Source organism: Streptomyces sp. SJL17-4 (assembly GCF_036826855.1).
GTDB lineage: Bacteria > Actinomycetota > Actinomycetes > Streptomycetales > Streptomycetaceae > Streptomyces.
The window spans coordinates 6,466,081-6,579,576 of record NZ_CP104578.1 but is presented as its reverse complement, the minus strand read 5'-3'; the positions used below and the strand labels follow the sequence as shown (position 1 = coordinate 6,579,576).

General features: G+C 71.5%; 100 protein-coding genes, 1 tRNA gene and 1 pseudogene (1 of these 102 only partly in view). 40 read left to right on the top strand and 62 right to left on the bottom strand.

The features are described 5' to 3' along the window. On the bottom strand, positions 1-1,183 hold the 5' portion of the coding sequence (locus N5875_RS29570; protein ID WP_338497228.1) for a hypothetical protein. Its footprint begins 272 nt before the window's first position; the window shows 1,183 of its 1,455 coding nt (coding positions 1-1,183); its start codon is at positions 1,181-1,183; its stop codon lies off the left edge, out of view. A 228-nt stretch (positions 1,184-1,411) separates the two neighbouring features. Between N5875_RS29570 and N5875_RS29565 the strand changes: the two genes are divergently transcribed. Further along, entirely contained in the window at positions 1,412-3,271 is a 1,860-nt protein-coding gene (locus N5875_RS29565; RefSeq protein ID WP_318207151.1) for an endonuclease/exonuclease/phosphatase family protein, read from the top strand. Between the two features lie 53 nt (positions 3,272-3,324). On the opposite strand, the gene N5875_RS29560 is transcribed toward N5875_RS29565, so the two are convergent. Beyond that, a complete protein-coding gene (locus tag N5875_RS29560) occupies positions 3,325-4,053 on the bottom strand; it encodes an antibiotic biosynthesis monooxygenase (RefSeq protein ID WP_338497226.1) in 729 nt (242 codons plus the stop codon). A 97-nt stretch (positions 4,054-4,150) separates the two neighbouring features. Here N5875_RS29560 and N5875_RS29555 point away from each other — a divergent pair, with 97 nt between their 5' ends. After that, the gene (locus tag N5875_RS29555) at positions 4,151-4,609 is read left to right on the top strand and encodes a GNAT family N-acetyltransferase (protein ID WP_338497224.1); all 459 of its coding nucleotides are present in this window, start codon (positions 4,151-4,153) and stop codon (positions 4,607-4,609) included. 68 nt (positions 4,610-4,677) lie between these two features. Here the strand turns inward: N5875_RS29555 and N5875_RS29550 are convergent, their stop codons facing one another. Beyond that, on the bottom strand, positions 4,678-5,430 hold the full coding sequence (locus tag N5875_RS29550) for an SDR family NAD(P)-dependent oxidoreductase (protein ID WP_318207154.1): 753 nt from the start codon (positions 5,428-5,430) through the stop codon (positions 4,678-4,680). Positions 5,431-5,563: 133 nt separating this feature from the next. On the opposite strand from N5875_RS29550, the gene dapA reads away from it, so the two are divergent. After that, positions 5,564-6,463 carry a 4-hydroxy-tetrahydrodipicolinate synthase gene (dapA, locus tag N5875_RS29545; protein WP_338497222.1) on the top strand — a complete coding sequence of 300 codons (900 nt, stop codon included), beginning with the start codon at positions 5,564-5,566 and terminating at the stop codon, positions 6,461-6,463. On the opposite strand, the gene N5875_RS29540 is transcribed toward dapA, so the two are convergent. The 4 genes from N5875_RS29540 to N5875_RS29525 all read right to left on the bottom strand — a co-directional run bounded on the left by N5875_RS29540 (position 6,442) and on the right by N5875_RS29525 (position 8,750). Then, positions 6,442-6,660, bottom strand: coding sequence for a hypothetical protein (locus N5875_RS29540; protein ID WP_318207156.1), 219 nt, complete (start codon positions 6,658-6,660; stop codon positions 6,442-6,444). The two genes, dapA and N5875_RS29540, sit on opposite strands and share 22 nt — an antisense overlap. 62 nt (positions 6,661-6,722) lie before the next feature. Next, positions 6,723-7,706 carry a 2,3,4,5-tetrahydropyridine-2,6-dicarboxylate N-succinyltransferase gene (dapD, locus tag N5875_RS29535; protein ID WP_318207157.1) on the bottom strand — a complete coding sequence of 328 codons (984 nt, stop codon included), beginning with the start codon at positions 7,704-7,706 and terminating at the stop codon, positions 6,723-6,725. Between the two features lie 109 nt (positions 7,707-7,815). Beyond that, positions 7,816-8,430, bottom strand: a complete 615-nt coding sequence (locus tag N5875_RS29530) for a TetR family transcriptional regulator (protein ID WP_338497219.1) — start codon at positions 8,428-8,430, stop codon at positions 7,816-7,818. Continuing rightward, entirely contained in the window at positions 8,430-8,750 is a 321-nt protein-coding gene (locus N5875_RS29525) for a multidrug efflux SMR transporter (RefSeq protein WP_318207159.1), read from the bottom strand. The genes N5875_RS29530 and N5875_RS29525 overlap by 1 nt, the downstream gene beginning before the upstream one ends. Before the next feature lie 63 nt (positions 8,751-8,813). On the opposite strand from N5875_RS29525, the gene N5875_RS29520 reads away from it, so the two are divergent. Then, positions 8,814-9,884, top strand: coding sequence for an oxidoreductase (locus N5875_RS29520; RefSeq protein ID WP_338497217.1), 1,071 nt, complete (start codon positions 8,814-8,816; stop codon positions 9,882-9,884). 87 nt (positions 9,885-9,971) lie between these two features. Here the strand turns inward: N5875_RS29520 and N5875_RS29515 are convergent, their stop codons facing one another. The 8 genes from N5875_RS29515 to N5875_RS29480 all read right to left on the bottom strand — a co-directional run bounded on the left by N5875_RS29515 (position 9,972) and on the right by N5875_RS29480 (position 16,522). Then, on the bottom strand, positions 9,972-10,310 hold the full coding sequence (locus N5875_RS29515; protein WP_055602247.1) for a metal-sulfur cluster assembly factor: 339 nt from the start codon (positions 10,308-10,310) through the stop codon (positions 9,972-9,974). Continuing rightward, a complete protein-coding gene (gene sufU / locus N5875_RS29510) occupies positions 10,307-10,771 on the bottom strand; it encodes a Fe-S cluster assembly sulfur transfer protein SufU (RefSeq protein ID WP_318207161.1) in 465 nt (154 codons plus the stop codon). Before sufU ends, N5875_RS29515 begins: the two co-directional genes overlap by 4 nt. Before the next feature lie 9 nt (positions 10,772-10,780). Then, complete coding sequence (locus N5875_RS29505) at positions 10,781-12,049, bottom strand: cysteine desulfurase (RefSeq protein ID WP_030322528.1); 1,269 nt, start codon at positions 12,047-12,049, stop codon at positions 10,781-10,783. Then, positions 12,046-12,813, bottom strand: a complete 768-nt coding sequence (gene sufC, locus N5875_RS29500) for a Fe-S cluster assembly ATPase SufC (protein ID WP_318207162.1) — start codon at positions 12,811-12,813, stop codon at positions 12,046-12,048. The genes N5875_RS29505 and sufC overlap by 4 nt, the downstream gene beginning before the upstream one ends. Positions 12,814-12,820: 7 nt before the next feature. Continuing rightward, on the bottom strand, positions 12,821-13,138 hold the full coding sequence (locus tag N5875_RS29495; RefSeq protein WP_030322524.1) for a bifunctional 3-phenylpropionate/cinnamic acid dioxygenase ferredoxin subunit: 318 nt from the start codon (positions 13,136-13,138) through the stop codon (positions 12,821-12,823). Beyond that, positions 13,138-14,319: a Fe-S cluster assembly protein SufD gene (gene sufD / locus N5875_RS29490; RefSeq protein WP_318207163.1), complete on the bottom strand. Its 1,182-nt coding sequence runs from the start codon at positions 14,317-14,319 to the stop codon at positions 13,138-13,140. Before sufD ends, N5875_RS29495 begins: the two co-directional genes overlap by 1 nt. A gap of 65 nt (positions 14,320-14,384) precedes the next feature. Next, a complete protein-coding gene (sufB, locus tag N5875_RS29485) occupies positions 14,385-15,800 on the bottom strand; it encodes a Fe-S cluster assembly protein SufB (protein ID WP_318207164.1) in 1,416 nt (471 codons plus the stop codon). Continuing rightward, complete coding sequence (locus N5875_RS29480; protein ID WP_318207165.1) at positions 15,797-16,522, bottom strand: metalloregulator ArsR/SmtB family transcription factor; 726 nt, start codon at positions 16,520-16,522, stop codon at positions 15,797-15,799. The genes sufB and N5875_RS29480 overlap by 4 nt, the downstream gene beginning before the upstream one ends. 265 nt (positions 16,523-16,787) lie before the next feature. Between N5875_RS29480 and N5875_RS29475 the strand changes: the two genes are divergently transcribed. The 3 genes from N5875_RS29475 (at position 16,788) to N5875_RS29465 (ending at position 19,531) form a co-directional block, all read left to right on the top strand. Beyond that, entirely contained in the window at positions 16,788-17,723 is a 936-nt protein-coding gene (locus N5875_RS29475; protein WP_318207166.1) for an ABC transporter ATP-binding protein, read from the top strand. Further along, positions 17,720-18,487, top strand: coding sequence for an ABC transporter permease (locus tag N5875_RS29470; RefSeq protein WP_318207167.1), 768 nt, complete (start codon positions 17,720-17,722; stop codon positions 18,485-18,487). Before N5875_RS29475 ends, N5875_RS29470 begins: the two co-directional genes overlap by 4 nt. Before the next feature lie 75 nt (positions 18,488-18,562). Continuing rightward, a complete protein-coding gene (locus N5875_RS29465) occupies positions 18,563-19,531 on the top strand; it encodes a COX15/CtaA family protein (RefSeq protein WP_318207168.1) in 969 nt (322 codons plus the stop codon). Between the two features lie 31 nt (positions 19,532-19,562). Here the strand turns inward: N5875_RS29465 and N5875_RS29460 are convergent, their stop codons facing one another. From N5875_RS29460 to N5875_RS29450, 3 genes are all read right to left on the bottom strand, one after another. After that, entirely contained in the window at positions 19,563-20,663 is a 1,101-nt protein-coding gene (locus N5875_RS29460; RefSeq protein ID WP_318207169.1) for an amidohydrolase family protein, read from the bottom strand. Between the two features lie 84 nt (positions 20,664-20,747). Beyond that, the gene (locus N5875_RS29455; RefSeq protein WP_318207170.1) at positions 20,748-21,068 is read right to left on the bottom strand and encodes a hypothetical protein; all 321 of its coding nucleotides are present in this window, start codon (positions 21,066-21,068) and stop codon (positions 20,748-20,750) included. A gap of 153 nt (positions 21,069-21,221) precedes the next feature. Further along, positions 21,222-22,169, bottom strand: coding sequence for a heme o synthase (locus N5875_RS29450; protein WP_187624012.1), 948 nt, complete (start codon positions 22,167-22,169; stop codon positions 21,222-21,224). Between the two features lie 336 nt (positions 22,170-22,505). Between N5875_RS29450 and tkt the strand changes: the two genes are divergently transcribed. Genes tkt through pgl form a run of 5 tightly spaced genes read left to right on the top strand, consistent with a single transcriptional unit; the run spans position 22,506 to position 29,135 of the window. Next, positions 22,506-24,593, top strand: a complete 2,088-nt coding sequence (gene tkt / locus N5875_RS29445) for a transketolase (RefSeq protein ID WP_338497205.1) — start codon at positions 22,506-22,508, stop codon at positions 24,591-24,593. A 36-nt stretch (positions 24,594-24,629) separates the two neighbouring features. After that, a complete protein-coding gene (gene tal / locus N5875_RS29440) occupies positions 24,630-25,748 on the top strand; it encodes a transaldolase (RefSeq protein ID WP_338497203.1) in 1,119 nt (372 codons plus the stop codon). Positions 25,749-25,753: 5 nt separating this feature from the next. Next, the gene (gene zwf, locus N5875_RS29435; RefSeq protein ID WP_318207173.1) at positions 25,754-27,286 is read left to right on the top strand and encodes a glucose-6-phosphate dehydrogenase; all 1,533 of its coding nucleotides are present in this window, start codon (positions 25,754-25,756) and stop codon (positions 27,284-27,286) included. Further along, positions 27,283-28,356, top strand: coding sequence for a glucose-6-phosphate dehydrogenase assembly protein OpcA (opcA, locus tag N5875_RS29430; protein ID WP_338497200.1), 1,074 nt, complete (start codon positions 27,283-27,285; stop codon positions 28,354-28,356). The genes zwf and opcA overlap by 4 nt, the downstream gene beginning before the upstream one ends. After that, positions 28,353-29,135: a 6-phosphogluconolactonase gene (gene pgl, locus N5875_RS29425; RefSeq protein WP_338497198.1), complete on the top strand. Its 783-nt coding sequence runs from the start codon at positions 28,353-28,355 to the stop codon at positions 29,133-29,135. The genes opcA and pgl overlap by 4 nt, the downstream gene beginning before the upstream one ends. A 25-nt stretch (positions 29,136-29,160) precedes the next feature. Here pgl and N5875_RS29420 read toward each other — a convergent pair whose 3' ends face one another. The 14 genes from N5875_RS29420 to uvrC all read right to left on the bottom strand — a co-directional run bounded on the left by N5875_RS29420 (position 29,161) and on the right by uvrC (position 46,613). Next, positions 29,161-30,732 (bottom strand): PH domain-containing protein, encoded by a 1,572-nt coding sequence (locus tag N5875_RS29420; RefSeq protein WP_318207176.1) that lies wholly within the window; start codon positions 30,730-30,732, stop codon positions 29,161-29,163. After that, the gene (locus N5875_RS29415) at positions 30,729-31,229 is read right to left on the bottom strand and encodes a PH domain-containing protein (protein WP_318207177.1); all 501 of its coding nucleotides are present in this window, start codon (positions 31,227-31,229) and stop codon (positions 30,729-30,731) included. The genes N5875_RS29420 and N5875_RS29415 overlap by 4 nt, the downstream gene beginning before the upstream one ends. Before the next feature lie 4 nt (positions 31,230-31,233). Further along, positions 31,234-32,895 (bottom strand): glucose-6-phosphate isomerase, encoded by a 1,662-nt coding sequence (gene pgi / locus N5875_RS29410; protein ID WP_338499300.1) that lies wholly within the window; start codon positions 32,893-32,895, stop codon positions 31,234-31,236. Positions 32,896-32,951: 56 nt separating this feature from the next. After that, the gene (locus tag N5875_RS29405) at positions 32,952-34,160 is read right to left on the bottom strand and encodes an MFS transporter (protein ID WP_318207178.1); all 1,209 of its coding nucleotides are present in this window, start codon (positions 34,158-34,160) and stop codon (positions 32,952-32,954) included. Positions 34,161-34,299: 139 nt separating this feature from the next. After that, a complete protein-coding gene (locus N5875_RS29400; RefSeq protein ID WP_071891222.1) occupies positions 34,300-34,635 on the bottom strand; it encodes an RNA polymerase-binding protein RbpA in 336 nt (111 codons plus the stop codon). A gap of 77 nt (positions 34,636-34,712) precedes the next feature. Further along, on the bottom strand, positions 34,713-34,943 hold the full coding sequence (gene secG, locus N5875_RS29395) for a preprotein translocase subunit SecG (RefSeq protein ID WP_017238647.1): 231 nt from the start codon (positions 34,941-34,943) through the stop codon (positions 34,713-34,715). 230 nt (positions 34,944-35,173) lie between these two features. Next, positions 35,174-35,953, bottom strand: a complete 780-nt coding sequence (gene tpiA, locus N5875_RS29390) for a triose-phosphate isomerase (protein ID WP_030322488.1) — start codon at positions 35,951-35,953, stop codon at positions 35,174-35,176. A gap of 7 nt (positions 35,954-35,960) precedes the next feature. Further along, on the bottom strand, positions 35,961-37,172 hold the full coding sequence (locus N5875_RS29385) for a phosphoglycerate kinase (RefSeq protein WP_338497185.1): 1,212 nt from the start codon (positions 37,170-37,172) through the stop codon (positions 35,961-35,963). A 111-nt stretch (positions 37,173-37,283) separates the two neighbouring features. Further along, positions 37,284-38,294: a type I glyceraldehyde-3-phosphate dehydrogenase gene (gene gap, locus N5875_RS29380; protein WP_030322485.1), complete on the bottom strand. Its 1,011-nt coding sequence runs from the start codon at positions 38,292-38,294 to the stop codon at positions 37,284-37,286. Between the two features lie 218 nt (positions 38,295-38,512). Beyond that, positions 38,513-41,464 carry a M14 family zinc carboxypeptidase gene (locus N5875_RS29375; RefSeq protein WP_338497181.1) on the bottom strand — a complete coding sequence of 984 codons (2,952 nt, stop codon included), beginning with the start codon at positions 41,462-41,464 and terminating at the stop codon, positions 38,513-38,515. A gap of 163 nt (positions 41,465-41,627) precedes the next feature. Beyond that, positions 41,628-42,617 (bottom strand): DNA-binding protein WhiA, encoded by a 990-nt coding sequence (whiA, locus tag N5875_RS29370; protein ID WP_030205188.1) that lies wholly within the window; start codon positions 42,615-42,617, stop codon positions 41,628-41,630. After that, positions 42,608-43,633: a uridine diphosphate-N-acetylglucosamine-binding protein YvcK gene (gene yvcK / locus N5875_RS29365; RefSeq protein WP_318207181.1), complete on the bottom strand. Its 1,026-nt coding sequence runs from the start codon at positions 43,631-43,633 to the stop codon at positions 42,608-42,610. The genes whiA and yvcK overlap by 10 nt, the downstream gene beginning before the upstream one ends. Next, complete coding sequence (gene rapZ, locus N5875_RS29360) at positions 43,630-44,640, bottom strand: RNase adapter RapZ (protein WP_318207182.1); 1,011 nt, start codon at positions 44,638-44,640, stop codon at positions 43,630-43,632. The genes yvcK and rapZ overlap by 4 nt, the downstream gene beginning before the upstream one ends. Further along, positions 44,637-46,613 carry an excinuclease ABC subunit UvrC gene (gene uvrC / locus N5875_RS29355; RefSeq protein ID WP_338497173.1) on the bottom strand — a complete coding sequence of 659 codons (1,977 nt, stop codon included), beginning with the start codon at positions 46,611-46,613 and terminating at the stop codon, positions 44,637-44,639. The genes rapZ and uvrC overlap by 4 nt, the downstream gene beginning before the upstream one ends. A 58-nt stretch (positions 46,614-46,671) precedes the next feature. Here uvrC and N5875_RS29350 point away from each other — a divergent pair, with 58 nt between their 5' ends. Beyond that, entirely contained in the window at positions 46,672-47,436 is a 765-nt protein-coding gene (locus N5875_RS29350) for an SDR family oxidoreductase (RefSeq protein WP_318207184.1), read from the top strand. A 411-nt stretch (positions 47,437-47,847) separates the two neighbouring features. On the opposite strand, the gene N5875_RS29345 is transcribed toward N5875_RS29350, so the two are convergent. Together N5875_RS29345 and N5875_RS29340 are read right to left on the bottom strand one after the other, a co-directional pair. Beyond that, positions 47,848-48,651, bottom strand: coding sequence for a hypothetical protein (locus N5875_RS29345; protein WP_318207185.1), 804 nt, complete (start codon positions 48,649-48,651; stop codon positions 47,848-47,850). Beyond that, positions 48,648-49,235: a papain-like cysteine protease family protein gene (locus N5875_RS29340; protein ID WP_338497171.1), complete on the bottom strand. Its 588-nt coding sequence runs from the start codon at positions 49,233-49,235 to the stop codon at positions 48,648-48,650. Before N5875_RS29340 ends, N5875_RS29345 begins: the two co-directional genes overlap by 4 nt. 234 nt (positions 49,236-49,469) lie before the next feature. On the opposite strand from N5875_RS29340, the gene N5875_RS29335 reads away from it, so the two are divergent. Beyond that, positions 49,470-50,399, top strand: coding sequence for a hypothetical protein (locus N5875_RS29335; protein ID WP_338497170.1), 930 nt, complete (start codon positions 49,470-49,472; stop codon positions 50,397-50,399). Between the two features lie 33 nt (positions 50,400-50,432). On the opposite strand, the gene N5875_RS29330 is transcribed toward N5875_RS29335, so the two are convergent. Further along, the gene (locus N5875_RS29330; RefSeq protein WP_338497167.1) at positions 50,433-50,870 is read right to left on the bottom strand and encodes a Rieske (2Fe-2S) protein; all 438 of its coding nucleotides are present in this window, start codon (positions 50,868-50,870) and stop codon (positions 50,433-50,435) included. Positions 50,871-51,014: 144 nt separating this feature from the next. Beyond that, complete coding sequence (gene uvrA, locus N5875_RS29325) at positions 51,015-54,092, bottom strand: excinuclease ABC subunit UvrA (RefSeq protein WP_318207189.1); 3,078 nt, start codon at positions 54,090-54,092, stop codon at positions 51,015-51,017. 198 nt (positions 54,093-54,290) lie between these two features. Between uvrA and N5875_RS29320 the strand changes: the two genes are divergently transcribed. The 3 genes from N5875_RS29320 (at position 54,291) to N5875_RS29310 (ending at position 57,136) form a co-directional block, all read left to right on the top strand. After that, complete coding sequence (locus N5875_RS29320) at positions 54,291-54,974, top strand: maleylpyruvate isomerase family mycothiol-dependent enzyme (RefSeq protein WP_318207190.1); 684 nt, start codon at positions 54,291-54,293, stop codon at positions 54,972-54,974. Positions 54,975-55,019: 45 nt separating this feature from the next. Continuing rightward, positions 55,020-55,676 carry an MBL fold metallo-hydrolase gene (locus tag N5875_RS29315; RefSeq protein ID WP_318207191.1) on the top strand — a complete coding sequence of 219 codons (657 nt, stop codon included), beginning with the start codon at positions 55,020-55,022 and terminating at the stop codon, positions 55,674-55,676. A gap of 170 nt (positions 55,677-55,846) precedes the next feature. Beyond that, a complete protein-coding gene (locus N5875_RS29310; RefSeq protein ID WP_318207192.1) occupies positions 55,847-57,136 on the top strand; it encodes an MFS transporter in 1,290 nt (429 codons plus the stop codon). 76 nt (positions 57,137-57,212) lie between these two features. Here N5875_RS29310 and N5875_RS29305 read toward each other — a convergent pair whose 3' ends face one another. From N5875_RS29305 to N5875_RS29285, 5 genes are all read right to left on the bottom strand, one after another. After that, on the bottom strand, positions 57,213-58,217 hold the full coding sequence (locus N5875_RS29305; RefSeq protein ID WP_338497163.1) for a TerC/Alx family metal homeostasis membrane protein: 1,005 nt from the start codon (positions 58,215-58,217) through the stop codon (positions 57,213-57,215). Between the two features lie 261 nt (positions 58,218-58,478). Continuing rightward, positions 58,479-60,455 (bottom strand): TerD family protein, encoded by a 1,977-nt coding sequence (locus N5875_RS29300; protein ID WP_338497162.1) that lies wholly within the window; start codon positions 60,453-60,455, stop codon positions 58,479-58,481. 222 nt (positions 60,456-60,677) lie between these two features. Continuing rightward, a complete protein-coding gene (locus N5875_RS29295; RefSeq protein WP_055601217.1) occupies positions 60,678-61,256 on the bottom strand; it encodes a TerD family protein in 579 nt (192 codons plus the stop codon). A gap of 188 nt (positions 61,257-61,444) precedes the next feature. Further along, positions 61,445-63,574: an excinuclease ABC subunit UvrB gene (gene uvrB / locus N5875_RS29290; protein WP_318207195.1), complete on the bottom strand. Its 2,130-nt coding sequence runs from the start codon at positions 63,572-63,574 to the stop codon at positions 61,445-61,447. 62 nt (positions 63,575-63,636) lie between these two features. Further along, complete coding sequence (locus N5875_RS29285) at positions 63,637-64,536, bottom strand: MHYT domain-containing protein (protein ID WP_338497159.1); 900 nt, start codon at positions 64,534-64,536, stop codon at positions 63,637-63,639. 210 nt (positions 64,537-64,746) lie between these two features. Here N5875_RS29285 and N5875_RS29280 point away from each other — a divergent pair, with 210 nt between their 5' ends. Then, positions 64,747-65,313 (top strand): methylated-DNA--[protein]-cysteine S-methyltransferase, encoded by a 567-nt coding sequence (locus N5875_RS29280; RefSeq protein WP_318207197.1) that lies wholly within the window; start codon positions 64,747-64,749, stop codon positions 65,311-65,313. A 147-nt stretch (positions 65,314-65,460) separates the two neighbouring features. Beyond that, on the top strand, positions 65,461-66,726 hold the full coding sequence (locus N5875_RS29275; protein WP_338499297.1) for an MFS transporter: 1,266 nt from the start codon (positions 65,461-65,463) through the stop codon (positions 66,724-66,726). 67 nt (positions 66,727-66,793) lie between these two features. Here the strand turns inward: N5875_RS29275 and N5875_RS29270 are convergent, their stop codons facing one another. From N5875_RS29270 to N5875_RS29255, 4 genes are all read right to left on the bottom strand, one after another. Beyond that, positions 66,794-67,789 carry a hypothetical protein gene (locus tag N5875_RS29270; protein ID WP_318207198.1) on the bottom strand — a complete coding sequence of 332 codons (996 nt, stop codon included), beginning with the start codon at positions 67,787-67,789 and terminating at the stop codon, positions 66,794-66,796. After that, positions 67,777-69,114 carry an MFS transporter gene (locus N5875_RS29265; protein WP_338497157.1) on the bottom strand — a complete coding sequence of 446 codons (1,338 nt, stop codon included), beginning with the start codon at positions 69,112-69,114 and terminating at the stop codon, positions 67,777-67,779. Before N5875_RS29265 ends, N5875_RS29270 begins: the two co-directional genes overlap by 13 nt. Beyond that, the gene (locus N5875_RS29260) at positions 69,114-70,454 is read right to left on the bottom strand and encodes a discoidin domain-containing protein (RefSeq protein WP_318207200.1); all 1,341 of its coding nucleotides are present in this window, start codon (positions 70,452-70,454) and stop codon (positions 69,114-69,116) included. Before N5875_RS29260 ends, N5875_RS29265 begins: the two co-directional genes overlap by 1 nt. Before the next feature lie 295 nt (positions 70,455-70,749). Continuing rightward, entirely contained in the window at positions 70,750-71,106 is a 357-nt protein-coding gene (locus N5875_RS29255) for a cupin domain-containing protein (protein ID WP_338497153.1), read from the bottom strand. 273 nt (positions 71,107-71,379) lie between these two features. Here N5875_RS29255 and N5875_RS29250 point away from each other — a divergent pair, with 273 nt between their 5' ends. After that, positions 71,380-72,420 carry a pseudouridine-5'-phosphate glycosidase gene (locus N5875_RS29250; RefSeq protein ID WP_338497150.1) on the top strand — a complete coding sequence of 347 codons (1,041 nt, stop codon included), beginning with the start codon at positions 71,380-71,382 and terminating at the stop codon, positions 72,418-72,420. Continuing rightward, positions 72,417-73,337: a PfkB family carbohydrate kinase gene (locus tag N5875_RS29245; protein WP_318207203.1), complete on the top strand. Its 921-nt coding sequence runs from the start codon at positions 72,417-72,419 to the stop codon at positions 73,335-73,337. Before N5875_RS29250 ends, N5875_RS29245 begins: the two co-directional genes overlap by 4 nt. Before the next feature lie 96 nt (positions 73,338-73,433). On the opposite strand, the gene N5875_RS29240 is transcribed toward N5875_RS29245, so the two are convergent. Continuing rightward, positions 73,434-74,069, bottom strand: a complete 636-nt coding sequence (locus tag N5875_RS29240; protein ID WP_338499296.1) for a uridine kinase — start codon at positions 74,067-74,069, stop codon at positions 73,434-73,436. 5 nt (positions 74,070-74,074) lie between these two features. Continuing rightward, on the bottom strand, positions 74,075-74,584 hold the full coding sequence (locus N5875_RS29235; protein WP_318207204.1) for a hypothetical protein: 510 nt from the start codon (positions 74,582-74,584) through the stop codon (positions 74,075-74,077). Positions 74,585-74,627: 43 nt separating this feature from the next. Between N5875_RS29235 and N5875_RS29230 the strand changes: the two genes are divergently transcribed. Next, positions 74,628-75,380, top strand: coding sequence for an SDR family oxidoreductase (locus N5875_RS29230; RefSeq protein WP_318207205.1), 753 nt, complete (start codon positions 74,628-74,630; stop codon positions 75,378-75,380). Between the two features lie 26 nt (positions 75,381-75,406). Continuing rightward, positions 75,407-75,763: a MerR family transcriptional regulator gene (locus N5875_RS29225; RefSeq protein ID WP_318207392.1), complete on the top strand. Its 357-nt coding sequence runs from the start codon at positions 75,407-75,409 to the stop codon at positions 75,761-75,763. A 19-nt stretch (positions 75,764-75,782) separates the two neighbouring features. Here N5875_RS29225 and N5875_RS29220 read toward each other — a convergent pair whose 3' ends face one another. After that, complete coding sequence (locus N5875_RS29220; protein ID WP_318207206.1) at positions 75,783-76,424, bottom strand: helix-turn-helix domain-containing protein; 642 nt, start codon at positions 76,422-76,424, stop codon at positions 75,783-75,785. Between the two features lie 91 nt (positions 76,425-76,515). Here N5875_RS29220 and N5875_RS29215 point away from each other — a divergent pair, with 91 nt between their 5' ends. From N5875_RS29215 to N5875_RS29205, 3 genes are all read left to right on the top strand, one after another. Beyond that, positions 76,516-77,727, top strand: a complete 1,212-nt coding sequence (locus N5875_RS29215) for a pyridoxal phosphate-dependent aminotransferase (RefSeq protein ID WP_338497147.1) — start codon at positions 76,516-76,518, stop codon at positions 77,725-77,727. An 89-nt stretch (positions 77,728-77,816) separates the two neighbouring features. Further along, positions 77,817-78,275, top strand: coding sequence for a hypothetical protein (locus N5875_RS29210; RefSeq protein WP_338497145.1), 459 nt, complete (start codon positions 77,817-77,819; stop codon positions 78,273-78,275). 13 nt (positions 78,276-78,288) lie between these two features. Continuing rightward, positions 78,289-78,978, top strand: coding sequence for a DUF2293 domain-containing protein (locus N5875_RS29205; RefSeq protein WP_318207209.1), 690 nt, complete (start codon positions 78,289-78,291; stop codon positions 78,976-78,978). A 47-nt stretch (positions 78,979-79,025) separates the two neighbouring features. On the opposite strand, the gene N5875_RS29200 is transcribed toward N5875_RS29205, so the two are convergent. From N5875_RS29200 to N5875_RS29190, 3 genes are all read right to left on the bottom strand, one after another. Continuing rightward, the gene (locus tag N5875_RS29200; RefSeq protein WP_338497142.1) at positions 79,026-79,826 is read right to left on the bottom strand and encodes a chaplin; all 801 of its coding nucleotides are present in this window, start codon (positions 79,824-79,826) and stop codon (positions 79,026-79,028) included. A gap of 124 nt (positions 79,827-79,950) precedes the next feature. Next, entirely contained in the window at positions 79,951-81,219 is a 1,269-nt protein-coding gene (locus N5875_RS29195; RefSeq protein ID WP_338497141.1) for an SWIM zinc finger family protein, read from the bottom strand. Then, a complete protein-coding gene (locus N5875_RS29190; protein ID WP_338497139.1) occupies positions 81,216-84,080 on the bottom strand; it encodes a DEAD/DEAH box helicase in 2,865 nt (954 codons plus the stop codon). The genes N5875_RS29195 and N5875_RS29190 overlap by 4 nt, the downstream gene beginning before the upstream one ends. 208 nt (positions 84,081-84,288) lie before the next feature. On the opposite strand from N5875_RS29190, the gene N5875_RS29185 reads away from it, so the two are divergent. Together N5875_RS29185 and N5875_RS29180 are read left to right on the top strand one after the other, a co-directional pair. After that, positions 84,289-84,627: a hypothetical protein gene (locus N5875_RS29185; RefSeq protein ID WP_318207213.1), complete on the top strand. Its 339-nt coding sequence runs from the start codon at positions 84,289-84,291 to the stop codon at positions 84,625-84,627. A gap of 75 nt (positions 84,628-84,702) precedes the next feature. Next, the gene (locus tag N5875_RS29180; protein WP_318207214.1) at positions 84,703-84,972 is read left to right on the top strand and encodes a DUF6343 family protein; all 270 of its coding nucleotides are present in this window, start codon (positions 84,703-84,705) and stop codon (positions 84,970-84,972) included. Positions 84,973-85,051: 79 nt separating this feature from the next. On the opposite strand, the gene N5875_RS29175 is transcribed toward N5875_RS29180, so the two are convergent. From N5875_RS29175 to rpsA, 4 genes are all read right to left on the bottom strand, one after another. Further along, positions 85,052-85,438, bottom strand: a complete 387-nt coding sequence (locus tag N5875_RS29175; RefSeq protein ID WP_318207393.1) for a tetratricopeptide repeat protein — start codon at positions 85,436-85,438, stop codon at positions 85,052-85,054. Between the two features lie 50 nt (positions 85,439-85,488). Continuing rightward, on the bottom strand, positions 85,489-86,091 hold the full coding sequence (gene coaE, locus N5875_RS29170; protein ID WP_318207215.1) for a dephospho-CoA kinase: 603 nt from the start codon (positions 86,089-86,091) through the stop codon (positions 85,489-85,491). 31 nt (positions 86,092-86,122) lie between these two features. Then, the gene (locus N5875_RS29165) at positions 86,123-87,061 is read right to left on the bottom strand and encodes a PAC2 family protein (protein WP_318207216.1); all 939 of its coding nucleotides are present in this window, start codon (positions 87,059-87,061) and stop codon (positions 86,123-86,125) included. 179 nt (positions 87,062-87,240) lie between these two features. Then, positions 87,241-88,755, bottom strand: coding sequence for a 30S ribosomal protein S1 (gene rpsA / locus N5875_RS29160; protein ID WP_030325237.1), 1,515 nt, complete (start codon positions 88,753-88,755; stop codon positions 87,241-87,243). A gap of 346 nt (positions 88,756-89,101) precedes the next feature. Here rpsA and N5875_RS29155 point away from each other — a divergent pair, with 346 nt between their 5' ends. Both N5875_RS29155 and hrpB read left to right on the top strand, forming a co-directional pair. Beyond that, positions 89,102-89,941, top strand: a complete 840-nt coding sequence (locus tag N5875_RS29155) for a class I SAM-dependent methyltransferase (protein ID WP_338497137.1) — start codon at positions 89,102-89,104, stop codon at positions 89,939-89,941. A gap of 83 nt (positions 89,942-90,024) precedes the next feature. After that, on the top strand, positions 90,025-92,661 hold the full coding sequence (hrpB, locus tag N5875_RS29150) for an ATP-dependent helicase HrpB (protein WP_338497136.1): 2,637 nt from the start codon (positions 90,025-90,027) through the stop codon (positions 92,659-92,661). Here hrpB and N5875_RS29145 read toward each other — a convergent pair. From N5875_RS29145 to N5875_RS29135, 3 genes are all read right to left on the bottom strand, one after another. Continuing rightward, positions 92,645-93,661, bottom strand: a complete 1,017-nt coding sequence (locus N5875_RS29145; protein WP_338497134.1) for a DUF3068 domain-containing protein — start codon at positions 93,659-93,661, stop codon at positions 92,645-92,647. The genes hrpB and N5875_RS29145 overlap by 17 nt on opposite strands. A 10-nt stretch (positions 93,662-93,671) precedes the next feature. Continuing rightward, entirely contained in the window at positions 93,672-93,812 is a 141-nt protein-coding gene (locus N5875_RS29140) for an SPW_0924 family protein (RefSeq protein ID WP_106975930.1), read from the bottom strand. Positions 93,813-94,044: 232 nt separating this feature from the next. Further along, positions 94,045-95,865 carry a lytic transglycosylase domain-containing protein gene (locus tag N5875_RS29135; RefSeq protein WP_338497130.1) on the bottom strand — a complete coding sequence of 607 codons (1,821 nt, stop codon included), beginning with the start codon at positions 95,863-95,865 and terminating at the stop codon, positions 94,045-94,047. 258 nt (positions 95,866-96,123) lie between these two features. On the opposite strand from N5875_RS29135, the gene N5875_RS29130 reads away from it, so the two are divergent. After that, the gene (locus N5875_RS29130; protein ID WP_338497128.1) at positions 96,124-97,032 is read left to right on the top strand and encodes a DUF4184 family protein; all 909 of its coding nucleotides are present in this window, start codon (positions 96,124-96,126) and stop codon (positions 97,030-97,032) included. Between the two features lie 220 nt (positions 97,033-97,252). Here the strand turns inward: N5875_RS29130 and N5875_RS29125 are convergent. Together N5875_RS29125 and polA are read right to left on the bottom strand one after the other, a co-directional pair. After that, positions 97,253-97,546, bottom strand: a pseudogene (locus tag N5875_RS29125) (serine hydrolase); the annotation flags it as partial. Between the two features lie 563 nt (positions 97,547-98,109). Next, positions 98,110-100,767, bottom strand: coding sequence for a DNA polymerase I (gene polA, locus N5875_RS29120; RefSeq protein ID WP_338499294.1), 2,658 nt, complete (start codon positions 100,765-100,767; stop codon positions 98,110-98,112). Between the two features lie 188 nt (positions 100,768-100,955). On the opposite strand from polA, the gene N5875_RS29115 reads away from it, so the two are divergent. The 7 genes from N5875_RS29115 (at position 100,956) to N5875_RS29085 (ending at position 110,278) form a co-directional block, all read left to right on the top strand. After that, positions 100,956-103,238: an FdhF/YdeP family oxidoreductase gene (locus N5875_RS29115; RefSeq protein ID WP_338497127.1), complete on the top strand. Its 2,283-nt coding sequence runs from the start codon at positions 100,956-100,958 to the stop codon at positions 103,236-103,238. Between the two features lie 76 nt (positions 103,239-103,314). Continuing rightward, positions 103,315-103,809, top strand: a complete 495-nt coding sequence (locus tag N5875_RS29110; RefSeq protein WP_318207223.1) for a hotdog fold thioesterase — start codon at positions 103,315-103,317, stop codon at positions 103,807-103,809. Between the two features lie 546 nt (positions 103,810-104,355). Beyond that, on the top strand, positions 104,356-105,588 hold the full coding sequence (locus tag N5875_RS29105) for a branched-chain amino acid ABC transporter substrate-binding protein (protein WP_318207224.1): 1,233 nt from the start codon (positions 104,356-104,358) through the stop codon (positions 105,586-105,588). 117 nt (positions 105,589-105,705) lie between these two features. After that, the gene (locus tag N5875_RS29100) at positions 105,706-106,635 is read left to right on the top strand and encodes a branched-chain amino acid ABC transporter permease (protein ID WP_318207225.1); all 930 of its coding nucleotides are present in this window, start codon (positions 105,706-105,708) and stop codon (positions 106,633-106,635) included. A gap of 5 nt (positions 106,636-106,640) precedes the next feature. Next, the gene (locus N5875_RS29095; protein ID WP_318207226.1) at positions 106,641-108,473 is read left to right on the top strand and encodes a branched-chain amino acid ABC transporter permease; all 1,833 of its coding nucleotides are present in this window, start codon (positions 106,641-106,643) and stop codon (positions 108,471-108,473) included. Between the two features lie 3 nt (positions 108,474-108,476). Next, positions 108,477-109,565, top strand: a complete 1,089-nt coding sequence (locus tag N5875_RS29090; protein ID WP_338497126.1) for an ABC transporter ATP-binding protein — start codon at positions 108,477-108,479, stop codon at positions 109,563-109,565. After that, the gene (locus N5875_RS29085; protein ID WP_024757294.1) at positions 109,562-110,278 is read left to right on the top strand and encodes an ABC transporter ATP-binding protein; all 717 of its coding nucleotides are present in this window, start codon (positions 109,562-109,564) and stop codon (positions 110,276-110,278) included. Before N5875_RS29090 ends, N5875_RS29085 begins: the two co-directional genes overlap by 4 nt. Before the next feature lie 71 nt (positions 110,279-110,349). Here the strand turns inward: N5875_RS29085 and N5875_RS29080 are convergent, their stop codons facing one another. Next, positions 110,350-111,003: a response regulator gene (locus tag N5875_RS29080; protein WP_318207228.1), complete on the bottom strand. Its 654-nt coding sequence runs from the start codon at positions 111,001-111,003 to the stop codon at positions 110,350-110,352. Positions 111,004-111,096: 93 nt separating this feature from the next. On the opposite strand from N5875_RS29080, the gene N5875_RS29075 reads away from it, so the two are divergent. Together N5875_RS29075 and N5875_RS29070 are read left to right on the top strand one after the other, a co-directional pair. Then, positions 111,097-111,179: transfer RNA gene (locus tag N5875_RS29075), tRNA-Leu, on the top strand. 84 nt (positions 111,180-111,263) lie between these two features. Beyond that, complete coding sequence (locus N5875_RS29070) at positions 111,264-112,052, top strand: helix-turn-helix domain-containing protein (RefSeq protein ID WP_318207229.1); 789 nt, start codon at positions 111,264-111,266, stop codon at positions 112,050-112,052. A gap of 1 nt (position 112,053) precedes the next feature. Here N5875_RS29070 and pyk read toward each other — a convergent pair whose 3' ends face one another. Beyond that, positions 112,054-113,481, bottom strand: a complete 1,428-nt coding sequence (gene pyk / locus N5875_RS29065) for a pyruvate kinase (protein WP_318207230.1) — start codon at positions 113,479-113,481, stop codon at positions 112,054-112,056. Between the last annotated feature and the right edge of the window lie 15 nt (positions 113,482-113,496).

Below are 113,496 nucleotides of genomic sequence, written 5' to 3'. Positions count from 1 at the left end.
CCGCCGCGCCCCGCTCGGCGAGCCAGACCCGTGCGAGGCCGCCGAGTTCCGCGTCGTCCAGGACCTCCCGTACCGCGGGCTCCGCCTCCGCGCCCACCAGGGACAGCGTCTGCTGGCAGTGGAGGCGGCGCAGCGGCGAGCCGGCGTCCGAGCCACGCGCGGCGTGCAGCAGCTCGCGGGCGGCGGCGAGCGCGTCGCGGCCGGTCAGCCAGGCGGCGGTCTCCTCGCGGGCGGCGGCCTCCGGGTAGCCGGAGATCCCGTCGAGCAGCGCGTCGGCGCCCTTGTCGGCGAGGTCGCCGACGGCGGGGGCGTCCACGCCGGCCTCCAGCATCCGGGCCCGGACGCCGTAGAGACCGAGCTCGGTGAGCCGGACCATGCCGTACCGGGTGACGTCCTCGTCGTCGATGGGCGGCGCGGGCTCCTCGCCCTCCTCGGCCATCAGGGCCTCGTCGACCGGCTGGTACTCGACGAGCCCGATCGGTTCGAGCAGCCGGAACTGCTCGTCGAGCCGCATCATCGCGTCCGAGACCTGCTCCAGGACGTCGTCGGTCGGTTCGCCCATGTCGTCGGGGACGACCATCGACGCGGCGAGCGCGGGCAGCGGCACCGGGCCCTCGCCGGGCCCGCCCTCGCTGACGGTGAGCAGGTAGAGGTTGCCGAGGACGCCCTCCAGGAACTCGGCCTCGATCTCGGGGTCCCAGTCGAGCGACTCGATGTCGATCTCGCCGTCCTCGCCGACGATCGCGTCCAGGTCGTCGAGGACGGGGGCGACGGCGTCGGCGAAGACCGCGTCGAAGCCGTCCAGCCAGAGCGCGAGGACGTCCTGGGGCGAACCGGTCGTGACGACCGCGAGGTTGTCTCCGGCCGAGGCCCGCCCGGGGGTGTCACCCGCCTCGTCCTCCTCGCCGTCCTCGACGTTCACCAGGCCGGTGTCGACGGCGAGGCGCCAGGCGTCGCCCGCCGAGATCTCGCCGTCCTCGTCGTCGGTGAGACCCAGGACCTCGACCGCCTCGGGCAGTTGCTCGTCGACGAGCTCGCCGCCCGCGTCGACCCGGGTGTCCGGACCGGCCCAGCGGGCGAGCCGTACCGCGTGCGCCAGGAGGGGGGCCGCCAGCGCGTCCCGCGCCAGCTCCGCGTCCGCACGCAGCCGAACGGGGGGAAGGGTGGGGTGCTCCGCTGACATCTGGGGGGTCTCCTCGACGCGTCCGTGGTGAAGGTGATGAGTGGGAGGGGCTCGGAGCCGGGCTCGGAGCGCGGCTCTCAGCGTAGACGCATCCGGGGGGACGTCCGCCGGTTCATGAGTCCGTCAGCCTTCGTACACCCGTCGACTCTTGACAAGTTGGGCGCATTGCCAAGAGATTGACGCGCGTAGATTCATCTGCCGTTCCTCCAAGCACCCTCGGAGTCCCTGATGCCTTCCTCCATACCGAGATCTGCCGGCCGCACCGTCGCGCGCTCCGCCGCGGTCTCCGCCGTCGTCGCCGCCGCCCTCGCCGCGGGCCTGCTGGCCGGTTCGACGAACGCCGCCGCCGATGACACGGCCGGTGTCCGCATCCACGACATCCAGGGCACCACGCGCGTCTCGCCGCTCGTCGGCAAGCAGGTCACCGGCGTCACGGGCATCGTCACCGGTGTCCGCACCTACGGCTCGCGCGGCTTCTGGATCCAGGACCCCGAGGGCGACGCGGACCCGGCCACCAGCGAGGGCCTCTTCGTCTTCACCAGCTCCGTCCCGACGGTCGCCGTCGGCGACGCGGTCAGCCTGAACGGCACCGTCACCGAGTACGTCCCCGGCGGGCTGAACTCCGGCAACCAGTCGCTGACCCAGATCTCCAAGCCGGTCATCACCGTGGTCTCGAAGGGCAACGCCGTCCCGGCCCCCGTGACCATCTCGTCCTGGTCCGTCCCCGACGAGTACGCCCCCGAGGGCGACGCGGCCGCCGCCGGGTCGATCAACGGCCTGACCCTGGACCCGGAGACGTACGCCCTGGACTACTACGAGTCCCTGGAGGGCACCAACGTCCGGATCGGCTCCTCGCGCGTGGTCGGCGCCACCGACCCGTACTCCGAGCTGTGGGTCACGGTGAAGCCCTGGGAGAACCCCACCTCGCGCGGCGGCACGGTCTACGGCTCGTACGAGTCGCAGAACACCGGCCGGCTCCAGATCCAGTCGCTGACCCCGATCGCCCAGCAGCCGTTCCCCAAGGCGAACGTCGGCGACCGGCTGACCGGCACGACCGAGGGCCCGCTCGACTTCAACCAGTTCGGCGGCTACACGCTCACCGCCCGCACCCTCGGCACGGTCGTCGACCGGGGCCTGGAGCGCGAGTCCACGGACAAGCAGCACAAGAACGAGCTGTCCGTGGCCACCTACAACGTGGAGAACCTCGACCCGAGCGACCCGCAGGAGAAGTTCGACGCGCTCGCGAAGGCCGTCGTCGACAACCTCGCCTCGCCCGACATCCTCGCCCTGGAGGAGATCCAGGACAACAACGGCGCCAAGAACGACGGCACCGTCGCCGCCGACCAGACGGTGAAGAAGTTCACGGACGCGATCGTGGCGGCCGGCGGCCCGGCGTACGAGTGGCGCTCGGTCGACCCGGAGAACAACAAGGACGGCGGCGAGCCCGGCGGCAATATCCGTCAGGTCTTCCTCTTCAACCCCGAGCGGGTCTCCTTCACGGACCGCGCGGCCACCGACCCGAGCTCCGCCACCGCCGTGACGGGCCGCAAGGGCGACGCCGCCCTGACGGTCTCCCCGGGCCGGATCGACCCGGCGAACTCCGCCTGGGAGAGCAGCCGCAAGCCGCTGGCGGGCGAGTTCGTCTTCCGCGGCCGTACGGTCTTCGTGATCGCCAACCACTTCGGTTCGAAGGGCGGCGACGAGTCGCTCGTCTCGCACCACCAGCCGCCGGTCCGCTCCTCCGAGGCGAAGCGGCTGCTCCAGGCGCAGTCCGTCAACGGCTTCGTGAAGCAGCTCCTCGCGGTCGAGAAGCAGGCCGACGTCCTCGTCGTCGGTGACATCAACGACTTCGAGTTCTCCGGGACGACGAAGGCCCTGACCGAGGGCGGCGCGCTGTACCCGGCCGTGAAGTCGCTGCCGCGCGGCGAGCGCTACTCGTACGTCTTCCAGGGCAACAGCCAGGTGCTCGACCAGATCCTGACGAGCCCCGGCGTGCACCACTTCGAGTACGACAGCGTCCACATCAACGCCGAGTTCGCCGACCAGGACAGCGACCACGACCCCCAGGTCCTGCGCTTCCGCCCGTAGTCACCCCGGACGGCCCGGCGCGGCGACGAGCCGCTCCGGGCCGTCCGGCCGTGTCACACGCCCGCGCTCAGGCTGAGCGCGGGCGTGTACCGCTTCACCCGGCCGCCCACGAGCCCCGGGTAGTGGTGCACCCGCGTCCAGGCCTCGCTCGACCGGCCCTCGTCGGCCAGCCACTCCTCATGGGCCCGCTCGCTCTCCCACTCGGCGTAGTTCAGGACCCGGCCGCCGTCGGTGGACAGATGGAAGTGGGCGCCTGCCCCTCCGGACCGCGGCCGCACCGCCGCGTCCTCGTCCGCCGCGTCCTCGTCCAGGGCGGTGAAGACGGCGTCGACCCACTCCTCCCGGCTTCCCGCGTCCGGCCCCTCGAAGTCGGCCTCGACGATCACGACGATCCCGGGCAGCTCCTCCGTGCCCGTCCGGTCGCGGACGGCGGAGCGGTGGATCGGCGCGTAGCGGCGGAGCTCCACCCGCTCGATGCCGGGCACGGCGGCGTCGATCTCGGCGTTCCGGTCGTCGCGGTAGGTGCGGACGAAGTCCTCGTAGGCCTGCTCGGCGGTCCACTGCGAGTAGTGCAGCAGCGTGTCCCCGTCGGTCCCGAGGGAGACGCTGTACGAGAGCAGCCCGAGGTCGGGCCACTCCCTGCTCTCCCAGGCCTTGCGGATGGCGTCGACGGCCGCGCGCTGGCGCTCGGGGGTGCCGACCCGCCAGGTGCTGACGAGGACGGCGCCGACTCCGGGGCGGTGGAGGTCGGGACGGGCATCGGGGTGGGCGACGGCGTTCATGGGGTCTCCTGTTCCTCGGGGGTTCCTCGGCTGGCTCCACCGTCGCCCCTCAACCATGGTTGAGGTCAACCCCCGTTCCCGTGCGAGACTTCGCGCCATGATCCTTCGTGACCTGACCCTGCGCCCCGCGACCCGCACCGAACTTCCCGCCGTCCTCGCGCTCCTGGCCGACGAGGACAGGGTCGTGGACCCCGCCTCGGTCACCGTCACCGAGGCGTACGACCGGGCCTTCACGGACATCGAGGACGATCCGCGCAACGAGATGCTGGTCCTGACGGACGGTGAGCTGGTCCTGGGCTGCCTCCAGGTCACGTACATCCCGGGGCTCGGCCGGGGCGGCGCCGAGCGGGCCCTGGTCGAGGCGGTCCGGATCAGGGCCGACCGGCGCGGCGGCGGGCTCGGCCGGGAGCTGATGGAGCGGGCCGCGGCACGCGCGCGGGAACGCGGCTGCGCGCTGGTCCAGCTGACCAGCGGCAAGCGGCGGACGGACGCCCACCGCTTCTACGCCTCCCTGGGGTACACGCGCAGCCACGAGGGCTTCAAACTCGCGCTCTGACCCCACGAGCGAGGGCTTCGAACTCGCGCTCCGACCCCGCGGAGCCCTGCCCGTCCGCCGGACGCCTCCTAGCCGAGCAGGTGGCCGCCGCCGTCCACGAGGAGCACCTCGCCGGTGATGTACGAGGAGTGGGCGAGGTCGTGGACGGCCCCGGCAATGTCCTCGGCCCGGCCGACCCGGCGCAGCGGGACGACCTCGGCCACATGGGCCTTGGCCGCGTCGGCGCCGTCGACCCCGTCGAACCAGGGGGTGTCGATGAGTCCGGGCGCGACCGCGTTGACCCGGATGTCGGGGCCGAGGGTCTTGGCGAGGAGCTTCGTCATGTGGTTGACGGCCGCCTTGGAGACGGCGTACGGGATCGAGCTGCCGCCCGGCCGGACGCCGGCCTGGGAGGAGACGTTGACGATGGCGCCGCGGGTCTTCCGCAGGTGCGGGACGGCGGCGGTGATGGTCTGCCAGACGCCGATGACGTTGACGTCGTAGAGGTGGCGCCAGACGTCGGGCGAGGCGGCTTCGAGGTCGTCGTGCGGGATGAACCGGGTGGTGCCCGCGCAGTTGACGAGGAGGTCGAGGCGGCCGAGGGCCTCGACGGTCCGCTCGACGAGGGCCTTGGCCTGGGTCTCGTCGGAGACGTCCGCCTGGAGGTAGCGGGCGCCTGGCAGTTCGGCGGCGAGGCGTTCGCCCGGCTCGACGGAGCGGGCGGAGTTGACCACGACCCGGTATCCGGCCTCGGAGAGGCGGCGGGCGACGGCGGCGCCGATGCCCGAGGACGAACCGGTGACGAGGGCGACGCGGCCGCCGTCGGTGCTGTGTGAGCTCATGCTGTGCTGTTCTCCCTGTCCCTCTGCCGCGCGCGTCGATCATGCCAGAGCTGTCACGCTTAAGTAACCGTGATCTTTCAGCCGAAGCAGATCTAAGTGGACCTTCACTGTGCGATCCGCCCAGACTTCGAGGATGAGCCCTTCCCTTTCCCACCCGGCCCGTCCCTTCGGCCGCGCGCTCTGCGCGATGATCACCCCGTTCGCCCCGGACGGCGCGCTCGACCTCGACGAGGCGGGCAAGCTGGCCGCCCGGCTCGTCGGCGAGGGCTGCGACGGCCTGGTCCTGAACGGCACGACCGGTGAGTCCCCTACCACCTCCGATGCCGAGAAGGCCGCGCTCGTCCGCGCCGTCCGGGAGGCCGTGGGCCCCGGCCCCTCGGTCCTCGCGGGCGTCGGCACCGCCGACACCCGGCACACCGCCGAACTGGCCCGCCAGGCCGAGGCGGCGGGCGCGGACGGCCTGCTCGTCGTCACCCCGTACTACAGCCGCCCGCAGCAGTCGGCCGTCGAGGCCCACTTCCTGAAGGTCGCGGACGCGACCGGTCTCCCGGTGATGGTCTACGACATCCCCGGCCGTACGGGCACCCGCGTCGAGACCGCGACGCTGCGGCGGCTCGCCGAGCACCCGCGGATCGTGGCGGTCAAGGACTGCGCGTACGACCTGCTGGGCTCGGCCCGGGTGATCGCGGAGACCCCGCTCGCGTACTACTCGGGCTGCGAGGAGATGAACCTGCCGCTGTACGCGGTCGGCGGCGCCGGCTATGTCAGCACGGTGGCGAACGTGGTGCCCCGTCAGCTGCGCGCGGTCCTCGACGCCTTCGACGCGGGCGACACGGCGGAGGCGGCGCGGCTCAACGCCCGGCTGCTGCCGCTCGCCGAACGGATGATGGCCGCGGGCCTGCCCGGCACGGTGACCGTCAAGGCGCTGCTCGGCGGCCCGCTGCGCGAACCGCTGCAGCCCGCCGACCGGGAGGCGGTCGACGGGCTGCGTGGTCTGTACGAGGCGCTGCTTCAGGCGGAGTCGGTGGTGTAGGTCCTGCCGAGGATGGCGGCGTGCTCCAGGACGTCCTCCAGCGGGTCGTCGATCTGACCCGTGTGGAGCGAGAGGCTGGGCCCGTTGTTCACGGTGGGCCCGTTGTGGGTGTGCGTCTCGTCCGCCGCGGCCGTCCCGGCCGGCAGCAGGACCGCCGCCATCGTGAGCACTCCCGCGACCATGGACCTCGTCCTCATGTCGACTCCTCGCCTCGTCTGCGTGCGGTGACTCCGCGCTCTGTTAACGCAGAGTCACCGGATCAGTTGTGGCTGTGGAGGATGTCGTTCAGCCCACCCCAGACCGCGTTGTTCGGGCGGGCCTCGACGGCGCCGGTGACCGAGTTGCGGCGGAACAGGATGTTCGAGCCACCGGAGAGGTCGCGGGCCTTCACGATCTCGCCGTCGGGCATCGTGACCCGGGTGCCGGCGGTGACGTACAGACCGGCCTCGACGACGCACTCGTCGCCGAGCGCGATGCCGACGCCCGCCTCGGCGCCGATCAGGCAGCGCTCGCCGATCGAGATGACGACGTTGCCGCCGCCCGAGAGGGTGCCCATGGTGGAGGCGCCGCCGCCGATGTCGGAGCCGTTGCCGACGACGACACCGGCGGAGATCCGGCCCTCGACCATCGAGGTGCCGAGGGTGCCGGCGTTGAAGTTGACGAAGCCCTCGTGCATGACGGTGGTGCCGGCCGCGAGGTGGGCGCCGAGGCGGACGCGGTCGGCGTCGGCGATCCGGACCCCGGCGGGGGCGACGTAGTCCGTCATCCGCGGGAACTTGTCGATGCTGGTGACGGCGAGGTGCAGGCCCTCGGCGCGCGCGTTGAGGCGGACCTTCTCGATGTCGTCGACGGCGACCGGGCCGAGCGAGGTCCAGGCGACGTTGGCGAGCAGGCCGAAGACGCCGTCCAGGCTCTGCCCGTGCGGCTTGACCAGGCGGTGGCTGAGCAGGTGCAGACGCAGGTACGCGTCGTGGGCGTCGAGCGGCTTCTCGTCGAGCGAGGCGATGACGGTGCGGACGGCGACCACCTCGACGCCCCGGCGGGCGTCCACGCCGAGGGCCTTGGCGGCGCCTTCGCCGAGGGCGTTCACGGCCTCGTCGGGGGTGAGCCGCTCGGTGCCGGCGGGGCCGGCCGCCTCGGTCAGCTCGGGGGCGGGGAACCAGGTGTCGAGAACGGTGCCGTCGCCGGCGATGGTGGCGAGGCCGGCGGCGACGGCGCCGGTGGTGCGAGGAGCAGTGGTCATGACGGAAAACCTAACCGGCGGGGCCCCGCGCGGGCCAACCGGTCTCAGGTGTCGGTCGAGCCGATGGGCGGTTCCGACGAGCGCGGAGGGACCCGTTTCGGTTCTTCCTTCAGGATCGCGGCGGGCCCGCGCCCGGAGCCAGCACCCGTGTCAGCATCTCCCGCGCGTACGCCTCGTCGTACGGGTCGTCGGTGAGCAGGCACTGGAGGCAGACGCCGTCCATGAGGGCGACCAGGGCGCGCGCGGTGACGGGGTCGGTGTGGTCCGCGAGGGCGGAGATCACGGTCGCGGCCCACTCGGCGGCGACCGGGCGGAGCGCGGGGCGGCGCAGGGCGGCGAGGTAGAGCTCGTACTCCAGCTCCACCTGGGCGCGTTCGCCTCCCAGCCACTCCCCGAGAAGGCGGGCGAGCACGGCCGCGAGCTCGGCACCGGGCACGGCCGCGAGCTCGGCACCGGGCACGGCTCCGAGGCCGACGCCGGGCGCGGCGGGGGTGAGCCGCTCCCTCAGCAGCTGCCCGAAGCCCTCGTTGGCCTCGCGGAGGGCGGCGACGAGGAGTTCGTCGAGGGAGGCGAAGTGGTACGTGGTCGAGCCGAGCGGCACGTCCGCCTCGGCGGCCACGGTGCGGTGGCTCAGCCCGGCGATCCCGGACCGCCCGGCGACGCGGAGGGCCGCGTCGACGATCCGGTCCCGCCGTTCGGGGTCGTGCCGGCGTGCGCGGGCCATCAGTGGGCGCCGCCGAGGTTGAGGACGACGACCCCGGCGACGATGAGGAGGATGCCGGCGACCTTGGCGAGGCTGAGGGTCTCGCCGAGGAAGAGGATGCCGATCACGGCGACGGCGGCGGTGCCGACGCCGGCCCAGATGGCGTACGCGGTGCCGACCTGGAGCGTCTTGAGCGCCTGCGCGAGGAGGGCGAAGGCGATGAGGTAGCCCGCGCCGGTGACGATCGAGGGCAGGAGCTTGGTGAAACCCTCGCTGTACTTCATGGAGGTGGTGGCGAGTATCTCGGCCGCGATGGCTCCCGCGAGGAGTCCGTATCCCATGCGTACAAGCGTACAGAAGGATGCGTACGGTCGTACGCATCGCCGACCGATACGGTGTCCCGCATGACGATTCCCCCAGGGCCGCCGCCCTACGGCTACGGCTATCCGCCGCCGCCCCCGCCGCCGAAGCCCGGCGTGATACCCCTGGCGCCGCTCACCATCAGCACGATCCTGACCGGTGCCTTCGCGACCTTCGGCCGCTACTGGAAGCAGCTCCTCGGTGTGGCGGCGGTGATCTACCTCGGCGCCCTGCTGGTCGTCGGAGCCTCGATCGGTATCGCGTTCGCGGTCGTCGGCGACGTCTTCCCCGCCGTGTTCGACCTGCCCCCGGGCCAGGAGCCGCAGTGGGACGACATCCGTCCACTGATCATCGCCTTCGTCTGCGTCTGGCTGGCCGGCACGATCGCGATCGTGTGCGCGAACGCCCTGGTGGCGGCGGCCTGCCCGGCCGTGGTCCAGGAGGCGGTACTCGGCCGCCCCACGACCTTCGGCGCGGTCTGGCGCCGGGCCTGGGACCGGATGCCGGCCGTGCTCGGCACCGTGTTCCTGACGAGCCTGGCGCTGCTGATCCCGATGGCCCTCTTCCTGAGCGCCTTCGTCGCGATGATGGTCGCGTTCTTCCGCGAGCTCGCCGACGCGAGCACCGGGGCGGACTCCACGATCTCGTTCGTCCTTCCCCTGACCCTGTTCCTGATGGCGCTGGCGACCCTGCCGTTCGCCCTCTGGATCTGGGTGAAGTTCAGCCTGGCCCCGGCGGCGGCCGTGATGGAGGGTCAGGGCCCGGTCGCCTCGATGCGCCGCTCCTCGCAGCTGGTCCGCGGTGACTGGTGGCGCGTGTTCGGCTGCCTGCTCGCCGCCGCGGTCATGGCCTCCGTCGTGGGCATGGTGATCCAGCAGCTGCTCTCCACGCTGGCGTCGGCCCCGCTGGCGGCCACCGACTTCTCCAGCGAGGACTCCGCCGTCGTGGTGGCGTCCCTGATCGTGATCGTCACGCTCCTCATCGTCGGCCAGCTGATCAGCCAGGCGGTCGTCTCCGTCTTCCCGCCGCTGGTCACCGCGCTGCTCTACGTCGACCAGCGGATCCGCAGGGAGAACCTGGCACCGGAACTGACCCGCGCGGCCGGACTCGGCTAGCGCCGCGAACAACCGCTCGGAGACGCGAAAACGGCCGTGCCCCGAAGGGCACGGCCGTTTCACGCGTGGTGGTGTCGCGGTGGTGTCTCAGACGTTGAAGCCGAGCGCGCGCAGCTGCTCGCGACCGTCGTCCGTGATCTTGTCCGGGCCCCACGGGGGCATCCAGACCCAGTTGATCTTCAGTTCGCTGACGATGCCGTCCGTCGCGGACTTCGCCTGGTCCTCGATCACATCGGTCAGCGGACAGGCCGCCGACGTCAGGGTCATGTCCAGCGTCGCGATGTTCGACTCGTCGATGTGGATGCCGTAGATCAGGCCCAGGTTGACGACGTCGATGCCCAGCTCGGGGTCGACGACGTCGTACAGCGCCTCACGGACTTCTTCCTCGGAGGCCGGCTTCATCGTGGCCTCGGCGTTCTCGGTCATGCCGACTTCCTCTCCGCCGCGTCGCCCAGGGCCTGGGCGGTCGCGTCCTTCCACGCCATCCAGCTGAGCAGCGCACACTTCACACGGGCCGGGTACTTGGAGACTCCGGCGAACGCGACCGCGTCCTCCAGGACCTCCTCCATCGCGTCGTCGGGCTCGATCTGGCCCTTGGACTGCATCAGCTCCAGGAAGGTGCCCTGGATCTTCTGCGCCTCCGCCAGCTCCTTGCCCACGAGCAGCTCGTTGAGGACGGACGCCGAGGCCTGGCTGATGGAGCAGCCCTGGCCCTCGTACGACACGTCCTCGATGCGCGAGCCGTCGTACTTCACGCGGAGCGTGATCTCGTCGCCGCACGTCGGGTTGACGTGGTGCACCTCGGCGTCGCCGTCCCGAAGACCGCGCCCGTGGGGGTGCTTGTAGTGGTCCAGGATGACGTCCTGGTACATCGAATCCAGCTTCACGACCAGCCCCTACCCGAAGAAGTTCCGTACGTGCTCGAGGCCCGCGACCAGGGCGTCGACCTCGGCCGGGGTGGAGTACAGATAGAACGACGCCCGCGTGGTCGCAGGAATTCCGTACCGCAGGCAGACCGGCCGCGCGCAGTGGTGGCCGACCCGGACCGCGATGCCCTCCTCGTCGAGGACCTGGCCCACGTCGTGCGGGTGGATGTCGCCGAGCGTGAAGGAGATCGCCGCGCCGCGGTCCTCGGCCGTGGTGGGGCCGATGATCCGCAGGTCCGGGACCTCCTGGAGGCGCCGGACAGCGTACTCGGTGATCGCGTGCTCGTGGCGCGCGATGTTCTCCATGCCGATCGCCGAGAGGTAGTCCACGGCCGCGCCGAGGCCGACGGCCTGGGCGATCGGGGGCGTACCCGCCTCGAACTTGTGCGGGGCCGGCGCGTACGTCGAGGAGTGCATCGAGACGGTCTCGATCATCTCGCCGCCGCCGAGGAAGGGCGGCAGGTCCTCCAGGAGCTCCTGCCGTCCCCACAGCACGCCGATGCCCGTCGGGCCGCACATCTTGTGGCCGGTGAAGGCCACGAAGTCGGCCTGGAGCGCCTGCACGTCCAGGACCATGTGCGGGGCCGCCTGGGAGGCGTCGATGCAGACGAGCGCACCGACCTCCTGGGCGCGACGGATGATCGTCTCGACCGGATTGACCGTGCCCAGCAGGTTCGAGACCAGCGTGAACGAGACGATCTTGGTCTTCTCGGTGATGACCTCTTCGATGTTCGAGAGGTCGAGACGGCCGTCGTCGGTGAGACCGAACCACTTCAGCTTCGCGCCGGTGCGCTGCGAGAGAAGCTGCCACGGCACGATGTTGGAGTGGTGCTCCATCTCCGTGATGGCGATCTCGGTCTCGTGGTCCACGCGGTAGGGCTCGTCGGCCCAGCCCAGCATGTTGGCCACCAGGTTGAGCGACTCCGAGGCGTTCTTGGTGAAGATCACCTCGTCGCGGCTCGGGGCGTTGATGAAGGCCGCGACCTTGTCACGGGCGCCTTCGTACAGCGCCGTCGCCTCCTCGGCGACCGTGTACACGCCGCGGTGGACGTTGGCGTTGTGACGCTCGTAGTACGTGTTGAGCGCGTCGAGGACCTGCCGCGGCTTCTGCGAAGTCGCCGCGGAGTCGAGGTACACGATCTTCTTGCCGTCGTGGACCACGCGATCCAGGAGCGGGAAGTCCTTGCGGATCGCCTCGGTGTCGAGGAGGCCGGAGAGCCCCTGGTGGGCAGATGTCACGCGGATGCGCCACCCTTCGTGCTGTAGGCCTCGTAACCCTCGTTCTCCAGTTTGTCGGCGAGCTCGGCGCCGCCGGACTCGACGATGCGGCCCTCGGAGAAGACGTGGACGAAGTCGGGCTTGATGTAGCGCAGGATGCGCGTGTAGTGCGTGATCAGCAGGGTGCCGACCTCGCCGGTCTCGCGGACGCGGTTGACGCCCTCGGAGACCTGGCGCAGCGCGTCGACGTCCAGGCCGGAGTCGGTCTCGTCGAGGATCGCGATCTTCGGCTTGAGGAGCTCCAGCTGGAGGATCTCGTGGCGCTTCTTCTCACCGCCGGAGAAGCCCTCGTTGACGTTGCGCTCGGCGAAGGCCGGGTCCATCTGGAGCTGCTCCATCGCGGACTTGACCTCCTTCACCCAGGTGCGCAGCTTGGGGGCCTCGCCGCGGATGGCGGTGGCGGAGGTCCGCAGGAAGTTGGAGACCGAGACACCGGGGACCTCGACCGGGTACTGCATGGCCAGGAAGACACCGGCGCGGGCGCGCTCGTCGACCGACATCTCCAGGACGTCCTCACCGTCGAGGGTGACGGTGCCGCCGGTGATCGTGTACTTCGGGTGGCCGGCGAGCGAGTACGCCAGGGTCGACTTGCCGGAGCCGTTGGGGCCCATGACGGCGTGGGTCTCGCCCTGCTTGATGGTCAGGTCGACACCCTTGAGGATCTCGCGGGGGCCGTTCTCGGCCTCGACGGAGACGTGCAGGTTGCGGATTTCAAGCGTTGCCATGGGTGACTCAGGACTCCTGGGTGACGGAGACGAGCACATCGTCCCCTTCGATCTTTACGGGGTATACGGGGACGGGGCGCGTCGCGGGAAGGCCGGAGGGCTTGCCGGTGCGGAGGTCGAAGCTCGACCCGTGCAGCCAGCACTCGATGGCACAGTCCTCGACCTCGCCCTCCGAGAGGGAGACGTTCGCGTGCGAGCAGATGTCGTTGATCGCGAACACCTCGCCCTCGGTGTGCACGACCGACACCGGCGTGCCGTCGACCTCGACCCGCTTCGGGGTGTCGGCCTCCAGCTCGCTCAGCGCGCAGACTCGGACGAAGGCCATCAGACGGAGGCCTCCAGCTCGGCCTCGATCTTGGCGATGAGGCGCTCCTCGACGTCCGGCAGACCGATCTGCTGGACGAGCTCCGCGAAGAAGCCGCGGACGACGAGGCGGCGGGCCTCGGCCTGCGGGATACCGCGGGACATCAGGTAGAAGAGCTGCTCGTCGTCGAAACGACCGGTGGCCGAGGCGTGACCGGCGCCGGCGATCTCGCCGGTCTCGATCTCCAGGTTCGGTACGGAGTCGACCCGGGCGCCGTCCGTGAGGACCAGGTTCCGGTTGAGCTCGTACGTGTCCGTGCCCTCGGCCGCGGCCTGGATGAGCACGTCGCCGATCCAGACGGCGTGCGCGTCCTGGCCCTGCAGCGCGCCCTTGTAGGCCACGTTGGACTTGCAGTGCGGGGTGTTGTGGTCGACCAGGAGGCGGTGCTCCTGGTGCTGGCCGGCGTCGGTGAAGTACAGACCGAACAGCTCGGCCTCGCCGCCGGGCGCCGCGTAGGAGACCCGCGGGTGGATGCGGACCACGTCGCCGCCGAAGGTGACGATGACGGACTTGAAGGAGGCGTCGCGGCCGACCAGGGCGTTGTGCTGGGCGACGTGGACGGCCTTCTCGTCCCAGTCCTGGACGGAGACGACGGTCAGCTTGGCGCCGTCACCGAGGACGTAGTCGACGTTGGCGGCGAGCACCGCGTCGCCGGAGTGGTCGAGGACCACGACGGCCTCGGCGAAGGCGCCGAGCTCGATGACCTGGTGGCCGAAGGCGACACCGCCCTCACCGTGCACGGTGATGCGGATCGGCTCGTCGAGGACGGCCTCCTTGGCGACGGTGACGACCGAGGCCTTCTCGAAGGAGGAGTACGCCTGCGCGGCGACCCGGTCGACGGGCGTGCCGGCCTTGCCGAGGCGCTCGTCCTCGCGGCCGACGGTCTCCACGGTGACGCCCTCGGGGGCCTCGATCTCGACCTTGACGCCCTCGCCGGAGGCGACGGCGGTGCCGTCGTGGAGGCCACGGAGGCGGGCGAGCGGGGTGAACCGCCACTCCTCCTCGCGGCCGTGCGGGACGGGGAAGTCCGCGACGTCGAAGGACGGGGGCGCGCTCATGCGCGTGGCGACGGTGGACTCGGCGGCCACCGCGATCGAGCCCGCGGTGGTGGAGCCCGCGGGGATGTTCTGAGCCTCAGCCATGGCTGTCGTGTTGCTCTCTTCCTGCGTACGTAAAGAAAATCGGTCGCTGCGGGGCGGGGTGGGGCTCAGCCCACCGAGCCCTCCATCTGCAGCTCGATCAGCCGGTTGAGCTCCAGGGCGTACTCCATCGGGAGTTCCTTGGCGATGGGCTCGACGAAGCCGCGGACGATCATCGCCATGGCCTCGAACTCGGTGAGGCCGCGGCTCATCAGGTAGAAGAGCTGGTCCTCGGAGACCTTGGAGACGGTGGCCTCGTGGCCCATGGAGACGTCGTCCTCGCGCACGTCCACGTAGGGGTACGTGTCCGAGCGGGAGATCGTGTCGACGAGCAGCGCGTCGCAGAGCACGTTGGACTTGGCGCCCGGGGCACCCTCGCCGATCTCGATGAGACCGCGGTAGGAGGTGCGGCCGCCGCCTCGCGCCACCGACTTGGAGACGATGTTGGAGGAGGTGTTCGGAGCCATGTGGACCATCTTGGCGCCGGCGTCCTGGTGCTGGCCCTCGCCCGCGAAGGCGATGGACAGGGTCTCGCCCTTGGCGTGCTCGCCCATCAAGTAGACGGCCGGGTACTTCATGGTGACCTTGGAGCCGATGTTGCCGTCGACCCACTCCATGGTGGCGCCCTCGTAGGCGACGGCGCGCTTGGTCACCAGGTTGTAGACGTTGTTCGACCAGTTCTGGATGGTCGTGTAGCGGCAGCGGCCGCCCTTCTTCACGATGATCTCGACCACGGCGCTGTGCAGCGAGTCCGAGGAGTAGATCGGGGCGGTGCAGCCCTCGACGTAGTGGACGTAGGCGTCCTCGTCGACGATGATCAGCGTCCGCTCGAACTGGCCCATGTTCTCCGTGTTGATACGGAAGTAGGCCTGGAGCGGGATCTCGACGTGCACGCCCTTCGGCACGTAGATGAACGATCCGCCGGACCAGACGGAGGTGTTCAGCGAGGCGAACTTGTTGTCGCCGACCGGGATGACGGTGCCGAAGTACTCCTTGAAGAGCTCCTCGTGCTCCTTCAGCGCGGTGTCGGTGTCGACGAAGATGACGCCCTGCTCCTCCAGGTCCTCGCGGATCTGGTGGTAGACGACCTCGGACTCGTACTGGGCGGCGACACCGGCGACGAGGCGCTGCTTCTCCGCCTCGGGGATGCCGAGCTTGTCGTACGTGTTCTTGATGTCCTCCGGCAGGTCCTCCCAGGACTCGGCCTGCTTCTCGGTGGACCGCACGAAGTACTTGATGTTGTCGAAGTCGATGCCGGAGAGGTCGGAGCCCCAGGTCGGCATGGGCTTCTTGTCGAAGAGCCGCAGACCCTTGAGACGCAGCTTCAGCATCCACTCGGGCTCGTTCTTCTTCGAGGAGATGTCGCGGACGACGTCCTCGTTCAGACCGCGCTTGGCGGTGGCACCGGCGGCGTCGGAGTCGGCCCAGCCGTACTCGTACCGACCCAGGCCCTCGAGCTCGGGGTGGCTGATCTCGGTGGTCATGCGGGGTTCCTCCCGGCCGTGCTTGCGGATGCTGATTCGTTGGTCTGTGGGGCGCTGTGCGGGATGAACGTGGTGCAGACGCCGTCACCATGCGCGATGGTGGCCAGACGCTGGACGTGCGTTCCCAGGAGGCGGGAGAAGAACTCCGTCTCCGCCTCGCACAGCTGTGGGTACTGCTCGGCGACGTGGGCGACCGGGCAGTGGTGCTGGCAGAGCTGCTCGCCGACCGGCGCGTTCCGCGCAGTGGCAGCGTACCCGTCCGCGGTCAGGGCCTTGGCGAGCGCCTCGGTGCGCTGCGCGGGCTCCGCCGCCTCGACGGCCTCGCGGTACGCGTCCGCCTGGGCCTCGATCCGGTCGCGGGCGAAGGCGGCCACGGCCGCTTCCCCGCCGGCGTTGCGCTCGATCCACCGGAGCGCCTCGACCGCGAGCGAGTCGTACGACTGGTCGAAGGCGTCCCGGCCGCAGTCGGTGAGCGCGAAGACCTTCGCGGGGCGGCCGCGGGAACGCGCGCCGTAGACGCGCTGCTCGCGTGCCTCGACGACGTTCTCGGCGACCAGCGAGTCGAGGTGGCGGCGGACGGCCGCCTGGGTGAGGCGGAGCCGGCCGGCCAGATCGGCGACGGTCGACGGCCCGTGGTCCAGGATCGACCGCGCGACCCGGTTGCGCGTCGAACGCTCTCGGGTCGCGAGTTCCTCCACCGGAGCCGCGCCAACGTTTTTCACAACGCCATTGTTGCGTAATTAATCTCGGACTGACAAGCGGCGCCGGACGCGCCGACCGTGCGGTGCGTCACTCAGGTAAGGCTTACCTGACCTGCGGAAATGATCATTCGTAGGACGAATGAGTGGCCGGATCCGACCGCCCCGCGACCCCGTACGCGCAGGCCACGAGGGGGGTCCGCCGCGGCGAAGAGCACGTCGGGGCCCGCGTCCGGGGACCCGGGCCCCGCGCCGGGAGGACCTCCGACCCCTCTCTAGACTTCCCGTCATGCGAAACGAGTCCGTCGGGTCCGCCGTCCAGGTCCGTGGCCTGGTCAAGCGGTACGGCAACAAGACCGCCGTCGACGGCCTCGACCTCGACGTGCGGTCCGGCACCGTGACCGCCGTCCTCGGCCCCAACGGGGCCGGCAAGACCACCACCATCGAGACCTGCGAGGGCTACCGGAAGCCCGACGCCGGCACCGTGCGCGTCCTCGGCCTCGACCCGGTCGCCGACGCGGCCGCCCTGCGCCCCCGCATCGGCGTCATGCTCCAGTCGGGCGGCGTCTACTCCGGCGCCCGCGCCGACGAGATGCTCCGCCACATGGCGAGACTGCACGCCCACCCGCTGGACGTGGACGCGCTGATCGAGAGGCTGGGCCTCGGCTCCTGCGGCCGCACCACCTACCGGCGGCTCTCCGGCGGCCAGCAGCAGCGCCTCGCGCTCGCCATGGCCGTCGTCGGCCGCCCCGAGCTCGTCTTCCTCGACGAGCCGACCGCCGGACTCGACCCGCAGGCCCGCCGCGCCACCTGGGACCTCGTGCGCGAGCTGCGCGCCGACGGGGTGACCGTGGTCCTCACCACCCACTTCATGCAGGAGGCGGAGGAGCTCGCCGACGACGTCGCCATCGTCGACGCCGGCCGGGTCGCCGCCCAGGGCAGCCCCGAGCAGCTGTGCCGGGGCGGCGCCGAGAACACCCTCCGCTTCACCGGACGCGCCGGACTCGACCTGGGCTCCCTGCTCAAGGCGCTGCCCGACGGCACGGCCGCGGCGGAGCCGCTCCCGGGCACGTACCGGATCTCCGGCACCGTCGACCCGCAGCTGCTGGCCACGGTCACCAGCTGGTGCGCCCAGCACGGCGTCATGCCCGACGGCATCTCCGTCGAGCGCCACACTCTCGAGGACGTCTTCCTCGAACTGACGGGCAAGGAACTGCGGTCGTGAGCACTGGTACGTACGCCCCGAAGCCGGGCGCCGCCCCCGTCGGCCGGATGATCGCGGCGCAGACGGCGCTGGAGACCCGGATGCTGCTGCGCAACGGCGAGCAGCTCCTGCTCACCGTGATCATCCCGTCGCTGCTCCTCGTGCTCTTCTCCACGGTCGACATCATCGCCACCGGCGCCGACAAGGCCGTCGACTTCCTCGCCCCCGGCATCCTCGCCCTCGCCGTCCTCTCGACCGCGTTCACCGGCCAGGCCATCGCGACCGGTTTCGAGCGGCGGTACGGGGTGCTCAAGCGCCTCGGCGCCTCACCGCTCCCCCGCTGGGCGCTGATGACCGCCAAGACGCTCGCCGTGCTGGTCACCGAGGTCCTCCAGATCGTCCTCCTGACGGCGATCGCCCTGGGCCTCGGCTGGTCCCCGCACGGCAACCCCCTGTCCGTGCTCCTCCTCCTGGTGCTCGGCACGGCCGCGTTCTCCGGCCTCGGCCTGCTGATGGCGGGCACGCTGAAGGCGGAGGCCACCCTGGCCGCCGCCAACCTGGTCTTCCTGCTGCTCCTGGTCGGCGGCGGGGTCATCGTCCCGCTGGACAAGTTCCCGGACGCCGCCCGCTCGGTCCTGGAGCTGCTCCCGATCTCCGCCCTCTCGGACGGCCTGCGCGCCGTCCTCCAGGACGGTGCGGCCCTGCCCTGGGGCGACGCGCTGACCCTCGCGGTCTGGGCCGTCCTCGGCCTCGGCGCGGCGGCGAAGTTCTTCCGCTGGGAGTGACCGAAGAGGTTCAGAGGGTGACGTTTCGCGACAAGCCACCCCCCTCGTGAAAGCGTGCACAAGCCCCGTCCTACGATGGGGCCCGTGCTGACCCCCCTCGCCTCCATCGCCAGGCGCTGGACCCCGTCCCCCAGGACGCTCCGGCGCGCCGCGCTCTCCGCCGTCGTGATGAGCGTGCTCATCATCGTCACCGGTGGCGCGGTCCGACTGACCGGTTCCGGTCTGGGCTGCGACACCTGGCCGAAGTGCACCGACGACAGCCTGATCGTGACGCCCGAGCAGGGCTACCGCGGCGTGATCGAGTTCGGCAACCGGATGCTGACCTACGTCCTGTCGGCCGCGGTCGGCTGGGCGATCATCGCCGCCCGGTCCACCAAGCCGTGGCGTCGCGGGCTCACCCGGCTCGGCTGGGCCCAGTTCTGGATCGTGATGAGCAACGCCGTCCTCGGTGGCATCACGGTGTGGATGGGCCTCAACCCGTGGACGGTCGCCGGCCACTTCCTCGCCGCGAACGCGCTGCTCACCGTCGCGGTCGTCACCTGGCACCGCACCGGCGAGGGCGACACCGAGCCCCGCCCCCGCGTGCCCCGCCCGGTCCGCAAGCTGTCCTGGGCGATCACGATCACCGCGGGCCTGCTGATCGTGCTCGGTACGGCGGTGACCGGCGCCGGCAAGCACGCCGGTGACAGCAGCGACGTGCCGCGCATGCCCTGGGACTGGACGAACGCCGCGCACCTCCACGCCATCGCCGCCTGGGTCGTCTGCGCCCTGGCGCTCGCGATGTGGCTGGTCCTGCGTGTGGTGGACGCCCCGGTCGACACCCGGGCCCGCGCCCGCGACCTGCTGATCGTGCTGCTCGCGCAGGGCGGCATCGGCTACGTGCAGTACTTCACCGGGGTCCCCGAGCTCCTGGTCGCCGTCCACATGCTCGGCTCGTCCCTGATGTGGATCGCGGTCCTGCGGCTGGCCCTGAGCATGCGCGAGCGCCCGGTCCCCACGGCCGACATCCCGGCCCAGGCCGACGCCGAACTGGCGAAGGCCTGACCGCTCCGCCCGACCCACGAGAACGACGGGTCTACCGGCTCCCCGCGAGCCGGTAGACCCGTCGTGCGTTTCCCGCCGCGATCAGGGCGGCGACACGCTGGGCGTCCGTACGGGACCAGGCGCCGTCCATGACCCATTCGCCGAGCACCCGGGTGAGGGCGGTGCGGAAGACGTTCGCGGCGACCACATGGAGCTCGGGCAGTCCGTGGGCTCCGCTGGAGAACAGCAGCTTTCCGAACGGCGCCCGCTCCAGGACCTCGGCGAGGACGGCCGCCGCCCGCGCCCCGGTGTGCGCGAGAACGGGACCCAGGTCCGCGTACACGTGCGGGTGCACACCGGTCAGGTGCGCGGCGGCGCGGTGGTACGGGTAGGAGTGGAGCAGCACCAGGTCGGTGCCGAGCCCCGCGGTGGCGGCGGCGAATCCGGCGAGCGGGGCCGGGTCCCGGTCCCCGGTGTGCAGTTGCAGGGGCCGTCCGGCGGTGACCGCGATCCAGAGCAGATGGCGCAGCAGGACGGGGTCGGTGAGCGGGCCGCCCGCCGGGCGTCCGGCGAGCCAGCGCCCCGCGGCCCCGCGTACCTCTCCGGGTCCCGGCGGTTCGGGCGTGTACGTGAGTCCCTGGCGCACCCCCGCCACGGAGGCGAAGGCCACGGCGTGGACGGCGGCCCCGTGGACGGCCTCGGCGAGGTTGGCGAGGAAGGCCTCGACGGTCCCCGAGGTGTCGGCGACCTGCTCGGCGAGGGGTTCGAGGCGGACGATCTCATGGGCCTCGGCGGCCCCGGTGGCGCCGAGCTCGGCCGGTCCCGTGAGGTCCTCCGGGAGCCCGGTGTCGACGAGGTACGTGGCGATCCCGGAGGCGCGCAGCAGCCGCCGGCCCGTCTCGGCGACGCCCAGTTCGCGGCGGCGCGCGAGATACCGGGCGGGCGGGCAGTGCGCTTCGAGACCGAGCAGCGGCGGGCACCAGCGGCGCACGGCGAAGCCGGTCTGGGTGTCGAAGAACGTGGTGCCCGCTGCGGGCAGCGCGCCGCTCCCGCCGAGCTGGGCGCCGAGGTGGGCCTCGAAGGTGCCGAGGCCGAGCTCCGTACGGAGCACCCCGTGGCAGTACTGGTCCACCAGGCTCGGCGTGTCGATCATCTCGGGGGGCTCCCTGCGTGGCCGTGTCGCTTCTCCACACGTCCTAACGGGTGAACCCCGCGCGAGGTTGTTGCCCCAGCCTCGTCAGCTGTTGGAGGGGCCGCCGATCTGGAGACCGGCCATCCGGGTCCACTCGTACGGGCCGGTGGCGACCTTGGCGGCGAACTCGCCGTCGAACTCCTCGTGGAGGGTGAGCTCGGCCTTCTCGGCGGCCTGCCGGGCGATCTCGTACGTCGGCGCGACGAGGTCGCCCCAGCCGCCGTCGGTGCCGACGAGGACGATCCGGGTGCCCGCCTGACCGATGTGCGCGAGGTGCCCCTCGGAGCCGCCGTGCTCCTTGGAGAAGGCCTTGATCTCCTTGGCGAGCCTGGCCGCCTTGCGCTCTGCCTGCTTCGTTTCTGCCATGAAAAGGATGCTACCGAGGGGTAGATCTACTGGCGACGGCCGGGTCACGTGGCCTATCCCACGTGACCCGGCCGCCCGCCGAGCAGATCATCTGAGCGGAGACGTCGGTCGAGACGTCCCGGAAAGTCCCTCCTGGGACGTTTCTGACGGGCCCTACCGGAGGAAGGGGTCCACCGCGACCGCCACGAAGAGCAGCGAGACATAGGTGATGGACCAGTGGAAGAGGCGCATCTCCTTGAGCTTCGCGCCGGTGGCGCCCGCCTTGGCCCGGTTGAGCAGACCGTGCGCCTCCCAGAGCCACCAGCCGCCGGTGAGCAGCGCCACCGTCAGGTAGAACCAGCCGGTGTAACCGAGCGGCGTGAGCAGCAGCGAGACGGCGACCATCACCCAGCTGTACGCGACGATCTGCTTGGCGACGACCTTGTTGGAGGCGAGGACCGGCAGCATCGGCACGCCGGCGCGCGCGTAGTCGTCCTTCACCTTCATCGACAGCGGCCAGTAGTGCGGCGGCGTCCAGAAGAAGATGACGGCGAAGAGGATGATCGCCGCCCAGGACATCGAGTCGGTGACGGCCGACCAGCCGATGAGGACCGGCAGGCAGCCGGCGATCCCGCCCCAGACGATGTTCTGCGCGGTGCGGCGCTTCAGGATCATCGTGTAGACGACGACGTAGAAGAGGAGCGCGCCGAGCGAGAGTGCGGCCGAGAGCCAGTTGACGAGCAGGCCGAACCAGAGCGTGGAGACCACGGCGAGGGTGAGGCCGAAGACCAGTCCCTCGCGCGGCGTCAGGACGCCGGTGACCAGCGGACGCTGCGAGGTGCGGTCCATCAGCGCGTCGATGTCGCGGTCGATGTACATGTTCAGCGCGTTGGCGCCGCCCGCCGACAGGTAGCCGCCGAAGCAGGTGGCGAGCACCAGCCACAGGTCGGGCACGCCCTGCTCGGCGAGGAACATCACCGGAACGGTGGTGATGAGCAGCAGTTCGATGATCCGCGGCTTGGTCAGCGCCACGTATGCCTTGACGCGGGCCCCGAACGGCCGATGGCCCCCCGGGCTGGGAGTCAAGACGACCCCTGCGGGTCGGGACTCGACGGCCGTCACGCACACCCCTGACAGAGAAATTCCCAGCAAGCTCCCCGGATGAAGGCGGGGTGAAGCTTGCGCGTACCACGCCACTGTAGACGTTGCCCAGACGCCGATCTTCGCGGGGGTGGGGTCGTGTTGAGGGGGTGTGTCCCGGGTGTGTCCCAAGGCGTGGACACGCCCGGGTAGGGCTTCGGGAGGCGAACTCACACGGGCGGCGGCAGTCTTGCTGTGTCCGCTCATTTGAGGGGCATGCACACGAAAAGAAGGGCGTTCCGGCGGGGGTAGGCTCGACAACGCCGGTACACCCTCAGTCACCGGCTTCAGACATGTGGAGAGGAGCCCTGACCCAGGGTGAGCACTAAGCCGACCACCACAGACCTCGAGTGGACCGAGTTGGACCAGCGGGCCGTCGACACCGCCCGCATCCTGGCGGCGGACGCCGTACAGAAGGTCGGCAACGGCCATCCCGGTACGGCGATGAGCCTGGCGCCCGCCGCGTACACCCTCTTCCAGAAGGTGATGCGGCACGACCCGGCCGACCCCGAGTGGGTCGGGCGCGACCGGTTCGTCCTCTCCGCGGGACACTCGTCCCTGACCCTCTACACCCAGCTGTACCTGGGTGGGTTCGGTCTTGAGCTGGACGACCTGAAGGCCTTCCGCACCTGGGGCTCGAAGACCCCGGGTCACCCGGAGTACGGTCACACCGCCGCGGTCGAGACCACCACGGGCCCGCTGGGCCAGGGTGTCGCCAACGCCGTGGGCATGGCGATGGCCGCCCGCTTCGAGCGCGGTCTGTTCGACCCGGAGGCCGCCACCGGCGCCTCCCCGTTCGACCACCACATCTACGCGATCGCCGGTGACGGCTGCCTCCAGGAGGGCATCTCCGCGGAGGCGTCCTCGCTCGCCGGCCACCAGAAGCTCGGCAACCTGATCCTGCTGTGGGACGACAACCACATCTCGATCGAGGGTGACACCGAGACGGCCGTGTCCGAGGACACGATGAAGCGGTACGAGGCGTACGGCTGGCACGTCCAGCGCGTCGAGCCGCAGGCCAACGGCGACCTGGACCCGGCCGGTCTGTACGCGGCGATCCGGGCCGCCGAGGCCGAGACCGAGCGCCCGTCGTTCATCGCGATGCGCTCGATCATCGCCTGGCCCGCCCCGAACGCGCAGAACACCGAGGCCGCGCACGGCTCGGCGCTCGGCGACGAGGAGATCGCGGCCACCAAGCGCGTCCTCGGTTTCGACCCGGAGCAGACCTTCGAGGTCACCGACGAGGTGATCGCGCACACCCGCTCGCTCGGCGACCGCGGCCGTGAGGCCCGCGCCGCGTGGGAAAAGTCGCTCGCCGAGTGGCGTACGGCCAACCCGGAGCGCGCCGCCGAGTTCGACCGCATCCAGGCGAACGAACTCCCGGCCGGCTGGGCCGAGAAGCTCCCGGTCTTCGAGCCGGGCAAGGGTGTCGCCACCCGTGCCGCCTCGGGCCAGGTCCTCAAGGCGCTCGGCGCGGTCATCCCGGAGCTGTGGGGCGGCTCGGCCGACCTCGCCGGCTCCAACAACACGACGATCGACAAGGACTCGTCGTTCCTGCCCGAGGGCAACCCGCTGCCGGAGGCCGACAAGTACGGCCGCACGATCCACTTCGGCATCCGCGAGCACTCCATGGCCGCGGAGATGAACGGCATCGCGCTGCACGGCAACACGCGCATCTACGGCGGCACCTTCCTGGTGTTCTCCGACTACATGCGCAACGCCGTGCGTCTGTCCGCGCTGATGCACCTCCCCGTCACGTACGTCTGGACCCACGACTCGATCGGTCTGGGCGAGGACGGCCCGACGCACCAGCCGGTGGAGCACCTGGCCTCGCTGCGCGCGATCCCGGGTCTCAACGTGGTCCGTCCGGCCGACGCCAACGAGACGGCCATCGCCTGGCGCGAGATCATGCAGCGCCACACGAAGGTCTACGGCAAGGGCGCCCCGCACGGCCTCGCGCTGACCCGTCAGGGCGTGCCGACGTACGCGCCGAACGAGGACACGGTCAAGGGCGGCTACGTGCTGTTCGAGGCCGAGGGCGGCTCGCCCGAGGTCGTGCTGATCGGTACCGGTTCCGAGGTGCACCTGGCCGTCGAGGCCCGCGAGCAGCTCCAGGCCGCCGGTGTCCCGACCCGGGTGGTCTCGATGCCGTCCGTCGAGTGGTTCGAGGAGCAGGACCAGGCGTACAAGGACTCCGTCCTGCCGCCGTCGGTCACGGCCCGCGTCGCGGTCGAGGCCGGTATCGGCCTCACCTGGCACCGCTACGTCGGGGACGCCGGCCGGATCGTCTCCCTGGAGCACTTCGGTGCCTCGGCGGACGCGAAGGTCCTCTTCCGCGAGTTCGGATTCACGCCGGAGGCGATCGTCGCCGCCGCGCGGGAATCGATCGACGCCGCCGCGCGCTGACGCGCATACGTACGACTTAATGGAGATGGAATTCTCATGACAGACGCTCTCAAGCGCCTCTCCGACGAAGGCGTCGCGATCTGGCTGGACGACCTCTCGCGCAAGCGGATCACGTCCGGCAACCTGGCCGAGCTCATCGACCAGAGCCATGTGGTCGGTGTGACCACGAACCCGTCGATCTTCCAGAAGGCCATCTCGCACGGTGACGGTTACGAGCAGCAGCTCGCCGACCTCGCCGCCCGCAAGGTGACCGTCGACGAGGCCATCCGCATGATCACGACGGCGGACGTCCGCGACGCCGCCGACATCCTGCGGCCGGTCTTCGAGGCGACCGAGGGCCAGGACGGCCGGGTCTCCATCGAGGTCGACCCCCGTCTCGCCCACGAGACGACCGCCACCATCGCCGAGGCCAAGCAGCTGGCCTGGCTGGTGGACCGCCCCAACACGCTCATCAAGATCCCGGCCACCAAGGCGGGTCTGCCGGCGATCACCGAGGTCATCGGCCTCGGCATCAGCGTCAACGTGACGCTGATCTTCTCGCTCGAGCGCTACCGCGCGGTCATGGACGCCTACCTGGCGGGCCTGGAGAAGGCCCGCGAGCGCGGCCTCGACCTCTCCAAGATCCACTCGGTGGCCTCCTTCTTCGTGTCCCGGGTGGACTCGGAGATCGACAAGCGTCTGGACGCCCTCGGCACCGACGAGGCCAAGACCCTCAAGGGCAAGGCCGCCCTGGCCAACGCGCGTCTGGCGTACGAGGCGTACGAGGAGGTCTTCTCCTCGGAGCGCTGGGCCGCCCTCGACAAGGCGCAGGCCAACAAGCAGCGTCCGCTGTGGGCCTCGACCGGCGTCAAGGACCCGGCGTACAAGGACACCCTGTACGTCGTGGACCTGGTCGCCCCGGGCACGGTCAACACCATGCCGGAGGCCACCCTGGAGGCCACCGCCGACCACGGCGTGGTCGCCGGTGACACCGTGCGCGGCACCTACGACCAGTCGCGTGCCGAGCTCGCGGCCGTCGAGAAGCTGGGCATCGCGTACGACGATGTCGTCCAGCTCCTGGAGGACGAGGGCGTCGAGAAGTTCGAGGCGTCCTGGAACGACCTTCTCAAGTCCACCGAGGCGGAGCTCTCGCGCCTCGCACCTTCGGAGGCGTAAGCACTTTGAGCGCAGTCCACGGAGCCAACCCGCTCCGTGACGCCGCAGACCGACGGCTCCCGCGCATCGCGGGGCCGTCGGGTCTGGTGATCTTCGGCGTCACGGGCGATTTGTCCCGTAAGAAGCTGATGCCTGCCGTCTACGACCTGGCCAACCGCGGCCTGCTGCCGCCGGGCTTCTCGCTCATCGGCTTCGCCCGCCGTGAGTGGCAGGACGAGGACTTCGCGCAGGAGGTCCACGACGCCGTCGAGCAGCACGCGCGCACCCCGTTCCGCGAGGAGGTGTGGCAGCAGCTGATCCAGGGGATGCGTTTCGTCCAGGGCGACTTCGACGACGACGACGCCTTCGAACAGCTCAAGGACACCATCGAGGAGCTGGACAAGGCGCAGGGCACGGGCGGCAACTTCGCCTTCTACCTGTCGGTCCCGCCGAAGTTCTTCCCCAAGGTCGTCCAGCAGCTCAAGAAGCACGGGCTCGCCGACCAGAAGGACGGCTCCTGGCGCCGCGCGGTCATCGAGAAGCCCTTCGGCCACGACCTGGTCTCCGCCAAGGAGCTCAACGAGGTCGTCCACGAGGTCTTCCCGCCGAACGAGGTCTTCCGGATCGACCACTACCTCGGCAAGGAGACCGTCCAGAACATCCTGGCGCTCCGCTTCGCCAACACCCTCTTCGAGCCGATCTGGAACCGGTCGTACGTCGACCACGTGCAGATCACCATGGCCGAGGACATCGGCATCGGCGGCCGCGCCGGCTACTACGACGGCATCGGCGCCGCCCGTGACGTCATCCAGAACCACCTGCTCCAGCTGCTCGCGCTGACCGCGATGGAGGAGCCCGGCTCCTTCGACGCCGACGCGCTGGCCGCCGAGAAGACCAAGGTCCTCGGCGCGGTGAAGGTGCCCAAGGACCTGGGCAAGTCCACGGTCCGCGGTCAGTACGCGGCAGGCTGGCAGGGCGGCGCGAAGGCCGTCGGCTACCTCCAGGAAGACGGCATCGACCCCCAGTCGAAGACCGACACCTACGCGGCCATCAAGCTGGAGATCGACAACCGCCGCTGGGCGGGCGTCCCCTTCTACCTGCGCACCGGCAAGCGGCTCGGCCGCCGCGTCACCGAGATCGCGGTCGTCTTCCAGCGTGCCCCGCACTCCCCCTTCGACTCCACCGCGACCGAGGAACTCGGCCGCAACGCCATCGTCATCCGGGTCCAGCCGGACGAGGGCGTGACGGTGCGGTTCGGCTCCAAGGTGCCCGGCACCCAGATGGAGATCCGGGACGTGTCGATGGACTTCGCCTACGGCGAGTCCTTCACGGAGTCCAGCCCCGAGGCGTACGAGCGTCTCCTCCTCGACGTCCTGCTCGGTGACTCGAACCTCTTCCCGCGCGTGGAGGAGGTCGAGCTGTCCTGGAAGATCCTCGACCCGATCGAGCAGTTCTGGGACAAGCACGGCAAGCCCGCGCAGTACCAGTCCGGGACCTGGGGTCCGGTCGAGGCGGACGAGATGCTCGCACGAGACGGACGGAGCTGGCGCCGGCCATGAAGACCGACCTGACGGACACCACGTCCTCCAAGATCAACAAGGCGCTGGTGCTCGGGCGGCGGGCGATCGGCACGCCGGCCGTCGGCATGGTGCTCACCCTCGTCATCGTGACCGACGAGGAGAACGCCTACGACGCGCTGAAGGCCGCGAACGAGGCGTCCCGCGAGCACCCCTCGCGGACCCTCGTCGTCATCAAGCGGGTCTCGCGCTCCCCGCGGGACCGTTCCAAGGCACGACTCGACGCCGAGGTCCGCCTCGGCGCCGACGCCAGCACCGGTGAGACGGTGGTCCTCCGGCTGTACGGCGAGGTCGGCGACCACGCCCAGTCGGTGGTGCTGCCGCTGCTCCTCCCGGACGCCCCCGTCGTCGTCTGGTGGCCGGTGAACGCGCCGACCGACCCGGCGAAGGACCCGCTGGGCGCGCTCGCCCAGCGCCGGGTGACCGACACGTACGCCGCCGAGCAGCCCATCCAGGAGCTGACCGCGCGCGCGGACGCGTACACCCCGGGCGACACGGACCTCTCGTGGACCCGGATCACCCCGTGGCGTTCGATGCTCGCCGCCGCGCTCGACCAGGTCGTGTGCGAGGTGACCTCCGCCGAGGTCGAGGGCGAGGAGTTCAACCCGAGCGTCGAGCTGCTCGCCATGTGGCTGGCGGAGCGGCTGAAGATTCCGGTGCGCCGCTCGAAGTCGGCGGGGCCCGGTCTCACCTCCGTACGGATGCAGACCAGCTCCGGCCCGATCGTCCTCGACCGGCCGGACGGCTCGCTCGCCACGCTCTCCATCCAGGGGCAGCCCGACCGTGCGGTGGCGCTCAAGCGCCGCGACACGGCCGAGCTGATCGCGGAGGAGCTGCGCCGGCTGGACCCGGACGACACCTACGCGACGGCACTCAAGTTCGGCCTTGAGCGGCTCGACGAGGAGGCGGCCGTCACCGCCCCCGACGTCGTCGTGGAGACCGCCGTGGAAACCGCTGCGGAGTCGGCCGCCCCGGCGGCCGAGCCCGCCGCGAAGCCCGCCGCGAAGCCCGCCGCGAAGAAGGCCCCGGCCAAGAAGGCGGCGGCCAAGTGAGCACGCCCCAGCTGGTCGTCCACCGCGACAAGGAGCTGATGGCCGAGGCCGCGGCCGCCCGGCTGATCACGAAGATCGTGGACGCCCAGGCCGCCCGCGGCGCCGCCTCGGTGGTGCTCACCGGCGGGCGCAACGGCAACGGCCTGCTTGCGGCGCTCGGTTCGGCGCCCGCGCGGGACGCGATCGACTGGTCGCGGCTCGACCTGTGGTGGGGCGACGAGCGGTTCCTGCCCGAGGGCGACCCCGAGCGGAACGTCACCCAGGCCCGGGAGGCGCTCCTCGACCGGGTGCCGCTCGACCCGGCACGGGTGCATGCCATGCCGGCCTCGGACGGCCCGTACGGCTCCGACGTGGACGCGGCCGCGGCCGCGTACGCGGAGGAGCTCGCCGCCGCCGCGGGCCCTGGTGACCATGGCGGGGTGCCGACCTTCGACGTCCTGATGCTGGGCGTCGGCCCGGACACCCATGTGGCCTCGCTCTTCCCGGAGTTGCCCGCGGTCCGCGAGACCGAGCGGACGGTGGTCGGCGTGCACGGCGCGCCCAAGCCGCCGCCGGTACGGGTCTCGCTGACGCTTCCGGCGATCCGGGCGGCCAAGGAGGTCTGGCTGCTCGCGGCAGGTGAGGACAAGGCGAAGGCGGCGGCGATCGCACTGTCGGGCCCGGGCGAGGTGCAGGCCCCGGCGGCCGGCGCCTACGGCCGCTCGCGCACGCTGTGGCTGCTGGACGCGGCGGCGGCCTCGGAGCTGCCGCGGAGTCTGTACCCGCCGGCGTCCGCCTGACGCGACGACGCCATGGAGGCCCGGTTCACCTTTCGGTGGACCGGGCCTCCTGCGTCGGTACGGGTTCGAGGAAGGGCGTGAGCAGGTCCGGTACGGCCCCGGCGGCGAAGGTCAGGCCCTGGCTCCGGCCCACGTCGAGGATGTCGTACGCGCCCGCTCCGGCGGCCGTGGTGGCGGTGAGGGTCAGCACGCCGGCCCGCCGCTGGAAGTACGACTGCTTGACGGTCCAGCCGATGACGCCGGAACGCTGGAGGGCGACCGTGGCCCGCCGGACCGTACCCGAACGGGTCACCAGATAGGCGCCGCTGACGCCGTGTCCGAGTGCGCGGTACGCGTCGAGGGCGAACAGCACGGCGACCGGGACGAGGACGACCGCGCAGCCGGCCGCCACGTACAGCAGGACCGGGGTGAGGAGCAGCCCGAGAAGGACGAGGACCGTCACGGGCACCAGGACGCTCCACAGCGCCCAGCGCACCCTCCGGGTGCGGGCGGCCCGGGGGTGGGGGGCGAGGGGCGCCCCGGTGGGCGGCTCCGGCTCGCGCAGGACCTGGGCGGCGACCCGGTCGGCCACCGGCCGCTCCGCGGCCGGCAGCAGGCTCTTGAGGTCGGCGTGCTTGTCGGCGTCGTCCTTGACGAGACCGGTGGCGACGGCGTCGACCCGGGCGGCCCCGAGCAGCCGGACGCCGAGCGGCTCGACCAGCTCGATGCCGCGCAGCCTGCGCTCCTCTATGGAGACCGAGCGGGCGGTGAAGAGGCCGCGGGAGACCCGCAGGGTGCCGCCGGGCTCGCGCTCCAGACGGTAGTTCCACCACATCTCGACCCAGAGGCCGAGCGCGCCGACGGCTCCGGCGACGGTGGCGAGGAGGACCAGGGCGACGATCATCCAGGGGATGGAGACGTCCTGGAAGCGGTCCCCTATCCAGTCGATGACCTCTCCCTGGGCGCCGAACCACTCACTGACCTGCATGACGGCGCCGGCCGCCGCGCCGCCGAGGGCGGGGGCGAGGAAGGAGACGGGGGCGTAGCGGATCCAGCGCGGGTCGAGGGTCGCGAGGGTGTTGTCGTGGTCCGGTTCCTCGGGGGTGACCGCTGGGCGGGCGAGCAGTTCGTGGCGCAGCCGCTCCCCCTCGGCCCGGGTGACCAGGTCGAGTTCGAGCGTGGAGTCGCTGCCGCCGGTGTGCTCGCCGGTGCCGATACGGACCTTGACGAGGCCGAGGACACGCTGGAGCGGGTTGGCGGTGAGGTCGGCGCTGCGGATGCGCTCACGGGCGAGCGAGCGGCGCTGGACGACGAGGAGTCCGGTGTGGAGCTCCACCCTCTCGGTGCCGACGCGGTAGCGGGTGCGGCGGAGCCGGAGGGTCTCCGCGACGATGTCGGCGAGCAGGGCGAGGGCGACGCCCGCGGCGACCCAGGCGGCGGCCTGCCAGAGCGGGCGGGGCCCGGCCAGCGCGAAGGTGACGGGCAGCGCGGCGCCGACGAGGACGCCGGCGAAGAGGACGACCCGGACGAGGACGGTACGGGGGTCGAGCCGGAGCCAGTCCGTCTCCTGGCTCCCGTGGGCGGCGGCCTCCGTCACCGTGTCCGGTGCCTCGCTCATGTGGCGTCCCCGGGGGTGGCCTGGGTGATGAGGGTCAGCCGCTCGGCGAGCCCGGCGGCCAGCTCGTGGTCGAGGCCCTCGATCCGGATGGCGCCCTTGGAGGAGGCGGTGGTCACCGTGACGGTGGCGAGCCGGAAGGCCTGCTCCAGCGGGCCGCGCGAGGTGTCGACGGTCTGGATCCGGGACATGGGAGCGATGCGCCATTCCTGCCAGATGGCCCCCGTGCGGACGTAGACGGCGTCCTCGGTGACCTCCCAGCGGTGCACCCGGAACCACCAGGCGGGGAAGAACGCGGTACTGGCGAGGCCCACGGCGGCCACGGCCGCGGCCGAGACCAGCAGCCAGAACCGGGCGGGCCCGATGAAGGCGCCGAGGACGCCGAGGACCACCACCGGTACGGCGGTGGTCACGAGCAGCCGGCTCCGCCACCAGGCGACGGCCCGCTCGTCCACGGCGTTCCTGGGCGGCCGCAGCCGCACCGCGTTCTCCCCCGTCATGGCTCTACCGTCCGCGCAGCGTGCGGTAGGCGGACACGAGTCCGGCGGTGGAGCTGTCGAGCTGCTCGCCGCCCTGGGCCCCGTCAGCGGCCGTCAGGACCGGCTCGATCCGCTTGGCGAGGACCTTGCCGAGTTCGACGCCCCACTGGTCGAAGGAGTCGATGTTCCAGATGGCGCCCTGGACGAAGACCTTGTGCTCGTACAGCGCGATGAGCTGGCCGAGGACGGACGGGGTCAGTGCGTCGGCGAGGATCGTCGTGGTGGGGTGGTTCCCCTGGAAGGTCTTGTGCGGGACGAGCTCCTCGGGGACGCCCTCCGCCCGTACCTCGTCGGGGGTCTTGCCGAAGGCCAGCGCCTGGGTCTGGGCGAAGAAGTTGGCCATGAGCAGGTCGTGCTGGGCGACGAGGCCCGGCAGCAGGTCGTCGACCGGCCGCGCGAAGCCGATGAAGTCGGCCGGGATGACCTTGGTGCCCTGGTGGATCAACTGGTAGTAGGCGTGCTGCCCGTTGGTGCCGGGGGTGCCCCAGACGACGGGGCCGGTCTGCCAGTCGACCCGGTTGCCCTCGCGGTCCACCGACTTGCCGTTGGACTCCATGTCGAGCTGCTGGAGGTAGGCGGTGAACTTGGACAGGTAGTGCGAGTACGGCAGGACGGCGTGCGACTGGGCGTCGAAGAACGCGCCGTACCAGAGGCCGAGGAGACCGAGGAGCAGCGGCGCGTTCTCCTCGGGCGGAGCCGTACGGAAGTGCTCGTCGACGAGGTGGAAGCCGTCGAGCATCTCGCGGAAGCGCTCCGGGCCGATGGCGATCATCAGGGAGAGGCCGATGGCGGAGTCGTACGAGTAGCGGCCGCCGACCCAGTCCCAGAACTCGAACATGTTCGCCGTGTCGATGCCGAACTCCTCGACCTTCTCGGCGTTGGTGGAGAGGGCCACGAAGTGCTTGGCGACGGCGTCCTGGTCGGCCCGCAGCCCGGTGAGGAGCCAGTCGCGGGCCGAGGTGGCGTTGGTGATCGTCTCGATGGTGGTGAAGGTCTTCGAGGCGACGATGAACAGCGTCTCGGCCGGGTCGAGGTCGCGGACCGCCTCGTGGAGGTCGGCGCCGTCGACGTTGGAGACGAAACGGAACGTCAGGTCCCGCTGGGTGTAGGAGCGCAGCACCTCGTAGGCCATGGCGGGGCCGAGGTCGGAGCCGCCGATGCCGATGTTGACGATGTTCTTGATCGGCTTGCCGGTGTGACCGGTCCACTCGCCCGCGCGGACCCTGTCGGAGAAGGCGCTCATCTTGTCGAGGACGGCGTGGACGGCGGGGACGACGTTCTCCCCGTCGACCTCGATCACGGCCCCGCGGGGGGCGCGGAGCGCGGTGTGGAGGACGGCGCGGTCCTCGGTGGTGTTGATCTTCTCGCCGCGGAACATGGCGTCGCGGAGCTCGGCGACGCCGGTGACGGCGGCCAGTTCGCTCAGCAGGGTCAGCGTCTCGTCGGTGACGAGGTGCTTGGAGTAGTCCAGGTAGAGGTCGCCGACGCGCAGGGCGTAGCCGGTGCCACGCTCGGCGTCGGCGGCGAACAGGTCGCGCAGATGGGTGTCGCCCAGCTGCTCACGGTGCTTGCCGAGGGCCGCCCACTCGGGCAGCCGGTTGAGCCTGGTGCGGCCTTGGTTGTTCATCTCGGACATCGCCCATTTCTTCTCGTACTGCTTGTCTGCCCCGCTGCGTCTCCAACCTAATTGATCAGAGGGGCCAGTGACGCGACGGCGAGCGCGAACAGGGCCGCCGCGAGCAGGGCCGGGGTGAGCGGTCCCCAGCCGGCGGCCGCCGCGCCGCCCAGAACGGCCCCGAGCGGGGCTCCCGCGACGGCGAGGGTGCGGAAGGCCGCGGCGATCCGGCCGAGCATGCCCTCGGGGGCACGCTCCTGCATGAGGGTCGTCTGCTGGACGTTCCACACCGTCCCCATGAAGCCGAACACCGCCATGGCCCCGATCGATACCGCGAGGACGGGCACCGTCCCCAACAGGACCAGGCAGCCGGTCTGGACGGCCCCGGCGAGGAACACCGCCCGTATGCGTCCGGTCCGTTCGGCGATCCGGCGGGCGAGGAGGCCGCCGGCGACACCGCCCACGGCGAAGGCGGTGACCGTGGCCGCGTATCCCGCGTTCCCGGTGTGGAGGCCGTCGGTGACCAGGACGACGAGGGTGGCGATGAGGGCGCCCATGCCGATGTTGCAGAGGGTGGTGGCGGTGCAGAGCCATCGCAGGGTCCGGTCGCGGCGCAGCACGGCGAGTCCCTCGGCCATCTCGGCGCGGAGGGTGGATCCGGCGGGCCGGGGCGGCCGCTCGGGCGCCCCGGCCCGCAGGGAGGCGATGAGCAGCGCGGCCAGGACGTAGGTGGCGGCGTCCGCGGCGTACGGCACGGCGGGCCCAACGAGGAGCAGGGCGGGGACCAGGGGCGCGGCGAGGAGCCCGCCCGCGAGCTGCTGACCGGTCATCAGGCGGGCGTTGGCCCCGGCCAGGGTCTCGGCGGGTACGAGGGCGGGGAGCAGCGCGGTGGCGGCGTTGTCGAAGAGGGTCTGCAGGGTGGTGAGTGCGAAGGCGAGGACGAGCAGCAGGGCGATGCCGGCGTGTCCGAGTGCGACGGCGAGGGCGAACCCGGCCATGAGCGCGCCGCGTACGAGGTCGACGGCCCACATGGCCCGCCGCTGGTCGACACGGTCGGCGACGGCTCCGCCGAGCAGTCCGAAGAGCAGCCAGGGCAGATGGCCGCAGGCGGTGACGGAGGCGATGAGGAGGGGGTCGTCGGTGAGCGAGGCGGCGAGCAGCGGCATCGCGGCGGTCCGCAGGGAGTCGCCGAAGCGGGAGACGACCGCGGCCGTCCACAGCCTTCCGAAGCCGCCGCGCCAGGCGGGCACGGTCGCGCCGCCCGCTGTCGCCGTCATCGTCATGGTGTGCGCCCCCGTTCGTCCGCCGGATCCGAAGTCCCTTCACGACCGACGTTGGAGGGCACCACTGACAACGGGCCTTGCCCGCGAACCGAGTTCGCGGGCAAGGCCCGTTCGTCACATCGTCACACCGTGCTCAGATCTCGCCGCGCAGCTTGGCCAGCGCCTCGGCGAGGATCGCCTCGCCGTCCGCGTCGCTGCGCCGCTCACGCACATAGGCGAGGTGGGTCTTGTACGGCTCCGTGCGCGGCGGGTCCGGCGGGTTGTCCCGGTCCTGACCGGCCGGGAAGCCGCACCGGGGGCAGTCCCAGGTCTCGGGGATCGCCGCGTCGCTGGCGAAGCTCGGCTGCGTCTCGTGCCCGTTCGAGCACCAGAAGGAGATGCGGGCGCGCGGCGCCGATTCGCCCCGCTCGGCCTCGCCCATCGGCCCCGCCCCGACCCGGCTTCCCCGGATCGCGTTGCCACTTGCCACGGTCGTAACTCCCTGCGTGATGGTGCTCGAAGATGCCCCAGTCTACGTAAGGCCCAACGCGCGTCCAGTGTTCGGAGTTACCCGTCCAACTTCATCAGCAGACCAAGCACCACAATGCAGGCGAACCAGAGCAGACCGACCACGACGGTGATGCGGTCCAGGTTGCGCTCGGCGACCGAGGAGCCACCGACGGAGGACTGCATTCCGCCTCCGAACATGTCGGAGAGGCCGCCACCCTTGCCCTTGTGCATCAGCACGAGCAGCATCAGCAGCCCGCTGAAGACGATGAGGGCGATCGAGAACCCCATAACCACGGCTGGACCAACTTCCTCGGACTTATACGGACGGGGGCCGGGCACCTGCCCGACCCCCGCAAGGGTACGACGTATCTTATGGCTCGGCTCCCCTCCGGGGCGCTTTGTGCCGAGCTCACAGGATCGTACGTGCTCGCCTCCTCGTTCCTCGGAGGCTGCACGCGCTCGATCCTGTTCCCTCGGCGCGCCCCTTCGGATCGCTCGCCGACTCCGCTACCGCATACTCACTGGTCGCGGAAGCGGACGATCTTGACGAACTCGTCGGCGTCCAGGGCCGCGCCGCCCACCAGGGCGCCGTCGACGTCCGGCTGCGCCATGATCGCGCCGACGTTGCCGGACTTCACCGAGCCGCCGTACTGGATGCGGACCTTGTCGGCCAGCTCCTGCGAGTACAGCTCCGCGAGGCGGCCGCGGATCGCCCCGCAGACCTCCTGGGCGTCGTCGGGGGTGGCGACCTCGCCGGTGCCGATGGCCCACACCGGCTCGTACGCGATCACGATGGTCTCGGCCTGCTCGGCCGGGACGTCCTTCAGACCGCCGTCGAGCTGGGCGAGGGTGTACTCGACCTGGTTGCCGGCCTTGCGGATGTCCAGGCCCTCACCGACGCAGAGGATCGGGGTCACGCCGTGCTTGAAGGCGGCCTTCACCTTGGCGTTGCAGACCTCGTCGTTCTCGGCGTGGTACTGCCGGCGCTCGGAGTGGCCGACGGCCACGTAGGCGCACTTCAGCTTGGACAGCATCAGGCCCGAGATCTCGCCGGTGTAGGCACCGGAGTCGTGGGCCGAGATGTCCTGGGCGCCGTACTTGATCTTGAGCTTGTCGCCGTCGATCAGGGTCTGTACGGACCGCAGGTCGGTGAAGGGAACCAGGACCGCGACCTCACAGGCGTCGTAGTCCTTGTCGGTCAGGGCGAAGGCGAGCTTCTGGACGTGGGCGATGGCCTCGAGGTGGTTGAGGTTCATCTTCCAGTTGCCCGCCATCAGCGGGGTGCGGGTGCTGCTCATGAAAGGGTCAGTCCTCCAGTGCGGCGAGGCCGGGAAGCGTCTTGCCCTCGAGGTATTCGAGGGAGGCGCCGCCGCCGGTCGAAATGTGGCCGAATGCCTTCTCGTCGAAGCCCAGGTTGCGGACGGCGGCGGCGGAGTCGCCACCACCGACCACCGTGAAGGCCGGGGAGTCGACGAGCGCCTGGGCGACGGCCCTGGTGCCCTCGGCGTAGTCGGGGTGCTCGAAGACGCCCATCGGACCGTTCCAGAAAACGGTGCCGGCGTCGGCGAGCTTCGAGGCGTAGAGCTTACGGGTCTCCGGACCGATGTCCAGGCCCTCCTCGTCCGCCGGAATGGCGTCCGCGGCGACCGTGGTCGGGTTGGCCGGAGCCTTGGTCTTCAGGTCCGGGAACTCGGCCGAGACCAGGACGTCGACGGGGAGGACGAACTCCACCCCGCGCTCCTTGGCGCGCTTCAGGTAGTCCAGGACCGCCGGGATCTGGTCCTCCTGGAGCAGCGAGATGCCGACCTCGTGGCCCTGGGCCTTGAGGAAGGTGTACGCCATGCCGCCGCCGATGAGGATGCGGTCGGCCTTCTCCAGGAGGTGGTCGATCACACCGAGCTTGTCGGAGACCTTGGCGCCGCCGAGCGCGACCACGTACGGCCGCTGGACGTCGTCCGTGAGCTTCCTCAGGACGCCGACCTCGGTGGCGATGAGGTAGCCCGCGGCGTGCGGCAGGCGCGCCGGGAGGTCGAAGACCGAGGCGTGCTTGCGGTGCACGGCGCCGAAGCCGTCGCCGACGTAGACGTCGGCGAGGGCGGCCAGCTGGTCCGCGAACGCGCCGCGCTCGGCGTCGTCCTTCGAGGTCTCCCCGGCGTTGAACCGCAGGTTCTCGATCACGGCGACCTGGCCGTCGGCGAGGCCCGCGACGGTGGCGGTGGCGGACTCGCCGACCGTGTCCGTCGCGAAGGCCACCTCGGCGCCGAGGAGCTCGCCGAGCCGCGCGGCGGCCGGCGCGAGCGAGAACGCCGGGTCCGGGGCGCCCTTCGGGCGGCCCAGGTGCGAGGCGACCACGACGCGGGCACCCGCGTCGGCGAGCGCCTTGACCGTGGGCACGACGGCGCGGATGCGGCCGTCGTCGGTGATGGTGGTGCCGTCGAGCGGCACGTTGAGATCGGCGCGGACGAACACCCGCTTGCCGGAGACGCCTTCGGCGAGAAGCTCGTCGATCGTCTTCATCTGTCACAGACTCCTTGGTACGCGGTGGAGCACACAAACAGGGCTCGCACAGCGCGGCGTTGCGCTGCCCGAGCCCTGCTCACATCGAAAGCCTGCCCTGAACCCTAGAGCTTAGAGCTGGCCGCCGACGAAGACGGTGAGGTCGACGAGACGGTTGGAGTAGCCCCACTCGTTGTCGTACCAGCCGAGGATCTTGACCGTGTTGCCTTCCTGGACCATGGTCAGGGAGGCGTCGAAGGTGCAGGACGCCGGGTCGCTGACGATGTCCGAGGACACGATCGGGTCCTCGGTGTAGAACAGGATGCCCTTGAGGTCGCCGTCGTCGGCGGCCTTCTTGAACGCGGCGTTGACCTCGTCCTTGGTGACCTCGCGGTCGAGCGTCACGACCAGGTCGGTCGCGGAACCGGTCGGGACCGGGACGCGCATGGCGATGCCGTCCAGCTTGCCCTTGAGCTGCGGGAGGACCAGGGCGGTGGCCTTGGCGGCGCCCGTCGTGGTCGGGATGATGTTCTCCGCGGCGGCGCGGGCGCGGCGCAGGTCCTTGTGCGGGAAGTCCAGGATGCGCTGGTCGTTCGTGTACGCGTGGACCGTGGTCATCAGGCCCTTGACGATGCCGAAGTTCTCGTCGAGAACCTTCGCCATCGGCGCGACACAGTTGGTGGTGCAGGACGCGTTCGAGATGACGTTGTGCTGCGCCGGGTCGTACTTGTCCTGGTTGACGCCCATCACGATGGTGATGTCCTCGTCGCTGGCCGGAGCCGAGATGAGGACCTTCTTGGCGCCACCGGCGATGTGCTTCTCGGCGTCGGCCTTCTTGGTGAAGATGCCGGTCGACTCGATGACGATGTCGACGCCCAGCTCGCCCCAGGGGATGTCGGCGGGGTTGCGCTCGGAGAGCACCTTGATGGTGCGGCCGTCGACGGTGATGGTGTCGGCGGTGTGGGTCACCTCGGCCTTGAGGCGGCCGAGGATGGTGTCGTACTTCAGCAGGTGTGCCGTGGTCGCGGTGTCACCCAGGTCGTTGACAGCCACGATCTCGATGTCAGCACCCTGCTCAAGGAGCGCGCGGAAGTAGTTCCGGCCGATGCGGCCAAAGCCGTTGATGCCTACGCGGATCGTCACGAACCGATCTCCTCGTTAGGTACGCCGGTGTGCTCGACGCCGGCGAGATTTTTGTTTTTTGGGATGTCCCCGACCGCTTACGACCCTACCCCCACAGGACCCCCGGAGTGACATCGACCGCATCCGTACGAGCCCGGAAAGTGAGGGAAAACGGCCGACGGCCCGTACCTACCAACGGGTACGGGCCGTCGTGGGACCTTTGTCCCCACTACTCTCCGTCAGCGGCGGAGCACCCCGAGGGCGCGGCCGACGAGACGGGCCCGCTCACTCGCACCGGGCACCTGCTCCAGGCCGTAGCCGAGGAGGACGGTGTCACGCGTGGTGACCGCGGCCTGGGACTGGAAGAGCGCCGCGGAGCGCGTCCAGTCGGAGCCGTTGCCGGGGCTGCCGGCGGGCGCGCCCGGTACGGACCAGGCGCCGAGGGCGGTCTCGAAGCCCTCCGCCTCGGTGGTGGTCCCGGTGACGAGGCGGGTGTCGTCGACGAAGGCACCCATCTCTCCCGTACCGGGGTCGGAGATGTAGGAGATCGAGAGCTCGACCTTCTTCCCGGCCCAGGCGCTCAGGTCGACGGAGGCCTGCCGCCAGCCGTTGGAGGGGCCGGTGAAGGCGTTCCAGGAGCCGGTGGTGCCGGTGCCTGCGCAGCCGTCCTCGCCGACGGTGAGGTAGTGGGCGAGGAAGGGGTGACCGCGGACGTAGTAGCCCTCGCCGCAGTCGGCGGGGGGCTCGGTGGAGGTGCCCCCGTTGACGTCGGGCAGGGTCGTCCAGTCGTCCTGGCCGACGGTGTGGGCCTCGACGACGAGGTTGTCGTAGCCGGGCTCGGTGTCGTAGCTGACCTGGAAGTCCAGGCGGGGTGCCGCCGCGGCGGCGACGCCGGTGAGGTCGACGGTCCTGCCGAGCCGGGCCCAGGTGTTGTCGGCGTGCTTGACGGCCGCGAAGGTCGCGCCCTCGGCGGGCTCGAAGGGCATCCGGATGCCCGGGTAGGAGCCGGCGGAGGCACTGCTCGCGAACTGCGGGAAGTCCTTCGCGTTCAGGGTGTCCGAGGTGACGGTGTACGCGCCCGCGTTGTCCAGCGGGTTGTCGGCGGCGGCCCCCAGACCGGCACCGATGCCCGTGAACGCGCCGGCACCGGCGAACGCGGGCGGATTCTTGAGGCCGGCCCGGTGGTAGGCCCCGAGGTAGTACTGGGCGAAGTCGTTGGACTCGGCCCGGCCGACCTGGGTGAGTCCGCCGGACTTCTCACCGGTGTTGATCAGCTTGCCGCCCTCGTTGAGGTAGGCGCGGACGGCCAGCTGGGCGGCTCCTGAGGGCCGCTCCGCGCCGGTGTACCAGACGACGGTACGGAAGTGGGAGAGCACGCCGAGCGCGTCCGGGGTGCCCTGGGTGGCGATGTCCCAGACGGCGGCCCTGCGGCCGTTGTCGGCGAGCGCCTTCACGTACGTGGCGGTGTGCTTGCCGGCGGTGGTCCCGCCCTCGTCGGCCAGGACGAGCACGTCACCGCGGGGCCGCTCGGCCACCTCGTAGGTGAAGGGGGCGGAGGCGGTGGCCCGGCCCTCCCTGGTGCGGGCGGTGAACCAGACCTCGACGGAGTCGCCGGGCCGGGCGTCCCCGACCTCGGCGCGGTACTCGTCGAAGTAGAGGTTGTCCTCGCCGCCGTAGGTCTCGCCGCCCTTCCAGGCGTCGAGCTCCTCGCTGTGGGTGCGGCCGCCGTTGATCCGGTACTTCATGGTCTTGCCGCGCAGGGACTTGCGCGCGGTGACCGCGACCTCCTGCTCCTCGCCGCGGGCGTAGGAGGTGGTGAAGGTCTTCGGGGTGAAGTCGGGGGCGTCGATGCCGACCGGGGAGACGGGCCGGTCCGGGTGGGCGGCGGTCTCGGCGACGGCGAGCGCGAAGGGGATGTTCTTGGCGAACTCCGCCTGGATCAGCTTCTCGTCGTCCGGGAAGGTGAAGACGGAGGCACAGTCGGCCGGGTTCCAGGCGTCGTCGGGGTCGACCCGGGAGGCGGTGGCACAGGTCGACATCTCGGGGGTGAACATCTGCGTGCCGTTGACGTTGGCGGCGTGTCCGTCCGCCTCGCCGTTGGTGATGTACAGCTCGGAGGAGACCTGCGGCCGGTAGCCGGGCACGGCCGAGTTCTGCGGGGTGCCGGCGAGGGCCTTGAGGGCCACGTCGTCGGGGGTGTCGGTGGCGACCTGCCAGCCCACGCCGTACAGGATGAGCTGGGCGGCCGAGTGGTAGTTGATGCCGTACACGAAGCCGATGCGCTTCTGGAAGGCGTCGATGGCCTTGGTCTCGGGCTCCGACATGGGACCCGTGCCGCGGAAGGTCTCGTCGGCCGGGTCGGGCGACGAACCCTCGTTGTCGTAGCCCCACTTGTAGGCGAAGTTGCGGTTGAGGTCGACGCCGTCGCCCGGGGCGGTCTTCCCGTCGCCGTTGTTGTCGCGGAGGTTCTTGCGCCACTGCCGGTTGGCGGGGTCGGCGTGCGTGAAGTCGTAGCCGTCCGGGTTGGCGGAGAGCACGAACCACAGCTCGGTGGAGTCGACGATCCGGGTGATCCGCTCGTCCTTGCCGTACCCGTCGAGGTAGTGGTGCATCAGCCGCCGGGTCATCTCCGGGGTGATCCACTCGCGCGCGTGCTGGTTGGACATGTACAGCGTGGCGGGCTTGGAGCCGTCCTTGACCCGCGGGGCGCCCTTGCTGACCTTGAGGGCGAGGATGTCCTGGCCCTTGAGGGTCTTGCCGAGGGAGACGACCTTGGTGATCCCGGGGTTGGCCCGGGCGGTGTCCAGGATCTCCTGCTTGAGGCCGCTCGGGCCTCCGTACGGGCGGAAGACGCCGTCCCCCGCGGCGGCCACCCGCTTCTCGGCGGAAGCGGTCAGGCTGTGCTCGGCGAGCTCGACGCCCTGGCCGCGCAGCTGCCCGGCCTGCCGGCCGGTGAGGAAGAGCTCGACCGTCGCGGAGCCCTTGTCGGGCACCTGCTCGGTCATCTCGTGGGCGTCGGCACCGGCTTCGAGGAGCAGCGGGACCTGCTCCTGGGTGACTTCGGCACGCCATACGGAGAGGGCGTCGCCGCCGTCCCGGTCGTGCGGCTGCGCTCCGGCGACGGGTGCCGCCGCCACGCCCGCGATCAGCAGTGAAGCCGCGGCGAGGATCGATCTCGCTCTACGTCTCATGAGCCCCCCTTGCTGTTGTCTGTCACGAAGGTGAACAGACGCCAGGCTCATGGGCACCCATGGACCTGTCAAGGGTGCCTCGCGGGTGTACGAAAAAGCTGCCGGCGCCTCAGAAAGACACCGGCAGCCCGGAGTTCGAAGTTCCGTGCGGTGACGGTTCCGGTCAGCCGACCAGGCTGTCGTCCAGCTCCTCGGTCAGGTTGGACTCGGTCCCGGGAATGCCCAGGTCCTGCGCCCGCTTGTCGGCCATCGCGAGCAGCCGGCGGATCCGGCCCGCCACCGCGTCCTTCGTCAGCGGCGGGTCGGCGAGCGCGCCCAGCTCCTCCAGGGAGGCCTGCTTGTGCTCCATGCGGAGCCGGCCGGCCGCCGCGAGGTGCTCGGGCACCTCCTCGCCGAGGATCTCCAGGGCGCGCTGCACCCGGGCCCCGGCGGCGACCGCGGCCCTGGCCGAGCGGCGCAGGTTGGCGTCGTCGAAGTTGGCCAGGCGGTTGGCGGTGGCGCGGACCTCGCGCCGCATCCGCCGCTCCTCCCAGGCGAGCACCGACTCGTGCGCGCCGAGCCGGGTCAGCAGGGCGCCGATCGCGTCGCCGTCACGGACGACGACCCGGTCCACCCCCCGTACCTCACGGGCCTTCGCCGCGATGGAGAGCCGGCGCGCCGCGCCGACCAGGGCGAGTGCCGCCTCCGGACCCGGGCAGGTCACCTCCAGGGAGGAGGACCGGCCGGGCTCGGTCAGCGAACCGTGCGCCAGGAACGCGCCCCGCCAGGCCGCCTCCGCGTCGCAGGTCGCCCCGGAGACCACCTGCGGGGGGAGGCCCCGGATGGGGCGGCCCCGGCCGTCCACGAGACCCGTCTGCCGGGCCAGCTGGTCGCCTCCGGCCACCACCCGCACCACGAAACGCGAGCCGCGCCGCAGCCCGCCCGGGGCCATCACGATCAGTTCCGAGCTGTGCCCGAAGATCTCCAGGATGTCCCGCTTGAGCCGGCGTGCCGCCATCGCGGTGTCGAGCTCCGCCTCGATCACGATGCGGCCGCTCACCAGGTGCAGCCCGCCCGCGAACCGCAGGATCGACGAGACCTCTGCCTTCCTGCAGCAGGTCCGGGTGACGGGAAGCCGGGAGATCTCGTCCTTCACCGCTGCCGTCATCGCCATGGGCCGATCCTTCCATGCATCCGAAAAATACGGTCGTACGCGGCGGCCAACAGCTCCGGGTCATGCTTCGCGGAGCCGTCGGGCCCGGCCACCGGCGCCAGCTCGACCGCGGCACCGAGCCGCTTGGCGGCATCGGCGAGGGACTCGCGGTCGGGCACGGCGGCCTCGTCGGCCAGCACCACGTCCAGGGCGAGTTTAGGGGCGTGTCGTCCCAAAACCTCCAAATGACGCTGCGGGGAGAAGCCCTCGGTTTCTCCGGGCTGCGGCGCGAGGTTCAGCGAGAGCACCTTCCGGGCCTTCGTCTCGGCCAGCGCGTCGAGCAGTTCGGGCACGAGGAGGTGCGGGATCACCGAGGAGAACCAGGAGCCGGGACCGAGGACCACCCAGTCCGCGTCCAGGACCGCCTCGACCGCCTCGGGCACCGCCGGCGGGTCGTTCGGCACGAGGTGCACGGACTGCACCTCGCCCGGGGTGAGCGCCACCGTGGCCTGGCCGCACACGGTGTCCACGTCGTCGGGACGCTCCGGGTCATGGCCCCTGACCAGGGCCTGGAGCTCCAGGGGTACGGCGGACATGGGCAGCACCCGGCCCTGGGCGCCGAGCAGCCGGCCCACCAGGTCGAGGGCCTGCACGGGGTCTCCGAGCTGCTCCCAGAGGGCGACGATCAGCAGATTGCCGACGGCGTGGCCGTTGATCTCGCCCTTGGACTGGAAGCGGTGCTGGATGACCCGGGCCCAGGTCTGGCCCCAGTCGTCGTCGCCGCAGAGCGCGGCGAGCGCCTTGCGGAGGTCGCCCGGGGGCAGCACGCCCAGCTCCTCCCGGAGCCGGCCGCTGGAACCCCCGTCGTCGGCGACGGTGACGACGGCGGTGAGGTCGCCGGTGATCCGGCGGAGGGCGGCGAGGGAGGCCGAGAGGCCCATGCCGCCGCCCAGCGCGACCACCTTCGGCTGGGCGCCGCGCCTGCGGAGCGTACGCCGCACCGAGAGGGTGGAGGCACGTCGACGGTAAGGCTTCACTCGCGCCCCATGTCCCGGTGCACGACGACGGTCTCGACCCCTTCGGCGGCGATACGGGCGGCGAGCCGCTCGGCGGTGGCCACGGAGCGGTGCTTGCCGCCGGTGCAGCCCACGGCGATGGTCACGTACCGCTTGCCCTCGCGGCGGTAGCCCGCGGCGATCAGCTGGAGGAGCTCGGTGTAGCGGTCGAGGAACTCCTTGGCGCCGGGCTGGTTGTAGACGTAGTTCGACACCTCCTCGTTGAGGCCGGTGAAGGGGCGCAGCTCGGGGACCCAGTGCGGGTTCGGCAGGAAGCGCATGTCGACGACGAGGTCGGCGTCGACCGGCAGGCCGTACTTGAACCCGAAGGACATGACGGTGGCCCGCAGCTCGGGCTCCTCGTCGCCGGCGAACTGGGCGTCCATCTTGGCGCGCAGCTCGTGGACGTTGAGGCTGGAGGTGTCGATCACCAGGTCGGCGTCGCCGCGCAGCTCGCGCAGCAGGTCGCGCTCGGCGGCGATGCCGTCGGTGATCCGGCCGTCGCCCTGGAGCGGGTGCGGCCTGCGGACCGACTCGAAGCGCCGGACCAGGGCGTCGTCGGACGACTCCAGGAAGACGATCCGGCGGGTGACCTGCTTGGCGTCCAGGTCGGCGAGGGACTCCCTGAGGTTGTCGAAGAACTGCCGGCCGCGGACGTCCACGACGACGGCGATCCGGGCGACGTTGCCCTGGGAGCGGGCGCCGAGCTCCACCATGGTGGGGATCAGCGCGGGCGGCAGGTTGTCGACGACGAACCAGCCGAGGTCCTCCAGACACTTCGCCGCGGTGGACCGGCCGGCTCCGGACATGCCGGAGATGATCACCAGCTCGGGAATGGCCGCCTCGGCGCCGTTGTCGCCGGGGGTCTCCTTCGTGCCCGTACTCACGTGTCCTGCTCCGTCTTCTCGGTCGTGCTCTTCGTGCGCGTGCTGGTCGTGCTCTTCGTTCCGGTCCTGCGGTTCGTTCCGGTCCTGCTCGTGCGCGGTCATGCCGTGCCGCCCCCGTCGTCTTCCATGATCTCTCCTGTCGCCGTGTTCACGGCGGGTGCGGCCGGGGCCGCCTGTGCGAGGGCCACGACGACCGCCTCCGCGGTCTTCCGGCCCATGCCGGGGACCTCGCAGATCTGCTCGATTGTCGCCTGTCGGAGCCGCTTCACCGAGCCGAAATGCTTGATCAACGCCTGTTTCCGGGTGTCACCGAGGCCGGGCACCGCGTCGAGAGGGCTGGTCCGGATGCGTTTCGCGCGCTTGGACCGCTGGTAGCGGATGGCGAAGTCGTGAGCCGTGTCACGTACCCGCTGGAGGAGGTACAGGCCCTCGCTGGAGCGGGGCAGCACCACCGGGTCGTCGTCGCCGGGCAGCCACACCTCCTCCAGCCGCTTGGCGAGCCCGCACACCGCGATGTCGGTGATCCCGAGCTCGTCGAGGGCGCGCCGGGCCGCGGCGACCTGCGGCTGCCCGCCGTCGACCACGACGAGCTGCGGCGGGTACGCGAAGCGCTTGGGCCGCCCGCTCTCGTCCGGGTCCTCGACGACGCCCTCGGGGTCCCACTCCCCCGTCTTCTCCTTCTCGGCGAGGTAGCGCCGGAAGCGCCGCCCGATCACCTCGTGCATGGACCGGACGTCGTCCTGGCCCTCGAAGCTCTTGATCTGGAAGCGGCGGTACTCGCTCTTGCGGGGCAGTCCGTCCTCGAACACCACCATCGAGGCCACCACGTCCTCGCCCTGGAGGTGGGAGATGTCGAAGCACTCGATCCGCAGCGGGGCCGAGTCCAGGTCCAGGGCCTCGGCGATCTCCTCGAGGGCCCGGGAGCGGGTGGTCAGATCGCTGGCGCGCTTCGTCTTGTGCAGGACGAGCGCCTGCTGGGCGTTGCGCGCGACGGTCTCCATCAGGTCCTTCTTGTCGCCGCGCTGCGGGATCCGCAGCGAGACGTTGGCTCCGCGGCGGCCGGAGAGCCAGGCGGTGACGGCCTCCGTGTCCTCCGGCAGCGCCGGGACCAGGACCTCCTTGGGCACCGTCTCCCCGCTCTCCTCGCCGTACAGCTGCTGGATCGCGTGCTCGACGAGCCCGGCCGTGTCGACGGCCTCGACCTTGTCGGTGACCCAGCCGCGCTGGCCGCGGACGCGTCCGCCGCGCACGTGGAAGATCTGCACGGCGGCCTCCAGCTCGTCCTCGGCGAGCGCGATCAGGTCGGCGTCGGTGGCGTCGGCGAGCACGACCGCGCTCTTCTCCATGGCCCGGCGCAGCGCCTCTATGTCGTCGCGGAGCCGCGCCGCCTTCTCGTACTCCATGTCCTCGGCCGCGAGCATCATCTGCTTCTCCAGCCGTCGGATGTACGTACCGGTGCGGCCGGCCATGAAGTCGCTGAACTCTTCCGCCAGTTCGCGGTGCTCCTCCGGGGTGACCCGGCCGACACAGGGCGCCGAGCACTTGCCGATGTACCCGAGCAGACAGGGCCGTCCGGCGGAGGCGGCATTCCGGAACACCCCCGCGGAGCAGGTCCGCACCGGGAAGACCCGCAGCATCAGGTCGACGGTCTCGCGGATGGCCCACGCGTGCGCGTACGGCCCGAAGTAGCGCACGCCCTTCTTCTTGTGGCCGCGCAGGACCTGGACGCGCGGGAACTCCTCGTTCATCGTCACGGCGAGGTACGGGTAGCTCTTGTCGTCCCGGTACTTGACGTTGAACCGGGGGTCGTACTCCTTGATCCAGGAGTACTCCAGCTGGAGCGCCTCGACCTCGGTCGACACGACGGTCCACTCCACGGACGCCGCGGTGGTCACCATGGTGGCCGTCCGCGGGTGCAGGCTCGTGAGCGGCTGGAAGTAGTTGGCCAGCCGCTGGCGGAGGGACTTCGCCTTCCCTACGTAGATCACCCGGCGGTGCTCGTCGCGGAACTTGTAGACCCCCGGGGAGTCGGGGATCTGACCCGGCTTGGGGCGGTAGCTGGAGGGGTCTGCCATGCTCCCCACCCTACTGGCGGGCACCGACACTCCGGCCTCGCGCGCTCGTTGGCGAAGCATGGCGAATCAGGTGACGGGACGGGCCGCGGGGCGGCTGGCGGACCGGGTGTGCGTGATCACGGGTGCGGCGAGCGGAATCGGCCGGGCGACGGCGGAACGGTTCCTCCGGGAGGGCGCGCGCGTGGTCGCGACCGACCTCGACGGGGACCGGCTGGCGACGCTGGAGGGGGTGGTCCCGGTGATCGGTGACGTGTCCCGGGAGGAGGACGCCCGGCGCATGATCACCACGGCGGTGGACCGATTCGGAGGGCTGGACGTCCTGGTGGCGAACGCGGGCGTGATCCCCCTCCTCTCCGTCACGGAGGCGGAGGGCGCGGACTTCGACCGGGTGATGGCGGTGGACGGCCGGGGAATGTTCCTGACCTGCAAGTACGCGATCGAGGCGATGCTCGTCTCGGGTGGCGGGGCCATCGTCTGCACATCGTCGATCTCGGGCGTGGCCGGCCAGGCCCGGCAGGCGGTCTACGGCCCGGCGAAGTTCGTGGCCACCGGTCTGACCAAGCACCTGGCGGTGGAGTGGGCGGAGCAGGGGATCCGGGTGAACGCGGTGGCCCCCGGCACGATCGAGACGGAACGGGTGGCGGCGGCGCGGGAGGAACCGGGCGGGCCGGAGTACCTGGCGGAGGTCGTCCGCGGCCACCCGATGGGCCGCTTCGGGACGCCGGAGGAGGTGGCGTCGGCGATCGTGTTCCTGGCGTCGGAGGAGGCGTCCTTCATCACAGGCGCGATCCTCCCGGTGGACGGCGGCTACCTGGCCCGCTGACGCCCCCGCGCACCGCTGGGCGCTGCCCTTCGCCCACCCGCCGTGTGGGCAATCGTCCCTCCCCCAGACTTCGTCCGGGGGGACCCCCAGGGCGGGACGGGTGGCACACGGACGGCGCCCTCTGGCGGCGCCTCCGCCCCTTGTGCCTGGACCCGCACCACCAGTGCGCCGTGCACAGGGTGCGGGTCAGGGCGCAGGGAGCCTAGGCCCGGCAAGGGGCACCGCCCGTTGTGCCCACCCGTTCCGCCCTGCGGAACAGTTGCCCACAACGGGTGGGCAGGAGCGAGGGTGGGCGCCGCCCCTGCGGAACGAATGCCCACAACGGGGGGGGCGGGGTGTGAGGGTGGGCACCGCCCTGGGGGTCCCCCCGGACGAAGTCTGGGGGCAGGAACGAATGCCCACAACGCGGGCTCAGGTCTCCCTGGAGGCGCGTCGGCGGCGTATCGCCGACGTGGATATCAGGGCCAGGGCCAGCACCGCCCCCGCACCCGCCGCGCCCGACGCAACAGTGACGGCCGGCTCCCCGGCCGAAGGCCCCACAGCCGGAGCCGCAGCCGGAGCCGCGGTCGGAGCCGCCTGCGCGCCGTACCCACCCGCCGTGCCCTTCCTCGCGTAGGCCGAGCCAGGGAGCTTGTCCCCGTACGCCCGGACCACCCGCTCCCGGTACGCCGCGAGGCTCGTCCCGTTCCGGCCCACCGCCCGCACCGCGTCCTCGTCCAGTGGCAGCACCTTCGCCCCCTTCTGGACGTACCACGCGTCGATCTGCGGCTCGCGGAACACCAGGCCCTCGCCGCCCAGCTCCGCGTACCGGATCTCGTCGTCACCGGTGGCGATGTTGACGACCTGCCAGCCGCCCGACTGCTTCACGGTCCACAGCGAGGCCTTCTGGCCGTCCGAGGACACGGCTCTGCTGGCCCGGAACTCGACCCGGGCGACGGGCGCCCCCGGCTTCCCGGCGACGAAGTCCGGGGAGAGGATCCGTACCGGTACGGACCGGCCCTCGACCCGCGGCGCGGCCGCCGAGCGGGCGACGGCGCCGTCCCGGGCGAAGAACCGGGACAGGGTGTCCAGGGTCCCCGGCGCGGCGGCGGCCTGTTCAGGGGTGGGCGCGGACGGAAGGGCCTCGGCCGCGTCCGCCGGAAGCGCGCCGAGCAGGACGAGGGCCGCGGCGGTGAGGAGCCCGGCACCTGTGACACGTGCGTTCATCGTCGTCACGCCCCGATCCGGTAGAGCGAGTGGGTCCAGGAGAAGGAGTTGTTGTCGACGTACCAGGCGTGCGAGGCCCAGTTGTAGCGGTCGCTGGAGGGCCAGGGATCGCCCCAGTAGACCCAGCTGTTGGCGTCGTCGTAGCCGTAGAGCACGTGCATGTGGCCGCCGCCGCTCGACCACTGGATGCGGGTCTCGATCGGCCGGTTCGCGTTGATCTCGGTCTGCACGGTCGGGTAGCGCAGCCAGCCGGTCACGTACGAGCCGGGGTTGACGCCCGCCCAGCTGAGTCCCGTCTGGACGTTGCCGAGGGTCGCCTGGTTGTTGGGGCAGTCGTAGCCCTGCTGGCGGTTGAAGGCGGCGTTGCAGAACTGGTTCTGGCTGTAGTTCCGGCCGAACCAGGTGGCGATGGTGTTGCCGCCGGCCGCCCAGCACCAGTTGGTCTTCTGCTGGGCCTGCATGGTGATGTTCAGCCGCTTGGAGCCGAGGGCGGCGACGTCCTCACCGGCGGGCGCGGCGGACGCCGAGGTGGTGGGGACGAGGAAGAGGGCGGCTGCGGCGAGTGCCGCGAGGGAGAGTTTCCTGCTGCGCATCGCGTTCCTCCCGTGGAGGGGGGTGGGGATGTGGGGAGTGGAGGAGCGCGTCCGGACGCTGGTCAGGAGCATCTGCCGTTGTCCGGATCCGGTCAACACGCTTCAATGCGGGGTGACATCGGACTGTGAACGGTGTGACCCGGGTGTGAACGGACGCCCTCGGCCCACCTGCCCGCCCACCCCACGCGGCGCCGCGGTCCGCTCCCCCACCGTGAACGTTCACTGAGGAGTCTCGTGAGCCACACCGAGGCCGATCTGGCGCAGTTGCTGCACACCGGCCCCTTCCATCTGGCGCTGCGCACCGCGCTGGCCGTGCGCGGGCTGCCGCTCCAGCGGGTCCAGCACCATCTCGCGCACCGGGGGATCAAGGTCGGGGTGACGAGCCTGAGCTACTGGCAGCAGGGTGCCCGCCGCCCCCAGCGGCCGGAGTCGCTGAAGGCGGTCCGCGCGCTGGAGGAGGTGCTCCAGCTGCCGGGGAACTCGCTGCTCCGGCTGCTCACGGAGGACGGGCCCGGGCGGTCCGAGGTGGAGCGTCCGGCGGCCCGTTCGTACCGCTCGCTCGTGGAGGCGTCCGGCTCGGTCGAGGGGCTCCTCGCGGGCCTCGAGTCACCGACGGACGGCGGGCTGCACACGGTGGGGCACCACGAGCGGGTACGGATCGGGGCCGGGCGGGAGCTGGTGGGGCGCGAGTCGCAGCAGGTCGTACGGGCCCACCGGGACGGCGTGGACCGCTATCTGGCCATCCACCACGGGGACCCGGGCTGCGACCCGTCACGGGTCGCGGTGCGGGCGGCGGAGAACTGCCGGACGGGGCGGGTGCGGTGGGACGCGGGAACGGGGGTGCTGGTCGCGGAGCTGCTCTTCGACACGCGGCTGCGCGCCGGGGACACGTACCTCTTCTCGTACGGCTTCGAGGATGGTACGGCGGGACCGAGCGGGGAGTACGTGCGCGGGTTCAGCTTCGCGGGCGGGCAGTACGTGCTTCAGGTGCGCTTCGACGAGGCGGCGCTGCCGGTGCGGTGCCGACGGTTCGCGCAGGCGTCGGCGGGTGCGCCGCGCGGTGGCCGTGCGGAGCTGACCGTGAGCGGCCGGCACCGCACGGTCCACGTCGTGGAGCAGGGCGTACGCCCGGGGATCCTGGGGATCGACTGGGACTGGACCTGACGGGGGCGGGCCTGCCCGGTGGGAGCCCGAGGCTCAGGCCTTGGGCGCGGTCTCGGGGCCCGCGATCAGCGTGCCGTTCTCGACGCGGACCGGGACCTCGGGGAGCGGCACGGTGGCCGGGCCCTTGAGCGCCTTGCCGGTCGTCACGTCGAAGCGGCTGCCGTGGCAGGGGCAGTTGCCCTCGTTGTTCTCGATCTTGTCGAGGACGCAGCCGGCGTGCGTGCACTGGGCGCTGAACGCCTTGTACTGGCCCTTGGCCGGGCAGCTCACCAGGACCTTCTGCTCGCGGTAGAGCTTGGCGCCGCCGACGGGGATCTCGTCCGGGGCGCCGAGGGCGACGGGGGCGGTCGGGGTCGGGACCCCGGCATGGCCGAGCTTGGACTCGGTGGAGCAGGCGGCGACTCCCAGCCCGGCGGCACCGGCGAGAGCGGCGCCCTTCAGTACGGTGCGGCGGCTGGACTGGCCGGACATGGGCGCTCCACGGTGGATCGGGGCAAGGCGTGACCGAACCGACGATACCGGCGGGGTGTCCGGCGCCGGAGACCGGGCCCGGGGGGCCGCTCCGAGACGCCGAGACGCGGCAGGGCCCCCGGGGAGGGGGCCCTGCCGGGAACGTCAGGCCTTGCGGGCCCGCGTCGTCGCCTTCTTCGCGGCGACCTTGGTGGCGGTCGCCTTCGTGGCCGTCTTCGTGGCGACCTTCGTGGCCGTCTTCCTGGCGGCCGTCGTGGTCGCCGCGGCCGCCTTCGTCGCGGCGGCCTTCTTGGCGGGCGCCTTGGCCGGGGCCTTCTTCGCCGCCGCCTTTCTCGTCCCCCGGGCCGCCGGGACGGTCACCCCGGCGTCGCTGACCCGGTCCGCGCCGAGGACCTCGCGGAGGAACTTGCCGGTGTGGCTCGCCGGGACCGAGGCGACCTCCTCCGGCGTGCCCTCGGCGACGACCAGGCCGCCGCCGCTGCCGCCCTCGGGGCCCATGTCGATGAGCCAGTCCGCGGTCTTGATGACATCGAGGTTGTGCTCGATGACGATCACCGAGTTGCCCTTGTCGACCAGACCGGACAGGACCTTGATCAGCTTCGAGATGTCCTCGAAGTGCAGACCGGTGGTCGGCTCGTCCAGGACGTAGACCGTGCGGCCCGTCGAGCGCTTCTGGAGCTCGGAGGCGAGCTTCACGCGCTGCGCCTCGCCGCCCGAGAGCGTCGGCGCGGACTGCCCGAGCCGGACGTACCCGAGTCCGACCTCGTTGAGCGTGCGCAGGTGGCGCGCGATCGTCGGGACGGCCTCGAAGAAGTCCAGGGCCTCCTCGATCGGCATGTTCAGGACTTCGGCGATGGACTTGCCCTTGTAGTGGACCTCCAGGGTCTCCCGGTTGTACCGGTCGCCGTGGCAGACCTCGCACGGGACGTAGACGTCCGGGAGGAAGTTCATCTCGATCTTGATCGTGCCGTCGCCGGAGCAGTTCTCGCAGCGGCCGCCCTTGACGTTGAAGGAGAACCGGCCGGGCAGGTAGCCCCGTACCTTGGCCTCCATCGTCTCGGCGAAGAGCTTGCGGACGTGGTCGAAGACGCCGGTGTACGTCGCCGGGTTCGACCGCGGGGTGCGGCCGATCGGGGACTGGTCGACGTGCACGACCTTGTCGACGAGGTCGTCGCCGTCCACGCGCGTGTGCCGGCCGGGCACCGACTTGGCGCCGTTCAGCTCGCGCGCCAGGTGGGTGTAGAGGATGTCGTTGACCAGGGTCGACTTGCCGGAGCCGGAGACACCGGTGACGGCGGTGAGGACGCCCAGCGGGAAGGACACGTCGATGTCCTGGAGGTTGTTCTCGCGGGCACCGTGCACGGTGAGCCTGCGGCCGGGGTCCACGGGACGGCGGATGTCCGGGGTCCGGATCTCCCGGCGGCCGGACAGGTACTGCCCGGTCATCGACTCCTCGTTGCCGAGGAGTTCCTTCAAGCTGCCGGAGTGGACGACCTTGCCGCCGTGCTCACCGGCGCCGGGGCCGATGTCGACGATCCAGTCGGCGACCTTGATGGTGTCCTCGTCGTGCTCGACGACGATGAGCGTGTTGCCCATGTCCCGGAGGCGTACGAGGGTCTCGATGAGCCGGTGGTTGTCGCGCTGGTGGAGGCCGATGGACGGCTCGTCGAGCACGTACAGCACACCGACCAGGCCGGAGCCGATCTGGGTGGCGAGCCGGATGCGCTGGGCCTCGCCGCCGGAGAGGGTGCCCGCGGCGCGGTTGAGCGAGAGGTAGTCGAGGCCGACGTCGACGAGGAAGCGCAGCCGCTCGTTGACCTCCTTGAGGACCCGCTCGGCGATCTTCTTGTCCCGGGCGTTGAGCGTGAGGCGGGAGAGGAACTCGGCGCAGTCGCTGATCGACATCGCGGAGACCTCGGCGATGGACTTCTCCATGACCGTGACCGCGAGGACGATCGGCTTGAGGCGGGTGCCCTCACAGGTGGGACACGGCACCTCGCGCATGTAGCCCTCGAAGCGCTCGCGGCTGGAGTCGCTCTCGGCCTCGGTGTGGCGCCGCTTGACGAAGGAGACGGCACCTTCGAAGGCCGGGGTCGTGTATGCCCGCTCCCGGCCGTACCGGTTGCGGTAGCGCACCTCGACCTGGGTCTTGTGGCCGTACATCAGGGCCTTCTTGGCACGCTGAGGCAGGGCCGCGTACGGCAGGTCCGTACGGAACCCGAGGGCCTGCGAGAGGCCGCCGATGAGCCGGCCGAAGTACTCCTTGGTGTGGCCGTGCGACCAGGGGTGGATGGCGCCCTCGTCGAGGGACTTGTCCTCGTCGGGGACGATCAGCTCCGGGTCGACCTCCATGCGGGTGCCGATGCCGGTGCAGTCGGGGCAGGCGCCGAACGGCGAGTTGAAGGAGAAGGAGCGCGGCTCCAGTTCCTCGAAGGACAGGTCGTCGTACGGGCAGTAGAGGTGCTCCGAGTACATCCGCTCGCGCTCGGGGTCGTCCTCGGCGAGGTCGACGAAGTCGAGCACGACCATGCCGCCGGAGAGCCCGAGCGCGGTCTCGACCGAGTCGGTGAGGCGGCGCTTGGCGCTGTCCTTCACGGTGAGGCGGTCGACGACTACCTCGATCGTGTGCTTTTCCTGCTTCTTCAGCGTCGGCGGTTCGCTCAGCTGTACGGTCACGCCGTCGACGCGGGCGCGGCTGTAGCCCTTGGTCTGGAGGTCGGCGAAGAGGTCGACGAACTCGCCCTTGCGCTCGCGCACGAGCGGGGAGAGCACCTGGAAACGGCTGCCCTCGGGGAGCTCCAGGACCTTGTCGACGATGGCCTGCGGCGACTGGCGGGAGATCGGCCGGTGGCACTCGGGACAGTGCGGCTTGCCGATGCGGGCGAAGAGCAGGCGGAGGTAGTCGTAGACCTCGGTGATGGTGCCGACCGTCGAGCGCGGGTTGCGCGAGGTCGACTTCTGGTCGATGGAGACCGCGGGCGACAGACCTTCGATGAAGTCGACGTCCGGCTTGTCCATCTGGCCGAGGAACTGCCGGGCGTACGAGGAGAGCGACTCGACGTAGCGGCGCTGCCCCTCGGCGAAGATCGTGTCGAACGCGAGGGAGGACTTGCCCGACCCCGAGAGCCCGGTGAAGACGATCAGGGAGTCGCGCGGGAGGTCGAGCGAGACGTTCTTGAGGTTGTGCTCACGAGCGCCACGGACGATGAGACGGTCGGTCACGCCGGTCCGCACCTTTCTTCAGAGAGCGGATGCTGCAGAGGGATGCCGCGGAGAGCTGATGTGCCTGAAACACCCAACGCTTCAAGGATGCCGGATGCTTCCTTCGAGCCTATAGCACGCACATTCGATTTCCGGACTCGCGGAGACCTCTTCACCCGAACGAGTGGTGGCGCCCCGGCCGGCACTAGGGTCGGCGCCATGATCGACCACGAAAGCGACCTTGCTCACGTCCGCGCGGCGACCGAACGGCTGCTGACGGCGGCCGCCTCCCTGGACAACGCGGCGGCCGCCGAGCCGTCACGGCTGCCCGGCTGGACCCGTGGCCATGTGCTCGCCCACATCGCCCGTAACGCCGATGCTCTGGTGAACGTCCTCCAGGGCCTCCCCATGTACCCCGACGCCGCCACCCGCGACGCCGACATCGAGCGCGACTCCGGCCGCCCGCTCGACGTCCAGCTCGCCGACCTGCGCGAGACCGCCGACCGCTTCCAGGCCGTCGGCGCCGAGCCCGCCGACTGGAGCCGGACGGTCGAGCTCCGCAACGGTGTCCTGGACAGCGCCTCCCGGATCCCCTTCCGCCGCTGGGTGGAGGTCGACCTGCACCACGTCGACCTGGGCATCGGCTACGAGCTGGAAGACCTGCCGGAGGAGTTCACGCACCGCGAGATCGACTTCCTCGCCGACCGCTTCGCGGGCCTGGAGACCGTGCCGACGACGGCCCTCTGGACCGACGACGGCCGGGTGTGGCAGACCGGCGGCACGGCGGGCGGCGTGGTCGTCACGGGCAGCCCCGTCGAGATCCTCGGCTGGCTCGCCGGACGCCGCGACGGCTCGGCCCTGAAGACCAAGGGCGGACCCCTGCCGAAGCTCCCGGCGCTGTAGGCCGTCAGATCCCCCGCTGTCGGTGGGCGGAGCTAGTCTGATCACATGACGTACAGCGGAGTGGTGAAGGTCGGCGGGGCGGCGGACGTGCACGAGCTGACGGACCTGATGATCTCGAAGGTCGCGGTCGGCCCGATGGACAACAACGCGTATCTGCTGCGCTGCCGGGCCACCGGCGAGCAGCTGCTGATCGACGCGGCCAACGACGCGGACACCCTCCTCACGCTGATCGGTGACGACGGCATCGCGTCCGTCGTCACCACCCACCGGCACGGGGACCACTGGCAGGCGCTCGCCGACGTCGTCGCCGCCACCGGCGCCGTGACGTACGCGGGCGCGTACGACGCGGAGGGCATCCCGGTCGCGACCGACGTACCCGTCGAGGACGGCGACACGATCCGGGTGGGGCGGGTCGAGCTGACCGCGCGCCGCCTGGTCGGGCACACCCCCGGCTCGATCGCCCTGATCTTCGACGATCCGCACGGCCACCCGCACGTCTTCACCGGCGACTGCCTCTTCCCCGGCGGGGTGGGCAACACCTGGAAGGACCCGGAGGCCTTCGCGAGCCTGATCCACGACGTGGAGACCAAGCTCTTCGCGGTCCTCCCGGACGAGTCCTGGGTCTACCCGGGCCACGGCAAGGACACCACGCTCGGTGACGAGCGGCCCTCGCTCACGGTGTGGCGCGAGCGCGGCTGGTAGGCCGTCGGGAAGGCCCTCGGAGGCGGAAAGCGCGCGGCTGAGCAGCCACGCGCTTCCGCACGCCCCCGTAACCCGGACGGCGGCGGGGTAGTTGGCGCGACATGAGCCTCAGTAACGCTCCGTCGCCACCCGCTTCCCCGGTTCCGCCCGTCCCGCCCACCGCGCCGTCGATGGGCAGGCTCGCCGCCGCCTCGCTCGTCGGCACCGCCATCGAGTTCTTCGACTTCTTCGTCTACGGGACCGCCGCCGCGCTCGTCCTGGGGCCGCTCTTCTTCCCGACCTTCTCCCCGCTCGCCGGAACCCTGGCCGCCTTCGGCACCTTCGCCGTCGGCTTCGTGTCCCGGCCGCTCGGCTCGGTCCTCTTCGGCCATGTCGGCGACCGGTACGGACGGCGCCCGGTCCTCTTCGCCTCGCTGCTCCTGACCGGTTGCGCCACGGTCGCGGTCGGCTGCGTGCCCACATACGGGACCATCGGCATCGCCGCACCCGTGCTGCTGCTCGTGCTCCGCTTCCTCCAGGGCCTGGGCCTCGGCGGCGAGTGGGGCGGGGCCGTCCTGCTCACCGCCGAGCACGCCCCCGAGAACCGGCGGGCGCTCTGGGCGAGCTTCCCGCAGATCGGCCCGGCGATCGGCTTCCTCCTGGCGAACGGGGTGATGCTGGCGCTCTCGGCCGGCCTGAGCGACGCGGAGTTCCGCTCCTGGGGCTGGCGGGTGCCGTTCTGGGCGGCCGGCCTGCTCGCGGCGGCCGGTCTGCTGCTCCGCTCCTCGCTCGCGGAGACCCCGCAGTTCGAGAAGCTCTCCGCGGCGGGGCAGACCGCGGGCGCCCCGCTGGCCGAGGTCGCCCGTGACCACTGGCGGCTCGTGCTGCTGACCGCCGGGGCACTCGCCGTCGGGTACGCCACCTTCTACACGGTCTCCACCTGGGCCCTGGCCTACGGGACCGAGCGGCTCGGGGTGAGCAGCACGGTGATGCTGACCTGTGTCATGGCGGCGGTCGCGATCAAGGGTGCGGCCACGCCGTTCATCGCGATCCTCGCCGACCGCTGGGGCCGTCGGCCGCTGTGTCTGGCCGGGTGCGCGGCCTCCGCGCTGTGGATGTTCCCGATGGTGGCCCTGCTGCACACGGCGCGCCCGTTCCTGATGTTCCTGGGCTTCCTGGGCGCGCTGCTCGCCTTCATCACGATGTTCGCGGTGGTGGCCGCGTACCTCCCGGAGCTGTACGAGCCCCGCGTGCGCTGCACCGGCGCCGCCGTCGGCTACAACCTCGCCGGTGTCCTGGGCGGTGCCCTCACCCCGATCGTCGCGACCGCCCTCTCCGACGGCGGCTCGGGTCCGCCCTGGGGCGTCGCGGCCTATCTGACCGTGGTCGCCCTCGTCAGCCTCGGCTGTTTCGCGCTCCTCCCGGAGACGCTGCCGGCCAAGGCCGGGCAGCGGGCGGAGCCCGAGCCCGCCTCGGCGTGAGGGACGGAGAACGGCGACGGCCGGCCGGGGAGTCCCCGGCCGGCCGTCGTCGTGTTCATGTCCTGCGTCGAGCGGGTCAGGCGTCGACGCTGTCCTTCTTGGCATCGTCGACGCCGTCGGCATCGGTCACGCCCTCGGCCGCGTCCCGCTCCGCCTGCCTCTTCGAGGCGATCAGGCTGGTGATCGTCGTGATGACCAGGACACCGCCGATGACGGCGAGCGAGAACGGGATGCTGATCTCCGGGACGTGCACCCCGGACTCGTGCAGGGCGTGCAGCACGAGCTTGACGCCGATGAAGCCGAGGATCACCGACAGGCCGTAGCTGAGGTGGACCAGCTTCTTGAGCAGACCACCGATCAGGAAGTACAGCTGTCGCAGACCCATGAGGGCGAAGGCGTTGGCGGTGAAGACGATGTACGGGTCCTGGGTGAGGCCGAAGATCGCCGGGATGGAGTCGAGGGCGAAGAGGATGTCGGTGGTACCGATGGCCAGCATGACGACCATCAGCGGGGTCATGATCCGCTTGCCGTTGTTCCGGATGAACAGCTTGGTGCCGTGGTACCGGTCGGCGACGCCGAACTTCTTCTCGACGGTCTTGAGGAGACGGTTCTCCTCCCACTCGTCCTCGTCCTCGTCCGCGCGCGCCTCCTGGATGAGCTTCCAGGCGGTGTAGATCAGGAACGCGCCGAAGATGTAGAAGACCCAGGAGAAGCTGGCGATGATCGCGGCGCCCGCGGCGATGAAGATCGTGCGGAGCACCAGGGCGATCACCACACCCACGAGCAGCACACGCTGCTGGAGGTGGGAGGGGACCGCGAACTTCGCCATGATCAGGACGAAGACGAAGAGGTTGTCGACGCTGAGCGACTTCTCGGTGATGTAACCGGCGAAGAACTCGCCGGACGCCTGACTGTCGCCGAAGAACAGCAGGCCGAGGCCGAAGAGCCCGGCCAGCACGATCCAGACGACCGTCCAGATTCCGGCTTCCTTGACCGACACGTCATGGGGCTTGCGCCCGATGAAGAAGTCGGCACCGATCAGGGCAGCAAGACCAAGAATGGTCACTACCCACAGAGTCATTGAAACGTCCACTGCGCCTCCGGCGTCGTACGGCTACTGATCAGCGTCGTCGCTGCCGGAGGTCTCTTCCACCCGGGCGACGGACGATCGCCACCGGGCCGACGCCCCGGGATCGGATCATGGATGATCCGTCCGTATTGACGGGTACGCCGCGCATGGGGAGTACTCCCCTCCGCACTGAGAAGAGTACCCGAACACCCAAGAGAAGGTAAAGGGAAGGGTAAAGGGCCACCAAGAGGCCAGGTCAGAGCTGTCGGGGCGTCAGGGCCGCTTTCCATGGCGAGCGGCCGCCACCTGCCCCAGGACCTGACGGAGCACCCCGCTGCCCGGCGGGAGCAGCGGAGGCTCGTACGACCAGGAATGGCCGACCCAGGGATCGGCGAGGTGGTCGTCGGCGACGGGGGTGAGCCGGAGCAGCGAACGCCACAGCGGGTCGAGGAGCGGCCCGTACGCGGACGCGTCCGCCCGGTCCGCCACCATCAGCAGATGGACGCCGACCGACGGGCCCTCGTCGGCGAGGTACCGGAGGCGCGTGACCGCCCGGTCGTCGAAGCCGTGCGGGAAGTCGTGCACGAGCAGCAGTTGCCGGGCCGCGTCCAGACCGGGCGGCAGGGCGTCGGCGGCTCCCGCCCGCACCGCCATCTGCAGCAGGTCGACGCGCTCGGTCAGCTGCTCCAGGACCGCCGAGACCCCTGCCGCGCCCCGGGCCGGCGGGGCCGCGAGGACGCCCGTCTCCACGAGTGGCGCGAGCGCGGCGGTGCCCGCACCGGCCGGGTCGACGACATGGACGGTGAACGCGCCCGCCGGGTGCGCCGCGAGCAGCCGGGCCGCGTGCGCGACCGCGCAGTCCAGGGCGAGCCGCCGCAGTTCGACCTCGTCGAGGAGACCGGCGGCCTCGGAGTGCCCTCGGCCGCTGTCCACCCAGAGCCCCCGCTCCAGCGGAAGCCGGACGAGCATGGGGATCCGCAGATCGGTTCGCTCGGGGAGGTGGAGGTCGCCGAGACGGACGGCCATCGGCTCCTCGGCCGGGACACGGTAGGCCTGCCAGACGGGGTTCTCCCAGCGGGCGAAGGCGACGGGCAGGGCGGGCTCGACGACCTCGGACTCGGCCACGAGCTGGGCGAGGTCCCGGTCCAGGACCTCCTGCGCCCGCGCCACCAGCTCGTCGTGCCGGGCGCGTGCGGCGGCCCGCGCCGCGTCGTTGGCGCCGTCGGCGCGGGCACGGTAGTCGGAGAGCGTCTGGTCGAGCTCCCGGTCGAGCCGGTTCTCGGCGAACTCGCAGGCGCTGCGGTAGGCGGCGGCGGTGCGGGCCAGGTCTTCGAACATGCCCCACACCTGGTTGTACAGGCGCTCGTCCATGGACCAGCCCGACGCGTCCCCGGCAACCGGCGTGGGCGGCCCCTGCCGGGGCTCGCGCTCGGGCTCGGGTGCGGGGGTGGGGGCGGGACCGGGTGCCGGGGCGGCCTGGCGTCGAGGATGCGCGTAGTTGACGGGCCCGCCGCTCGTCGACGGCGTGGGCGCGTCCGTGGCGGTACCCGACGGAGGGGTCGACGGCGGGGTCGGCGGGGTCGGCGGCGGGTTCGTCGGGCCGGTCGTGGCCGGGTCCGTGGCGGTCACCGGTGCCGTGCGGCGTACGCGCTCCGCCTCGGGGACGTGCTGGGCCGGAGCGGCGACCGGGGCGGTGGGCCCCGGCGTGACGGTCTCCAGGATCGTCGCCGCCAGGTCGGCGGCGCGCTCCAGGCCCTGGTCGCCGAGGAGGGCGGCGAGCCCGCCCTCGTACCCCTGCCCCATGGCACGGACCTTCCAGACGCCCTGGCGGCGGTACAGCTCCAGGGCGACGACGGCGGACTCGCTGTCGAGTCCGGTGATCGTGAAGGTGGCGATCTCGGCGCCGTCGGGGCCGGCGACGGCGACGAAGGGGGCGGCGACCGTCCCGAAGCGGGCGGCTCCGCCGGCCCGCGGCCCGGGCAGCGCGAGGAGCACCGAGACCCGGTGGACGGCGCCGGGGACGGCCTCCAGGTCGACGGTGAGGCGCTGGTCGGCGGCGGCCTGTCCGGGGACGTCGACACCGGGCAGCGAGGGCGCTCCGGGGTGGGCGATCCACTCCACGCCGGGGACCCTGCCCTGCTCGTCGCCGAGGGTGGCGCCGGCGAGGACAGGGTGACCGGCCGACACCCGGATCTCCAGTCGGGTGTCGGGCAGGGGGTGGTTCTGCCCCCGGACCAGCTCGGCCGTCATCGACTCTGTCCCCTCGGCTTTTCGGTGTTCTCGGTGTGCGCGTTCTCGGTGTGCGCGGCGTTCTCGGTGTGCGCGGCGTTCTCGGTGTGCGCGGCGTTCTCGGTGTGCGCGGCGTTCTCGGCGTTCTCGCGTTCGCGGCGTTTCAGCAGGCGCGGGTCATGCGGGACAGCTCCCGGTGGCCTGCTGCCTCCGGGAGCTGTGGGTATTGCGGTGCGGTCCTGACTACAGGTGCGGCAGGATCGCGGGCATCAGGTCCTGGAACGTGCGGCCGTTGGCCGGGTTGCCCAGGGCGGTCATCTGCCAGCCGGAGCCGACCCGGTGCACCTTCGCCATGATCTGCGCGGTGTAGTTGCCGCCACCGTCGAGGGTGTAGCGCGCGAGCTCCTGGCCGTTCGCCTCGTCGACGATGCGGCAGAACGCGTTCTGCACCTCCTGGAACGTCTGGCCGGTGAAGGAGTTCACCGTGAAGACGATCTGGTCGATGTGGACCGGGACCCGCTGGAGGTCGACGAGGATCGCCTCGTCGTCCCCGCCCTGGCCCGCGCCGCCGACCAGGTTGTCACCGGTGTGCTTGACCGAGCCGTCGTCGCTGACCAGGTGACGGAAGAAGACCACGTCGACCGGCTGCTTGTCCGCGAAGAGGACGGCCGAGGCGTCCAGGTCGATCTCCTGCGTGCGCTTGCCGAAGAGACCCCGGCGCGGCGCGGCCTGCCAGCCGAGGCCCATCCGCACCTGGCTGAGGCTGCCCCCACCCTGCTTCTCCAGGCTGATGGCCTGACCCTTGGTCATGTTGACCGACACGCGTTTGCCCCTCTCGTTAGCGTTCCCCGCGCCCGCTGTTCCGGTGCGTGCGGTTGTCGAGCACATTACGCAGCACCACTGACAGCGCGGAGGTGCGGTCCGGTTTTGTGTCGGTCTTGCAACACACCGGACCGCGCGCCGGACACGCGCCGGACCACGCACCCGTTCCCCCACCGGACCGCGTCCGGTCAGGCGAGTCCCGCCTCCTTCATCTGGCGCAACTCCTTCTTCAGCTCTCCCACTTCGTCACGGAGCCGGGCGGCCACCTCGAACTGCAGCTCGGCGGCGGCGGCGCGCATCCGGTCGGTCATCTCCTCGATGATCGCGGCCAGTTCGGTGGCGGGCCGGTCGCCGAGCTCCACAGTGGAACCGGCCTTGCCCCTGCCCTTGACGCCGTGCGCGGCGAGCGAGGGGACGGGGGCCTTGGCGCCCTGGCCCTCCTTCCCCTGCCGGTAGCCGGTGCCGAGGAGTTCCTCGGTGTCGATCTCCTCGCGCGCGATGGTCGCGACGATGTCGTTGATCTTCTTGCGGAGCGGCTGCGGGTCGATGCCGTTCTCCGTGTTGTACGCGATCTGCTTCTCGCGGCGCCGGTTGGTCTCGTCGATGGCCTGCTCCATCGCAGGGGTGATGCGGTCCGCGTACATGTGGACCTGGCCCGAGACGTTTCGCGCGGCGCGGCCGATCGTCTGGATCAGGGAGGTCCCGGAACGCAGGAAGCCCTGCTTGTCGGCGTCGAGGATGGCGACGAGGGACACCTCGGGGAGGTCGAGGCCCTCGCGGAGGAGGTTGATGCCGACGAGGACGTCGTACTCACCGGCGCGCAGCTCGCGCAGCAGCTCGATCCGGCGCAGGGTGTCGACGTCGCTGTGCAGATAGCGCACCTGGATGCCGAGCTCCAGGAAGTAGTCGGTGAGGTCCTCGGCCATCTTCTTGGTGAGGGTGGTGACGAGGACCCGCTCGTCACGCTCGGTGCGCAGTCTGATCTCGTGGACCAGGTCGTCGATCTGGCCCTCGGTGGGCTTGACGACGACCTCGGGGTCGACGAGCCCGGTGGGGCGGATGATCTGCTCGACGAAGCCGTCTCCGCGCGAGAGTTCGTACGTGCCGGGGGTCGCGGAGAGGTAGACCGTCTGGCCGATGCGCTCCTGGAACTCCTCCCACTTCAGCGGGCGGTTGTCCAGGGCGGACGGGAGCCGGAAGCCGTGGTCGACCAGGGTCCGCTTGCGGGAGGCGTCGCCCTCGTACATGGCGCCGATCTGCGGCACGGTGACGTGCGACTCGTCGATGACGAGGAGGAAGTCCTCGGGGAAGTAGTCGATGAGGGTGTTGGGCGCGGAGCCGGGGTCGCGGCCGTCGAAGTGCATCGAGTAGTTCTCGATGCCGGAGCAGGAGCCGATCTGGCGCATCATCTCCAGGTCGTACGTGGTCCGCATGCGCAGGCGCTGGGACTCCAGGTGCTTGCCCTGCTTGTCGAGCTCGGCGAGGCGGCCCTCCAGCTCGCGCTCGATGTCGTTGACCGCGCGCTCCATGCGCTCGGGGCCGGCGACGTAGTGGCTGGCGGGGAACACGTACAGCTCGCGGTCCTCGCTGATGACCTCGCCGGTGAGCGGGTGGAGGGTGGAGAGGGCCTCGATCTCGTCGCCGAACATCTCGATGCGGACGGCGAGCTCCTCGTAGACCGGGAAGATCTCGATGGTGTCGCCGCGGACGCGGAAGGTGCCACGGGTGAACGCCAGGTCGTTCCGCGTGTACTGGATGTCGACGAAGCGGCGGAGCAGCTGGTCGCGGTCGAGCTCGTCGCCGACCTTGAGCGGGACCATCCGGTCCACGTACTCCTGGGGCGTGCCGAGGCCGTAGATGCAGGAGACGGAGGCGACCACGATGACGTCCCTGCGGGTGAGCAGGGAGTTCGTCGCGGAGTGGCGGAGCCGCTCCACCTCCTCGTTGATGGAGGAGTCCTTCTCGATGTACGTGTCCGACTGCGGCACGTACGCCTCGGGCTGGTAGTAGTCGTAGTACGAGACGAAGTACTCGACCGCGTTGTTCGGCAGGAGCTCGCGGAACTCGTTCGCCAGCTGGGCGGCCAGGGTCTTGTTCGGCGCCATCACCAGGGTGGGGCGCTGGAGCTTCTCGATCATCCACGCGGTGGTGGCGGACTTTCCGGTGCCGGTGGCACCGAGGAGCACGACGTCCTTCTCGCCCGCGCGGATACGCCGCTCCAGGTCGGCGATGGCCGTCGGCTGGTCGCCGCTGGGCTGGTAGGAGCTGACGACCTCGAAGGGCGCCACCGAACGTTCGATCTTGGAAACGGGCCGCATGCAACCACCGTACGACCCGGCACTGACACTCGGGTGGTGATCGGCTCGGCGGCGGCCCTCCGTCACCAGTCCTGGGAGCGGTGGCCGGCCCGGGGGACGCTCCTGCGGGCCCCGCGTCCGGCGGGCCGGGCCGTCCAGTTGGCGGGCTCGCCGTAGGACGGTACGTGGCGCGGGGCGGGGACGCCGGGGCGGTGCGGGGTACGGGCGGCGGGGCCCTGCCAGTCCGGATCGCCCATCACGAGCAGCGGGTCGAACATGACGACGACGGCGGCGAGGATCAGGAAGACCGCCGGGCCGATCAGCATCGGCAGCAGCAGCGAGGTGGCGGTGTCGCCGGTGCCCTTGACGGGCTCCGTGCCGTGCAGGTGGACGCTGACCGCCGACATGGCGGTGTAGTGCATACCACTGACGGCGACGCCCATCACCAGGCTCGCACCGAGGCTGGCCAGAAATCCATGGACGGAGACGGCCGCCCAGAGGGCCGTCGTGGCCGCCACGACGGCGATGACCACGGACGTCGCGACGGTGAGCGTGTCGTACTCGATGCGCCCCTGGAGGCGCATCCCGGCCATGCCCAGGTAGTGCATGGTGGCCACGCCGAGGCCGGTGATGGTGCCGCCGGTGACCAGGGTGAGGGCGGTCGCCCCCCGGTATCCGACGATGAAGATCCCGATGCCGACCATCAGGACGGCCACGCCCAGGCTGGCGAAGGTGATGGGCAGGTCGTAGTGGATGGGCGCCTGCTGGACCGAGAAGCCCATCATGGCGATGAAGTGCATGGTCCAGATGCCGGTGCCGATCGAGGTGGCCCCGAGGGCGAGCCAGCCCGCCTTGAAGCTGTCGCGGTGGCGGAGCGATCTCGTGGTGCACCGCAGGCCGAGGGCGCCGCCCAGGCACGCCATGAGAAAGGCCGCCACCGGAGTGACGAGCCCGTAGCTGAATCCGTCGACCGTGCCCTGCATGAGCGTGTGTCCTCCACCCCTGGTGCCACGTCGTCCGAAAACAGTCGGTACCGCTGGGTAGTACTACCGGGGCGAGATTATGGCGCGCCGGGGGCCACGCGACCATGTGACCGGGGAATTTCCGCTCGTGAGACCTGAGCGAGACCGGTTCGTGATCTTGCGTCCGCTTTCCGGGCCCCGTTGTCGGTGGTGGGCCGTACCGTGGGCGGCATGGACATCGAAGCGGGGCCGGAGGGCGGCGGGCGGGCCGTCCCGGTGGAGTGGACGGTCATGGAGTGCGCCATCGGGCCGCTCTTCCTCGCCGCGACCGAGCGGGGACTCGTGCGGGTCGAGTTCCACGCCGACGCGGCGCGGCGGGACCGGATGCTCGACCGGCTGGCGGCGCAGCTCGGCGCGGAGCCGGTGGAGCGCGCCTCGGGGCTGCTCGCGGGCGCGATACGCCGGCTCGACCGGTACTTCGCGGGCGAGCCCGGCGATGTCGATCTGCCCCTGGACTGGAGTCTGACGGCGGGCTTCAACCGGCAGGTGCTGCGCGAGCTGGCGAGCGGTGTGCCGTACGGCACGGTCGTCGGGTACGGGGAGCTGGCCGGACGCGTGGGGCAGCCGGGGGCGGCGCAGGCGGTCGGCGCGGCGATGGGATCCAATCCGCTGCCGGTCGTGGTGCCGTGCCACCGTGTGGTGGAGAGCGACGGCGGTCTCGGCGGCTTCGGAGGCGGTCTCGAGACCAAGCGGCAGCTGCTCGCGCTCGAGGGCGTGCTGCCGGCGCCGCTGTTCTGAGGGCCTCTCCCCCGCCGGGCCGTCGGCTTCCGGCCTCCCCGGGAGGCGTTCCCATCAGTCCGGCCTCACGGGGAGGCGTTCCCATCAGGTGGGACGGCTGGCACACTCACGTAAGTGACCCACACCCCCGGCACCCCTGACGCCACCCTGCCCGGCCACATACCCGGCCCCACCCCCGTCACCGACGCCGAGCTCCCCGCGCTGCGCCGGCGCGTTCAGGCCGTGCTCATCGCCACCCAGATCCTCGGGGGCCTCGGCATCGCCACCGGCGTCGCGCTCGCCGCCGTGCTCGCCAGGGACGTCAGCGGTTCCGAGGCACTGTCCGGTCTCGCGTCGACGGCGACCGTGGCGGGGCCCGCGCTGCTCGCCATGCCGCTGGCCGCCCTGATGGCCTCGCGGGGCCGCCGGGCCGGTCTCGTCCTCGCCTACCTCATCGGCGCGGTCGGCGCCGGGGTCGCCGTGCTCGGGGCGGTCGCCGCGAGCTTCCCCCTGCTGCTCCTCGGCCTCGTGGGCTTCGGCGCCGGATCATCGGCCAACCTGGCGGCCCGATTCGCCGCCGCCGACCTCGCCGCACCGGACCGCAGGGCGCGGGCCATCTCCACCGTGGTGTGGGCGACGACGATCGGGGCGGTCCTGGGCCCGAACATCGCCGCGCCGGCCGGGAAGAGCGTCGCGGGCCTGGGGATACCCGCCACCGCGGGCCCCTTCGTCTGGGCCGCCGGAGTCTTCGTGATCGCGGCGGCCATGGTGGCCGTGCTGCTGCGCCCCGACCCCCTCCTCACCGCCCGCGCGCTCGACGGGACCGGCGCGGGCGAGGCGCCGGAGGAACGCTCCCTGCGGGCCGGGATGCGGGCGGTACGGGAGTCCCCGAAGGCCCGCCTCGCGGTGGTCACCGTCGCGGGCTCGCACACCGCGATGGTGTCGATCATGTCGATGACCCCGGTGGCGCTCACCCACCACGGGGCGGACATCCAGCTGATCGGGCTCGTCATCAGTGGGCACATCGCCGGTATGTACGCCTTCTCGCCCCTGATGGGCTGGCTGTCCGACCGGCTGGGGAGGCTGTCGGTGATCGGGCTCGCGGTCGGGCTGATCGGCGTGGCGGCACTCGTCGCGGGCACGGCGGGGCCCAGCCACGGCCGCACCGCCCTCGGCCTGTTCATCCTCGGCCTCGGCTGGTCGGCGGGTCTGGTGTCCGGCTCGGCGCTGCTCACGGACTCGGTGCCGCAGGCCGCGCGGGCCGCGGTCCAGGGGCTCTCCGACTTCATCATGAACACCGCCGCCGGTGTCGGCGGCCTCGCGGCGGGCCTGATCGTGGCGCAGGCGGGCTACGGACCGCTGAACGCGATCGCGGCCTGCCTGCTGCTGCCGATGGCGGCGCTCGCGCTCCGCGGCTCGCTCCGGAAGGCGTGAGGCTGCGGCAGGCGTGCGGCTGCGGGAGACGTGCGGCTCCGGGAGGCATGAGGCTTCGTACGGTCGGTCAGTGCGGCACCGCCGGGGAGGAGGCCCCGCTCGCCAGGCGGCGCGGGGTGCCCGAACCGTCGGCCGGGACCGACCAGACCGCTCCCCCGTAGCCGTACGCGAGGGTCTCCCGGTCCGTCCACAGCGCCTGGTCGTCGATGCCGCGCCGCTCGGCGACCGCGTGTTCGCGCCCGGTGCCCAGCTCGTACACGTACAGCCGCCACGGCTCGCTCGGGCCGTCGGAGACCCGCTTCTTGAAGGCGAGCCGGGTGCCGTCCGGGGAGAGCGAAGGGCATTCGACGTTCTCCCGCAGGGCCCTGGCGGACCAGTTCCGCATGTCGCCCTCGACGAGATGGGTACGGCCGCCCGTGGAGACGGTGGCGTAGAAGCGGTTGTCGTCGGCGGCGAAGCTGACGCCCCAGTAGTTGACGTCGGGGGCGTGGTGCCGGCGGCCGCCGAGGGTGAGGGGGATCTGCTCGATGTTCTTCACCAGATAGCCGGTCCGCAGATCGAGGATCGAGGTCCGGGTGGAGAAGGACGAGCGGGCGTAGGAGTCTCCGGTCGCGAACATCGTCCAGGCGAGCATGTTCCCCGAGGCCGAGACCCGGGCCCGGCTGGGGATGCCCGGCAGCCCGATCCGCCGCACCTCGCGCAGCTGCCGGTCGAGCACCAGGGCGTACGAGCGGGCCGGGACGCCCGGCCTGCGCTGGAGGCAGAGCGCGGTGGGCCCGGCGGCGTGGAAGCGGTCGCAGGAGGGGCCGCCGACCACCCGGCCGCCGGGGGCGGACGGGTCCACGCGCGCGATGCGGCCGCTCGCGGTGTCCCGCGCGTAGAGCGCGCCGGTGTCACGGTCGAGGGTGAAGCCGGGGGCGGCGGTCCCGGCGACCGCGGCCTCGCGGCCCGAGGCCGCGCGCAGCGTGTAGGCGGTGGCCCCGCCGCCGAGCAGCAGAAGGGCGAGTACGAGGATCCACACGCGCGTACGGGTGGACGGGCGGGCGCCGGTCAGGTCGGACATGGGTCGGTCGCTCCTCTCGGAGGGCTCGAATCGGAGGGCTCGGAAGGAGTCGTGGGGAGCAGCCGCGCGGCGCAGCACAGGGCCGCCGTGAGGGCGAGCAGCGCCGTGACGAGCGCGGTCTCCGGCCCGCTCGCGGTCCAGACGGCGCCGAACGCGACGGCGGCGCCGAGCCGGGCGAGCGCCTGCGCGGTCTGGACGACGGCGAGGCCGCTCGCCTGCCGGCCCTCGCTCAGGAAGGGCCCGGCCAGGGCCATCAGGACACCGTCGGTGGCGGCGTAGAAGACCCCGAGCAGGAGGAGGACGCCCAGGAGGACCACGGGGTCGGGCAGCGGGGCGAGGAGCAGTCCGTAGGCGAGGAGGAGGGCCCCGTGCCCGTACAGGAGCGGTGCTCGCCGCCCGATCCGGTCGGCGAGGCGTCCGGCGGGGACGGCGAGCAGCAGATAGACGCCGGCCGCGCCGAGCGGCAGGAACGGGAACCAGGTCGCGTCGAACGCGAGCCGTCGCTGGAGCAGCAGGTAGACGAAGGCGTCGCCGATGGTGGCGGCGCCGAGGATTCCGGCGCAGATCACGATCCGTCGGTACCCGGGCGAGCGCAGCCCGCCCAGCAGTCCACCGAGGAAGCCGCCACGCGCGCGTGGCTCCGCGGACCCGCCACGCGCGCGTGGTTCCGCCGGGAGGACGGGTGCCTTCTCGTCGCCCCGTGTCCGCCCGGGGACGAGCAGCACCCACAGCAGGACGCCGAACGCCCCGACGCTGAAGCTGACGGCGAAGACGGCGTCGTACGCGTCGGCGGTCGCCCACAGCAGCGCGAAGGCGGCCAGGGGGCCGAGGAGGGCGCCGGTGGTGTCCATGGCCCTGTGCGTGCCGAAGGCGCGGCCCAGGTCCTCGGGTGGGCTGTGCAGGGTGATGAGGGCGTCGCGCGGGGCGGTGCGGACGCCCTTGCCGAGCCGGTCGGCGGTGATCGCGGTCGCGATCCAGCCGGTCGCGCCGCCGGCGAGGAGGAGGCCGAGCCGGGAGCAGGCGGACAGGGCGTAGCCGAGTCCGCCGATCTGCTTGTGGCGGCCGCCGCGGTCGGCGGTGGCGCCGCCGAGGAGTCGTACGAGCGCGGTGGCACCGGTCGAGAGGCCGTCGAGCAGCCCGAACTGGAGTGGGGAGAGGCCGAGTCCGAGGACCAGGTAGAGCGGCAGGACGGCCGTCACCATCTCCGAGGAGACGTCGGTGACCAGGCTGACCGCGCCGAGGGCGAGGACGGTGCCGGGGACGCGCCGCCGGACCCCCGAGGGGGCGGGCGGCGCGTCGGGGCGACCGGTGGTCGCGAGGTACATCAGTGGCAGGTGTAGGTCGGGCCGGAGTCCTTCACCTGGTTGTCGGTGCCGACGTACTGCCAGGTGTAGGTGGTGTCGGTGAGGTCGAGCTTCAGGACGCCGTACGAACCGGTGATCCGCTTCTGGCTGTTGGGCTGGACCGTCTCGATGTCGTAGGGGTCGGCGCCGCCCATGCCGCCGACGATCTCGACGATGCCGTCGGCGGTGGCGCGACCGTTGGGGTCCTGCGGGGCGAAGCGCTCGTAGTGGTGGTCGTGTCCGTTGAGCACCAGGTCGGCCTTGGCGTCGTAGAGGATCTGCCAGACGGGCTTGGACACGGGGTCGTTGCCGTGGCCGCCGGAGGAGTACAGCGGGTGGTGGAAGTAGGCGGCGACGCAGCCCTTGGTGTTCCGCGCGAGGTCGTCCTTGAGCCACTGGATCTGCGCGGCGTCGTCGAAGGAGTTGGAGTCGAGGGCGACGAAGTGCCAGTTGCCCTGGTCGTAGCTGTAGTACGGCTTGCCCTGCGGGTAGGCGATGGAGCCGAAGTAGGCCTTGTAGCCGGCGAGCGGGCCGGCCGGGTCGTAGGTCTCGTGGTTGCCGGGCACGGGGCGGGTCTTCGCCTTGAAGGCGCCCCAGGACTTGTCGTAGTAGTTGCGGAAGTCGGAGAGCAGGGCGTCGTCGTACTGGTTGTCGCCCATCGTCAGGTAGAAGGACGGCGCGATCCGCTGGGCCAGGGCCGCGGTCTTGGGGTGGGCGCAGGAGCTGCTGGAGGCCGTGCACTGGGCGGCGATGTCGCCGGCCGCGACGACGGTGAAGGCGCCGGTGGGCGGCTCCGTGGTGCCGGTGGTGCCGTAGACCTCCACCGTGAAGAGCGAGTAGCCGTACGAGGTGCCGCGGGCGGTCCCGTACACGCGGAGGTGGCGGCCCTGGCCGGTGAGTCCGGTCCAGTCGTCCGTGCCGCCGTTCCCCGCGGTCTCGGTGGCGAGGCGGGTCCAGGTGGTGCCGTCGGCGGAGATCTCCACGCGGTAGGCCTTGGCGTACGCGGCCTCCCAGACGAGCTTGACGCGGGAGACGGTGGCCGAGGGGCCGAGGTCGACCCGGATCCACTGGGGGTCGACGCCTTCGGCGCTGGCCCAGCGGGTGGTGGAGACGCCGTCGAAGGCCTTCTCCGGGCCGAAGGTGCTGTCCTCGACGGAGGAGGACGTGGCCGGTCGGCCCTGGGAGATCAGGACGTCGGCGGCGGCTCCGGCCCGGTCCGGTAGGGCGAGCAGGAGCCCGCCGACGAGCAGCAGCACGGCGGCGAGGACGAAGGGGAGAGGGGTCGTGGTGCGGCGGGGTGGGGCGGAGGCGTTCAGGCGCATACCTGGGCTCCCTGGCCTGTGGGGTCGGCGAGAGCTGGACACCGGTGCGGCGCACCACGGGCCTGCCGCGCGGCAGCGGGCCGGGGCGCCCGTGCCGTGGGGTACGGACACGGGCGACCGGCCGGGTGGCGATTCGGGATGCCACACGGCGGGTGGTGCTCGGCGGCCGGGTCAGAGCTCTCGCTGAGCGCGTCACGCCCCTTGGGGTGGGGCGCCGCGCCAAGCCGCTGCCGCGGATGCTAGCCGATAGGAAGGTTTCCTACCAGACCTCAGGTCGAGGCTGCCCACGGTGACTTCAGAGACTGATGTGGTACGCCTTGCGCAGGGTCTCGTGCACGGTCCAGGTCGTCCGGTCCCCCTCGCGCAGCACACAGGCGTCACCGGGCCCGAGCTCCAGGGTGTCCCCGCCCTCGACGGCGACGGTCGCCCGGCCGGAGACCACCACGAAGAGCTCGTTGGCCTCGGTGTCGGTGACGACGCCGGGCGTGATCTGCCAGATGCCGCGCAGCTGCTTGCCGTCGGCGGACTCCCACAGCACCTTGCCCGTCACCTCGGGCGTACCGGAGACGATCTGGGCGGGGTCGAGCGGCTCCACCTCCAGCTCCTCGTCGGGGATGTGTACGGCGAAGGAGGGCTGGTCATGTGTCGTCATGGGCGGTGACTGTAGCGGGGGTCCAAGGCCGCTCCGAGGCCGGGACCAGCTGGACGAAAGCCCTCCGCTTCGCCTTCCACCAGGCGTGACGCCCGGAACCCGAGACGACGACGAAATCCGCACGACCCCTTCGGCGAAGCACCGGACGGGTGGCGCGGCCGCCCCGGACGATCCCGCCGGGCACCCCGTGACGGAATCCGAAGGCGCCCCCACCGTGTGGCTGGAGCTCGCCAACGAGGTTTGCGGGGCCGGTGGTCGCGCCAGGAATGGGACATGTCCACACAGGTGTCCGAAGAGGTCCGCGAGGCGCTCCACGAGGGGCGTCCCGTCGTCGCGCTGGAATCGACGATCATCGCCCACGGTCTGCCGCGCCCGCGAAACCTGGCGGTGGCCCTGGAACTGGAGGAGCTGGTACGGGACGGGGGCGCCGTCCCCGCCACGATCGCCGTGGTCGACGGCACGGCCAGGGTCGGCCTGGACCGGGCGGCGCTGACCCGGATCGCCGAGGACCCGGCGGTGCGGAAGCTCGGGCACCGCGACCTCGCCCCGGCCCTGGCGACCGGCGTCACCGGGGCGACGACGGTCTCGGCGACGGCCTGGCTCGCGGACGCGGCCGGCATACGGGTGTTCGCGACCGGAGGCCTCGGCGGTGTGCATCGCGAGTGGACGGACACCCAGGACGAGTCCGCCGACCTGCGGCTGCTCGCCCGCGTCGGAACCACCGTCGTGTGCGCCGGGGTCAAGTCGATCCTCGACGTGCCCGCGACGCTCCAGCGCCTGGAGACGCTCGGCGTGACGGTCGTCGGCTACGGCACGGACCGGTTCCCCGGCTTCTATCTCGCCTCCTCGGGCGAGCCGGTCGACTGGACCCTGCGGACCCCGGAGGCGGTGGCCGAGGTGATACGCGCCCAGGACCGGCTCGGCGGGTCGCGGGCGGCGCTGATCGTGGCCAACCCGGTGCCGGTGGCGGAGCAGCTGGATCCCGCGCTGCACGACCGGGTGCTCGCGGGCGGTCTGGCGGCGGCGAAGGAGAAGGGGATCACCGGGCAGGCGGTGACGCCCTTCCTGCTCGAATACCTGACGGTGCACACGGAAGGGGCGTCCCTGGAGGCCAATCTGGCGGCGGTACGGGGCAATGTGCGGCTCGCGGCGAGGATCGCGGGGGCGTACGGGGCGGGGAGGGCGCCCGGTACCGAACCCGCGCCCGGTACCGAACCGGCGGGCGGCTCCGGGTCTGCGCCCGGTGACGAGCCCGCGCGCGGCTCCGGGCCCGCACCGGGCTCCGGGTCCGCACCCGGCGCGAGCGGCCGGTGAGCCGGGCAGCGGGTGCGCTGCTCGTCGTCGGGGACGTGGTCACGGACGTCGTCGCCCGGCACCGGACACCGCTGGCGCCCGCGACCGACACGGCGGCGGAGATACGGACCCTGCCGGGCGGTGCCGGAGCCAACGCGGCGTGCTGGGCGGCGCGTTCCGGCTGCCCCGACGTGCGCGTCCTCGGCCGGGTGGGGACGGACGCGGCCGACTGGCACGAGCGAGCACTTCGGCACGCGGGCGTGCGTCCCCTGCTCGTCCCGGACGCGGAGGCGGCGACGGCCACCGTGATCGCGCTGGTGGACTCCTCGGCGGAGCGGACGTTCCTCACCGACAGCGGCGCCGCCCTGCGCCTCTCCCCCGGTGACTGGTCGGCCGGCCTGCTCGACGGCGTGGCCCGGCTGCATCTCTCCGGCTACCTGTTCTTCGCCGAGCCGAGCCGCGAGACAGCCCGGCTGGCACTGCGGGACGCACGGGAGGCGGGGGTGCCGGTGAGTGTGGACCCGGCGTCGGCGGGGTTCCTGGCGGAGCTGGGAATGGAGCGGTTCCTCGCGGCGACGGACGGCGCGGAGGTGCTGCTGCCCAATGCCGACGAGGCCCGGTCGCTCACCGGGCGTGACGAACCGGAGGTGGCGGCCGCGGAGTTGAGCCGCCGTTTCCCGCTGGTCGTGGTCACCCTCGGGGCGGCGGGGGCGCTGGTCGCCGAGGACGGCACGGTGACCGCGCGAGTGGCGGCGCCTGCGGCGCGGCCGGTGGACTCCACGGGCGCGGGCGACGCGTTCACCGGCGCCTTCCTGGCGGCCCGGCTCGCGGGCGCGGACCCCGCGAAGGCCGCGGAGGAGGGCTGCCGCGCGGGCGCGGTGGCGGTCACGGTGGTCGGCGGGAGACCACCGGCCGGACCGCCGGCGCCGGGCGCCTGACGCCAGACGCCTGGCGTCTGATGCCTGACGCGAGGAGCTTCACGAGCACGGGGCGAAGCCGCGAGCGCGAGGCGAAGCCCCCCAGCCCCCGCCCCTCTAGCTGCCGAACCCCGTCCAGGCCGGGTGGCGCGGGTCGTCCGCGCGGACGACCACATCCGCCGCGTCGCCGGGATCGACCTCCGACTCGTACCGGGCGAAGGCCGGCAGCGTCCAGGCCTCCTCGGTGCGCCGGGCGAGCGCGGCGGCCGAGAGCCGCAGGTGCACGGTGAGGTCGAAGGGGAACCAGTGGCCGAGCAGGAAGGGCCCGTGCAGCACGAGCACCCCGCCGGGCGGCAGCGTCACGTACGGGCTGCGGGTCGCACGGTCCTTCACCGGGTCCCACAGGTCGGGCAGCACCCGCCCGGTGCCGCCGGGCTCCAGCGGCCCGAAGACCTCCCGCCACAGCGCCCCGGTGTCGGTCCACCCGTCGTAGTACGCGTCCGGGTCCTGCTTCCCGTACTCGTACCGCAGCGACGCGGGCCGCAGGAAGCCGCCGGTCCCCGCGACGAGGACGGAGCGCCCGCGCGTCCGCAGCGCCCCGGCGAGCTGTTCGGCGAACTCGCCGCCGGGCGCGGCGGGCGGCCCGTCCACGGCGACCTTGAGCCAACCACTCCCGTCCGCCGGCGCGGCCCCGTCGAGCCGCCGGGCCAGCGCCTCCGCCAGCCGTTCCCAGGTGATCGCCTCGTATCGCATCCCGCTCATCCCACTCGACCCGCGTCTCCCGACCATCCTGCCCGCATGTCCGGCGGCCCGTCGTCGCCGGGACCGCGCAGGGGAACCCCGAACCGGTCCGCCAGGGCCCGTGCGGTGGCGAGGGGCCCCGCCCAGTCGACCCCCTGCCACCGGGCCAGCGGATGCGGCCGTTCCGCCTCGCCGGGGAGGACGGCGCCGAGCAGCAGGATCCAGCCCCAGGTGTCCCCGTCCCACTCCAGTTCCAGGGCGACGGGCCGACGGGGCAGCGCCGAGGCCTGCTCGGCGAGCGCGTCCACGTCCTGGCGCGGCAGCGGTACGAGCCGGTCCGCCAGGATCTCCTCGCGTACGGCGCCGAGGGCGACGCAGTCGTTCAGGTCGGGCCGCGGGAGAACGCCCGCCTGCCAGATCTCACGGACCGCCATCAGCCGTTGCCGCCGGATCACCAGGGCGTCCACCCGTTCGCGGGTCTCCCACGGCAGGGCCGACCAGAGCTCGTGCGCCAGTTCGTACACCACGGCTTGACCTTGTCACTGGCGTCACTGTTTGACCATCGGATTCATGGACACCATCACACCCACCAGGGTCGCCGTCGTCACCGGTGCGGGCACCGGCATCGGCCGGGCCACCGCCCGCGCCTTCGCCCGTCAGGGGGCGACGGTCCTCGCCGTCGGCCGCAGGGCCGAGCCGCTGCGGGAGACCGCCGAGGGGCATCCAGGCATCCACCCGCACGTCGCCGACGTCACGGCGGAGGGCGCGGCCGAGGAGATCGTCCGTGCCGCCGTGACCGGCCACGGCCGTCTCGACGTCCTCGTCAACAACGCCGGGATCTCCCTCGGCGGCCCGCTCGGGACCCTCGACCGCTCGGTGATCGCCCCGCTCCTGGAGACCAATCTCGTCGCCCCCGTCCTGCTGACCCAGGCCGCCCTCCCCGCGCTCCGGGAGTCGCGGGGCGTCGTGGTGAACGTGACGACGACGATCGGCCAGCGCGGCTGGCCGGCCAACTCCTTCTATCCGGCGACCAAGAGCGCCCTGGAGACCCTGACCCGCTGCTGGGCGGTGGAGCTCGCACCTGACGGTGTACGGGTGGTGGCGGTCGCCCCCGGCCCGATCGAGACCCCGATCGCGGACCACATGGGTCTCTCCCCCGAGCGGCTGGAGGCCTTGCGGGCCTGGCAGCTCGCGCACGTTCCGCTGGGCCGCATCGGCCGCCCCGAGGAGGTCGCCTGGGCGATCACCTCGCTCGCGGCGCCGGACGCCTCCTTCCTGACCGGCACCGTCCTGCCCGTCGACGGGGGTGCGCTGGTCGCGTGATAGGAGTGGTCGAGGAGGTGGCGTCCTTGCGCATCGGTGAACTGGCCCGGCGGACCGGGGTGTCGCCGCGCGCCCTGCGCCACTACGAGGCGGCGGGACTGATCACGTCGACCCGCGCGGCCAACGGATACCGGGTGTACGACGAGGGCGCCGTGACGCGCGTGTCGAACATCCGGTACCTCCTGGACGCCGGCCTCACCCTGGACGACGTGTCCGCGTTCCGTTCCTGCCTGGACGGTGACGTGCCCTCGGCCCCACCGTCCCCCCGCGGCCTGGAGATCGCCCGCGAGCGGCTGGCCGTGCTCGACGCGCGGATCGCGGCCCAGACCGAGGCCCGGAACCGGCTGGCACGAAGCCTGGGCGTGGTGTCGGACCGGTCCTGATCCCCCCGGGGGCCCGTCGTTACGCCTGTGCGGCCCGCACGGACCGTTCCAGCGCCGCGCGCCCCGTCGCGATGGCCTCGGCGAGCGTCGACTCCCCGCCCGCGAGGGCCCGGCAGGTCGCCGCGTCGGTCCGCAGCCGGGCGTCGGGCACCTCGGCCGTACCAGAGCCGTACACCCCGTCCCCGTACGACACGGCACCGTCGCCCCCGACCCGTACGAAGAACTCGCCCTCGTCCAGGGTCACCTGGACGACTCCGGCGCCCAGTTCGGCGAGCGCCCCGAGCAGCGGGATCGCGTACCAGTGGGCTCGGACGGCGTCGGTGGGCCGCGGTTCGCCCAGGTCGGGCGCCCCCCAGGCGGCGAGGGTGCGCAGCACGGGCAGCAGTTCGCGGCCGCGCGCGGTGAGCTCGTACACGAACGCCGAGGCGGGCGGCGGCAGTCGGCGACGGGTGACCAGCTCGGCGCCCTCCATGTCCTTGAGGCGGCCGGCGAGCATGTCGGTGCTGACGCCCGGAAGGTCGGCGTGGAGGTCGGTGTAGCGGCGCGGCCCGGCGAGGAGTTCGCGGACGACGAGCAGGGTCCAGCGGTCGCCGACGAGGTCGAGGGCGCGCGCGGCGGCACAGTGCTGGTCGTAGCTGCGGCGGCGTGGCTGACGTGGCATGCGACGCAGTCTAGACATGTTGTTGGACTTTCCAAGCTCGAACTTGGTAAAACCAAGCAACACTGATTCCGGGGACTTGGGGAGGTCGGACATGGAGTTCCGGCAGTCGAGCAAGCTGAGCGAGGTCTGTTACGAGATCCGGGGCCCGGTCATCGAGCACGCCAACGCGCTGGAGGAGGCGGGCCACAGCGTCCTGCGCCTCAACACCGGCAACCCGGCGCTCTTCGGCTTCGAGGCCCCCGAGGAGATCGTCCAGGACATGATCCGGATGCTCCCCAAGGCCCACGGATACACCGACTCGCGCGGCATCCTCTCCGCCCGCCGTGCCGTCGCCCAGCGCTACCAGTCCATGGGCCTGCCGGACGTGGACGTCGACGACATCTTCCTCGGCAACGGCGTGTCCGAGCTGATCTCGATGGCCGTCCAGGCCCTCCTGGAGGACGGTGACGAGGTCCTCGTACCCGCCCCCGACTACCCGCTGTGGACGGCGGTGATCACGCTCGCGGGCGGCAAGCCCGTGCACTACCTGTGCGACGAGTCCGCCGACTGGTACCCGGACCTCGACGACATGGCGTCGAAGATCACCGACCGCACCAGGGCCATCGTCGTCATCAACCCCAACAACCCCACGGGCGCCGTCTATCCGAGGGAGGTCCTGGAGGGCATCTTCGACCTCGCCCGGCGCCACGGCCTGATGGTCTTCGCCGACGAGATCTACGACCAGATCGTCTACGACGAGGCCGTCCACCACCCGGCCGCCTCGCTCGCCCCCGACCTGGTCGTCCTCACCTTCGGCGGGCTCTCCAAGACGTACCGGGTGGCGGGCTTCCGCTCCGGCTGGCTGGTCGTCACCGGCCCGAAGCAGCACGCCAGGAACTATCTGGAGGGCCTCACCATGCTGGCCTCCATGCGGCTCTGCCCCAACGCCCCCGCGCAGTACGCCATCCAGGCCGCGCTCGGCGGCCGGCAGTCGATCCACGAGCTGACCGCGCCGGGCGGCAGGCTGCGCGAACAGCGCGACCGGGCCTGGGAGAAGCTCAACGAGATCCCCGGCGTCTCCTGTGTGAAGCCGAAGGGAGCGCTGTACGCCTTCCCCCGCCTCGACCCCGCCGTGCACAGGATCCACGACGACGAGAAGTTCGTCCTCGACCTGCTCCTGCGCGAGAAGATCCAGGTCGTCCAGGGCACCGGCTTCAACTGGCCCCGCCCGGACCACTTCCGCATCCTGACCCTGCCGTACGCCGACGACCTGGACGCCGCGATCAGCCGCATCGGCCGCTTTCTGAGCGGCTACCGGCAGTGACGCGCCACCCCCTCAACTGTCATGATCTGAGGGCCTGAAGATCCTTCGGGCCGATGAACGGACGGCAGGACGGGAGGGGGCGCCCGGTCATGGATGTGGCGCTGATAGCGGTGGCGGGGACCCTGTTGGGCGTCATCGCCACGCACTGGTTCCAGGGGCGGGCCACCGAGCGCACCGCCTCGCTGGCCCGGACCGAACAGCTCCGCCAGGAGCGGATCGCGACCTACAGCGCCTACGCGGGCGCGGTCGTCGACTACCGGCACAGCCAGAACGACCGCTGGTTCCGGGCGGCCGAGGAGCCCGGCTCGGAGGAGGCGGAGGAGTCCCGCCACGCCTCCTACCGGCAGCGGACCGCCGCCCGGCAGGCCCTCTTCCGCGTGCAGCTGGTCTGCGACGACCCACAGGTCCGGCGGCTGGCCGAGGCCGCCTTCGAGCAGGCCCACTGCATGCACGAGGCACGGGGAGAGACCGAGCGCGCCCGTCGCTCGGCGGAGGCGAAGGAAGCGCTCGCCGAGTTCATCGCCGCGGCCGCGCCCGGCGTGCGCTGAGCGGGGCCCGGACATGGACCTCGTCGCACCCGTGGTCGTCGAGCCGCTCAGGCGCCGCCGCTGCTCGGAGTGCCGGCAGGGGCCCCTGGAGCGGATGATCGTCGAGTTCAACGCCCCGGTCTGTCTCGACTGCGCCGACCTCGGGCATCTCGTCTTCCTGCGGCGGGGCGACACGGCGCTCACCCGCCGGGCCCGCGAGGGCAGCACGCTCTGGGCGGTGGTCGTACGCCACAACCGGCGCCGCACCCGGTACGAGCGTCAGGGCCTGCTCGTCGAGGAGGCGGCGCTCGCCGCGGCGGAGCTGTCCTGCCTGGCGGACGCGGAGGCCCGGGCCAGGCGCCGGGCGCGGGACGCCGTACGGCGCGCGGCGCTCGACGTGGAGATCACCGAGGTCCTCCGGGCGGAGATCCTGCGGCTCTTCCCGTCCGTCCCGGCGGACCGGGCCACGGAGATCGCCGTCCACGCCTCGGCGAAGGGCAGTGGACGGGTGGGGCGCACGGCGGCGGGCCGCTCGCTCGACCGCGGCGCCGTCACGGCCGCGGTGCGCGCCTCCGTACGCCATGTCGACACGCCGTACGACACCTTGCTGATGCGGGGTGTTCCTCGGCACCAGGCCCGGACGAGGGTGGCGCCCGCCATCGAGGCGGTGCTCCGGGCCTGGCGTCGCGGCGGCGGGGACGCCGACGGCCGGGGGCGCGGCTGACAACTCGGGTGTCAGCCCACGTCGGCCCGGCCGCGAGGACGGAAGCGTCAGGCCTGGTCCCCGGCGCGGCGGGCGCGACGGTACAGCAGGGCTCCACCGAGGAGCAGCGCGGCGCTCGCGGCGCCGGTGTACCCGATGCTGTCGGAACCGGTGGCGGCCAGCGCGACCGTGCTCTTCTCGCCCTGCGGAGCGGGGAGCGGAACGGGCTTCGCCGTCTCGGTCTCGGTCTCCGGCTGGGGAACCGGCACGTTCCGGACGGGGGTCTGCGGGCGCGGCGTCGGCGTCTCCACCGGCGGCGTGGGCTTCGAGGGGCCGTTGACCGACGTGTTGCCGAAGACCGGGTTGAGGATGCCCACCACGTTGACCGAGTTGCCGCTGACGTTCACGGGGAGGTCGACGGGCAGCTGGAGGCCGTTCCCGGAGAGCACGCCGGGAGAGCCCGCGACGTGGGTCTCGGCCGTGGACCCGCCGCCGTTGGCGGAACCGGCGTCGGTGGACCCGCCGCCGTGCGAACCGCCTGCCTGCTCTCCGCCGCGCGGGGTGCCGGGCTCGTCCTTGTGGGAGCCGCCGTCCTCCGAGCCGTAGCCGTCGGGCTCCTTCTCCGCGGAGCGGTTGGCGCAGCCGTTGCCGAAGGCCGGGTTGAGCAGGCCGACGACGCTGACCGTGTTGCCGCAGACGTTGACCGGCACGTGCACCGGCAGCTGCACCGTATTGCCGGAGCCGACGCCCGGCGAACCGACCGCGGCGCCCTGCGCGCCGGAGTCGGCGTGCGCGGCGCCGGCCGAGAGGGCGATCGCCCCACCCGTGACCAACAGTGTGGCCAGACCACTTCGGCGAATCTGCCTCATGGCTTCCTGCCTTCCGGAGGTGTGCGGGCAAGTGCCCGTACCGGAATCAACGCGACAAACGCACGTGCCGGATCAGGCCATTGATGGGTTTCACTCCATCGAGTGAGCCCCGTTCGAGTGTCGGTCAGCGCCCCAGAAGATCGGTGAGGGCGCCGACCGGGTCGTGGTCGGGGGCGCCGCGCGGCCACCAGTCCTCGCGGCCGGCGTCCGACTCGTAGCCGTACCAGAGGCCGTCCCGGCCGAGGCGGAGCTGGAGGGACTCGGTGGAGAGCCGGTTGCGCCAGGGGCGGAAGGCCGGGAAGTCGGCGGCGATCAGGGCGGGTCTGGCCCGGTCGAACGGACCCGCCGGCGGATCCCACGGCTCCTCGAGCACGGCGAGACCGGCGGCGCCGCCCTGCCGCCAGGCGGCGACGGCCCGCGCGAGGTCGGTGGGGGTGCGGTCGAGCGCGTAGGCCAAGTCCCGGTAGAGGGCGCGGGTCGAGGCGGTGAGCCCGGAACCGGGGTGCGCGGCGGCCAGCCGGACGGCGTCCTGCCACGGGGTGAGCGCGGCGACCGGATCGTGCCCCGTGGTGAGGAACACATGGGCGCGGGCGGCGGCTTCGGAGGCGAGGAGGTCGAGGGCGAGCGGGTCGGGGGCGTCGGGGTCGGGCGGGAAGACGGCCGGGCGGCCGGGCCGGTCCGGAGGCGACAGCGGAGGAGGCAGCGACAGCCCCGCCCGCTCCGCGGCCTCGAACACGGCCCGGGCGGGAACGGTGGGCATCGGGGGTGCGGCGGCGGTCGTCTCGGCGGCGGACAGGGCGGCGTTGCGCCGGGTCAGCTCGGCGAGCAGCTCCTGCTCCCCTCGGCCACGCATGAGGAAGAGGACGAACGGGTCCTCGTCGAGGAGCCGGGCGGCCTGGTAGCAGAGGGCGGCGGCGTGCTTGCAGGGGTAACCGTCGTCCGGGCAGGAACAGTCGGGGACGAGATCGCCCGGCGCGGGCAGCAGTCCGGTGACCGCCTCCAGGGCGTGCGGCACGTCCTTGTCGAGCAGGGCGGCGATGTGGTCGGGGCGGGCGGTCGTCTCGTCGAGGAACCGCTCCCAGCCGTCGTCGCCGAGGGTCCGCATCCTGATCTCGGTGCGGTACGGGCGGGGCCGGCTGCCGTGGACGTACGCGACGACCCGGCCGGGGGTGACGGTGATCGCGTCGACATGGCCGCGCCCCGCGTACGCCTTGCCGCGGGCGAGGCGGGCCGGGTCGAGGGCGGCGTCCTCCAGGGCCTCCACCCAGGCGTTGCCCCACCAGGTGGCGGCGAACCGCCCGTCGGGGGCCTCGCGGGGTGCGACCTGCGGGAAGCTGCGGCGGCGGTCGTCATGGCGGGGCACTGCTCCGCGCGCGCCCCGTGGCGTGGTCACGAGGGCCTCCTCAGGGACACCAGGTCGGCGAGCTCCCGGTCGGTCAGTTCGGTGAGGGCCGCCTCGCCCGAGCCGAGGACGGCGTCGGCCAGGGCCCGCTTGGCACGGAGCATCTCGCCGATCCGGTCCTCGACGGTGCCCTCGGCGACGAGCCGGTGGACCTGCACCGGCTGGGTCTGCCCGATGCGGTAGGCCCGGTCCGTGGCCTGCTCCTCGACGGCCGGGTTCCACCAGCGGTCGTAGTGGACGACATGGCCGGCCCGGGTGAGGTTGAGGCCGGTGCCCGCGGCCTTGAGGGAGAGCAGGAAGACGGGGACCTCACCGGCCTGGAAACGGTCGACCATCCGCTCCCGCTCGGCCACCGGAGTGCCGCCGTGGAGGAGTTGGGCCTGGATGCCGCGTGCGGCCAGGTGGCCGGCGAGGAGCCGCGCCATCGTCACGTACTGGGTGAAGACGAGAACCGAGCCGTCCTCGGCGAGGATGGTGTCCAGGAGCTCGTCGAGCAGTGCGAGCTTCCCGGAGCGGCCGGCGAGGCGTGCGGTGCCGCTGCCGCGCGGCGCCTCCTCCTTCAGGTACTGCGCGGGATGGTTGCAGATCTGCTTGAGGGAGGTCAGCAGCTTCATGACGAGGCCCCGGCGGGCGATGCCCTCGGCCTCCTCGATCCGCGCCATGGTCTCGCGGACGACCGCCTCGTACAGCGAGGCCTGTTCCCGGGTGAGGGAGACGGGATGGTCGGACTCCGTCTTGGGCGGCAGCTCGGGGACGATGCCGGGGTCGGACTTGCGGCGGCGCAGCAGGAAGGGCCGGACGAGCCGGGCGAGCCGCTCGACGGCCTCCTCGTGCTCGATCTCCTCGTGGTTCTCGACGGCGCGGGCGTGCCGGGAGCGGAAAGCCTTGAGCGGGCCGAGGAGACCGGGCGTGGTCCAGTCGAGAAGCGCCCAGAGCTCGGAGAGGTTGTTCTCCACGGGGGTGCCGGTGAGGGCGACCCGGGCGGGCGCGGGGATCTCGCGCAGCGCCCTCGCGGTCGCGGAGAACGGGTTCTTGACGTGCTGGGCCTCGTCCGCCACGACCATCCCCCACTCCCGCCCGGCCAGTTCGGCGGCGCTCGTCCGAAGGGTGCCGTAGGTGGTGAGGACGAACCCGCCCTCGACGCCGTCGAGGTCGCGCTCGGCACCGTGGAAGCGCCGGACGGGCACGTCGGGGGCGAACTTCCCCACCTCCCGCTGCCAGTTGCCGAGCAGCGATGCCGGGCAGACGACGAGGGTGGGGGCGCGCCGGGCGCGGCGCAGATGGAGGGCGATGAGGGTGACGGTCTTGCCGAGGCCCATGTCGTCGGCGAGGCAGCCGCCGAGGCCGAGCGAGGTCATCAGGTCCAGCCAGGCGAGACCGCGCAGCTGGTAGTCGCGGAGGGTGGCGGTGAGGCCCGGCGGGGCCTGCACGTCCTCGGGTCCGGCGAGGAGCCGGTCCCGGAGCGCGGCGAGCGCCCCGACGGGGACGGCGGGCACGGTCTCGCCGTCCACCTCCGCGGTGCCGGTGAGGGCGACGGCGAGGGCGTCGACCGGTTCGAGCAGGCCGAGTTCCCGCTTGCGGGCCTTGCGGACGAGATCGGGGTCGATGACGACCCACTGGTCGCGAAGGCGCACGATCGGCCGGTGGGCCTCGGCGAGGTGGTCCATCTCCCGCTCGGTGAGCGGGTCGCCGTCGAGGGCCAGCTGCCAGTTGAACCGGAGGAGTTCCTCACTGTCGAAGAACGCGGTGCCGTCGGTCGCCGAGCCCGGCGCGGTGTGGGTGGCGCTGACGACGGCGGAGGCGCTGAGGGAGCGGGCGAGCTCGCGCGGCCAGTGGACGGCGACCCCGGCGTCGGCGAGCCGGGCGGCGGCCGGGCCGAGCAGTTCGTACAGCTCGTCCTCGGTGACGGCGAGGACGTCGGGCACCTCCCGCTCCAGGAGCCGGGCGAGCGGCGGCCAGACACGGGCGGCCCGGCGCAGGGCGAGGACCGCGTCGATCCGGGCGCGGGGCCCGAAGTGCTCGCCCTCGCCCGCCCACAGCGCCGTGGCGTCGATGACGAGGGTGGGGTCGGCGAGGCTGTGGACCTGGAGGAGCGCGGCGGCCGCGTGGCGCTCGCCCCGGGAGGTCACGGAAGCGGCGCTCGTACCGTCTTCGCCGTCGGCCGTGTCGAACAGTTCGTACGGCGAGAAGTCCAGACGGAGCGAGACCCGGACGCCCGCGTCCATCCCGGCCGCCGCCTCGGCGGCCCAGGCACGCGCGCGGGGCAGGTGCTGGGGCGCACGGGCCGCGAACGGCGCCCCCACCGCGTGGGCGGCGGCCGGGGTCCTGGGCAGGATGTCGGCGACCGCGTCGAGGAAGGCGCGCACCAGGGCCTCGGGGTCGGGCAGGCGCAGTTGCCCCAGCCCGGGGACGGGCACGGCGTGCGCCTCGTACGGCAGGGCCGCGGCGACGGCCCGCAGATGGGCGATGTCGTCGGCGTCCAGGGGGCCGGCCCGCCAGGCGTCCAGGTCGTCGGCGGTCAGCCCCGGCAGCATGCGGCCGCGGGCCACCAGATGCAGGGCGTGCAGGGCGGCGGCGCCCCAGCCGGCGGTCGCCGGGTGGGCGGCCGGGTGGTGGCGGGCCGCGACGAGGTGGGGCAGCGCGGCGTCGACCGGCAGGGTCAGCGCGGGGACGGACCTGCTCCGGGCGCCGCTGCCGTGCCGCCGGGCGACGGTCAGCTCGACGCGCTCCGCGCCGCTCTCCGCCGGGTCCGGCAGCGCACCGCCGTCGGGGGCCCAGAAGGCCACACGGCCCTCACGGGGCAGGGCGGCAGGCAGGAAGACGGCGGCACTGGTCGTCCAGGTGTGTGCCACGGCTCCGCGCTCCTTCCCCTCGGGCGACGAGTGTCGACTGGATGTCCGACCTTACGGCGGGGGTCTGACAACGGCCGCCAGGCGGGTTCGCCCGAGCGGCCCAGCAGCGGATGACAAGGGCCCCCGGGGGCGCGAAGGTGGCCTGGACCGGGTGCACCCGAGGTGCCGCCGGAACACCGACCTGGACTCCGACAGAAGAGGAACCGCCATGTCCGTTCGCCGGCGTCTCACGACCGCCACCGGGGCCGTGCTGCTCACCTTCGCCGTCGCCGGCTGTTCGAGCCTGGGCCGCACCATGGTCGGCACGCTCTCGTACGAGACGGAGCGCGAGGTCGTGGTGACCGTGACGAGCCCCTCGGTGAACGGCTGCCACCGCCTCGTCGCCCCGCGCGGGGTGACCAGGGTCGAGAACAACACCCTGGTCGACATCAGGCTGTACCCGACGCGCGACTGCAAGGGGAAGCACAACATCTACCTCCCCACCAACAGCAGCAACCAGATCGCGCCGGGCGCCCTGCCGTGGCGCAGCTACAACGTCATCCACTAGCCGGTTCCCTCCACCCCGCCGCAGGGTCCATCCTGGAAGAGCCCTTCGGGGCTCGGACGGGAGATGGTGACCGTCATGCGTTCCGGGAACGAACCGGCGACCGCGCGCAGTCCCCTGCGCATGCGCTTCTGGCTGGGCCTGTGGGGACTGCTCTGGGCCGCCTTCGGCACGACCGTCTTCTCGCTGCTCGGCCGGCCGGGCTGGGCCGCGGCCTGCGGCGTGCTGTTCCTCGTCGTCCTGGTCGACCTGGCGATGGTGGTGCGCCACATCCACCAGGGCCCGCACTGGCAGCCGGGCCGGGACATCCCGCCGTACGAACCGGATCACGGCGGTACGGGGCGCTGAGCAGGGCGTCTCCGCGCTCTCCCGGTTCTCCGGGTTCTCCGTGCTCTCCGGGTTCTCCCGGTTCTCCGTGCTCTCCCGGTCAGTTCTCCGTGCTCTCCCGGTTCTCCGTGTCGAACCCGGCGGCCTGGAGGTACTCCGGCTTCGGGTCCAGCGCGGCCGCGAGGCGGAAATGCCGGGTGGCCTGGGCGGTCAGCCCGGAGCGCTCGAAGGTGCGGGCGAGGGCGAAGTGCGCGAACGCGTTGTCGGGCTCGCGCTCCAGGACCAGCTCGAACTCCAGCTGCGCGGGACGCAGCTGCGCGGCCGCGAAGAAGGCACGGGCCCGCAGCAGACGCGCCGCCGTGTTCTCGGGATGGGCGGCGATCACCGAGTCCAGGAGCTTCACCGCGCCACGAGGATCCCGCGCGGCCAGCAGATGTTCGGCTGCGCGGAAGTCGATGACGTGCGTTTCCGGGTTTCTGTCGGCCACCATGGCATCCTTCCCCTCGATCCGGTGGTTGAACACCGGACCCGGCACCCTCATTCCACCGACGCCCGGCGCTCCAGCTCGTCCCAGACCTTCCGTACCTGCGGTTCGAGCGCGTCGAGCGGCCCGTCGTTGTCGATCACGAGATCCGCGACGGCCAGTCGCTGCGCCCTCGTGGCCTGGGCCGCCATCCGGGCCCGTGCCTCGGACTCGGCCATGCCCCGGAGCCGTACGAGCCGGTCGAGCTGGGTCTCCGGAGACGCGTCCACGACCACGACCAGGTCGTACAGGGGTGCGAGCCCGTTCTCGGTGAGCAGGGGTACGTCGTGGACGACGACGTCACCCGTGCCCGCCCGGCTCTCCAGCTCCGCCGACCGGGCCCCGACCAGCGGGTGGACGATGGCGTTGAGGGTGGCGAGGCGGTCGGCGTCGGCGAACACGATGGAGCCGAGCTTCGGTCGGTCGAGCGTTCCCCCGGCGGTGAGGACGTCGTCCCCGAAGGCCTTCACGACGGCCGCGAGCCCCGGCGTTCCGGGCTCGACGACCTCGCGGGCGATCCGGTCCGCGTCGATCAGCACGGCCCCGTACGAGACGAGCAGCCGTGACACTTCGCTCTTGCCGGCGCCGATCCCGCCGGTCAGGCCCACCTTCAGCATGAGCGGCAGCTTAGGGCCTGCCCCGGGCGGGTCAGGAGTCGCCCTCCCGCTCGGCGAGGAAGCGCTCGAACTCGCGGCCCAGCTCGTCCGCCGACGGCAGGTCGACGGGCTCGGCGACCAGGCTGCCGCGGGTCTCCGCGCCGGCCACCGCGTCGTACTGGTGCTCAAGGCCCTGCACGAGCGCGACCAGCTCCTCGTCGCCCTCGCCGATCTGGCGGTCGATCTCGGTCTGGGTGCGACGGGCCTCGGTCCGCAGGGAGTGCGCGACCTCGGGGAGGACGAGGCCGGTGGCGGCCGTCACGGCCTCGAGCGCGGTCAGTGCCGCGTCCGGGTACGGGGAGCGGGCGACGTAGTGCGGGACGTGCGCGGCGACACCGAGGGTGTCGTGGCCGGACTCGGTGAGCCGGTACTCGACGAGGGCCTCGGCGCTGCCGGGTACCTGCGCCTCGTCGAAGGGGCTGCGGTGGCCCGGCATGAGGTCGGTGCGGCTGCCGTGCGGGGTGAGGCCGACGGGCCGGGTGTGCGGTACCCCCATGGGGATGCCGTGGAAGTTCACGGAGAGGCGCACGCCGAGGCGCTCGATGATCTGCCGGACGGCGGCGGCGAACCGCTCCCACTCCACGTCCGGCTCCGGGCCGGAGAGGACGAGGAAGGGGGCGCCGGTGGCGTCCTGGACGAGGCGGACCTCGATGGACGGCGTCTCGTACGCGGTCCAGCGGTCGCGCCGGAAGGTCAGCAGCGGGCGGCGGGCGCGGTAGTCCACGAGCCGGTCGTGGTCGAAGCGGGCCACGAGCTGGTGGGGCAGGGTGTCGAGCAGGCCTTCGATGATCTGCTCACCGGTCTCGCCCGCGTCGATGTAGCCGTCGAAGTGGTACAGCATGACAAGGCCGGCCGACTCCTGCGCCAGTGCCAGGTCGACGACAGCCAGGCCCTTGGCGTCCCATTCGTACAAATCCTGGGGATCAAGCACGATTACCGCTCCTCCTCGTGTTCTCTCTGGGAACGTCTCGCGCGGCAACGCCATTCCCTGACGGCACGATCTTCCGTACGAGCGCGGTCTTCGAAGGGCCGGAACATGACCGAGGCCCGCTCCCCCGAAGGGGAACGGGCCTCGGTTCGCTAGCGGCTAGCGCTCAGCGGAGAGCCTGTTCAGCTCTGGCCGCCGGCCAGCTTCTCGCGCAGGGCGGCGAGCGCCTCGTCCGACGCCAGGGCGCCGGAGTTGTCGTCCGACTCCGAGGAGTACGAACCACCCGAGATGCCCGCACCGGCGTTGCCACCGGCGGCCGGGGCGGCAGCGCCCTCGGCAGCGGCGGCCTCGTCGGCCTCGCGGGACTTGATGACCTGAGCCTGGTGCTGCTCGAAACGAGCCTGCGCCTCGGCGTACTGGGTCTCCCAGGCCTCGCGCTGGGTCTCGAAGCCCTCGAGCCAGTCGTTGGTCTCGGGGTCGAAGCCCTCGGGGTAGATGTAGTTGCCCTGGTCGTCGTAGGACGCGGCCATGCCGTACAGGGTCGGGTCGAACTCGACCGAGGCCGGGTCGGCACCGAAGGACTCGTTGGCCTGCTTCAGCGAGAGGCTGATGCGACGACGCTCGAGGTCGATGTCGATGACCTTGACGAAGATCTCGTCGTTGACCTGGACGACCTGCTCCGGGATCTCCACGTGGCGCTCGGCCAGCTCGGAGATGTGGACCAGACCCTCGATGCCCTCGTCCACGCGGACGAACGCACCGAACGGAACCAGCTTGGTGACCTTACCCGGGACGACCTGACCGATCTGGTGGGTCCGGGCGAACTGCTGCCACGGGTCCTCCTGCGTCGCCTTCAGCGACAGGGAGACACGCTCGCGGTCCATGTCCACGTCGAGAACCTCGACGGTGACCTCCTGGCCGACCTCGACAACCTCGGAGGGGTGGTCGATGTGCTTCCAGGACAGCTCGGAGACGTGCACGAGGCCGTCGACGCCACCCAGGTCCACGAAGGCACCGAAGTTGACGATCGAGGACACGACGCCGGAGCGGACCTGACCCTTCTGGAGGGTCGTGAGGAAGGTCTGGCGAACCTCGGACTGGGTCTGCTCCAGCCAGGCACGGCGGGACAGGACCACGTTGTTGCGGTTCTTGTCCAGCTCGATGATCTTCGCCTCGAGCTCCTTGCCCACGTAGGGCTGGAGGTCGCGGACGCGACGCATCTCGACGAGGGAGGCCGGCAGGAAGCCACGGAGGCCGATGTCGAGGATGAGACCACCCTTGACGACCTCGATGACGGTGCCGGTGACGATGCCGTCCTCTTCCTTGATCTTCTCGATGGTGCCCCAGGCGCGCTCGTACTGGGCACGCTTCTTCGAGAGGATCAGGCGGCCTTCCTTGTCCTCCTTCTGGAGAACCAGGGCCTCGATCTCGTCGCCGACCTTGACGACCTCGTTCGGGTCGACGTCGTGCTTGATCGAGAGCTCGCGGCTCGGGATGACACCTTCGGTCTTGTAACCGATGTCGAGCAGGACCTCGTCCCGGTCGACCTTCACGATGACGCCGTCGACGATGTCGCCGTCGTTGAAGTACTTGATCGTCTCGTCGATCGCGGCGAGGAAGGCTTCCTCGTTACCGATGTCGTTGACCGCAACCTGCGGGGTGGTGCTGGTGGCGGTGGTCTCGGTGCTGCTCGTCATGTGGGAAAGGGCTCCGGTTACGGACAGAAAGTCGTAGGTACTGCTACGCCGAGAGCCCGTATCGCACCAAGAAGCCGGACAGCCAATGAGGCCCCCTTCCCGCGAACGGGAGGAGCCTCGAAAACCGAGGGGACATACAACAGGTACGAGCGCGGCCTGCTCCGTCTGAGGCGCGCAGGCCCGCAGCGCAACCTTTAGCATACGGGGGCGGCCGGACAGGGTCAATGCGCGAAGCGCGCACCCGGGGCAGATCGGCTCAACTCCGGCACCAACTTGTGTCCTTCCACGCCTCATCGGCGTGATCCGCGCACAGCGGCACTGAGCGCAAACTACATCGGCGGGCGAGATGAACCAAGAGTACGAACACGAAGTCCCCTCCGACTCGACCGAGGACGAGGCGGAGGCGACCCGGCGTGACGCGGGGGACGCGGAGAGCAGTCGGGCGAGCCGCGGCTGGTGGGACAGGAACGCCGACGACTACCAGAACGATCATGGATCGTTCCTGGGCGACGACCGGTTCGTCTGGGGTCCGGAGGGGCTCGACGAGGCCGAGGCCGGGCTCCTCGGGCCGGCCGCCTCGCTGAAGGGTCTCGACGTCCTGGAGATCGGGGCGGGCGCGGCGCAGTGCTCGCGCTGGCTGGCGGCGCAGGGGGCGCGGCCGGTGGCCCTGGACCTGTCGCACCGGCAGCTCCAGCACGCGCTGCGGATCGGTGGGGACGTGCCGCTGGTCGAGGCCGACGCCGGTGACCTGCCCTTCAAGGACGGCTCCTTCGACCTGGCGTGCTCGGCGTACGGCGCGGTGCCGTTCGTCGCCGACCCGGTGAAGGTGTTCCGGGAGGTGCGGCGGGTGCTGCGGCCCGGCGGCCGGTGGGTGTTCTCGGTGACGCATCCGATCCGCTGGGCGTTCCCGGACGAGCCCGGTCCGGAGGGCCTCTCGATCGCGGCCTCCTATTTCGACCGCACCCCGTACGTGGAGCAGGACGAGCAGGGGCGGGCGGTGTACGTGGAGCACCACCGGACGATCGGCGACCGGGTGCGGGACGTGGTGGCCGGCGGGTTCCGCCTGGTCGACCTGGTCGAGCCGGAGTGGCCGGAGTGGAACAGCCAGGAGTGGGGTGGCTGGTCCCCGCTGCGGGGGAACCTGATCCCGGGCACGGCGATCTTCGTCTGCGAGCGCGCGGAGTAGCGTTCCCGCACTTGTCCTATTAATGGGTGGGTCCTGTGGACAACGGGACCCACCTTTTTCGCGTCCCGTACGAGACTGAGTGCGTGATCCGAAACGACGCACTCGACCGTCTCCCCGTCCGCCATGCCGTCCCCGAGCTGCTGGCCGCGCTCGACCGGCGCGGTACGGCCGTGTTGTCCGCGCCTCCCGGCACCGGCAAGACGACGCTGGTGCCGCTCGCCCTCGCGGGTCTCATAGGGGAGGGACCGCGGCGTCGGGTCCTGGTGGCCGAGCCGCGGCGGATGGCGGTGCGGGCGGCGGCACGGCGGATGGCGTGGCTGCTCGGCGAGGAGGCGGGCGGCACGGTCGGCTTCTCGGTGCGCGGCGAGCGGCGGACGGGCCCCTCGACCCGGGTCGAGGTGGTGACCACGGGCATTCTGCTCCAGCGGCTCCAGCGCGATCCGGAGCTGGCGGGCGTCGACGTGGTGCTGCTCGACGAGTGCCACGAGCGGCATCTGGACGCCGACACGGCGATGGCGTTCCTCGTGGACGTGCGGGCCACCCTGCGGCCCGAGCTGAAGCTGATCGCCGCGTCGGCGACGAGCGACGCTGCGGCCTGGGCCGATCTCCTCACGGTCCTGGAGGGTGGCGGGCCCGCGCCGGTGGTGTGGAGCAGGGGCGAGGGCCACGGCTGCCGGGTCTTCTTCGAGGCGCCGCCTTCGGGCATCCGGCCCGCCCACGGCACCTGGGTGGATCCGGCGCTGCTTCGGCACGTCGCCGCGACGGTCCGGCTCGCGCTGGAGCGGCACGAGGGGGACGTCCTCTGTTTCCTTCCGGGTACGGGGGAGATCGCGCGGACGGCCGGGATGCTGGCCGATGTGGACGCCGAGGTGCTCCAGCTGCACGGCCGGGCGCCGGCGGCGGTGCAGGACGCGGTGCTGCGCGGTACGGAGCCGGGCGGGCGGCGGCGGGTGGTGCTCGCGACCTCGGTGGCGGAGTCCAGCCTGACGGTGCCGGGGGTGCGGATCGTCGTGGACTCGGGTCTGGCCCGTGAGCCCCGCATGGACCACGCCCGGGGGCTCGGCTCGCTGGCGACGGTGACGGTCTCGGAGGCGACGGCGACCCAGCGTCTGGGCCGGGCGGGCCGGGAGGCCTTCGGCTTCGTCTACCGCTGCTGGGCGGAGGCGAGCGACGGGGGCAGGCCGCGCTTCCCGTCGCCGGAGATCAAGGTCGCCGACCTGGCGGACTTCGCCCTGCGGGCGGCCTGCTGGGGTGACCCGACGGCGGAGGGGCTCGCCCTGCTCGACGCGCCGCCCGCCGGGGCGATGGCGGCGGCGCGTTCGGTCCTCGGCTCGATCGGAGCCGTGGACGAGGCCGGGCGGGCCACCGATCGAGGGGTACGGATGTCCCGCCTCGGTCTCCATCCCCGGCTCGGCCGTGCGCTCCTGGACGGTGCGCCGGAGGTCGGGGTACGGCGGGCCGCCGAGGTGGTGGCACTGCTCAGCGAGGAGCCGCCGCGCGACTACGGGGACGACCTGGCGGCGGCCTGGCGCGCCGCGCGCCGGGGCACCGACGGGTACGGCGCCCGGTGGAAGGCGGAGGCCCGCCGCCTGGAGCGGTCGGCGGCGGAGGCGGTGGGCGACGGAGGCTCGGGGGCTTCGCGGACCTCGGCGACGTCGGCCGCTCTGTCGGCTTCGGCGACTCCGGGGGCTTCGGCGCACCTCGCTGCCGCCGGGGCTTCGGCGGGGCCGGCGACCGGGGACGACGCGGTGGCCGGTCTCGTGACGGCGCTGGCCTTTCCGGAGCGGGTGGCGAGGGCGCGGGAGCAGGGGGGCTACCTGATGGTGTCGGGGAGCGGAGCCCGGCTCGGTGAGGGTTCCGGGCTGCGGGCCACCCCGTGGCTGGCCGTGGCGGTGGCGGACCGTACGGCGCGGGACGCGACGGCGCGGGTGCGGCTGGCGGCCGTGGTGGACGAGGACATGGCGCGGCGGGCGGCCGGGCATCTTCGGTCCGCCGGCGAGGAGGTCCACTGGGAGGACGGGGACGTGGTCGCGCGGTCGGTGGACCGGCTCGGTGCGGTCGAGCTGACGGTCCGGCCGCTCGGGTCGAAGGCGGAGCCCGCGCTTGTGCGGGAGGCGCTGCTCGACGGGCTGCGGCGCGAGGGGCTCGGGCTGCTGCGGTGGAGCCGGGAGGCCGGGGAGCTGCGGGCGCGGCTCGCCTTTCTTCACCGGGAGGTGGGGGAACCCTGGCCGGACGTGGCGGACGAGGCGCTCGTCGGGCGGGCCGGGGAGTGGCTGGAGCCGGAGCTGTCCCGCGCCGCGCGGCGCACCGACCTGGGGCGGATCGACGCCGGTGAGGCCCTGCGGCGGCTGTTGCCCTGGGCGTCGGGCGAGGCGGGGCGGCTCGGGGAGCTGGCACCCGAGCGGATCGAGGTGCCGAGCGGTTCGCGGATCCGGGTCGAGTACGGCGGTGAGCGGCCGGTGCTCGCGGTGAAGCTCCAGGAGTTGTTCGGGCTCGCGGAGACGCCTCGGGTGGCGGGGGTCCCGGTGCTCGTCCATCTCCTCTCCCCCGCCGGGCGGCCGGCGGCGGTCACCGCCGACCTGGCGTCGTTCTGGCGGGACGGCTACCGGTCCGTGCGGGCGGAGTTGAGGGGGCGGTACCCGAAGCATCCGTGGCCCGAGGACCCTTCCGCGGCGGAGGCGACCCGGTTCACGAGCGCGCGGCTCAGACGGGAGGGGTGAGCGGGGCGGTGCGGGCCTCCGGGACGGTGCCGGCCTCCGGTGCCGGGCCGGCCTCCGGTGCGGGGCGGCGGGAGCGTGCCTCCAGCCAGAGCGCGAGGGCGAGGAGGAGCAGCGCGAGGAAGGTGAGGCTCCAGGGGACGTAGGAGACGAGCAGGAGGACCGTGAGGCGGTTGGAGGAGACCATCTCGCCGACGCTCTCGATGTAGTCCTCGCGCATCTTCACATGGCCCTCGAAGACGGTGAGGGTGTCGACGCCCATCAGCGCCTTGGCGTTGCGGAGCTCCTCCTTGTGGATCTCCTCGCCGTTGACGGGGGCGCCGGTGACGGGCTCGATCCAGAACATCCGCTTGGTGGTGTACCAGCGGGTGAGTCCGGATTCGGCGATGACCTCCGGGGGGATCTTGACCGGCATGGTCTTGGGCATGGGGACCCGGGTCCAGGGGATGGTCTGCTCGAAGTAGTAGACCTCCATGCCCCGGAAGGTGCGGGTGCCCTTGTAGTGGATGGGCGACGAGGTGCGGGTCTGGGCGTCGAAGTACTGGTAGTCCCGCTTCTCGGTGAGGAAGGGCCACTTGAACTCGATGCCCTCGCGCCGGACCGGGTCGCCGTCGACGGATTCGCCGGTGGCGTTGACGGGGTCCTGGGTGTGGGCGTCGAAGATGTACCGCTCGGGGACCTTGGAGACCATCTTGCCGTCGGGGCCCGTGATGTAGGCGAGGGCGTCCCAGACGACGACGTCGCGCCCGGCGTCGCGTTCGATGCGCCGCGACTCCTCCACGTTGCCCTTGAGGGTCTGGATGATCGTGATCTTGTCGACCTTCTCCGCCTTGAGGGTGGAGTAGTTGAGCAGGGTCGCGGGCTGCGCCTCCAGGACGGTCTCCTGGTACTGGTTCGGCGGGATCTTCGCCAGGCGGGGGAAGGCGTACCAGCGCAGGGTCGGGGCCATCGCGACGCAGAAGACGGCGAGGGCGAGGAGGACGAGGCTGGCTCGGCGGCGCACGGTCGCCCCCCTACTTCTTGGGGCCGGGGTCGGCGGTCAGCAGGGGCTTGGGCGAGGTGGGCCCGTCGGGCGGCAGATCGACCACGGAGACGAGGAGGATGAAGAGGAGGACTGGGGCGAGTCCGATGGCGGCGGCGACGAGGGCACGCATGGTCGGCCTCCCGGGGTGCGATCTGATAGGCCGTCAGGGCGGGGGCACCGTAGCAACACGACCGCGAGATGAGAACACGTTGCACCGCCCTGCGCGGGGATCCCGGTGCCACCCGCCGCCGCCCGGACATCCCGGAAAGCCGTTCGCCCGCACGGGGAACGCGAAGCGCCGCTCCCCCGCCCGGTGGGGGCGGAGGAGCGGCGCGTGGGGAGGAGAGGGAGACGCGGGCCGGTCAGGCCGAGGGCGAGGGGGAGGCCTCGGGCGAGCCGGTGCCGGAGGAGGTGGGCTCCGGGCTCGGGCTCGGGCTCGGGGTCGCGGTGGGCGCGGTGACCGTCATCTTGATCTCCGTGGTGCCGCCGCCGGGAGCGGTGAGGCGGAGCACGTACTCGCCGGCCTTGTCGCCCGCGAGAATGGCCGGCAGCGAGATCAGGCCGTTCTCGTCGGTCTTCAGGACGAGCGTACGGACGCCGCCGTCCTTGAAGGTCGGGCCGTCGGCGCTCTCCTGGGTGCCCGCGGAGTCGGCGATCACGGCCGTGACGAGCACACCGGGAGCGAGCACGCCCTTGGCGGTGGCCTTCACCTGTACGGACTGGCCGAACGTGGTGCCGGTGGTGGCCGACAGCGGGTCGCCGCCGACCCGGGCGAGGGCGTCCGCCTGTCGTTCGGTGACGGTCGCGGTGAACGCGGTCGCGTCCATGCCGCGGCCCACGACGGTGGCCTTGACCGTGAACGACCCGGTCTTCTCGCCCGCCCGCAGGGTGGGGGCGGCGGCGATGCCGGCCGAGCCCGTGGTGACGGTCGCGGTCGTCGCACCGCCGGAGAAGCGGGTGTCGGTGGTGCCGCTGATCTCGAAGCGGATGCTCACACCGGTGATCGGCGCGCCCGCGGCGTCGAGCGCCGCGACCGTCGGGGTCTTGGTGAAGGCGCTCTCGGTGGTCGCGGTGAGGGGGCCGGAGGAGACGACCGCGAGGCGCGCGACCTTGAGGGCCGGCGGCACGGTCGGCGGAACGGGCGGCTTCGTCGGCGGCGTGACCGGGGGCTTCACCGGCGGGGTCGGCTTCGTCGGCGGCTTGGTGACCTCCGAAGGCCCACCCGGCTTCGTCGGGTCGGGCTTGGGCGTGCCCGTCCCGGGCGGCTTCGTGGCGGGGGTCGTCGGGGACGGTGTGAGCGGCGATGTGGGGAGGGGGCGGTTGCCCTGGCCCCGGTTGTCGCTGCGGTCGACCGGCAGCACTCCCGTGCCGTCCGGGACCTGGTGGGTGCCGCGCCGGTAGTACTCGAACCACGACATGACGGTGTTCAGGTACTCGGTCGAGCGGTTGTAGCTGAGGATCGCGCGGTCGAGGTCGGCCTTGAGCGCGAGGTTGCGGTCGTTGGCGCAGAGGTAGAGACCGGCTGCCTGCGCGGCGTCGTAGATGTTGTTCGGGTCCTTCTTCCCGTCGCTGTTCGCGTCCTGCCCCCAGGTGGCCCAGGTGGACGGGATGAACTGCATCGGGCCGACGGCGCGGTCGTGGGTGGGGTCACCGTCGTAGAGGCCGTCGTCGGTGTCGGTGATGTTGGCGAATCCGTTGCCGTTGAGGGCAGGGCCGACGATCCGCTTGAGCGTCGTTCCGTTGGCGTCGACCCGGCCGCCGCTCGCCTGTCCGGACTCGACCTTTCCGATGCCGGCGAGCAGCTGCCAGGGCAGGTTGCAGCCGGGGGTGGTCGAACGGATCGACTGCTCGGCGCGCTGGTAGGCGGCGAGCACGGACGCGGGTATGCCGGCCTGGGCGGGCCCGGTTATCACCGGCAGCTGGACGGGCGGCAGTCCGGGCTTGTTCGGCGTGTTCAGCGGCGGCAGCTCCGTGTAGTACGGCGAGTTGCCGGTGGCGGAGCCGTCGCCGGAGGGCGGCGTGGCGGAGTCCCCGGCGCCGACGGCCCGGTCTCCGCCGGCGTTGTCGGTGGGCGGCGGGGTCATCTCCGGCGCCTGTGAGGCGGCGAGCGCGGCGACCGCCGCGGCCACCACCGCACCGCTGGTGGCCCCCTTGCGCAGCCTGCGACCCAAGTGCGCTGACATGTCCGTGGTCCCTTCCCCCTCGACTGGGGTCCCGCGCTCCCCGCGCGAGACTCTGGCGACCCTATGCCAACTCCGGTCCACCGGACACCGGCGCCTGACCGTGTTTCACGCTTTCGTCACCTCTCGGCTGCCTGACGACTGCCCCCGCCGGGCACGGAGAGCGACCGGAGCGGGAACCGGGCGGAGGGTCGGGCACCTCTTGCACTGCGGCCGATGATGCACTCCGGCCGTCGCCACCGGAACCTGGGGGAACACCCGTTGCCGTTCACGCTGAGCCATGCCGCTGCCGTGCTGCCCGGACTGCGCAGGAACGGGACCGCACGCGGACCGCTGGTCGCGTCCGCTCTCGTCGCGGGCTCCTTCGCGCCCGACATGACCTATTTCGCGGCGACGGCGTTCCCCGGGGCGATGGTCTTCGGGGACGTCACCCACTCCGCCGTCGGGATCGTCACGGCCGATGTGCTGATCACCGCGCTGCTGGTGGCCCTGTGGCTGACGGTCCGTGAGCCGCTCGTGGTGCTGCTGCCCGCCCGGTGGCGCGGGCGGGTCTACGCGTTCGTCCGGGGAGGTGTCTGGCGCGACCGGCATCCGGCCGCGCTCGCCGGGTGGTTCGCCCTCTCCGCGATCATCGGCGCGACGACCCATGTGGTGTGGGACTCCTTCACCCACATCGACCGCTGGGGCACCCGGGCGATCCCGTTCCTCGGAGACGTCGTGGCCGGGTTCCCCGTCTATCTCTATGCGCAGTACGGGGGTTCGGCGCTGGCCCTCGGACTGCTGATCTGGTTCACCGCGCGGGCCCTCCGCTCCGCCGCCCCGGGCGTGGAGCTGCCGGCCGGGGTACGGGTCCCGGGCCGGCGCGGGCGGCTGCTCGCGGCCGGACTCATCGGCGGCTGCGTCCTCGCCGGAATGGCCCACCGGGTGCTGCGCTGGGCCTCGTACTGGGGCTGGGACCGGATCGAGACGCCCCTGGACGTCATTCCGACGGCCTGCTTCGGGGCCGGTGCGGGGCTCGCCGTCGGGCTCGTGCTGTACGGGGCGGGGGTACGGCTCCGGGGATCGTCGCCCACGCCGAAGCCGGAGGCTCCGGCCACGACTCCCCCGGCGCCGGAAGGAGGGGACCGCCCGGCACCTCGGCCGGAGCGCTCCCGTCAGGGATCTCGCTGATCCTGTCCGGCGGGGTGAAGCCGCGGGCCGCGGCGCCGCCGGAGAGTCTGCGGTGCACGGCGAGGGAGACGCCCTCCAGGGTGCGGACGCCGTACTTCATGGTGGGGTTGTCGTGGCTGAGCAGGGCGATGCGGTAGTCGACCGTGCCGCCGCCCGTGGTGGTGGCGGCCGCCGGTCGTGCGACGCCGATGCTGTGGACGCGCCAGGCATGGGTCGCGCGGGGCAGCCAGCCGTTCTTGAGATGAACCTTGACCGTACTGGGGGCGCCCGCCGTGACGCCCCAGGCCTGGTCGCGGACGATCTGCCCCATCAGGTCCATCGCGATGGTGCGACGGGAGACGGCGGCGAGCAGGGCAAGTTGGTCCCGGGCGGTGGTGCGGGTGAGGCCCCAGTAGCGGTCGTGGCCGAGGACGGTGTCCTGGGCGCCGGCCTCGCGCAGCACCCTGTTCAGCCGGGCGCGGGAGAGGCCCGCCCACAGCTCGCCGGCGGCGGTGTTGTCGGAGCGGGTGATCATCGCCTTCATCCGCCGCGACTCCAGCGCGGTGGGCTCCCGGCCGAGCTCCTCGGCGCGGCCGAGGACGGCCTGGAGGATGAGGACCTTGGCGATGCTGGCGGAGTCGTACGCCAGGGTGTCGCCGAGCCGGCAGTCCAGTCCGCGCTGGGGGTCGTGGACGGCGACGGAGACCCGGCCGTCGCGGCCCTTGAGCGCGGCCGTGATGTCCTGGGACAGGCGGGCGGCGAGGGTGGGTTCACGGGTGGAGGTGCAGAGGGCGGGGGCGCGGTGCGCCTCGGCCGGCCAGGTGGTTCCTGCCGCCCCGAGGAGGGCGGCGAGGAGGGCGAGGGCCCGGAGGCGGCTCGTGATCATGCCCCCAGTCTCGGGAGCGGGGGCGCGGGCCCGCCCCCCTTACTGGTCCACCTGGCGCACACCTGCCGGTACCGGTCCCGCACCACCCGCACGGCGTGCACGTGGTGCGGGTCCAGGCGCGGGAGCCTAGGCGCAGCAATGCGCGCCGTCCGTTGTGCCCACCCGTTCCGCCCCAGCGGAACGAATGCCCACAACGGGGGCGGCGTTCGGCGTCAGTGGGCTGCTGAGTCCCAGTCGTGGCCCACGCCTACCGAGACGTCCAGGGGGGCGCGGAGGTCGGCCGCGGCCGACATCTGCTCGCGGACCAGGGCTTCGACCTGCTCTCGCTCGCCGGGGGCGAGTTCGAGCACGATTTCGTCGTGGACCTGGAGGAGCATCCGGGAGGCGAGGCCCGCCTCGGTCAGCGCCCGGTCGACGCCCAGCATCGCGACCTTCACGATGTCGGCGGCCGTGCCCTGGATCGGGGCGTTGAGCGCCATCCGCTCGGCGGCCTCGCGGCGCTGGCGGTTGTCGCTGTTGAGGTCGGGCAGGTAGCGCCGGCGGCCGAGCATGGTCTCGGTGTAGCCGGTGGCGCGGGCCTCGTCGACGACTCGGTGCAGGTAGTCCCGTACCCCGCCGAAGCGCTCGAAGTAGGTGTCCATCAGGCCGCGGGCCTCGCCCGGGTCGATGTTCAGCTGCTGCGAGAGGCCGAAGGCGGAGAGGCCGTAGGCCAGGCCGTACGACATGGCCTTGATCTTGCGGCGCATCTCGGCGTCGACGGCGGACCGCTCGACGGAGAAGACCTGGGAGGCGACGGTGGTGTGGAGGTCCTCGCCGGAGGTGAAGGCCTCGATGAGGCCCTCGTCCTCGGAGAGGTGGGCCATGACGCGCAGCTCGATCTGGCTGTAGTCGGCGGTCATGAGGGCCTCGAAGCCCTCGCCGACGACGAAGCCGTGCCGGATGGCGCGGCCCTCGTCCGTCCGTACCGGCACGTTCTGCAGGTTGGGGTCGGTGGAGGAGAGGCGCCCGGTGGCGGCGACGGTCTGGCTGAAGGTGGTGTGGATGCGCCCGTCGGCCGCGATCGTCTTGATCAGGCCCTCGACGGTGGAGCGCAGCCGGGCCTGCTCGCGGTGGCGGAGCATGATCACGGGCAGGTCGTGCTCGGTCTGGCCGGCCAGCCAGGCGAGGGCGTCCGCGTCCGTCGTGTATCCGGTCTTGGTCTTCTTGGTCTTCGGCAGGTTCAGCTCGCCGAAGAAGACCTCCTGGAGCTGCTTGGGCGAGCCGAGGTTGAACTCGTGGCCGACGGAGGCGTGCGCCTCCTTCACGGCCTGCTGCACGGCGCCGGCGAACTGCTGCTCCATGGCCTCCAGATGGTCGCGGTCGGCGGCGATGCCGTGCCGCTCCAGGCGGGCGAGGAGGGCGGAGGTGGGCAGCTCGACGTCGTGGAGGAGCTCGCGGGCGCCGACCTCGCCGAGCTTCTCGTCGAAGGCGGCGGCGAGGTCGAGGACGGCCCGCGCCTGGGTCATGAGGGCATCGGCCTCGGCGGTGTCGTCGGCGCCGAAGGCGAGCTGTCCGTCGGCGGCGGCCGCGGGGGCGAGCTCGCGGTGGAGGTACTCGACGGAGAGCGCGTCGAGCGCGAAGGAGCGCCGGCCGGGCTTCACGAGGTAGGCGGCGAGGGCGGTGTCCATGGTGACGCCCGCGATGCTCCAGCCGTGCTCGGGGAAGACCCGCATGGCGCCCTTGGCGTTGTGCATGACCTTCGGCCGGTCGGGGTCGGCGATCCACGCGGCCCAGGCCTGCTCGTCGGCCTCGTCGAGCGCGCTCGGCTCGAACCAGGCGGCGGCGCCTCCGGCGGCGGCGAGGGCGATCTCGCCGACGTTCCCCGTGCCGAGGGCCCAGGTGTCGACGGTGGCGATGCCGAGGGGCTCGGTGCCGTGCTCGGCGAGCCAGGGGGCGAGCTCGCCGGCGCCGAGGACGGTGCCGTCGATCTCGACGCCCGCCTCCGGGGCCGGGGCGGTGTCCTCGGCGGCGCCCGGGTCGACGGCGAGGAGCCGCTCGCGCAGCGAGGGGTTGCGGATCTCCAGGGTGTCGAGGACGAGGGCGACGGCCCCGCGGTCGTACGGCTCGCGGGCGAGGTCCGAGACGCCCTTCGGCAGCTCGACGTCCGTGACCATCGCGGTCAGCCGGCGGTTGAGCTTGACCGACTCCAGGTGGTCGCGGAAGTTCTGGCCGGCCTTGCCCTTGACCTCCTCGGCGCGCTCGACGAGCTCGTCGAAGGAGCCGAACTGGTTGATCCACTTGGCGGCGGTCTTCTCGCCGACGCCGGGGATGCCGGGCAGGTTGTCCGACGGGTCGCCGCGCAGGGCCGCGAAGTCGGGGTACTGCGAGGGCGTGAGGCCGTACTTCTCCTGGACCTTCTCCGGGGTGAAGTGGGTGACCTCGGAGACGCCCTTGGTGGGGTAGATCACGGTGGTGCGCTCGGAGACCAGCTGGAAGGAGTCCCGGTCGCCGGTGAAGATCCGGACGTCGAAGCCCTCGGCCTCGGCCTGGGTGGTGAGGGTCGCGATGACGTCGTCCGCCTCGAAGCCGTCGACGGCGAACCGCGGCACGTTCATCGCGTCGAGGAGCTCGCCGATCAGCTCGACCTGCCCCTTGAACTCGTCGGGGGTCTTGGAGCGGTTCGCCTTGTACTCCGGGAACTCCTCGGACCGCCAGGTCTTGCGGGACACGTCGAAGGCGACCGCGAAGTGCGTGGGCGCCTCGTCGCGCAGCGTGTTCGCCAGCATCGAGGCGAACCCGTAGATCGCGTTCGTCGGCTGCCCGGTCGCGGTGGTGAAGTTCTCCGCGGGCAGCGCGAAGAACGCCCGGTACGCGAGCGAGTGCCCGTCCATGAGGAGCAGGCGGGGGCGGGTGTCTGCGGGGTTCTTCGATGCTGTCTCGGCCACATGACGATCCTGCCACGGACGACTGACAATCCCGCCCACCGTCCCCGCCCGCACCGGCGGGGTGCCGGGCTGTCACCGCCGCGTGACAGGATCGGAGACGTACGCCGCAGGATTACCGCTCAAGGGAGAGCGTGATGGTCAGCAAGCCGCCGGTCGGCGACCCGGTCCAGGACGCACCGCAGGTCACGCCGCCGCAGCACGCCGCCGCCGGGCTGCCCGCCATCGGGCACACCCTGAGGATCGCCCAGGAGCAGATGGGGCTGCGCCGCACCGCGCGGACCCTGCTCAAGGTCAACCAGAAGGACGGCTTCGACTGTCCCGGCTGCGCCTGGCCCGAAGAGGACAAGCGGCATGTGGCGGAGTTCTGCGAGAACGGCGCGAAGGCGGTCGCCGAGGAGGCGACGCTGCGCCGGGTGACCCCGGAGTTCTTCGCCGCGCACCCGCTGGCGGACCTGGCGACCCGCAGCGGGTACTGGCTGGGCCAGCAGGGCCGGATCACCCAGCCGATGCTGCTGCCGGAGGGCGGCGACCGGTACGAGCCGGTGACCTGGGAGCGTGCCTTCGCGATCGTGGCGGAGGAGCTCCGGGCGCTCGCCTCCCCCGACGAGGCGCTCTTCTACACCTCGGGGCGGACGAGCAACGAGGCTGCGTTCCTGCTCCAGCTCTTCGCCCGCGAGTTCGGTACGAACAACCTGCCGGACTGTTCCAACATGTGCCACGAGTCCTCGGGCTCGGCGCTGACGGAGACCATCGGCATCGGCAAGGGCAGCGTCTCCCTGGAGGACCTGCACCGGGCGGACCTGATCATCGTCGCCGGGCAGAACCCCGGCACGAACCATCCGCGGATGCTCTCGGCCCTGGAGAAGGCCAAGGCGGGCGGCGCGAAGATCATCTCGGTCAATCCGCTGCCCGAGGCGGGCCTGGAGCGGTTCAAGAACCCGCAGACCCCGCAGGGCATGCTCAAGGGCGCCGCGCTCAACGATCTCTTCCTCCAGATCCGGATCGGCGGCGACCAGGCCCTCTTCCGGCTCCTGAACAAGCTGGTCCTGGAGACGGCCGGGGCGGTCGACGAGGAGTTCGTTCGCGAACACACCCATGGGTACGAGGAGTTCGTGGCGGCGGCCGGGGAGGCCGACTGGGACGAGACCCTCGCCGCGACCGGTCTGGACCGTTCCGAGATCGAGCGGGCCCTGGAGATGGTGCTCGCCTCGGAGCGGACCGTCGTGTGCTGGGCGATGGGTCTCACCCAGCACAAGCACTCGGTGCCGACCATCCGCGAGGTGGTCAACTTCCTTCTCCTGCGCGGCAACATCGGCCGGCCGGGCGCCGGGGTGTGCCCGGTGCGCGGCCATTCGAACGTGCAGGGCGACCGCACGATGGGGATCTTCGAGCGGCCCGCGCCCGCCTTCCTCGACGCCCTGGACAAGGAGTTCGGGATCGTCTCGCCGCGCCACCACGGCTTCGACGTGGTCCGGTCGATCCAGGCGCTGCGCGACGGCGAGGCGAAGGTGTTCTTCGCGATGGGCGGCAACTTCGTGGGGGCGACACCCGACACGGAGGTGACGGAGGCGGCGATGCGCCGGGCCCGGCTGACCGTCCACGTCTCGACGAAGCTGAACCGCTCGCACGCGGTGACGGGCACGCGCGCGCTGATCCTGCCCACGCTGGGCCGTACCGACAAGGACGTGCAGGCGGGCGGCAAGCAGTTCGTGACGGTCGAGGACTCGATGAGTCTGGTGCACGCCTCGCGGGGCAATCTGCCGCCCGCGAGCCCGCACCTGCTGTCCGAGCCGGCGATCGTGGCGCGGATGGCCCGCGCCGTCCTCGGTGACGGATCGGCCACGCCCTGGGAGGAGTTCGAGGCCGACTACGCCACGATCCGGGACCGCATCGCGCGCGTGGTGCCCGGTTTCGAGAACTTCAACGCCCGTCTGGCGGCGAACCCCGGCGGCTTCCGGCTGCCGCACGGACCGCGCGACGAGCGCCGCTTCCCGACGAAGACCGGCAAGGCCAATTTCACGGCGGCGCCCGTGGAGTACCCGAGGGTGCCGGAGGGGCGGCTGCTCCTTCAGACGCTGCGCTCGCACGATCAGTACAACACCACGATCTACGGTCTCGACGACCGCTACCGGGGCATCAAGGGGGGCCGCCGGGTCGTCCTGGTCCATCCCGAGGACGCGGCGGCGCTGGGCTTCGCCGACGGGACGTACGCGGATCTGGTGAGCGAGTGGACGGACGGCAGCGAGCGGCGGGCGCCCGGCTTCCGGGTGGTGCACTACCCGACGTCCCGTGGGTGCGCGGCGGCCTACTACCCGGAGACGAATGTGCTGGTGCCGCTGGAGTCGACGGCGGACGTCAGCAACACCCCCGCGAGCAAGTCCGTGATCGTCCGTCTGGAACAATCACCCTCCGCCTAAGCGTTTGCTCAGGCAGCTCAGGAAGACCAGCCGTACGAAGCCATACGAAGCCGTACGAAGACGAACGGAGCCGGGCATGGGTGAGCAGCAGCACGTGAAGTTCCCGCAGGAAGTCCTCGACGAGTACGCGGCGCTGGGCGTCGACCTCCCCGCGCTCTTCTCGGCCGGACACCTCGGGAACCGGATGGGTGTCCAGATCCTGGAGGCCTCCGCCGAGCGGGTCGTCGGCAGCATGCCGGTGGAGGGCAACACCCAGCCGTACGGTCTGCTGCACGGCGGCGCCTCGGCGGTGCTCGCGGAGACGCTGGGCTCCATCGGCTCGATGCTCCACGGCGGGGTGTCGAAGATCGCCGTGGGCGTCGATCTGAACTGCACCCATCACCGGGGGGTGCGCAGCGGTCTGGTGACCGGCGTGGCGACGCCGGTGCACCGTGGGCGGTCGACGGCCACGTACGAGATCGTGATCACCGACGAGCAGGACAAGCGGGTCTGCACGGCGCGGCTGACGTGTCTGCTGCGTGAGGTCACCACGAAGGACGCGTCCACCATTCCGGACACGTCGAACGCCTGAGCGGTGACACACAAGGCCTGACCAGCCATGAACGACCAAGGGGCGGCACCCGCGGGTGCCGCCCCTTCGGCATTCCCACCCCGGCCCCACCCTCGATTTCGTCACGCTGTGTCACATGCACAAGGGGTGTCGCCGACCGAAGCGGAGGGGCCGGTTCGTCCGCTCAGGTTTCTGCCGTTGTCCGATATCCGGAGAGTCCGCTGAGCGGACCGTCAGTACCAAGAATCGCTCAAGCCCCTTAGCGGAACTGCGCGTTCTCAGTATGTGAACACCGCATTACAGACCCTTACGTCCCGGTTTATCCACCCGACGCGCACACTCTTCCCCCCTCGGCATAACAAGACAGTCACATCCTGTCCTCGGCGCTCCCCGACCCTCCCCACCTGCGCTTAGAGTCACCGCCAGTCACCGCGCCGCCGGGCGCGTTCTACTGCACGGCCCTGTACCAACTCCAGTACGGCCCGGCGTTCCAAAACGGCACCCCTCGCTCCGCAGCTTCACGGCACCGCCTCATCCGAGGGGGCCGCGCCAGGGAAAGGACCCTTCGTGCGAAACCGTTCGATGCTCATACTCACCACCGCGGTCACCGCGGGAGCACTCACCCTCACCGCCTGTGGTTCGCGCGACGACAAGGGCGCCGAAAAGGGCGGCGACGGCGGCAACGTCACCGTGACCATCGGTCTCGACGCACCCCTCACCGGCGAGCTGTCCGCCCTCGGCCTCGGCATCAAGAACTCCGCCGACCTCGCGGTCAAGACGGCCAACGAGAAGGCCTACGTCAAGGGCGTGACCTTCAAGCTGGAGTCCCTGGACGACCAGGCGCAGCCCTCCGCCGGCCAGCAGAACGCGACCAAGTTCGTCGCCGACAAGAGCGTCCTCGGCGTCGTCGGCCCGCTGAACTCCTCCGTCGCCGAGTCGATGCAGAAGGTCTTCGACGACGCCAAGCTGGTCCAGGTCTCCCCGGCCAACACCAACCCGGCGCTGAGCCAGGGCATCAACTGGAGCAAGGGCGAGAAGAAGCGCACCTACACGTCGTACTTCCGCACCGCGACCACGGACGCCATCCAGGGCCCGTTCGCCGCGCAGTACGTCTTCAACGAGGCCAAGAAGACCAAGGCCTTCATCATCGACGACAAGAAGACCTACGGCGCCGGCCTCGCGGGCACCTTCAAGGGCGAGTTCGAGAAGCTCGGCGGCAAGGTCCTCGGCACCGAGCACATCAACCCCGACACCAAGGACTTCTCCGCGGTCGCGACCAAGGTGAAGAGCTCCGGCGCCGACGTCGTCTACTACGGTGGCGAGTACCCGGCCGCCGGCCCGCTGGCCAAGCAGATCAAGGAAGCCGGCGCGAAGGTCGTCGTCGTCGGCGGCGACGCGATCTACAGCCCCGAGTACGTGAAGCTCGGCGGCGCGGCCGCCACCAACGGCGACATCGCCACCTCCGTCGGCGCGCCGATCGAGTCCCTCGCCTCCGCCAAGGAGTTCCTGGCCAACTACAAGGCCAAGGGCTACAAGGAGGCCTACGAGGCCTACGGCGGCTACGCCTACGACTCCACCTGGGCGATCATCGAGGCCGTCAAGAAGGCCACCGAGGGCAACGGCGGCAAGGCCCCCGAGCGCGCCAAGGTCGTCGAGGCCATGCAGGGTGTCTCCTTCGAGGGCGTGACCGGCAAGGTCTCCTTCGACGAGTTCGGTGACACCACCAACAAGCAGCTGACGGTCTACAAGGTCGAGGGCGGCGCGTTCAAGCCCGTCAAGTCCGACACCTTCGGCGGCTGATCCCAGCCCCCACCCCAGCACCACCAGCACCACTCAGCACCACTTTCACCGCGCGGGGGGCCGCACCAGGCTCCCCGCGCGGTGTCACATCCGTCGAAAGTCTCGGAGGACAATGCGGTGAACGAACTGCCGCAGCAGCTGGTCAACGGCCTGCTACTGGGATCCATGTACGGGCTCGTCGCCGTCGGCTACACGATGGTCTACGGCATCGTCCAGCTCATCAACTTCGCCCATGGCGAGATCTTCATGACCGGCGGCTTCGGGGCCCTCACGGTCTGGCTCATCCTGCCCGGCGGCACCAGCATGTGGGTCGCGCTGCCCATCATGATCATCGGTGCCGTGATCGTCGCCACCACCATAGCCGTCGGAGCGGAACGATTCGCCTACCGTCCGCTACGCGGCGGCCCCCGCCTCGCCCCCCTCATCACCGCCATCGGTCTCTCGCTCGCCCTGCAGTACGCGGTGTGGGTCTGGTACCCCGAGGCGAAGTCCGCCCGGACCTTCCCGCAGATCCCCGGCGGTCCGATCGAACTCGGCCCGGTCACCATCCAGACCGGCGACGTCTTCCTCCTGATCGCCGCCCCGATCTGCATGGCCGTCCTCGCCTTCTTCGTCATGCGCACCCGCGTCGGCCGCGGCATGCAGGCCACCGCGCAGGACCCGGACACCGCGAAGCTCATGGGCGTCAACACCGACCGCATCATCGTGATCGCGTTCGCCCTCGGCGCCGCCATGGCCGCCGTCGGCGCCGTCGCCTACGGCCTCAAGTACGGCGTCGTCGACTACAAGATGGGCTTCCTCCTCGGCCTCAAGGCCTTCACCGCCGCCGTCCTCGGAGGCATCGGCAACATCTACGGAGCCATGATCGGCGGAGTCGTCCTCGGTATCGCCGAGACCATGGCGACGGCGTACATCAGCCACATCCCCGGTATGGAGCAGCTCGGCGGCCAGTCCTGGGCCGACGTCTGGGCCTTCGTACTCCTCATCGTCGTACTCCTCGCCCGGCCACAAGGCCTCCTGGGCGAGCGCGTCGCGGACAGGGCGTGAGCACCATGACCACCATCTCCGAGAACCCCCAGGCAGCCCCGGTCACCAAGCAGGACGAGGCCACCGGTCTCATCGGCTTCGTGCCGGCCAAGGCCGCCCGCGCCCTCGTCCTGGGCGGCGCCGTCCTCACCGTCGCCAGCTGCTTCCTCTCCTGGACCTGGACGGACACGTTCCCCGGCGACCTCACGTACTACGGCTCCCCGGCCGGCCTCCAGCTCCAGGTCCTCGTCCTGGGTCTGCTCACCACCCTCTTCGCCCTCTCCTCCTACGGCGTCAAGGGCACCCGCTGGCTCACCCCCGCCGGCGCCGACGCGGCCCTCAAGTTCGCCGCACTCGCCACCTTCGGCACCACCTGGTACACCGTCGCCGCCATCAGCATCTCCCTCGGCGGACCGGTCAACCTGGAACCGGGCGGCGCAATCGTCGCCTTCGCCACCCTCATCACCCTCCTCGGCGCCCTCGCCCTCCCCTTCGAGCGGCCCAAGGTGCACCCCGTGGACCCCGAGGACACCGGCTGGGACCAGTTCAAGCACCGCGCCGGCAACGGCTGGACGGCCTTCAAGGGCGCCTTCGCCGCCACCGGCACCGCCCGCAAGCTGCCCCCGATGCACTCCTCCGTCGAGATCCTGATCATCACGGGCATCCTCGCCGTGGCACTCGGCGTCTTCACCTACGGCGTCGGCACCGAGTACGACGAACTGTTCCTCGGCTTCCTGATCACGGCCGGCCTCGGCTTCGCCGCGGTCAACAAGTCGGGCCTCATGCAGCAGGCCACCCAGCTCACCAAGAAGCACCAGAACCTCACCATCGCGGGCGCGTTCACCGCGGCGGCACTCTTCCCCTTCACCCAGACCGACGACCAGTACGCGACCCTCGGCGTCTACATCCTGATCTTCGCCACCGTCGCCCTGGGCCTGAACATCGTCGTCGGCCTCGCCGGTCTCCTCGACCTCGGATACGTCGCCTTCCTCGGCGTCGGCGCCTACGCGGCCGCCCTCGTCTCGGGCGCCCCGACCTCCCCCTTCGGCGTGCAACTCCCCTTCTGGGCCGCCATCCTGGTCGGCGCCGGAGCCTCCCTGGTCTTCGGCGTCCTCATCGGCGCCCCCACCCTGCGACTGCGCGGCGACTACCTCGCCATCGTGACGCTCGGATTCGGTGAGATCTTCCGTATCGCCGTCATGAACACCGACGGCACCTCCGGCCCGGACATCACCAACGGCTCCAACGGCATCGCGTCCATCCCGAACCTGAACATCTTCGGATTCGACTTCGGCGCCGAACACGTCATCGCCGGCTTCACCATCGGCCGCTTCGCCAACTACTTCTTCCTGATGCTGCTGATCATGGCAGTCGTCGTGCTGGTCTTCCGGCGCAGCGGCGACTCCCGCATCGGCCGCGCCTGGGTCGCCATCCGCGAGGACGAGACCGCCGCACTCGCCATGGGCATCAACGGCTTCCGGGTCAAGCTCATCGCCTTCGCACTCGGCGCCTCGCTCGCCGGCCTCGCCGGCACCGTGCAGGCCCACGTCACCTACACGGTGACCCCCGAGCAGTACCTCTTCGCCGGTCCCATCCCGCCCAACTCCGCCTTCCTGCTCGCGGCCGTCGTCCTCGGCGGCATGGGCACGATGAGCGGCCCGCTGGTCGGTGCCTCGCTGCTCTTCCTCATCCCGAACAAGCTCCAGTTCATGGGCGAGTACCAGCTCTTCGCCTTCGGCGTCGCGCTGATCCTGCTCATGCGCTTCCGCCCGGAAGGCATGATCGCCAACCGGCGCAACCAGCTGGAGTTCCACGAGAACGACGAGACGCCCGCCACGCTCGCCAAGGCAGGTGCCTGAACCATGACGACCACCACGAAGACCGCCGACGCCACCACCGCGCCGGCCGCAGGCGAGACCGTCCTCGACGCACGCGGTGTCACCATGCGCTTCGGCGGCCTCACCGCCGTACGCGACGTGAACCTCACCGTCAACAGCGGCGAGATCGTCGGACTCATCGGCCCCAACGGCGCCGGCAAGACCACCTTCTTCAACTGCCTCACCGGCCTCTACGTCCCCACCGAGGGCGAGGTCCGGTACAAGGGCACGGTCCTGCCGCCCACCTCCTACAAGGTCACCGACGCCGGCATCGCCCGCACCTTCCAGAACATCCGCCTCTTCCACAACATGACGGTCCTGGAGAACGTCCTCGTCGGACGCCACACCCGGATGAAGCAGGGCCTCTGGTCGGCGCTGCTCCGTCTGCCCGGCTTCAAGAAGGCCGAGGCGGAGGCGACCGAGCGGGCCATGGAACTCCTCGAGTTCATCGGCCTCCAGGACAAGGCACAGCACCTCGCCAAGAACCTCCCGTACGGAGAGCAGCGCAAGCTGGAGATCGCCCGCGCCCTCGCGAGCGACCCCGGCCTGATCCTGCTCGACGAGCCCACCGCCGGCATGAACCCGCAGGAGACGCGGGCGGCCGAGGAACTCATCTTCGCCATCCGGGACATGGGCATCGCCGTACTCGTCATCGAGCACGACATGCGGTTCATCTTCAACCTCTGCGACCGGGTCGCCGTACTCGTCCAGGGCCAGAAGCTGATCGAGGGCGACAGCCAGACCGTCCAGAGCGACGAGCGGGTCATCGCCGCGTACCTGGGCGAACCCGTCGCGGACGCGCCGGCGGAGGAAGCCCCCGCGAAGGAGACCCCGGCCGAGGAGGCTCCCGCGGAGGAGACCCCCGCCAAGGCCGCGCTCTCCAAGGACGCGCCCGCCGAGGAGGACGCGGCTTCGGAGGAGGACGAGCCTTCCGACGAGGACGCGCCCGCCGAGGACGCGCCTTCCGACGAGGACGCCCCCGAGGCCCCCGCCGACGAGGCCCCGGCCGACGAGGAGACCTCCTCGGAGGACACCACGCAAGACCCTGCTTCGGGCAAGGAGAACGACGCATGACCGCACTGCTCGAAGTCGAGGACCTGCGCGTCGCCTACGGAAAGATCGAGGCCGTCAAGGGCATCTCCTTCTCCGTCGACGCCGGTGAGGTCGTCACCCTCATCGGCACCAACGGCGCCGGAAAGACCACCACCCTCCGGACCCTCTCCGGGCTCCTCAAGCCGGTCGGCGGCCAGATCAAGTTCGAGGGCAAGTCCCTCCGCAAGATCCCCGCACACAAGATCGTCTCGCTGGGCCTGGCCCACTCCCCCGAGGGCCGGCACATCTTCCCCCGGATGACCATCGAGGAGAACCTCCTCCTCGGCGCCTTCCTCCGCAAGGACACCGCCGGCATCGCCAAGGACGTCCAGCGCGCCTACGACCTCTTCCCCATCCTGGGCGAGCGTCGCAAGCAGGCCGCCGGCACGCTCTCCGGCGGCGAGCAGCAGATGCTCGCCATGGGCCGGGCCCTGATGTCCCAGCCCAAGCTGCTCATGCTCGACGAGCCCTCCATGGGCCTCTCCCCGATCATGATGCAGAAGATCATGGCGACCATCGCCGAGCTGAAGGCCCAGGGCACCACCATCCTGCTCGTCGAGCAGAACGCCCAGGCCGCGCTCGCCCTCGCGGACCACGGCCACGTCATGGAGATCGGCAAGGTCGTGCTCTCGGGCACCGGCCAGAACCTGCTCCACGACGAGTCCGTCCGCAAGGCGTACCTCGGCGAGGACTGAGCCACCCCAGACAGAAGGCCCGCCCCACAGCGACGTGGGGCGGGCCTTCTCATGTACGGGGGCGGGCCGGGCTACTGCCCCTTGGCCGCCTTCTTCTCCTCGGCGTCCTCGATCACGGCCTCCGCGACCTGCTGCATCGACATGCGCCGGTCCATCGACGTCTTCTGGATCCAGCGGAACGCAGCAGGCTCCGTCAGGCCGTACTGGGTCTGCAGGATGGACTTGGCCCGGTCGACCAGCTTGCGGGTCTCCAGACGCTGGGAGAGGTCGGCGACCTCCTGCTCCAGGGCTCGGAGCTCGGAGAAACGGGAGACGGCCATCTCGATCGCCGGCACCACGTCGCTCTTGCTGAACGGCTTCACGAGGTACGCCATGGCCCCGGCGTCCCGGGCCCGCTCCACGAGCTCGCGCTGCGAGAAGGCGGTGAGCATGAGGACCGGGGCGATGGACTCGCCGGCGATCTTCTCGGCCGCCGAGATGCCGTCCAGGATGGGCATCTTCACATCGAGGATGACGAGGTCGGGCCGGTGCTCACGGGCGAGCTCGACGGCGGTCTGACCGTCTCCGGCCTCGCCGACGACCGTGTAGCCCTCTTCCTCCAGCATCTCTTTGAGATCGAGGCGGATGAGGGCCTCGTCCTCGGCGATGACGACACGGGTCGTCAGCGGCGGGACGTGCGACGCGTCGGCGTCGTCGGCGGGCTGGGGCGACTCGGGGGCGGTCACGGGGGCTCCTCGTTGCGGGGCAGTGCGCTGCACTAGGAAGCCTACCTAGCTGCTGGCCGGGCCAGTGACCGGGTACACTCCGATTGGCGATCTGCCGGGTTGGTGGAATGGCATACACGGATGTCTCAAACACATCTGCCCGTGAGGGCTTGCGGGTTCGAGTCCCGCACCCGGCACAGCTTCTGAAGCGGACGTTCACCTTCGCGTGAATGTCCGCTTTCTGCTGCACATGGCGACGGACCATTGCGCAGAGTAATCGCATGAACTTTCACGGCACAGAAGTGCGACAGCGGGCACTCACACTGCTGCGCGACGGCGCCAAGAACGCGGACGTGGCACGCAAGCTCAACGTCCCGCAGGGCACGATCAGCTACTGGAAGCACGAGGACCGCGCGAAGCGCGGCGAGTGCCCCGGGCGGCCCGACCCGAAATGCCCCCGCTGCGACGGACGGGAGCTGGACGGGGCGGCATACGCGTACCTGCTCGGGCTCTATCTCGGCGACGGACACATCAGCCAGTACTCGTCTCACCGGGTACCGAGCCTGATGATCAGCCTCGACGACGCCTGGCCCGGCGTGCAGGACGAAGCCGAGGTCGCCATGCGCCGGGTGTTCCCAGACAACGCCACATGCCGCGTGCGCAGGAAGGGCTGCCACAACGTCAAGGTGTACTCGCTGCACCTTGCCTGCCTCTTCCCCCAGCACGGGCCGGGAAAGAAGCACGAGCGACGCATCGCCCTTGAACCGTGGCAGCAAGTGATCGTCGATGCGAATCCCTGGGAGTTCATCCGCGGCCTCATCCACTCCGACGGGTGTCGGATCACCAACTGGACCACACGCCTAGTCGGGGGCGAGCGCAAGCGGTACGAGTACCCGCGGTACTTCTTCACCAACAAGTCGGACGACATCCGGAAGCTGTTCGGTGACGCCCTCAGCGGGGTCGGTGTCGAGTGGACGACTACCGCCCGGGGCACCGACCCGTACAACATCTCCGTCGCCCGTAAAGCATCCGTCGCGCTCATGGACCTTCACGTGGGGCCCAAGCACTGAACTACGTCAGCGCCTCACCGATGTGGTGGACCCGGACCATGTTGGTCGAGCCCGTGACTCCCGGCGGGGAGCCCGCCGTGATCACCACGACGTCGCCCGGCCGGCAGCGGCCGATCCGCAGCAGTTCCTCGTCCACCTGCGCCACCATCGCGTCCGTCGAGTCCACGTGCGGGCCCAGGAAGGTTTCCACGCCCCACGTCAGGTTGAGCTGGGAGCGGGTCGCCGGGTCCGGGGTGAAGGCGAGGAGGGGGATCGGGGAGCGGTAGCGGGAGAGGCGCTTGACCGTGTCGCCCGACTGTGTGAAGGCCACGAGGAACTTCGCGCCGAGGAAGTCGCCCATCTCGGCGGCCGCGCGGGCCACGGCGCCGCCCTGGGTGCGGGGCTTGTTGCGTTCGGTGAGGGGCGGGAGGCCCTTGGCGAGGACGTCTTCCTCCGCGGCCTCGACGATGCGGCTCATGGTGCGGACGGTCTCGATCGGGTAGCGGCCGACGCTGGTCTCGCCGGAGAGCATCACGGCGTCGGTGCCGTCGATGACGGCGTTCGCCACGTCGCTGGCCTCGGCGCGCGTGGGGCGGGAGTTGTCGATCATCGAGTCGAGCATCTGGGTGGCGACGATGACCGGCTTGGCGTTCCGTTTGGCGAGTTTGACGGCGCGCTTCTGGACGATCGGCACCTGCTCCAGGGGCATCTCGACGCCCAGGTCGCCGCGGGCGACCATGATGCCGTCGAAGGCGGCGACGATCTCCTCGATGTTCTCGACGGCCTGCGGCTTCTCGATCTTGGCGATGACGGGGAGCCGGCGTCCCTCCTCGTCCATGATGCGGTGGACGTCGTCGATGTCGCGGGCGCTGCGGACGAAGGAGAGGGCGATGACGTCGGCGCCGATGCGGAGGGCCCAGCGGAGGTCTTCGATGTCCTTCTCGGAGAGGGCGGGGACGGAGACGGCGACGCCGGGGAGGTTGAGGCCCTTGTTGTCGGAGACCATGCCGCCCTCGATGACGAGGGTGTTCACGCGGGGTCCGTCGACGGAGGTGACCTCCAGGGTGACGCGGCCGTCGTCGACGAGGATGCGTTCACCGGTGGTGACGTCGGCGGCGAGGCCGGAGTAGGTCGTTCCGCAGCAGTGGCGGTCGCCTTCCATCGGTTCGACGGTGATGGTGAACTCGTCGCCGCGTTCAAGGAGTACGGGGCCTTCGCGGAAGCGGCCGAGGCGAATCTTCGGGCCTTGAAGGTCGGCGAGGACTCCGATGCTGCGGCCGGTCTCGTCGGAGGCTTTGCGGACGCGTTGGTAGCGCTCCTCGTGTTCGGCGTACGAGCCGTGGCTGAGGTTGAAGCGGGCCACGTCCATTCCGGCCTCGATCAACGCCTTGATCTGGTCGTATGTTTCGGTGGCGGGCCCAAGGGTACAAACGATTTTCGCTCGGCGCATGGTTCGAGACTAGGC

What these genes read in the sequence shown, in the direction of transcription:
- N5875_RS29565 (WP_318207151.1), top strand. Translation starts at nt 1,412, where the DNA reads ATGCCTTCCTCCATACCGAGATCTGCCGGCCGCACCGTCGCGCGCTCC.
- N5875_RS29560 (WP_338497226.1), bottom strand. Translation starts at nt 4,053, where the DNA reads ATGAACGCCGTCGCCCACCCCGATGCCCGTCCCGACCTCCACCGCCCC.
- N5875_RS29555 (WP_338497224.1), top strand. Translation starts at nt 4,151, where the DNA reads ATGATCCTTCGTGACCTGACCCTGCGCCCCGCGACCCGCACCGAACTT.
- N5875_RS29550 (WP_318207154.1), bottom strand. Translation starts at nt 5,430, where the DNA reads ATGAGCTCACACAGCACCGACGGCGGCCGCGTCGCCCTCGTCACCGGT.
- dapA (WP_338497222.1), top strand. Translation starts at nt 5,564, where the DNA reads ATGAGCCCTTCCCTTTCCCACCCGGCCCGTCCCTTCGGCCGCGCGCTC.
- N5875_RS29540 (WP_318207156.1), bottom strand. Translation starts at nt 6,660, where the DNA reads ATGAGGACGAGGTCCATGGTCGCGGGAGTGCTCACGATGGCGGCGGTC.
- dapD (WP_318207157.1), bottom strand. Translation starts at nt 7,706, where the DNA reads ATGACCACTGCTCCTCGCACCACCGGCGCCGTCGCCGCCGGCCTCGCC.
- N5875_RS29530 (WP_338497219.1), bottom strand. Translation starts at nt 8,430, where the DNA reads ATGGCCCGCGCACGCCGGCACGACCCCGAACGGCGGGACCGGATCGTC.
- N5875_RS29525 (WP_318207159.1), bottom strand. Translation starts at nt 8,750, where the DNA reads ATGGGATACGGACTCCTCGCGGGAGCCATCGCGGCCGAGATACTCGCC.
- N5875_RS29520 (WP_338497217.1), top strand. Translation starts at nt 8,814, where the DNA reads ATGACGATTCCCCCAGGGCCGCCGCCCTACGGCTACGGCTATCCGCCG.
- N5875_RS29515 (WP_055602247.1), bottom strand. Translation starts at nt 10,310, where the DNA reads ATGACCGAGAACGCCGAGGCCACGATGAAGCCGGCCTCCGAGGAAGAA.
- sufC (WP_318207162.1), bottom strand. Translation starts at nt 12,813, where the DNA reads ATGGCAACGCTTGAAATCCGCAACCTGCACGTCTCCGTCGAGGCCGAG.
- N5875_RS29495 (WP_030322524.1), bottom strand. Translation starts at nt 13,138, where the DNA reads ATGGCCTTCGTCCGAGTCTGCGCGCTGAGCGAGCTGGAGGCCGACACC.
- sufD (WP_318207163.1), bottom strand. Translation starts at nt 14,319, where the DNA reads ATGGCTGAGGCTCAGAACATCCCCGCGGGCTCCACCACCGCGGGCTCG.
- sufB (WP_318207164.1), bottom strand. Translation starts at nt 15,800, where the DNA reads ATGACCACCGAGATCAGCCACCCCGAGCTCGAGGGCCTGGGTCGGTAC.
- N5875_RS29475 (WP_318207166.1), top strand. Translation starts at nt 16,788, where the DNA reads ATGCGAAACGAGTCCGTCGGGTCCGCCGTCCAGGTCCGTGGCCTGGTC.
- N5875_RS29465 (WP_318207168.1), top strand. Translation starts at nt 18,563, where the DNA reads ATGGGGCCCGTGCTGACCCCCCTCGCCTCCATCGCCAGGCGCTGGACC.
- N5875_RS29460 (WP_318207169.1), bottom strand. Translation starts at nt 20,663, where the DNA reads ATGATCGACACGCCGAGCCTGGTGGACCAGTACTGCCACGGGGTGCTC.
- N5875_RS29455 (WP_318207170.1), bottom strand. Translation starts at nt 21,068, where the DNA reads ATGGCAGAAACGAAGCAGGCAGAGCGCAAGGCGGCCAGGCTCGCCAAG.
- tal (WP_338497203.1), top strand. Translation starts at nt 24,630, where the DNA reads ATGACAGACGCTCTCAAGCGCCTCTCCGACGAAGGCGTCGCGATCTGG.
- opcA (WP_338497200.1), top strand. Translation starts at nt 27,283, where the DNA reads ATGAAGACCGACCTGACGGACACCACGTCCTCCAAGATCAACAAGGCG.
- N5875_RS29420 (WP_318207176.1), bottom strand. Translation starts at nt 30,732, where the DNA reads ATGAGCGAGGCACCGGACACGGTGACGGAGGCCGCCGCCCACGGGAGC.
- N5875_RS29415 (WP_318207177.1), bottom strand. Translation starts at nt 31,229, where the DNA reads ATGACGGGGGAGAACGCGGTGCGGCTGCGGCCGCCCAGGAACGCCGTG.
- pgi (WP_338499300.1), bottom strand. Translation starts at nt 32,895, where the DNA reads ATGAACAACCAAGGCCGCACCAGGCTCAACCGGCTGCCCGAGTGGGCG.
- N5875_RS29405 (WP_318207178.1), bottom strand. Translation starts at nt 34,160, where the DNA reads ATGACGGCGACAGCGGGCGGCGCGACCGTGCCCGCCTGGCGCGGCGGC.
- secG (WP_017238647.1), bottom strand. Translation starts at nt 34,943, where the DNA reads ATGGGGTTCTCGATCGCCCTCATCGTCTTCAGCGGGCTGCTGATGCTG.
- tpiA (WP_030322488.1), bottom strand. Translation starts at nt 35,953, where the DNA reads ATGAGCAGCACCCGCACCCCGCTGATGGCGGGCAACTGGAAGATGAAC.
- N5875_RS29385 (WP_338497185.1), bottom strand. Translation starts at nt 37,172, where the DNA reads ATGAAGACGATCGACGAGCTTCTCGCCGAAGGCGTCTCCGGCAAGCGG.
- N5875_RS29375 (WP_338497181.1), bottom strand. Translation starts at nt 41,464, where the DNA reads ATGAGACGTAGAGCGAGATCGATCCTCGCCGCGGCTTCACTGCTGATC.
- whiA (WP_030205188.1), bottom strand. Translation starts at nt 42,617, where the DNA reads ATGGCGATGACGGCAGCGGTGAAGGACGAGATCTCCCGGCTTCCCGTC.
- rapZ (WP_318207182.1), bottom strand. Translation starts at nt 44,640, where the DNA reads ATGACCGCGCACGAGCAGGACCGGAACGAACCGCAGGACCGGAACGAA.
- uvrC (WP_338497173.1), bottom strand. Translation starts at nt 46,613, where the DNA reads ATGGCAGACCCCTCCAGCTACCGCCCCAAGCCGGGTCAGATCCCCGAC.
- N5875_RS29350 (WP_318207184.1), top strand. Translation starts at nt 46,672, where the DNA reads ATGGCGAATCAGGTGACGGGACGGGCCGCGGGGCGGCTGGCGGACCGG.
- N5875_RS29340 (WP_338497171.1), bottom strand. Translation starts at nt 49,235, where the DNA reads ATGCGCAGCAGGAAACTCTCCCTCGCGGCACTCGCCGCAGCCGCCCTC.
- N5875_RS29330 (WP_338497167.1), bottom strand. Translation starts at nt 50,870, where the DNA reads ATGTCCGGCCAGTCCAGCCGCCGCACCGTACTGAAGGGCGCCGCTCTC.
- N5875_RS29320 (WP_318207190.1), top strand. Translation starts at nt 54,291, where the DNA reads ATGATCGACCACGAAAGCGACCTTGCTCACGTCCGCGCGGCGACCGAA.
- N5875_RS29315 (WP_318207191.1), top strand. Translation starts at nt 55,020, where the DNA reads ATGACGTACAGCGGAGTGGTGAAGGTCGGCGGGGCGGCGGACGTGCAC.
- N5875_RS29310 (WP_318207192.1), top strand. Translation starts at nt 55,847, where the DNA reads ATGGGCAGGCTCGCCGCCGCCTCGCTCGTCGGCACCGCCATCGAGTTC.
- N5875_RS29305 (WP_338497163.1), bottom strand. Translation starts at nt 58,217, where the DNA reads ATGACTCTGTGGGTAGTGACCATTCTTGGTCTTGCTGCCCTGATCGGT.
- N5875_RS29300 (WP_338497162.1), bottom strand. Translation starts at nt 60,455, where the DNA reads ATGACGGCCGAGCTGGTCCGGGGGCAGAACCACCCCCTGCCCGACACC.
- uvrB (WP_318207195.1), bottom strand. Translation starts at nt 63,574, where the DNA reads ATGCGGCCCGTTTCCAAGATCGAACGTTCGGTGGCGCCCTTCGAGGTC.
- N5875_RS29285 (WP_338497159.1), bottom strand. Translation starts at nt 64,536, where the DNA reads ATGCAGGGCACGGTCGACGGATTCAGCTACGGGCTCGTCACTCCGGTG.
- N5875_RS29280 (WP_318207197.1), top strand. Translation starts at nt 64,747, where the DNA reads ATGGACATCGAAGCGGGGCCGGAGGGCGGCGGGCGGGCCGTCCCGGTG.
- N5875_RS29270 (WP_318207198.1), bottom strand. Translation starts at nt 67,789, where the DNA reads ATGTCCGACCTGACCGGCGCCCGCCCGTCCACCCGTACGCGCGTGTGG.
- N5875_RS29265 (WP_338497157.1), bottom strand. Translation starts at nt 69,114, where the DNA reads ATGTACCTCGCGACCACCGGTCGCCCCGACGCGCCGCCCGCCCCCTCG.
- N5875_RS29260 (WP_318207200.1), bottom strand. Translation starts at nt 70,454, where the DNA reads ATGCGCCTGAACGCCTCCGCCCCACCCCGCCGCACCACGACCCCTCTC.
- N5875_RS29255 (WP_338497153.1), bottom strand. Translation starts at nt 71,106, where the DNA reads ATGACGACACATGACCAGCCCTCCTTCGCCGTACACATCCCCGACGAG.
- N5875_RS29250 (WP_338497150.1), top strand. Translation starts at nt 71,380, where the DNA reads ATGTCCACACAGGTGTCCGAAGAGGTCCGCGAGGCGCTCCACGAGGGG.
- N5875_RS29240 (WP_338499296.1), bottom strand. Translation starts at nt 74,069, where the DNA reads ATGCGATACGAGGCGATCACCTGGGAACGGCTGGCGGAGGCGCTGGCC.
- N5875_RS29230 (WP_318207205.1), top strand. Translation starts at nt 74,628, where the DNA reads ATGGACACCATCACACCCACCAGGGTCGCCGTCGTCACCGGTGCGGGC.
- N5875_RS29220 (WP_318207206.1), bottom strand. Translation starts at nt 76,424, where the DNA reads ATGCCACGTCAGCCACGCCGCCGCAGCTACGACCAGCACTGTGCCGCC.
- N5875_RS29215 (WP_338497147.1), top strand. Translation starts at nt 76,516, where the DNA reads ATGGAGTTCCGGCAGTCGAGCAAGCTGAGCGAGGTCTGTTACGAGATC.
- N5875_RS29210 (WP_338497145.1), top strand. Translation starts at nt 77,817, where the DNA reads ATGGATGTGGCGCTGATAGCGGTGGCGGGGACCCTGTTGGGCGTCATC.
- N5875_RS29205 (WP_318207209.1), top strand. Translation starts at nt 78,289, where the DNA reads ATGGACCTCGTCGCACCCGTGGTCGTCGAGCCGCTCAGGCGCCGCCGC.
- N5875_RS29200 (WP_338497142.1), bottom strand. Translation starts at nt 79,826, where the DNA reads ATGAGGCAGATTCGCCGAAGTGGTCTGGCCACACTGTTGGTCACGGGT.
- N5875_RS29185 (WP_318207213.1), top strand. Translation starts at nt 84,289, where the DNA reads ATGTCCGTTCGCCGGCGTCTCACGACCGCCACCGGGGCCGTGCTGCTC.
- N5875_RS29180 (WP_318207214.1), top strand. Translation starts at nt 84,703, where the DNA reads ATGCGTTCCGGGAACGAACCGGCGACCGCGCGCAGTCCCCTGCGCATG.
- coaE (WP_318207215.1), bottom strand. Translation starts at nt 86,091, where the DNA reads ATGCTGAAGGTGGGCCTGACCGGCGGGATCGGCGCCGGCAAGAGCGAA.
- rpsA (WP_030325237.1), bottom strand. Translation starts at nt 88,755, where the DNA reads ATGACGAGCAGCACCGAGACCACCGCCACCAGCACCACCCCGCAGGTT.
- N5875_RS29155 (WP_338497137.1), top strand. Translation starts at nt 89,102, where the DNA reads ATGAACCAAGAGTACGAACACGAAGTCCCCTCCGACTCGACCGAGGAC.
- N5875_RS29140 (WP_106975930.1), bottom strand. Translation starts at nt 93,812, where the DNA reads ATGCGTGCCCTCGTCGCCGCCGCCATCGGACTCGCCCCAGTCCTCCTC.
- N5875_RS29135 (WP_338497130.1), bottom strand. Translation starts at nt 95,865, where the DNA reads ATGTCAGCGCACTTGGGTCGCAGGCTGCGCAAGGGGGCCACCAGCGGT.
- polA (WP_338499294.1), bottom strand. Translation starts at nt 100,767, where the DNA reads ATGGACGGGCACTCGCTCGCGTACCGGGCGTTCTTCGCGCTGCCCGCG.
- N5875_RS29115 (WP_338497127.1), top strand. Translation starts at nt 100,956, where the DNA reads ATGGTCAGCAAGCCGCCGGTCGGCGACCCGGTCCAGGACGCACCGCAG.
- N5875_RS29110 (WP_318207223.1), top strand. Translation starts at nt 103,315, where the DNA reads ATGGGTGAGCAGCAGCACGTGAAGTTCCCGCAGGAAGTCCTCGACGAG.
- N5875_RS29095 (WP_318207226.1), top strand. Translation starts at nt 106,641, where the DNA reads ATGACCACCATCTCCGAGAACCCCCAGGCAGCCCCGGTCACCAAGCAG.
- N5875_RS29090 (WP_338497126.1), top strand. Translation starts at nt 108,477, where the DNA reads ATGACGACCACCACGAAGACCGCCGACGCCACCACCGCGCCGGCCGCA.
- N5875_RS29085 (WP_024757294.1), top strand. Translation starts at nt 109,562, where the DNA reads ATGACCGCACTGCTCGAAGTCGAGGACCTGCGCGTCGCCTACGGAAAG.
- N5875_RS29070 (WP_318207229.1), top strand. Translation starts at nt 111,264, where the DNA reads ATGAACTTTCACGGCACAGAAGTGCGACAGCGGGCACTCACACTGCTG.
- pyk (WP_318207230.1), bottom strand. Translation starts at nt 113,481, where the DNA reads ATGCGCCGAGCGAAAATCGTTTGTACCCTTGGGCCCGCCACCGAAACA.